The organism is Cupriavidus necator (assembly GCF_016127575.1).
Lineage (GTDB): Bacteria > Pseudomonadota > Gammaproteobacteria > Burkholderiales > Burkholderiaceae > Cupriavidus > Cupriavidus necator_D.
In genome coordinates this window covers 2250810-2363499 of record NZ_CP066018.1, presented here as the reverse complement: position 1 = coordinate 2363499, position 112690 = coordinate 2250810, and the positions used below count along the sequence as shown (strand labels likewise).

105 protein-coding genes, 1 tRNA gene and 1 other RNA gene (2 of these 107 only partly in view) are annotated in these 112690 nt (G+C 67.5%); 47 read left to right on the top strand and 60 right to left on the bottom strand.

Translation table 11 applies throughout. The features are described from left to right. Positions 1-514, bottom strand: the start of a protein-coding gene (locus I6H87_RS11065; RefSeq protein WP_010814903.1) for an autotransporter assembly complex protein TamA. 1289 nt of this gene lie to the left of the window's left edge; only the first 514 of its 1803 coding nucleotides appear in the window; the start codon lies at positions 512-514; the stop codon falls past the left edge of the window. A gap of 167 nt (positions 515-681) precedes the next feature. On the opposite strand from I6H87_RS11065, the gene I6H87_RS11060 reads away from it, so the two are divergent. The 3 genes from I6H87_RS11060 (at position 682) to panC (ending at position 2851) form a co-directional block, all read left to right on the top strand. Beyond that, complete coding sequence (locus I6H87_RS11060) at positions 682-873, top strand: DUF3460 family protein (protein WP_010814904.1); 192 nt, start codon at positions 682-684, stop codon at positions 871-873. Positions 874-904: 31 nt separating this feature from the next. After that, entirely contained in the window at positions 905-1798 is an 894-nt protein-coding gene (locus I6H87_RS11055) for a segregation and condensation protein A (RefSeq protein ID WP_010814905.1), read from the top strand. 204 nt (positions 1799-2002) lie between these two features. Beyond that, positions 2003-2851: a pantoate--beta-alanine ligase gene (gene panC, locus I6H87_RS11050; protein WP_010814906.1), complete on the top strand. Its 849-nt coding sequence runs from the start codon at positions 2003-2005 to the stop codon at positions 2849-2851. 49 nt (positions 2852-2900) lie between these two features. Here panC and I6H87_RS11045 read toward each other — a convergent pair whose 3' ends face one another. Together I6H87_RS11045 and I6H87_RS11040 are read right to left on the bottom strand one after the other, a co-directional pair. Then, positions 2901-4094, bottom strand: a complete 1194-nt coding sequence (locus tag I6H87_RS11045; protein WP_011615929.1) for a PepSY-associated TM helix domain-containing protein — start codon at positions 4092-4094, stop codon at positions 2901-2903. 133 nt (positions 4095-4227) lie between these two features. Further along, a complete protein-coding gene (locus I6H87_RS11040; protein ID WP_011615930.1) occupies positions 4228-5748 on the bottom strand; it encodes a cobyric acid synthase in 1521 nt (506 codons plus the stop codon). Between the two features lie 41 nt (positions 5749-5789). On the opposite strand from I6H87_RS11040, the gene cobU reads away from it, so the two are divergent. From cobU to I6H87_RS11020, 4 genes are read left to right on the top strand one after another with little or no spacing between them, the layout of a single operon-like run. Beyond that, the gene (cobU, locus tag I6H87_RS11035; protein ID WP_037023640.1) at positions 5790-6485 is read left to right on the top strand and encodes a bifunctional adenosylcobinamide kinase/adenosylcobinamide-phosphate guanylyltransferase; all 696 of its coding nucleotides are present in this window, start codon (positions 5790-5792) and stop codon (positions 6483-6485) included. After that, positions 6479-7453, top strand: a complete 975-nt coding sequence (locus I6H87_RS11030; RefSeq protein WP_010814910.1) for a CobD/CbiB family cobalamin biosynthesis protein — start codon at positions 6479-6481, stop codon at positions 7451-7453. The genes cobU and I6H87_RS11030 overlap by 7 nt, the downstream gene beginning before the upstream one ends. Continuing rightward, entirely contained in the window at positions 7450-8469 is a 1020-nt protein-coding gene (cobD, locus tag I6H87_RS11025; RefSeq protein ID WP_011615932.1) for a threonine-phosphate decarboxylase CobD, read from the top strand. Before I6H87_RS11030 ends, cobD begins: the two co-directional genes overlap by 4 nt. Before the next feature lie 18 nt (positions 8470-8487). Continuing rightward, complete coding sequence (locus I6H87_RS11020) at positions 8488-9393, top strand: cobalamin-binding protein (protein WP_011615933.1); 906 nt, start codon at positions 8488-8490, stop codon at positions 9391-9393. On the opposite strand, the gene I6H87_RS11015 is transcribed toward I6H87_RS11020, so the two are convergent. The 7 genes from I6H87_RS11015 to I6H87_RS10985 are packed head-to-tail and all read right to left on the bottom strand — an operon-like array spanning position 9394 to position 16247. Then, on the bottom strand, positions 9394-9975 hold the full coding sequence (locus tag I6H87_RS11015; protein ID WP_010814913.1) for a histidine phosphatase family protein: 582 nt from the start codon (positions 9973-9975) through the stop codon (positions 9394-9396). Further along, a complete protein-coding gene (locus I6H87_RS11010) occupies positions 9960-10784 on the bottom strand; it encodes an adenosylcobinamide-GDP ribazoletransferase (protein ID WP_051398493.1) in 825 nt (274 codons plus the stop codon). The genes I6H87_RS11015 and I6H87_RS11010 overlap by 16 nt, the downstream gene beginning before the upstream one ends. Further along, the gene (gene cobT, locus I6H87_RS11005; RefSeq protein WP_010814915.1) at positions 10781-11821 is read right to left on the bottom strand and encodes a nicotinate-nucleotide--dimethylbenzimidazole phosphoribosyltransferase; all 1041 of its coding nucleotides are present in this window, start codon (positions 11819-11821) and stop codon (positions 10781-10783) included. Before cobT ends, I6H87_RS11010 begins: the two co-directional genes overlap by 4 nt. Before the next feature lie 33 nt (positions 11822-11854). Further along, complete coding sequence (cobO, locus tag I6H87_RS11000) at positions 11855-12487, bottom strand: cob(I)yrinic acid a,c-diamide adenosyltransferase (protein ID WP_011615935.1); 633 nt, start codon at positions 12485-12487, stop codon at positions 11855-11857. Further along, positions 12484-13323, bottom strand: coding sequence for an ABC transporter ATP-binding protein (locus I6H87_RS10995; RefSeq protein WP_011615936.1), 840 nt, complete (start codon positions 13321-13323; stop codon positions 12484-12486). The genes cobO and I6H87_RS10995 overlap by 4 nt, the downstream gene beginning before the upstream one ends. Then, entirely contained in the window at positions 13320-14327 is a 1008-nt protein-coding gene (locus tag I6H87_RS10990) for a FecCD family ABC transporter permease (RefSeq protein ID WP_011615937.1), read from the bottom strand. The genes I6H87_RS10995 and I6H87_RS10990 overlap by 4 nt, the downstream gene beginning before the upstream one ends. 15 nt (positions 14328-14342) lie before the next feature. Further along, a complete protein-coding gene (locus tag I6H87_RS10985) occupies positions 14343-16247 on the bottom strand; it encodes a TonB-dependent receptor domain-containing protein (protein ID WP_041687494.1) in 1905 nt (634 codons plus the stop codon). 582 nt (positions 16248-16829) lie between these two features. Between I6H87_RS10985 and I6H87_RS10980 the strand changes: the two genes are divergently transcribed. The 6 genes from I6H87_RS10980 (at position 16830) to I6H87_RS10955 (ending at position 20246) form a co-directional block, all read left to right on the top strand. Further along, positions 16830-17150, top strand: coding sequence for a hypothetical protein (locus tag I6H87_RS10980; protein WP_010814920.1), 321 nt, complete (start codon positions 16830-16832; stop codon positions 17148-17150). Continuing rightward, positions 17147-17479 (top strand): cell division protein ZapA, encoded by a 333-nt coding sequence (locus I6H87_RS10975; protein ID WP_010814921.1) that lies wholly within the window; start codon positions 17147-17149, stop codon positions 17477-17479. The genes I6H87_RS10980 and I6H87_RS10975 overlap by 4 nt, the downstream gene beginning before the upstream one ends. Positions 17480-17745: 266 nt before the next feature. Next, positions 17746-17963, top strand: a non-coding RNA gene (gene ssrS, locus I6H87_RS10970) — 6S RNA. 109 nt (positions 17964-18072) lie between these two features. Beyond that, positions 18073-18555, top strand: a complete 483-nt coding sequence (locus I6H87_RS10965; protein ID WP_010814922.1) for an EVE domain-containing protein — start codon at positions 18073-18075, stop codon at positions 18553-18555. 53 nt (positions 18556-18608) lie between these two features. Beyond that, on the top strand, positions 18609-19433 hold the full coding sequence (locus I6H87_RS10960; protein WP_010814923.1) for a sulfite exporter TauE/SafE family protein: 825 nt from the start codon (positions 18609-18611) through the stop codon (positions 19431-19433). Positions 19434-19547: 114 nt separating this feature from the next. Continuing rightward, the gene (locus I6H87_RS10955; RefSeq protein ID WP_011615939.1) at positions 19548-20246 is read left to right on the top strand and encodes an SIMPL domain-containing protein; all 699 of its coding nucleotides are present in this window, start codon (positions 19548-19550) and stop codon (positions 20244-20246) included. Positions 20247-20294: 48 nt separating this feature from the next. Here the strand turns inward: I6H87_RS10955 and I6H87_RS10950 are convergent, their stop codons facing one another. The 5 genes from I6H87_RS10950 to I6H87_RS10930 form a co-directional block, all read right to left on the bottom strand. Continuing rightward, a complete protein-coding gene (locus I6H87_RS10950) occupies positions 20295-21848 on the bottom strand; it encodes a malonate--CoA ligase (RefSeq protein WP_010814925.1) in 1554 nt (517 codons plus the stop codon). 73 nt (positions 21849-21921) lie between these two features. Beyond that, a complete protein-coding gene (locus I6H87_RS10945; protein WP_010814926.1) occupies positions 21922-22704 on the bottom strand; it encodes an enoyl-CoA hydratase/isomerase family protein in 783 nt (260 codons plus the stop codon). A 44-nt stretch (positions 22705-22748) separates the two neighbouring features. Continuing rightward, positions 22749-23762 carry a Bug family tripartite tricarboxylate transporter substrate binding protein gene (locus tag I6H87_RS10940; RefSeq protein ID WP_010814927.1) on the bottom strand — a complete coding sequence of 338 codons (1014 nt, stop codon included), beginning with the start codon at positions 23760-23762 and terminating at the stop codon, positions 22749-22751. Positions 23763-23909: 147 nt separating this feature from the next. Then, on the bottom strand, positions 23910-25367 hold the full coding sequence (locus tag I6H87_RS10935; protein ID WP_011615941.1) for a malonyl-CoA decarboxylase domain-containing protein: 1458 nt from the start codon (positions 25365-25367) through the stop codon (positions 23910-23912). Between the two features lie 66 nt (positions 25368-25433). After that, positions 25434-26153, bottom strand: coding sequence for a GntR family transcriptional regulator (locus I6H87_RS10930; protein ID WP_011615942.1), 720 nt, complete (start codon positions 26151-26153; stop codon positions 25434-25436). An 816-nt stretch (positions 26154-26969) separates the two neighbouring features. Here I6H87_RS10930 and I6H87_RS10925 point away from each other — a divergent pair. Beyond that, positions 26970-28064, top strand: coding sequence for a YjgN family protein (locus I6H87_RS10925; RefSeq protein WP_011615943.1), 1095 nt, complete (start codon positions 26970-26972; stop codon positions 28062-28064). A gap of 29 nt (positions 28065-28093) precedes the next feature. Continuing rightward, positions 28094-29113, top strand: coding sequence for a M48 family metallopeptidase (locus I6H87_RS10920; RefSeq protein WP_011615944.1), 1020 nt, complete (start codon positions 28094-28096; stop codon positions 29111-29113). A gap of 15 nt (positions 29114-29128) precedes the next feature. Here the strand turns inward: I6H87_RS10920 and lgt are convergent, their stop codons facing one another. Both lgt and I6H87_RS10910 read right to left on the bottom strand, forming a co-directional pair. Continuing rightward, positions 29129-29947, bottom strand: a complete 819-nt coding sequence (gene lgt, locus I6H87_RS10915; RefSeq protein WP_010814932.1) for a prolipoprotein diacylglyceryl transferase — start codon at positions 29945-29947, stop codon at positions 29129-29131. 72 nt (positions 29948-30019) lie between these two features. Continuing rightward, on the bottom strand, positions 30020-30964 hold the full coding sequence (locus I6H87_RS10910) for a LysR family transcriptional regulator (RefSeq protein WP_041687497.1): 945 nt from the start codon (positions 30962-30964) through the stop codon (positions 30020-30022). A gap of 168 nt (positions 30965-31132) precedes the next feature. Here I6H87_RS10910 and ilvD point away from each other — a divergent pair, with 168 nt between their 5' ends. Then, complete coding sequence (ilvD, locus tag I6H87_RS10905; RefSeq protein WP_010814934.1) at positions 31133-32806, top strand: dihydroxy-acid dehydratase; 1674 nt, start codon at positions 31133-31135, stop codon at positions 32804-32806. 102 nt (positions 32807-32908) lie between these two features. Here ilvD and I6H87_RS10900 read toward each other — a convergent pair whose 3' ends face one another. The 3 genes from I6H87_RS10900 to I6H87_RS10890 are packed head-to-tail and all read right to left on the bottom strand — an operon-like array spanning position 32909 to position 35398. Continuing rightward, complete coding sequence (locus I6H87_RS10900) at positions 32909-33394, bottom strand: hypothetical protein (protein WP_010814935.1); 486 nt, start codon at positions 33392-33394, stop codon at positions 32909-32911. Further along, positions 33391-33825, bottom strand: coding sequence for a DNA polymerase III subunit chi (locus I6H87_RS10895; RefSeq protein ID WP_010814936.1), 435 nt, complete (start codon positions 33823-33825; stop codon positions 33391-33393). The genes I6H87_RS10900 and I6H87_RS10895 overlap by 4 nt, the downstream gene beginning before the upstream one ends. 34 nt (positions 33826-33859) lie before the next feature. Then, the gene (locus I6H87_RS10890; protein ID WP_011615946.1) at positions 33860-35398 is read right to left on the bottom strand and encodes a leucyl aminopeptidase; all 1539 of its coding nucleotides are present in this window, start codon (positions 35396-35398) and stop codon (positions 33860-33862) included. A gap of 187 nt (positions 35399-35585) precedes the next feature. Here I6H87_RS10890 and lptF point away from each other — a divergent pair, with 187 nt between their 5' ends. The 3 genes from lptF to I6H87_RS10875 are packed head-to-tail and all read left to right on the top strand — an operon-like array spanning position 35586 to position 38282. Further along, positions 35586-36713, top strand: a complete 1128-nt coding sequence (gene lptF / locus I6H87_RS10885) for an LPS export ABC transporter permease LptF (RefSeq protein ID WP_011615947.1) — start codon at positions 35586-35588, stop codon at positions 36711-36713. After that, positions 36710-37876, top strand: coding sequence for an LPS export ABC transporter permease LptG (gene lptG / locus I6H87_RS10880; RefSeq protein ID WP_011615948.1), 1167 nt, complete (start codon positions 36710-36712; stop codon positions 37874-37876). Before lptF ends, lptG begins: the two co-directional genes overlap by 4 nt. A gap of 13 nt (positions 37877-37889) precedes the next feature. Next, positions 37890-38282, top strand: coding sequence for a sirohydrochlorin chelatase (locus I6H87_RS10875; protein WP_011615949.1), 393 nt, complete (start codon positions 37890-37892; stop codon positions 38280-38282). Positions 38283-38362: 80 nt separating this feature from the next. On the opposite strand, the gene cobA is transcribed toward I6H87_RS10875, so the two are convergent. From cobA to I6H87_RS10840, 7 genes are read right to left on the bottom strand one after another with little or no spacing between them, the layout of a single operon-like run. Then, positions 38363-39163 (bottom strand): uroporphyrinogen-III C-methyltransferase, encoded by an 801-nt coding sequence (cobA, locus tag I6H87_RS10870; protein WP_010814941.1) that lies wholly within the window; start codon positions 39161-39163, stop codon positions 38363-38365. 27 nt (positions 39164-39190) lie between these two features. Next, a complete protein-coding gene (locus I6H87_RS10865) occupies positions 39191-40495 on the bottom strand; it encodes a sulfate adenylyltransferase subunit 1 (RefSeq protein WP_010814942.1) in 1305 nt (434 codons plus the stop codon). A 25-nt stretch (positions 40496-40520) separates the two neighbouring features. Beyond that, positions 40521-41486 (bottom strand): sulfate adenylyltransferase subunit CysD, encoded by a 966-nt coding sequence (gene cysD, locus I6H87_RS10860; protein ID WP_010814943.1) that lies wholly within the window; start codon positions 41484-41486, stop codon positions 40521-40523. Positions 41487-41497: 11 nt separating this feature from the next. Continuing rightward, a complete protein-coding gene (locus I6H87_RS10855) occupies positions 41498-42301 on the bottom strand; it encodes a phosphoadenylyl-sulfate reductase (RefSeq protein WP_011615950.1) in 804 nt (267 codons plus the stop codon). Beyond that, positions 42298-42879, bottom strand: a complete 582-nt coding sequence (locus I6H87_RS10850) for a DUF934 domain-containing protein (RefSeq protein WP_011615951.1) — start codon at positions 42877-42879, stop codon at positions 42298-42300. Before I6H87_RS10850 ends, I6H87_RS10855 begins: the two co-directional genes overlap by 4 nt. A 16-nt stretch (positions 42880-42895) precedes the next feature. Further along, a complete protein-coding gene (locus I6H87_RS10845) occupies positions 42896-44578 on the bottom strand; it encodes a nitrite/sulfite reductase (protein WP_010814946.1) in 1683 nt (560 codons plus the stop codon). 28 nt (positions 44579-44606) lie between these two features. Further along, a complete protein-coding gene (locus I6H87_RS10840; protein WP_010814947.1) occupies positions 44607-45380 on the bottom strand; it encodes a sulfite exporter TauE/SafE family protein in 774 nt (257 codons plus the stop codon). A 166-nt stretch (positions 45381-45546) separates the two neighbouring features. Here I6H87_RS10840 and I6H87_RS10835 point away from each other — a divergent pair, with 166 nt between their 5' ends. The 4 genes from I6H87_RS10835 to I6H87_RS10820 all read left to right on the top strand — a co-directional run bounded on the left by I6H87_RS10835 (position 45547) and on the right by I6H87_RS10820 (position 49898). Next, positions 45547-46488 (top strand): CysB family HTH-type transcriptional regulator, encoded by a 942-nt coding sequence (locus tag I6H87_RS10835; RefSeq protein WP_010814948.1) that lies wholly within the window; start codon positions 45547-45549, stop codon positions 46486-46488. Positions 46489-46572: 84 nt separating this feature from the next. Continuing rightward, positions 46573-47736 carry a methyltransferase gene (locus I6H87_RS10830; RefSeq protein WP_010814949.1) on the top strand — a complete coding sequence of 388 codons (1164 nt, stop codon included), beginning with the start codon at positions 46573-46575 and terminating at the stop codon, positions 47734-47736. A 94-nt stretch (positions 47737-47830) separates the two neighbouring features. Then, positions 47831-48988 (top strand): ABC transporter substrate-binding protein, encoded by a 1158-nt coding sequence (locus tag I6H87_RS10825; protein ID WP_037023635.1) that lies wholly within the window; start codon positions 47831-47833, stop codon positions 48986-48988. 28 nt (positions 48989-49016) lie between these two features. Beyond that, positions 49017-49898: an NAD(P)-dependent oxidoreductase gene (locus I6H87_RS10820; protein ID WP_010814951.1), complete on the top strand. Its 882-nt coding sequence runs from the start codon at positions 49017-49019 to the stop codon at positions 49896-49898. A gap of 22 nt (positions 49899-49920) precedes the next feature. Here the strand turns inward: I6H87_RS10820 and I6H87_RS10815 are convergent, their stop codons facing one another. Further along, complete coding sequence (locus tag I6H87_RS10815) at positions 49921-50841, bottom strand: alpha/beta hydrolase (protein WP_011615953.1); 921 nt, start codon at positions 50839-50841, stop codon at positions 49921-49923. Positions 50842-50990: 149 nt separating this feature from the next. Here I6H87_RS10815 and I6H87_RS10810 point away from each other — a divergent pair. The 7 genes from I6H87_RS10810 (at position 50991) to I6H87_RS10780 (ending at position 59661) form a co-directional block, all read left to right on the top strand. Beyond that, a tRNA-Leu gene (locus tag I6H87_RS10810) sits at positions 50991-51075 on the top strand. Positions 51076-51269: 194 nt separating this feature from the next. Beyond that, entirely contained in the window at positions 51270-52013 is a 744-nt protein-coding gene (gene loiP / locus I6H87_RS10805) for a metalloprotease LoiP (RefSeq protein WP_010814953.1), read from the top strand. Between the two features lie 488 nt (positions 52014-52501). After that, on the top strand, positions 52502-54187 hold the full coding sequence (gene aspT, locus I6H87_RS10800) for an aspartate-alanine antiporter (RefSeq protein WP_010814954.1): 1686 nt from the start codon (positions 52502-52504) through the stop codon (positions 54185-54187). Positions 54188-54281: 94 nt separating this feature from the next. Further along, positions 54282-55907: a bifunctional aspartate transaminase/aspartate 4-decarboxylase gene (locus I6H87_RS10795; protein WP_010814955.1), complete on the top strand. Its 1626-nt coding sequence runs from the start codon at positions 54282-54284 to the stop codon at positions 55905-55907. A 568-nt stretch (positions 55908-56475) separates the two neighbouring features. Continuing rightward, on the top strand, positions 56476-57336 hold the full coding sequence (locus I6H87_RS10790; protein ID WP_011615954.1) for a cytochrome b561 domain-containing protein: 861 nt from the start codon (positions 56476-56478) through the stop codon (positions 57334-57336). Positions 57337-57338: 2 nt separating this feature from the next. Beyond that, on the top strand, positions 57339-58712 hold the full coding sequence (locus tag I6H87_RS10785) for a GntP family transporter (RefSeq protein WP_011615955.1): 1374 nt from the start codon (positions 57339-57341) through the stop codon (positions 58710-58712). Between the two features lie 40 nt (positions 58713-58752). Beyond that, a complete protein-coding gene (locus I6H87_RS10780) occupies positions 58753-59661 on the top strand; it encodes an SMP-30/gluconolactonase/LRE family protein (protein WP_010814958.1) in 909 nt (302 codons plus the stop codon). A 42-nt stretch (positions 59662-59703) separates the two neighbouring features. On the opposite strand, the gene hutG is transcribed toward I6H87_RS10780, so the two are convergent. The 11 genes from hutG to I6H87_RS10725 form a co-directional block, all read right to left on the bottom strand. After that, positions 59704-60516: an N-formylglutamate deformylase gene (gene hutG, locus I6H87_RS10775; protein ID WP_010814959.1), complete on the bottom strand. Its 813-nt coding sequence runs from the start codon at positions 60514-60516 to the stop codon at positions 59704-59706. Between the two features lie 37 nt (positions 60517-60553). Further along, on the bottom strand, positions 60554-61960 hold the full coding sequence (locus tag I6H87_RS10770) for a formimidoylglutamate deiminase (protein ID WP_011615956.1): 1407 nt from the start codon (positions 61958-61960) through the stop codon (positions 60554-60556). After that, positions 61957-63210: an imidazolonepropionase gene (gene hutI, locus I6H87_RS10765; protein ID WP_011615957.1), complete on the bottom strand. Its 1254-nt coding sequence runs from the start codon at positions 63208-63210 to the stop codon at positions 61957-61959. Before hutI ends, I6H87_RS10770 begins: the two co-directional genes overlap by 4 nt. Next, positions 63207-63809, bottom strand: a complete 603-nt coding sequence (locus I6H87_RS10760) for a HutD/Ves family protein (RefSeq protein WP_010814962.1) — start codon at positions 63807-63809, stop codon at positions 63207-63209. Before I6H87_RS10760 ends, hutI begins: the two co-directional genes overlap by 4 nt. After that, the gene (gene hutU / locus I6H87_RS10755) at positions 63806-65506 is read right to left on the bottom strand and encodes a urocanate hydratase (RefSeq protein WP_010814963.1); all 1701 of its coding nucleotides are present in this window, start codon (positions 65504-65506) and stop codon (positions 63806-63808) included. The genes I6H87_RS10760 and hutU overlap by 4 nt, the downstream gene beginning before the upstream one ends. A 51-nt stretch (positions 65507-65557) precedes the next feature. Next, positions 65558-67135 (bottom strand): histidine ammonia-lyase, encoded by a 1578-nt coding sequence (gene hutH / locus I6H87_RS10750; protein WP_010814964.1) that lies wholly within the window; start codon positions 67133-67135, stop codon positions 65558-65560. A 64-nt stretch (positions 67136-67199) separates the two neighbouring features. After that, positions 67200-67961 carry a histidine utilization transcriptional repressor HutC gene (gene hutC, locus I6H87_RS10745; RefSeq protein WP_010814965.1) on the bottom strand — a complete coding sequence of 254 codons (762 nt, stop codon included), beginning with the start codon at positions 67959-67961 and terminating at the stop codon, positions 67200-67202. Positions 67962-67977: 16 nt separating this feature from the next. Next, positions 67978-68757 (bottom strand): ABC transporter ATP-binding protein, encoded by a 780-nt coding sequence (locus tag I6H87_RS10740; protein WP_010814966.1) that lies wholly within the window; start codon positions 68755-68757, stop codon positions 67978-67980. After that, positions 68754-69623, bottom strand: coding sequence for an ABC transporter permease (locus I6H87_RS10735; protein ID WP_010814967.1), 870 nt, complete (start codon positions 69621-69623; stop codon positions 68754-68756). The genes I6H87_RS10740 and I6H87_RS10735 overlap by 4 nt, the downstream gene beginning before the upstream one ends. Positions 69624-69650: 27 nt before the next feature. Beyond that, positions 69651-70619, bottom strand: coding sequence for an ABC transporter substrate-binding protein (locus I6H87_RS10730; RefSeq protein ID WP_011615958.1), 969 nt, complete (start codon positions 70617-70619; stop codon positions 69651-69653). A 311-nt stretch (positions 70620-70930) separates the two neighbouring features. Further along, complete coding sequence (locus I6H87_RS10725; RefSeq protein WP_011615959.1) at positions 70931-71938, bottom strand: NAD-dependent epimerase/dehydratase family protein; 1008 nt, start codon at positions 71936-71938, stop codon at positions 70931-70933. Between the two features lie 9 nt (positions 71939-71947). Here I6H87_RS10725 and I6H87_RS10720 point away from each other — a divergent pair, with 9 nt between their 5' ends. Beyond that, positions 71948-73006, top strand: a complete 1059-nt coding sequence (locus I6H87_RS10720) for a CDP-6-deoxy-delta-3,4-glucoseen reductase (protein ID WP_010814970.1) — start codon at positions 71948-71950, stop codon at positions 73004-73006. 279 nt (positions 73007-73285) lie between these two features. Continuing rightward, a complete protein-coding gene (locus I6H87_RS10715) occupies positions 73286-74473 on the top strand; it encodes an acetylornithine transaminase (RefSeq protein WP_010814971.1) in 1188 nt (395 codons plus the stop codon). A 227-nt stretch (positions 74474-74700) separates the two neighbouring features. On the opposite strand, the gene I6H87_RS10710 is transcribed toward I6H87_RS10715, so the two are convergent. The 7 genes from I6H87_RS10710 to I6H87_RS10680 all read right to left on the bottom strand — a co-directional run bounded on the left by I6H87_RS10710 (position 74701) and on the right by I6H87_RS10680 (position 81810). After that, complete coding sequence (locus tag I6H87_RS10710; protein ID WP_010814972.1) at positions 74701-75417, bottom strand: ABC transporter ATP-binding protein; 717 nt, start codon at positions 75415-75417, stop codon at positions 74701-74703. A gap of 17 nt (positions 75418-75434) precedes the next feature. Beyond that, positions 75435-76211 (bottom strand): ABC transporter ATP-binding protein, encoded by a 777-nt coding sequence (locus tag I6H87_RS10705; protein ID WP_010814973.1) that lies wholly within the window; start codon positions 76209-76211, stop codon positions 75435-75437. 13 nt (positions 76212-76224) lie between these two features. Continuing rightward, positions 76225-77382, bottom strand: a complete 1158-nt coding sequence (locus I6H87_RS10700; protein WP_010814974.1) for an ABC transporter permease subunit — start codon at positions 77380-77382, stop codon at positions 76225-76227. Positions 77383-77395: 13 nt separating this feature from the next. Further along, positions 77396-78331, bottom strand: coding sequence for a branched-chain amino acid ABC transporter permease (locus I6H87_RS10695; protein WP_010814975.1), 936 nt, complete (start codon positions 78329-78331; stop codon positions 77396-77398). Between the two features lie 215 nt (positions 78332-78546). Then, entirely contained in the window at positions 78547-79749 is a 1203-nt protein-coding gene (locus I6H87_RS10690) for a branched-chain amino acid ABC transporter substrate-binding protein (protein ID WP_010814976.1), read from the bottom strand. A 567-nt stretch (positions 79750-80316) separates the two neighbouring features. Continuing rightward, positions 80317-81282: a 4-hydroxy-3-methylbut-2-enyl diphosphate reductase gene (gene ispH, locus I6H87_RS10685; RefSeq protein ID WP_010814977.1), complete on the bottom strand. Its 966-nt coding sequence runs from the start codon at positions 81280-81282 to the stop codon at positions 80317-80319. 39 nt (positions 81283-81321) lie between these two features. Beyond that, entirely contained in the window at positions 81322-81810 is a 489-nt protein-coding gene (locus I6H87_RS10680; protein ID WP_010814978.1) for an FKBP-type peptidyl-prolyl cis-trans isomerase, read from the bottom strand. A 106-nt stretch (positions 81811-81916) separates the two neighbouring features. Between I6H87_RS10680 and radC the strand changes: the two genes are divergently transcribed. From radC to nadB, 4 genes are all read left to right on the top strand, one after another. Next, entirely contained in the window at positions 81917-82603 is a 687-nt protein-coding gene (gene radC, locus I6H87_RS10675) for a RadC family protein (RefSeq protein ID WP_010814979.1), read from the top strand. Positions 82604-82794: 191 nt separating this feature from the next. After that, positions 82795-83028 carry a 50S ribosomal protein L28 gene (gene rpmB / locus I6H87_RS10670; protein ID WP_006575661.1) on the top strand — a complete coding sequence of 78 codons (234 nt, stop codon included), beginning with the start codon at positions 82795-82797 and terminating at the stop codon, positions 83026-83028. A 13-nt stretch (positions 83029-83041) separates the two neighbouring features. Beyond that, positions 83042-83212: a 50S ribosomal protein L33 gene (rpmG, locus tag I6H87_RS10665; RefSeq protein ID WP_010814980.1), complete on the top strand. Its 171-nt coding sequence runs from the start codon at positions 83042-83044 to the stop codon at positions 83210-83212. A 188-nt stretch (positions 83213-83400) separates the two neighbouring features. After that, positions 83401-84993: an L-aspartate oxidase gene (gene nadB, locus I6H87_RS10660; RefSeq protein WP_010814981.1), complete on the top strand. Its 1593-nt coding sequence runs from the start codon at positions 83401-83403 to the stop codon at positions 84991-84993. A 73-nt stretch (positions 84994-85066) separates the two neighbouring features. Here the strand turns inward: nadB and nadC are convergent, their stop codons facing one another. The 6 genes from nadC to purN form a co-directional block, all read right to left on the bottom strand. After that, entirely contained in the window at positions 85067-85930 is an 864-nt protein-coding gene (nadC, locus tag I6H87_RS10655) for a carboxylating nicotinate-nucleotide diphosphorylase (protein ID WP_011615961.1), read from the bottom strand. After that, on the bottom strand, positions 85927-87081 hold the full coding sequence (gene nadA, locus I6H87_RS10650) for a quinolinate synthase NadA (RefSeq protein WP_010814983.1): 1155 nt from the start codon (positions 87079-87081) through the stop codon (positions 85927-85929). The genes nadC and nadA overlap by 4 nt, the downstream gene beginning before the upstream one ends. A 127-nt stretch (positions 87082-87208) precedes the next feature. Then, on the bottom strand, positions 87209-88399 hold the full coding sequence (locus I6H87_RS10645; RefSeq protein WP_010814984.1) for a DesA family fatty acid desaturase: 1191 nt from the start codon (positions 88397-88399) through the stop codon (positions 87209-87211). A gap of 385 nt (positions 88400-88784) precedes the next feature. Continuing rightward, positions 88785-90191: a mechanosensitive ion channel family protein gene (locus I6H87_RS10640; RefSeq protein WP_010814985.1), complete on the bottom strand. Its 1407-nt coding sequence runs from the start codon at positions 90189-90191 to the stop codon at positions 88785-88787. Positions 90192-90256: 65 nt separating this feature from the next. Next, positions 90257-91657 carry an RsmB/NOP family class I SAM-dependent RNA methyltransferase gene (locus tag I6H87_RS10635; RefSeq protein WP_010814986.1) on the bottom strand — a complete coding sequence of 467 codons (1401 nt, stop codon included), beginning with the start codon at positions 91655-91657 and terminating at the stop codon, positions 90257-90259. Next, on the bottom strand, positions 91654-92322 hold the full coding sequence (purN, locus tag I6H87_RS10630) for a phosphoribosylglycinamide formyltransferase (protein ID WP_037023529.1): 669 nt from the start codon (positions 92320-92322) through the stop codon (positions 91654-91656). Before purN ends, I6H87_RS10635 begins: the two co-directional genes overlap by 4 nt. Before the next feature lie 257 nt (positions 92323-92579). Here purN and I6H87_RS10625 point away from each other — a divergent pair, with 257 nt between their 5' ends. Next, entirely contained in the window at positions 92580-93239 is a 660-nt protein-coding gene (locus I6H87_RS10625) for a response regulator (RefSeq protein WP_011615962.1), read from the top strand. A 14-nt stretch (positions 93240-93253) separates the two neighbouring features. On the opposite strand, the gene I6H87_RS10620 is transcribed toward I6H87_RS10625, so the two are convergent. Further along, on the bottom strand, positions 93254-95068 hold the full coding sequence (locus I6H87_RS10620; RefSeq protein ID WP_010814989.1) for a hybrid sensor histidine kinase/response regulator: 1815 nt from the start codon (positions 95066-95068) through the stop codon (positions 93254-93256). Between the two features lie 227 nt (positions 95069-95295). Between I6H87_RS10620 and I6H87_RS10615 the strand changes: the two genes are divergently transcribed. The 5 genes from I6H87_RS10615 to dut all read left to right on the top strand — a co-directional run bounded on the left by I6H87_RS10615 (position 95296) and on the right by dut (position 101803). Then, complete coding sequence (locus I6H87_RS10615; protein ID WP_010814990.1) at positions 95296-96291, top strand: bifunctional riboflavin kinase/FAD synthetase; 996 nt, start codon at positions 95296-95298, stop codon at positions 96289-96291. A 124-nt stretch (positions 96292-96415) separates the two neighbouring features. Next, on the top strand, positions 96416-99310 hold the full coding sequence (gene ileS, locus I6H87_RS10610) for an isoleucine--tRNA ligase (RefSeq protein ID WP_011615965.1): 2895 nt from the start codon (positions 96416-96418) through the stop codon (positions 99308-99310). Then, a complete protein-coding gene (gene lspA, locus I6H87_RS10605; protein WP_010814992.1) occupies positions 99310-99837 on the top strand; it encodes a signal peptidase II in 528 nt (175 codons plus the stop codon). The genes ileS and lspA overlap by 1 nt, the downstream gene beginning before the upstream one ends. 191 nt (positions 99838-100028) lie before the next feature. Beyond that, positions 100029-101231: a bifunctional phosphopantothenoylcysteine decarboxylase/phosphopantothenate--cysteine ligase CoaBC gene (coaBC, locus tag I6H87_RS10600; RefSeq protein ID WP_010814993.1), complete on the top strand. Its 1203-nt coding sequence runs from the start codon at positions 100029-100031 to the stop codon at positions 101229-101231. 71 nt (positions 101232-101302) lie between these two features. Next, on the top strand, positions 101303-101803 hold the full coding sequence (dut, locus tag I6H87_RS10595) for a dUTP diphosphatase (protein ID WP_011615967.1): 501 nt from the start codon (positions 101303-101305) through the stop codon (positions 101801-101803). 54 nt (positions 101804-101857) lie between these two features. Here dut and I6H87_RS10590 read toward each other — a convergent pair whose 3' ends face one another. The 4 genes from I6H87_RS10590 to clpS all read right to left on the bottom strand — a co-directional run bounded on the left by I6H87_RS10590 (position 101858) and on the right by clpS (position 106550). After that, positions 101858-102706: a VOC family protein gene (locus tag I6H87_RS10590; RefSeq protein ID WP_011615968.1), complete on the bottom strand. Its 849-nt coding sequence runs from the start codon at positions 102704-102706 to the stop codon at positions 101858-101860. A gap of 42 nt (positions 102707-102748) precedes the next feature. Beyond that, complete coding sequence (locus I6H87_RS10585) at positions 102749-103756, bottom strand: tripartite tricarboxylate transporter substrate binding protein (RefSeq protein ID WP_010814996.1); 1008 nt, start codon at positions 103754-103756, stop codon at positions 102749-102751. A 176-nt stretch (positions 103757-103932) separates the two neighbouring features. Next, a complete protein-coding gene (gene clpA, locus I6H87_RS10580; protein ID WP_010814997.1) occupies positions 103933-106227 on the bottom strand; it encodes an ATP-dependent Clp protease ATP-binding subunit ClpA in 2295 nt (764 codons plus the stop codon). Then, positions 106224-106550 carry an ATP-dependent Clp protease adapter ClpS gene (clpS, locus tag I6H87_RS10575; protein ID WP_010814998.1) on the bottom strand — a complete coding sequence of 109 codons (327 nt, stop codon included), beginning with the start codon at positions 106548-106550 and terminating at the stop codon, positions 106224-106226. Before clpS ends, clpA begins: the two co-directional genes overlap by 4 nt. Positions 106551-107063: 513 nt before the next feature. Between clpS and I6H87_RS10570 the strand changes: the two genes are divergently transcribed. After that, on the top strand, positions 107064-107270 hold the full coding sequence (locus tag I6H87_RS10570; RefSeq protein ID WP_010814999.1) for a cold-shock protein: 207 nt from the start codon (positions 107064-107066) through the stop codon (positions 107268-107270). 210 nt (positions 107271-107480) lie between these two features. Here I6H87_RS10570 and I6H87_RS10565 read toward each other — a convergent pair whose 3' ends face one another. Continuing rightward, entirely contained in the window at positions 107481-107942 is a 462-nt protein-coding gene (locus tag I6H87_RS10565) for a VOC family protein (RefSeq protein WP_011615969.1), read from the bottom strand. A gap of 148 nt (positions 107943-108090) precedes the next feature. Next, positions 108091-109341, bottom strand: a complete 1251-nt coding sequence (gene icd, locus I6H87_RS10560) for an NADP-dependent isocitrate dehydrogenase (protein WP_010815001.1) — start codon at positions 109339-109341, stop codon at positions 108091-108093. Positions 109342-109614: 273 nt separating this feature from the next. On the opposite strand from icd, the gene I6H87_RS10555 reads away from it, so the two are divergent. The 3 genes from I6H87_RS10555 to I6H87_RS10545 all read left to right on the top strand — a co-directional run bounded on the left by I6H87_RS10555 (position 109615) and on the right by I6H87_RS10545 (position 111234). Continuing rightward, a complete protein-coding gene (locus I6H87_RS10555; RefSeq protein ID WP_010815002.1) occupies positions 109615-110277 on the top strand; it encodes a pseudouridine synthase in 663 nt (220 codons plus the stop codon). Positions 110278-110382: 105 nt separating this feature from the next. Next, a complete protein-coding gene (locus I6H87_RS10550) occupies positions 110383-110586 on the top strand; it encodes a hypothetical protein (protein WP_010815003.1) in 204 nt (67 codons plus the stop codon). Between the two features lie 189 nt (positions 110587-110775). After that, complete coding sequence (locus I6H87_RS10545; RefSeq protein WP_010815004.1) at positions 110776-111234, top strand: DUF192 domain-containing protein; 459 nt, start codon at positions 110776-110778, stop codon at positions 111232-111234. A gap of 52 nt (positions 111235-111286) precedes the next feature. Here I6H87_RS10545 and I6H87_RS10540 read toward each other — a convergent pair whose 3' ends face one another. Next, complete coding sequence (locus I6H87_RS10540) at positions 111287-111772, bottom strand: YajQ family cyclic di-GMP-binding protein (RefSeq protein ID WP_010815005.1); 486 nt, start codon at positions 111770-111772, stop codon at positions 111287-111289. Between the two features lie 125 nt (positions 111773-111897). On the opposite strand from I6H87_RS10540, the gene murB reads away from it, so the two are divergent. Next, a protein-coding gene (gene murB, locus I6H87_RS10535; RefSeq protein ID WP_011615971.1) for a UDP-N-acetylmuramate dehydrogenase crosses the window boundary here: on the top strand, positions 111898-112690 show its 5' portion. Its footprint extends 218 nt past the window's final position; only the first 793 of its 1011 coding nucleotides appear in the window; it begins with the start codon at positions 111898-111900; its stop codon lies beyond the right edge, outside the window.

Here is a 112690-nt window from a genome sequence, read left to right as displayed (position 1 = left end):
CCAGCGCGTCCTCCTTGGCCTTGTCCCAGTCGCCCTGCCGGAACGGCTCGCCCACCGGCAGTCCCCACTTGGCCTGCAGCTCGGCCACCTGTTCGGGCGAACGCGTGGCCGCCGGGCCCGTCACCTGGACGTCGACATTGCGGATCAGCGTGCGCGCGCCGGGGTCGACCATCACGTGGACCACGCGCTTGTCGCCCTCGCCTTCCACGCGGGTGGTGGTGGTCGGGTCGAAGTAGCCCTCGGTTGAGGTGAACGCCCGCACCTGCTCGCCGACGGTCTCGATCATATAGTCGAGCTGGTCCGGCGAAAGGTCGGCGCGGTCCTGGTAGCGTGCCAGGTCCAGATGCTCTTCCAGCATCTCGCGGATCGGCTTGGGCGCCTCGACTTCGACCTTGTAGGCGGCGCGCGCCGGGGCGGCCGCCAGCGCCAGCACCGCGCCCAGCGCGGCCAGTACGCGAACGGCCACGCGCGCGCGGCCAGCGGAGTCAGCGGTAATAGCGGTGTCTTGCGGCATCGCCGATTGTCCACACATACAAAGTCGGTATTTGACCACACCCGGCCTTATGCCCGGAACTTTCCGGCGCCTTGCACCCGGCCCGGATGCATTCCGGGGGGCCGATACTGTAAAATCGTGGCCCACTGTACCTATCTGGCGCCCGCGCGGGCGCATCACGGTTGAACATGGCCATCTACGAATCCGATATCACCCAGTTCCTGAAGCAGCTCAAGCAAGAGCGCCCGACGCTGGAGGCCGAACAGCGCGACGGCCGTGCCCTGCTGTGGGACAAGTCGCCGATCGACCTGGAAGAGCGCGCCCGCGCCGAAGCTTCGCGCGTGGCGCAGAAGCCATACGTCTACGCGCAGGACAACTGATTCCCGCCGCCCCCGCGAGCGCACGCCGCCCATGAGCGCAGGCGACCAGGACAAGCTGCCGCTGCCCGTCGAGCTGCCTGCCGTGGCCCCGGCCGTTGCAGCCGGCCCTGCCGGCCCCGCCGACATGGTCGACGGGATGGCCTTCGCGCGCCTGTACGGCGAGCCGCTGTTCAAGCTGCCGCAGGACCTGTACATCCCGCCGGACGCGCTCGAGATCTTCCTGGAAGCCTTCGAGGGCCCGCTGGACCTGCTGCTGTACCTGATCCGCAAGCAGAACTTCAATGTCCTCGACATCCCGATGTCGCAGGTCACGCGGCAGTATCTGTCCTACATCGAGCAGATCCGCAAGACCAACCTCGAGCTGGCCGCCGAATACCTGCTGATGGCGGCCATGCTGATCGAGATCAAGTCGCGCATGCTGCTGCCGGTCAAGAAGGCCGACAGCGACGATGAGGCCGAGGACCCGCGCGCCGAGCTGGTGCGCCGCCTGCTGGAGTACGAGCAGATGAAGCTGGCCGCGCAGCGCCTGGACACGGTGCCGCAGCTGGGCCGCGACTTCCTGCGCTCGCAGGTCTATATCGAGCAGAGCCTGGCGCCGCGCTTCCCGGAAGTGGAGACGATCGACCTGCAGGCCGCCTGGGCCGATGTGCTCAAGCGCGCCAAGCTCAACCAGCACCACAAGATCTCGCGCGAGGAACTGTCGGTGCGCGAGCACATGAGCCAGATCCTGCGCCGCTTGCAACACGCGCGCTTCATGGAATTCTCCGAGCTGTTCGAGGACGCGGTGCGCTCCGGCAAGGGCGTGCCGGTGGTGGTGGTGAACTTTATCGCCATGCTGGAGCTGTCGCGCGAAGCGCTGGTGGAGATCACCCAGGCCGAACCGTTCGCCCCAATTTATGTGCGATTGGCGTACAGCCCGACCTGACCCACCCGCGCTGCGGGGTCCGGCCCCGTCCCAACATGTTCTACAATCCGCCGACAGCCGGCCCAATGGCCCACGGTGCAGGCCCCGAAGGCAAGTGCCCGAAGGCCCCGCGCCCGACAGAAGGCCGAGACCGGTAGTCCATGTGCCGCCCCTCGACGGACCGGCGCCCGGGTCACACCTACCACGACCAGCACACCAAGGCAGATGAAAGTCATTTCCTCCATCCAAGAGCTGCGCGACCAACTGCGCGGCCAGAACCGCGCTGCCTTCGTGCCCACCATGGGCAACCTGCACGAAGGCCACCTGTCGCTGATGCGCCTGGCGCGCCAGCACGGCGACCCGGTGGTGGCATCGATCTTCGTGAACCGCCTGCAGTTCGGCCCGAACGAGGATTTCGACAAGTACCCGCGCACGCTGCAGGACGATATCGAGAAACTGCAGAAGGAAGGCGTCTACGTGCTGTTCGCGCCGTCCGAGCGCGATATGTACCCCGAACCGCAGGAATACCGCGTCGAGCCGCCGCATGACCTGGGCGACATCCTGGAAGGCGAGTTCCGCCCCGGCTTCTTCAAGGGCGTGTGCACGGTGGTGATGAAGCTGTTCTCGTGCGCGCAGCCGCGCGTGGCGGTGTTCGGCAAGAAGGACTACCAGCAGCTGATGATCGTGCGCCGCATGGTGCAGCAGTTTGCCCTGCCGATCGACATCATCCCCGCCGAGACCATCCGTGCCGAAGACGGCCTGGCGCTGTCGTCGCGCAACCGCTACCTGAGCCCCGACGAGCGCGCCGAGGCGCCGGTGCTGTACCGCACGCTGCATGACGTGCGCGACACCGTGCTGGGCAGCGACCGCGCTTCGGCCGACCTGCTTGCGGTCGAGGCGAATGCGAAGGAATCGCTGGCCAGGCGCGGCTGGAAGCCGGACTACGTGTCGATCCGCAAGCGCGTCGACCTGCAGGCGCCGACGCGCGAGGAATTCCTCGCCGGCGAGCCGCTGGTAATCCTGACTGCCGCCAAGCTGGGCGCGACCCGGCTGATCGATAACCTGGAAATCTGAGCGGCAGCGCCGCACCAGGCAAAAAAAGCAGGCCGGCGGCCTGCTTTTTTCATGCCCGGCGCATGCCGGATCGCTGTGCGGCCTTCACCACATGCCGCTGATGACCCCGCCGCCGCTTCCACCAGATCAGCACGCCGGTCACGGCAAACGCCAGCGGCGCCAGCCCGAACAGCGTGATAAACACCCGCCCCGGCAGCCCGAAGGCCTCGCCGGTATGGAGCGGAAACAGCCAGTTCAGCAGCGTGTCGCCCGCCGGCGCCTGCTGCGGATCACGCATGCCCAGCGGCTTGCCGCTCCAGGCATCGAGCCACAGCCGCGTGGCACCGGTATCCTTGCGCACCTCGCCGGGCTGGCGCAGCCGGATCTCGAACGCATCGCCCGGCTTGCGCGGGAAGCTGATGCGGGTCACCTGCGCTTGCGGGTACCGGGCCTGCGCCGCCGCCATGATCTCGCCCGCGCCCAGCGGCCGGGCCCCGGCCGGCGCCGGTGCCGAGACGTGCTTCACCGGCGGCGTCACGGTCATCACGCCCGCCACCATCGGTGTCACCCACTTCGGCAGGTTCAGGTACCAGCCCGAAAAGGCGATGATGGCCAGCACCGGCGCGGCCAGGATGCCGCCGGCGCGATGCAGCGAATAGTTGAAGCGCGACCATGAGCCGCCGTGCGTGATGCGGAACGCCTGCACCACCGAGCGCAGCTTCATCCTGGGCCACCACACCGCCACGCCCACCAGCGTGGTCAGCAACAGCAGCATGCCGGCCACGCCGGTGATGGTCTTGCCGGTGTCGCCTGACAGCAGGTAGCGATGCAGGTGAAACAGCGTGGGCAGCAACAGGCGGCGCGACAGGCCCGCCTCGCCCCAGACCCGCTCGCCCTTCACCGCAAGCGTGACCGGATCGACCATCACCTGGCGCGAGCGGCCCGGCACCACGCCGTCGGGCCCCTTGACCGGGTACCAGGCGATAAAGACGCCGTCGGCATGGACGGGCAGCATCAGCAGGTTGGGCTTGCCATAGGGGGGTGCAGCCAGCCGCTCGGTCACTGCCTGGACCGTGGCCGGCGACACCGGCTCCGTCATCGGCGCGGACGCCACCAGCAGGTCAGGGTTGAGCCAGGCATCCAGTTCCTCCCGCCAGGCAATGGTCATGCCGGTCAGCCCGAACAGGACGAACAGCAGGCCAAGGCTCAGGCCGATATACAGGTGCAGTTTGACGAGGGCGACGCGCAGGCGGCCGGTGACCATGTGGGGGCTGAAGTACGTTGAGCGGACGCTGCCATGCGTGGAATATGGCGCACAGGCCACCTCCACGCAGAATGCAAATGCGAAAGATTCGCGATTCTAGCAGGGGCCCCGCCAGGCGGCCGTGCCGCATGCGTCAGCGCCGCAGCGGCGCCAGCATCGCATCCAGGTCCAGGTGCGCGGTCATGGTGTCGGCAAGCCGCTCGATCGATGCTTCGCGCAATGCGTCGAGGTCCACCTCCTGGGCGCCGTCCAGCCCCGCCCAGCGCAGCAGCGCCTGGCAGCCGGCGGGCTCGTCGAACAGGCCGTGGACATAGGTGGCCAGCACCTGGCCGTCGGCCGAGCGCGCGCCGTCGGGCCGCACCGTGCCGTCGCCGCGCTCGAGCCACAGGGCCGGCTGCTCCAGCCCCGCGCCCGTGGTGACGCCAAGGTGGATCTCATAGCCGCGCACCGGCGCATCGGCCTGATCCAGCGCCAGCCGGCCGCCGACCTGGCGCAGCTGCTTCTCTGCCGCCAGCGTGGTCTCGAAATCCAGCCAGCCCAGCCCCGCGCTGCTGCCGGCCGGGCCTTCGCGGCCATCGGGATCGTGCACCTGCCGCCCCAGCATCTGCATGCCGCCGCAGATCCCGATCAGCTTGCCGCCGTAGCGCAGGTGCCGGGCCAGCGCCGCGTCCCAGCCATTGGCGCGGATGAAGTCCAGGTCGCCGCGCACGTTCTTGCTGCCGGGCAGCACCACCAGGTCCGCGGGCGGGATCGGCATGCCGGGCCCGACAAACTGCAGGTCCACCTGCGGGTGCGCGCGCAGCGCGTCGAAGTCGGTATGGTTGGCGATGCGCGGCAGCACCGGCACGATCACGCGCAGGCGCTGCGCCGGCGTGCCGGCCTTGTCCGCTTGCGCGCCGATGATGGCGTCCTCGGCATCGAGATGCAGGCCGTGCAGGAAGGGCAGCACGCCGAATACCGGTTTGCCGGTGCGCGCCACCAGCCAGTCCAGTCCCGGCTCCAGCAGGCCGACATCGCCGCGGAAGCGGTTGATGATGAAGCCGGTCACGCGCGCGCGTTCGCTCTCGGACAGGCAGTCGAGCGTGCCGACCAGGTGCGCAAACACGCCACCGCGGTCGATGTCCGCCACCAGCACCACCGGGCAGTCGACGCGCTCGGCAAAGCCCATGTTGGCGATGTCGCGCTCGCGCAGGTTGACCTCGGCCGGGCTGCCGGCGCCCTCCACCAGCACCACCTTATAGGCCTGCGCCAGGCGCGTGTGCGAAGCCAGCACGGCCTTCATCGCCTCGGGCTTGTAGGCATGGTAGGCGCGCGCATCCAGGTCCAGCCGTGCGCGGCCGTGGATGATCACCTGCGCGCCGGTGTCGCTGCTGGGCTTGAGCAGCACCGGGTTCATGTCGGTATGCGGTGCCAGCCGCGCGGCCTGTGCCTGCAGCGCCTGCGCGCGGCCGATCTCGCCGCCGTCGGCGGTGACCGCGCTGTTCAGCGCCATGTTTTGCGGCTTGAATGGCACCACGTGCGTGCCGGCACGCGCCAGCACCCGGCACAGGCCGGCCACGATGGTGCTCTTGCCGGCATCGGAAGTCGTGCCCTGGACCATCAGCGTGCCGCGCAGGGCACCCGGCGGCAGGGATTGCGAGGAGTCGGTCTGCATTGGCGGATTATCGCACCGGTGCCTGCAACACCCCCCGTGCGATGCCCGGATGCGGCGGCTACAATACGCGGATGGAAACCCCGGCCATCGCACCCGCCTCCGCCCCCGACACCGCCACCCAGCCGCGTGCCGCCGGCGGACACGGTAACCGCCAGCTCACCCTGGTGCTGGGCGGCGCGCGTTCCGGCAAGAGCCATTACGCCGAACAGCTCGCCACCGACCATGCCACCATCACCGGCGGCCCGGTCACCTACATCGCCACCGCGCACCAGGACCTGGCGCACGCCGACCAGGAGCTCGAGGTCCGCATCGCCCTGCACCGCGCCCGCCGCCCCGCCGACTGGCGCCTGGTGGAAGAGCCGGTGCACCTGGCCGATGCGCTCTACGCCAACGCGCGCCACGACGGCTGCATCCTGGTGGATTGCATGACGCTGTGGATGAACAACCTGATCTTCCCCGACGGCCGCGCGTATCCCGAACATGGCGTGATCACGCCGCCGGATGCCTTCACCGAGGAAATCGAAGCGCTGCTCACCGCGCTGCCGACGCTGCCGGGCCATGTGATCCTGGTCTCGAACGAGATCGGCTTCGGCGTGATCCCGATGGGCGCCATCACCCGCTTCTATGTCGATGAACTGGGCCGCCTGAACCAGAAGCTGGCCGCCGCCGCCGACTGCGTGCGGCTGATGGTGGCAGGCATTCCGGTTGCGGTGAAGGGCGCCGATCCCACATGCTGATGCTGGCCTGGCCGGCATGCGTGGCAGCGGCACTGACGGGCGTTCTGCTGGACCTCTGGCTGGGCGAGCCGCGCCGCTGGCATCCGCTGGTGGGCTTCGGCCGCATCGCTGCCGCGTTTGAGCGGCGGCTCAACCCTGCGCCGCACCGCGGTGCGCCCTGGCGCCAGCGCCTTGCCGGTCTCGCCGGCTGGTGTGTGCTGGTGCTGGTGCCGGCAACGCTCGCATGGTGGCTGGTCGACGCTGCGGCCGGCCTGCATCCTGTTGCCGCCCTGGCGCTGCATGCGGTGGCACTGTACGCCGCACTCGGCGCGCGCAGCCTGCACCAGCATATCGCCCCGATCGCCGCCGCCCTTGCCGCGGCGGACCTGCCCGCCGCGCGCACGCTGACCGCGCGCATCGTCTCGCGCGACACCACCGATGCCGATGCTGAAGCACTGGCCCGTGCCGCCTGCGAGTCGGCGCTGGAAAACGGCAACGACGCGGTCTTCGGCGCGCTGTTCTGGTTCCTGGTCGGCGGCGCGCCCGCCGTGATCGTGTTCCGGCTGGCCAATACGCTCGATGCGATGTGGGGCTACCGTACGCCGCGGCTGCTGTATTTCGGCTGGGCCGCGGCGCGCATCGACGACGGGCTCAACCTCGTGCCCGCGCGCCTGACCGCGCTGTCCTATGCGCTGCTCGGCGCCACCGCGCAGGCGTTGCATTGCTGGCGCACGCAGGCGCCGGCATGGTCAAGTCCCAATGCCGGCCCCGTGATGGCCGCGGGCGCCGGTGCGGTGGGCGTGCGACTCGGCGGCCCGGCGCGCTATCACGGCGAGATCGAGCAACGCCCGCCGCTGGGCGCCGGCCCCGCGCCGCAAGCCGCGCACGTGACGGCCTGCCTGCGGCTGGTCGAGCGCACCTTGTGGCTGTGGCTGGCGCTGGCAGGCGCCAGCGCGCTGGCCGTCCTTGCGCTTGCCACGCCGGCATGAGCAGCGCCCTGCCCCGGATCCGCCACGGCGGCGACCTGCTTGCCGCGGTGCGCCGCTACGGCCGCCCCGCCGGCGACTGGCTCGACCTGTCCACCGGCATCAATCCCGACGGCTATCCGGTGCCGGCGCTGCCTGCGCAAGCGTGGCAACGGCTGCCGCAGGATGACGACGGACTGGCCGAGCTGGCCGCGCAGGCCTGCGGCGCGCCGCGGGCCTTGCCCGTCGCCGGCTCGCAGGCCGCCATCCGCACGCTGCCGGGTCTGCTGCGCCCGGGCCGCGTGGGCATCGCCGCGCTCGGCTACAGCGAATACGCGCCGGCCTTCGCTGCCGCGGGCCATGCGGTGGCGCCGCTGGATGAAGCGGCTTTCGCGCAGGCGGCGCTGGCCGACGAGCTCGACCATCTCGTCGTCGTCAACCCGAACAACCCGACCGGCCGCATGCTGCCCGCCGCAACGCTGCTGCGCTGGCACGCGAAGCTGGCGGCGCGCGGCGGCACGCTGCTGGTCGATGAAGCCTTTATCGACTGCCTGCCCGATGGCTCGGTGGCCGCGCACAGCGGCAAGGCCGGCCTGGTGGTGCTGCGCTCGATCGGCAAGTTCTATGGCCTGGCCGGCATCCGCTGCGGCTTCGTGCTGGCGCAGCCGGTACTGCTGGACGCGCTGCGCGAGCGCCTGGGCCATTGGACCGTATCGGGCCCGGCACGCGAGGTCGCGCGGCATGCGCTGGCCGACCACGGCTGGCAGGATGCCACCCGCGCGCGGCTGCAAGCATGCGGGGCGAAGCTGGCCGCGCTGCTGGACCGCCATGGCCTGGCGCCGGTGATGCATCCGCTGTTCTGCTGGGTGCCGCATGGCGACGCCGCACGGCTGCAGCACGGGCTCGCGCAACATGGCGTCTGGACCCGCTGCTTCGACGCCGCCGGCGGCTGCCCGCCGAGCCTGCGCCTGGGCCTGCCGCCGGACCAGCCGCACGCCTGGCAGCGGCTGGACGCGGCACTGGCCGCGGTCACTGCCTGAACCACTTTCCCCGATTCCATGCTGAACCGCCTGACGCCCGTTATCGCTTCCACGCTGCTGCTGGCAGCCCTGCCTGCCGCCGCCACGGTGTCTGCCGTCGACGACGCTGGCCAGACGGTGACACTGCCGCAGCCCGCGCGCCGCGTGATCTCGCTGGCGCCGCACGTCACCGAGATGATCTTCGCGGCCGGCGGCGGCGACCGCATCGTCGGCACGGTCAGCTACAGCGACTACCCGCCGCAGGCGCGCGAGATCGCGCGCGTGGGCGACAACAAGGCGCTGGACCTGGAGCGCATCGCCGCGCTCAAGCCGGACCTGATCGTGGTCTGGCGCCACGGCAATGCGCAGAGGCAGACCGACCGTCTGCGCGCGCTCGGCATCCCGTTGTTCTACAGCGAGCCGCGCAGGCTGGCCGCGATCCCGGAGAACATGGAGAAGCTCGGCACGCTGCTGGGCACCGAAGCCACCGCGCGGCGCGCTGCCGACGGCTTCCGCCAGCAGGTGGAGACGCTACGCAAGACTTACGCGGCCCGCCCGCCGGTGACGGTGTTCTACCAGGTCTGGCAGCAGCCGCTGATGACGCTCAACGGCCAGCACCTGGTCAGCGACATGCTGGCGCTGTGCGGCGGGCGCAACCTGTTCGCGGCCGAGACGCCGCTGGTGCCGACGGTGTCGGTCGAAGCGGTGATCGCGGGCAACCCGGAGGCGATGCTGACGGCGGGCATGGGCGCCACGCGCTCGGATCAGCCGCTGCCGGATTTCGAGATGTGGCGGCGCTGGAAGCAGGTCACGGCGGTGGCGCGCAACAACCTGTTCGTGATCGACGGCGACCTGGTCAACCGCGCCGGTCCGCGCGTGGCGCAAGGCGCCGAGCTGATCTGCAAGGACCTCGAAACGGCGCGCAAGCGCCGGCCCGCACGCTGATCAGGCGGCGCGGTTCCACCAGCCGAGCCGGACCTCTCCCGGCCCCAGCGTGAAGCCACAACTGGCCCCGAAGCCCAACGCCCAGTTGACCGTCGTCGCCAGCGGCACGCCCAGCCAGTGCGCGGCCAGCATGCGCATCGGGCCGGCATGGCCGACCACCCAGAGACATTCAGCGCCATCCGTGGCAAGCGTTCCCGCCCAGCCGGCAACCCGCGCCATCGCCTGCGCCGGCGCTTCGCCGCCATGCGGGCGCGCGTGCAGCAGGTCGGCCGCCCACTGGTCGAGCGCGGCGCGGTCGATGGCATCCCAGGCCACGCCCTCCCAGCTGCCGAAATCGATCTCGCGCAGCCGGGGTTCGGTATCGATGGCCGGCGCGCCGCCCGGCAGCGCCTGCACCAGCGCCTGCGCGGTGCCAAGCGCGCGCGCCAGCGGGCTGGCGACAATGCGATCAGGCGTGGGCAGGCCCGCGGCGATCCGCGCCGCTGCGGGCGCCAGCGGCGCCACCAGCGGCAGGTCGAGGCAGCCATAGCAGGTGCCCGCCGGCACCTGCGGCTGCGCATGGCGGATCAGGACCACATCCATGCCGCGGCCACCAGGTAGAGCAGGATCTCGGCGCACTGCTGGGCCATGCCCAGGCAGTCGCCGGTATAGCCGCCGATGCGGCGCACGAAGTAGCGGCCGAGCAGCAGGCGCAGCCCCAGCAGCGCGACCACTGCCGCCGCGCAGAACCACGGCGACACCAGCCACAGCGGCACCAGCCCGCACAGCAGCGCGAACGCCAGCCCCGCGCCGGCCAGCTTCTGCGCCACCGGCTTGGCCTTGCCTTGCGCGCGCACGTAGGTCAGCGTGGCCAGATAGCTGACCGCCATCGCGCGGCTGGCGGCATGCGCGGCGACGATCACCGCCAGCAGCACCATCAACCCGCCGCGCCCGGCAATCGCCACCAGCAACTGCCACTTGAGCAGCAACGCCACCACCAGCGCGATCGCACCGAACGCGCCGATGCGCGAGTCATGCATGATGCGCAGCACGTCCTCGCGCTGCCACGCGCCGCCGAAGGCATCGACGCAATCGGCCAGGCCGTCTTCATGGAAGGCCCCGGTCAGCAGCAGCGTGGCGGCCATGCCCAGCAGCACGGCCACGCCGGACGGCCACCACAGCATCGCGCCCCAGGTGACCAGCGCGCCCACGCCGCCCACCAGCAGCCCGACCAGCGGGAAGTAGCGCGCGGCGGCGTGCAGGTAATGCGGTTCGAATCCGGCCCAGCGCGCCAGCCAGCCCGGCAGCGGCACGCGCGTGAAGTAGCCCAGCGCCGTCAGGAAATAGCGCAGCTCGCCGGCCACGCCGGCGGGGCCAGCTTGTGCAGGCACCGGGTCGGACGGCACGCTCATGGCGAGGCGGTGCTGACGCCGGCGCCGCTGAAGGTCGCCATTTCGTTCAGGAATGCCGCCGCCGAGGCCAGCAACGGCCACGCCAGCGCGGCGCCCGTGCCCTCGCCCAGGCGCAGGTCCAGCGCCAGCAGTGGCGCGGCGCCAAACTGGTCCAGCAGCGCACGGTGGCCGCGCTCATGCGAGCAGTGCGTGAACACGCAGTACTGCAGCACATTGGGGTCCAGGCGCTGCGCCACCAGCAGCGCAGCCGTGGCGATAAAGCCATCGACCAGGATCACCATGCGGCTCGCGGCGGCGGCCAGGAAGGCGCCTGCCATCATCGCGATCTCGAAGCCGCCGAAGGTGGCCAGCACGTCCAGCGGCGCCTGCGCATCGGCATGCAGCGCCAGCGCGCGCTCCAGCACCTCGCGCTTGCGCGCGAGGCCGGCATCGTCCAGCCCGGTGCCGCGCCCGATGCAGTCTGCCAGCGGCAGGCCGGTCAGCCGCTGCATCAGGCACGCGGCCGCTGAAGTGTTGGCAATGCCCATCTCGCCGAAGCCGATCACGTTGCAGCCCTGCTGCGCATGGCGCAGCACGCGCGCCATGCCCGCGGTCATCGCCGCGGCGGCCTGCTCCGGCGTCATCGCGGGTTCGACGGCGAAGTTGCGGGTGCCGTCGGCAATGCGGCAGTTGACCAGGCCCGGTGCCGCCGGCAGCGGCGCGCGCACGCCCGCGTCGACGATCTCCAGCGCAATGCCGTGCTGGCGCGAGAACACATTGATCGCCGCGCCGCCGGCCAGGAAGTTCTGCACCATCTGCGCGGTGACCTCGGCCGGATAGGCGCTGACACCGGCGTCGGCCACGCCGTGGTCGGCGGCAAACACGATCACCGTCGGGCGCTGCAACACCGGCCGCGCCGTGCCGAGGATCAGGCCCAGCTGCAAGGCCAGCGATTCCAGCCGGCCCAGTGCGCCGAGCGGCTTGGTCTTGTCGTCGATGGCGGCCTGCAGCTCGGGGCGCAGGGCATCGTCGAGGGGAGTGATTTCCGGAAACTGCATGATGCGTTGACCTTGTATTCAAAAACGATGCGGCTACATCTCGACGCCGCGCTGCGCCTTGATGCCCTGCTGGAAGGCATGCTTGACCGGCGTCATGTCGGTGACGGTGTCGGCCGTCTCCACCAGCGCCGGCGGCGCGCCACGGCCGGTGATGACCACGTGCTGCATCGGCGGGCGCGCGCGCAGGTCGGCAATGACCTGCTCCACATCAAGATAGTGCAGCTTGAGCGCGATGTTCAGCTCATCGAACAGCACCAGGCCGATGCCGGGGTCGCGCAGCATGCCGCGCGCCACTTCCCAGGCAGCCTCGGCCTTGGCCACGTCGCGGGCGCGGTCCTGCGTTTCCCAGGTATAGCCCTCGCCCATCACGTGGAAGGCGCACTCGTCCGGGAAGCGGCGCAGGAACATCTCTTCGCCGGTGGGCTGCGCGCCCTTGATGAACTGGACCACGCCGGTGCGCATGCCGTGGCCAAGCGCGCGCACCACCATGCCAAAGCCCGAGCTGGACTTGCCTTTGCCGTTGCCGGTGGTGATGACAATCACGCCGCGCTCATCCTGCGCGGCGGCAATCCTGGCGTCGACGATTTCTTTCTTGCGCTCCATGCGCGCCTTGTGGCGGGCATCGCGGTCCGGGTCTTCTGCAGGCGGGTTCTGGGTATCAGTCATGACGTGTGTGGGGTATGGGTGGGGCGGCGCCCGTCGGGAATCAGCGCAGTATGCGCGCCGTCGGTGACGCTGACGATGGCGGTGCGCAGCGCGCGCGAGCAGTGTTCAGGGGTCAGCACCCGGGCGGCAGTGCCATGCAGCGTAGTGCCGTCTTCGGCCATCAGCAGGGCGTGGGTGGCGTAGCGCAGCGCCAGCGTCAGGTCGTGCAGGATCACCACGATGGCATGGCGCCCGGCCCGGGCCAGCGCGGCCAGCTGTTCCAGCACCAGGATCTGGTGGCGCAGGTCCAGGTGCGAGACCGGTTCGTCCAGCAGCAGCAGCGGCGCCTGCTGTGCCAGCGCCGCGGCCAGCGAGGCGCGCTGGCGCTCGCCGCCGGACAGGGTCAGCACATCGCGCGCGGCCAGCGCTTCAATATCCATCGCTCGGATCACTTCCTGCACGATGCGGTCATCCTCGCGCCCGGTCCAGCCCCAGCCGGACAGGTGCGGATGCCGCCCCACGCGCACGGCATCCTGCACCGACATCGAGAAGGTGTCATGCACGGCCTGCGGCAGGTAGGCGCGCTGGCGCGCCAGCACCGCCGGCGCGATCTGCGCCGCCGCGGCGCCGTCGATCTCCGCGCTGCCGCCGTCGGCGTGGCGCAGCCCGGCCAGCACCGTCATCAGCGTGGACTTGCCAGCACCGTTGGGCCCGGCAATGCACCATAGCTGCCCCGCGCCGATGGTCATCGTCAGGCGCTCCACCAGCACGCGCTGGCCGGTGCGCAGCTTCACATCGCGCAGCACGATCTGCGGACAGGCAGTGAGCGGATGGGACCAGTGCGGGGCCAGGCTCATCGCGGCCTCCGCAGCAGCAGGTAGAGGAAGGTCGGCACGCCCAGCAGCCCGGTGATCACGCCCACCGGCAGCTGCGCGGGCGCGACCACGGTGCGTGCGATCAGGTCGGCGGCCATCAGCAGCGCGCCGCCCAGCAGTGTGGCGGCCGGCAGCAGCAGGCGCTGGTCGTTGCCCCAGGCGAGGCGCACCAGATGCGGCACCACCAGCCCGACAAAACCGATCGAGCCGGCCGTGGTAATGGCAGCGGCAATGCACAGCGACGCCAGCAGGAAGGTGGCCAGCCGCACGCGGCCCACGCGCACGCCCAGCGACTGCGCCACGGTCTCGCCCAGCAGCATCACGTTGAGCGCGCGCGCCATCGGCATGGCCAGCAGCAGCGCCACCACCAGCATGGCCAGCGCGCCGCCGTAGGCGGCGGTGCCGCCCAGGTCGCCGGTCAGCCAGAACAGCATGCCGCGCAGGCGCGACTCCGGCGCAATGGAGAGGATCAGGGTAATGACCGCGCCCCAGCCCGCGGCCAGGATCACGCCGGTCAGCAACAGCCGGGCGCCCGCCTCGCGGTGGCCGCCCTGCACCTGCGGATGCAGCAGGTCGCGCCGCGCCAGCGACGCCACCAGCACCATCGCCGCCAGTGCACCGGCGGCGGCGGCGGCCTGAACGCCCCACCACGGGGCCAGCAGCAGCATGGCCAGCAGCGCGGCAGTGGAGGCGCCGCCCGACACGCCCAGCACATAGGGCTCGGCCAGCGGGTTACGCAGCAGCACCTGCATCAGCGCGCCGGACAGGGCCAGCAGCCCGCCGCAGGCAAACGCCGCTGCCGCGCGCGGCAGCCGCAGTTCGCGCACGATCGCTGCGGGGGTGCCGGTGTCGGCACTGCTGAGCGCAAGCCAGAGCTCGCGCGCATCGAGCGGCACGCTGCCCAGCGCCAGCGACAACGCGAACGCCAGCAGCGCCGCGAGCGCCAGCACCAGCCAGATCGCCAGGGCGCGCCGGAACTCAGACATGGCGCGCCCGTGCGCTCATCGCTGGCGCCAGCCCAGCGTGATGAAGCCCGCGCGCCCCTGCGTGTTGTAGGGGTAGGCGAGCTGGTAATCCTTGTCGAACAGGTTTTCGACGCGGGCGGCGATGAACCATTGCTTGTCGATGTTGTAGCGGGCGTTCAGGTTGACGATACCGTATCCGCCCAGCCGGCGCGAGCCGGAATCCATGCGCGACGACGACACCAGCCATTCGCCGCCGAAGCGCCAGTTGCCGAAGTCGCGGCCCACGTCGAGCGCGGCATGGCGGCGCGCTCGGCGCAGCAGCTGGGTGTTGGTCTGCTCGTCGACCGGGTTCTGGAAGGTCACGCTGGCGCCGAAGTCGGTGCCATACACGGTGGCGCGCCACGAAGCCTCGATGCCCTGCACCTTGGCCTTGTTGACGTTCTGCGCCAGGAACATGCCGCTGGGCTGCTGCGCCGACACGATCAGGTCGTCGTAGCGCGTCTCGAAGGCGGTCACGCGCAGCAGGCCGGCGCTGGCGGTGGCGTACTGCACGCCGGCCTCGACCGACTTGGCACGTTCGGGCTGCAGGTTCGGCTGGCCGAAGTTGGGGAAGTACAGCTCGTTGAAGGTTGGCGCGCGGAAGGCATTGCTGACGCTGGCGATCAGCTTGAGCGCATCGGTCACGTAGTAGCCGTAGCCGGCGCGGAAGCTGCCCTGGTTGCCGAAGTCGGAATAATGGTCGTTGCGCGCGTTGAGCTGCAGCTGGTGCTTGCCGATGCGCCCGTCATAGCCGCCGAACACCGAGAACACATTGCGCGTGGGCGCGCCGTAGGCGCTGGAGTCGAGCTCCTGCTGCAGGTAGTCGGTGCCGAACAGCAGCGTGTGGTTGGCGGCCAGCGCATACTCGTTCTGCCAGTTGAACTGGCGGTTGCGGGTATTGAAAGTGCCGTTGGGCCTGCCATTGAGGAAGGTGTCGCTGCGGTCCTCGCTCTGTGACAGCTTGAAATGGGTGGACCAGTCCGCCCCCACCTTGCCGTTGACGAAGGCCGACAGCGTGTACAGCTCGCTGTTGGTGCGGTTGTCGTCGGTCGGGCGGCCGAAGGCACTGTCGAACGACAGCTTGCTCTTCGAGTAATAGCCGGTGAAGCCCGCGTCCCAGTTCGGCGCGAAGCGGTGCTTGACCTGGCCCGACACGCTCTGGTTCTCGTACGGGTTGTCGTTGGGATTGGCGCGCGGCGCCTGCTTCGTGTTGATCGACGAGAAGCCGTCGGTCTTGAACGCCGAGCCGGTCAGGTTGAACGAGGTATCGCCGATCTGGCCGCCATAGCCGACCGTGCCCTGGCGCGTGTTGTTGCTGCCGTATTCCACCTGCGCATTGGCCGCCGGCGCCTGGCCCGCGCCGCTCTTGGTGAATATCTGCACCACGCCGCCGATGGCGTCCGAGCCGTACAGCGCCGACACATTGCCGCGCACCACCTCGATGCGCTCGATCTGGTCGGGCAGGATATTGGCCAATTGCGCGGTGCCGCTGCTCGCGGACGATACCCGCACGCCGTCGATCAGGATCAGCGTCTGGTTGGAGTTGGCGCCGCGCATGAACAGCGTGGTGTTGGTGCCCATGCCGCCGTTGGCCGAGAACTCCACGCCGGCCTGGTTGCGCAGCAGCGTGCGCAGGTCGGGCGCCTGCGAATTGACGATGTCCTGCTGCGTCACCACCGTGGTGTGAGGCAGCGCCTCGGTAATGGCTTGCGCGGTACGGGTGGAGGTGACCACCACCGGCGCGAGCTGCGTGGTGCGGCTGTCGGTGCCGCTGTCGGCCGCCTGCGCGAACGAAGTGGCCGGAACCAGGGTGAACGAGGCAATGGCCGCCAGGATGGCGGGCACGGACGGACGCACCGCCGGGGTTGCCGGGCGGGTCGACCTATGGAGCGATGAACGCATGATGCAGGACTGGATAGGAACGGCCGGGCCCGTTCCCCCGCGGACCATATGGCGATGAGGCGTGCCGCGCACGGGCGGCAGCCCGCGTTCAGGCCGGTATCCGGGCTGGCGACACTGGGCCGGCGCCTTCCCGAACCTGCGGTTCAGTGGCGTGTGGCCGGTCCTGCGGTGCGTGTGGCCGGGAATGGGATCCGGCCTTGCCAGCGGCGTTGCCGGCAGGCTGGCTGTCGGCTATGTCGGAGTCTGGCAGATGCGCACCGCGGTCGCTTACCGTTGCGGGGGCAGCACAGGTTGGCCTGTCCGGCGCGCAGCCGGCCTGGCTCCCTGTTTCCCGTTGAACTGCCCTTTCGCCAGGGACGAAAAGGGCGAGCACCTGGAACGTGCGCGAGTCTAGGGCGTTTCGCCCCCCGCGTCAACGCGGCTGCCAGTAGTGTTTTGTCACAACTCTGGTGGCGTTTTAGGTGCAGAAGCCTGCAACTTCCACGCGGGTCGCCAGTCACAAACCCTTTCCTCCGCATTGTGCAAGCCGGCGCATCGGCTAGAATCGCGATACCTGACACTTCTCCCATCATGACAGGCCCTATGCTCACCGAACTCGAACAACTGGCCGCCAAGATCGGGCGCGTGCTGCACCATGCGGACACCCTGGCGGCGGAGAACCAGCGGCTGCGCGACGAGATCGCCCGGCTGGAGGGCGAAGCCGCGCAGTTGCGCGGCGAGCGCGAGGCCATGGCAGCCGACCGCGAACTGCTCAATATCAAGATCGAGGAAGCGCAGCTGCGCATCCAGTCCATCCTTGACAAGCTGCCGACTGCCAGCGACACGCGCCAGCTCGACCTGCTCGGCGAAGAGGCTGCGGCGCAGGACGCCGAGCCGCACAAGGCCCCCGGAGAACACGCATGAGCAACAAGCAAGTCGAAGTCAATATCGCCGGCCAGCCCTACCGCTTCGCCATCGCGCCCGAGAACGAGGCCGCGCTGCTCGAAGCCGTGGCCCTGGTCGACACGCAAATGAACAAGCTGCGCAACGGCATCGCGGCCAAGGGCGTGGAGCGCGTGGCGGTCATGGCCGCCATCAGCATCGCCTCGGACCTGCTGTCGATGCAGCGCAAGCAGCAGGCCGAGGGCGCGATCCCGGTCGATGCCATCCGCGCGCGCATCCGCGAACTCAACGACCGCGCCGACGAGGCCCTGCGCCAATACGCGCACGTGGGCACCGGTACGCGCGGCTGAGCAATGAAAGGGGGATGTGCTGCGGATGCCGCGCTGCCGCGCAAAATGTAACGATACGCGCGAGTGGACTTGGTATGCCCTGCAACGCGGTGTATAGTGTAGCCAGACTGCACGAGGCACCATAGATGTGCAGCTACAGGCTAGGTTATCGCGCCCGGCCGCCGTTCTCATCCCATCCTAGTCAGAAACGGCAAACGTCTGACATCCCGCACGCGGATCCGGTTTTCCGGGCACGATGATGCGCCTGGAAAGTCAGACGTTTGACAGTTTCCCTGCCTGGTTCGTGAGGGTCATAAACTCCTTGAACCGATATGCATTGCATGGTGCGGGATCATGTCGCGTGGGCGAGCGCGTCGTCGCATTCATAGTCTGGGCCTGGCCTGGACTCCCTGAGTGGATGATGTACCCGAAATGCGACTTCCGCAGCCACTCTGAACCTCACTTGGGTTCAGGATGCCGACCCAGCGGCCAAGGCGGGGACCCCTTAAAAAGGCGGTGGTTTTCTGAACCATCGCCTTTTTTCTTGCCTGCGCGTCCGCGTGCACACCCTGTGCACGCGGCGCCCTGATCTGCTTCGATTCCTGAGCTGCGCCGTGAGCCCGAACCAGAACCAACGCGCCCGCCAGTACTGGCTGATGAAATCAGAACCGGATGAAGCCAGCATCGACGACCTGGCCCGGGAAGGCACGCTGCCCTGGACCGGCGTGCGCAACTACCAGGCGCGCAACTTCATGCGCGACACCATGCGGATCGGCGACGGCGTGCTGTTCTACCACTCGTCGTGCCCGGAGCCCGGCATTGCCGGCCTGGCCGAGGTCTGCTCAGTACCCTACCCCGACCCCACCCAGTTCGACCGCAAGAGCCCGTACTATGACGCCGCCTCCAAGGCTGACGCGCCGCGCTGGCTGCTGGTCGACGTGCGCTTCGAGCGCAAGAGCGCGCTGATCCCGCTGGCCGCCTTGCGCGAGCATGAGGAACTGGCCGACATGGTGGTGCTACGTCGCGGCAACCGGCTGTCGATCACGCCGGTGACACCGGCCGAATGGCGCTTCATCACCGGCAAGCTGATGCGCTGAACCCTGCCCGGCCGGCCCCGGGCAAGGCTGATCACAACAACCCTGAAGATACGATGCAGTTCGACAACCTGCCGGTGCTGGTCCCTGCCCTGCTTGCCCTGGGCGCTTTCACCGGCTTCTGCGCCGGGCTGCTCGGCGTCGGCGGCGGCATGATGATGGTGCCCTTCCTGACGCTGCTGTTCACCAGCCTGGGCTTTGCCGACGAGGCCATCGTCCATATGGCGATCGCCACCTCGATGGGCACCATCCTGTTCACCTCGTTGTCGTCCGTGCGCGCGCACCACCAGCGCGGCGCGGTGCGCTGGCCGATCGTGCTGGCGCTGGCGCCGGGCATCGTGCTCGGCGGCATGATCGGCGGCGGCAAGGTGTTCGCGGCGCTCAAGACCAGCTGGCTGTCGCTGGCGTTTGCCGCCTTCGTCGGGTTTTCCGCGCTGCAGATGCTGCGCAACCGTCGTCCCAAGCCCGGCCGGCAGCTGCCCGGCTTTGCCGGCATGGCGGGCGCGGGCGGCGTGATCGGCTTCCTGTCCAGCCTGGTTGGCGCGGGCGGCGCCTTTGTCTCGGTGCCGTTCATGACGTGGTGCAACGTGCCGATCCACAACGCGGTGGCGACCTCGGCTGCGCTCGGCTTTCCGATTGCAGCGGCCAGCGTGGCCGGCTATGTCTGGAGCGGCTGGCAGACGCCGGGGCTGCCGGCGGGATCGCTCGGCTATCTCTACCTGCCGGCCCTGCTGGTGATCGCAGCGGCCAGCGTAATGACCGCGCCGCTGGGCGCGCGCACCGCGCACCGCATGGATGTGAGCCAGTTGCGCAAGGTCTTTGCCGCGTTGCTGCTGTGCCTGGCGAGCTATATGTTGTGGAAGGCCTGGCAGGCATTCTGACCCGGACGGGGGAGGCGCGCCCGCGCCGGCTTCGCAACAATCGTTTGCAATGTCGCGGAACGATCGGGCACCCGGTCACGTCTGATACCCATCACGTTTGAACGGGAGAACAACATGAAACAATGGCTAGCCGCCACCCTGCTGGGCACCACCGCCATCGTTGCCTCGGCGCACGGTGGCCCCACTGAAACGCCGTCGGGCGTGCTGTCGCTGAACGCGCAGGCCGTCACCGAAGTGCCGACCGATATCGTGCACCTGACGCTTGCCGCGGAGCAGGAAGGCGCTGAACCGGCCGCGATTTCCTCGGGCCTGTCTACCAGGACGCAGGCCGTCATCACGCAGGCGCGCCGCGTCCAGGGCGTGACCGCCGAGTCGGGCGGCTTCACCATCCACCCCAACACCGACCGCAACGGCCGCATCAGCACCTGGCGCGGGCGGTCCGAAGTCATCCTGAAGTCGCGCGATTTCTCGGCCGTGTCCAAGCTCGCTGGCGAGCTGGCCAGCCAGATGCAGGTGCAGAACATCGCCTTCTCGCTGTCGCGCGAAGCGCGCGAGGCGGCCGAAGCCAAGCTGGCCGAGCAGGCCATCGCCTCGTTCCGCAGCAAGGCGCAGTCGACCACCAAACTGTTCGGCTACAACAGCTACACCATCCGCGAAGTCAGCCTGAATGAAACCGGCGTGGTGCCGCCGATGCCGCGCATGTACGGCGCTGCCAAGGCCATGATGGCCGACGCTGCGGTACCGGTGCCGGTTGAGGGCGGCAAGACGCAGGTGACGGTGTCGGTCAACGGGTCGGTGCAGATGCTGAAGTAAGACAGCAGCGCCCTGCGCCATCGCGCAGGGCGCTGCCCATCACGGCGCTCAGAGCACCGCGAACTGCTCGCGCAGCACGTTCTTCTGCACCTTGCCCATGGTGTTGCGCGGCAGCTCGTCCACCACGTGCACACGCTTGGGCACCTTGAAGTTGGCGATGCGGCCCTTGAGCGTGCCGATCAGCGCCGCTTCATCGATATCCGCACCCGGCTTGCGCACCACCACCGCCACCACGGCCTCGCCGAAATCCGCGTGCGGCACGCCGATCACGGCGCTCTCGGCCACGCCCGGCATCTCGTCGATAAAGCTCTCGATTTCCTTCGGGTAGACGTTGTAGCCGCCCGAGATGATCAGGTCCTTGCTGCGCCCGACGATGGTCAGGTAGTTGTCCGGCACCGCGCGCTCGCCGGCCTGGCTGGCAATGGCGCCGCCGAAGCGGCCGACGTCGCCGGTCTTGAACCAGCCGTCCTCGGTGAACTCTTCCCTGGTCTTCTCCGGCATGCGCCAGTAGCCCTTGAATACGTTCGGACCCTTGACCTCGACATTGCCGATCTCGCCCGGCGTGCACGGCTGGCCCTCGCCATCGACCACGCGCACCGACACGCCCGGCAGCGGCATGCCGACGGTGCCGCCGATGCGCTCGCCCAGCGCGGCATCGTACGGGTTGGACACCAGCATCACGGTCTCGCTCATGCCGTAGCGTTCCAGGATGGTATGGCCGGTGCGCTCGCGGAAGGCATCGAAGGTCTCCAGCAGCAGCGGCGCCGAGCCCGACACGAACAGCCGCATGCGGCGGCAGGTGTCGTCGTCGAAGCGCGGCTCCTGCAGCATGCGCACGTAGTAGGTCGGCACGCCCATCATCACCGTGCAGCGCGGCAGGAATTTCAGCACCTGCGCCATGTCCAGCCTGGGCGCCCAGATCATCTTGGCACCGGCCAGCAGCGCGCCGTGCGAAGCCACGAACAGGCCGTGCACGTGGAAGATCGGCAGCATGTGCAGCAGCACGTCGTCGCTGCGCCAGCCCCAGAATTCATGCAGCGTCTGCGCATTGGAGGCCAGGTTGCGGTGCGTCAGCATCGCGCCCTTGCTGCGGCCGGTGGTGCCGGAGGTGTAGAGAATGGCGGCAAGGTCGTCATCCTGGCGCGCGACCGTCTCGAAGGCATCTGGCTTGCCCGCCGCGCGCGACAGCAGCGAGCCGCTGCGGTCGTCGTCCAGCGTAAAGACGTGGTTGACGCCGTGGCGGAACGCCACCTTGGACACCCAGCCGAAATTCTTGCTGCTGCACACCACCACCGACGGCTCGGCATTGCCGACGAAGTAGTCGATCTCTGCCTCCTGGTAGGCGGTGTTCAGCGGCAGGTAGACGTAGCCGGCGCGCAGCGTGGCCAGGTACAGGAACAGCGCTTCGGGGGACTTCTCCACCTGCACCGCCACGCGTGCGCCTTCGGGCAGGTGCAGCGAGGCCAGCAGGTTGGCCAGCTTGGCGGTGGCGCGGTCAAGGTCGTCCCAGCTGTAATACAGCCCGTCATGCGTCTCGATGCAGCAGGCGGTGCGGTCGGCGGGGAAGCGGGATTCGAACAGGGCGAACAGGTTGGCGTTCATGTCGGGGATCGAACGAAAGGCTAAGGAAAACGAAGAAAACAATGGCGTGTGGAAGCAGTGCTGGCAGCGTGCCCTACTCCCCACGGAACTGCGGTGGCCGGTGCGCGAGGAAGGCGGCCACCCCTTCCGCATGGTCCGCGCCTTCGGCGTAGGCAAAATGCGCGTCCAGCTCGGCGGGCGACAGCGGTGCCGGCAGCGGCGCCAGCCGGCGGATGGTGGCCTTGTTGATGCGGGCGGCCACGGGCGCGCCGGCGGCAATGCGGCGCGCCGTGGCCTCGACCTCCGCGGCCAGCGCGCCGGGCTCGACCACGCGCGTCAGCAGCCCTTTGTCGCGCGCCTCGGCGGCGTCGAAGACCCGGCCTTCCAGCAGGATCTCCAGCGCGGCGGCGCGGCCCGCCAGCGCCAGCAGGCCCTGCAGCTCGCCGGGCGCCATCGGGAAGCCCAGGCGGTTGATGGGCACGCCGAAGCGGCTGTCCGAGGCGGCGATGCGCAGGTCGCAGTGGCTGGCGATTTCCAGCCCGCCGCCCACGCATACGCCTTCAATCATCGCCACGGTGGGGTGTGTGCATTGCGCCACCGCCGCCAGTGCCGGCGCGATGGTGGCCATGTGGTAGTGGCGCACCGCGGCCTCGTCGGCGCGCTCTGCCGGGAACTCGGCGATGTCGGCGCCGGCGGCAAAGTTGCCGTCAGCCCCGCGCACCACCACGCAGCGCAGCGAGGTATCGGCGGACAGGCGTGCAAAGCCCGCGGCCAGCTCGCGCCACATCTGAGCGGAAATGGCGTTGAGCTTGCCCGCGTGCGACAGCGTCACGGTGGCGGTGGTGCCCTGCGTGGCAAACAATACGGTGCCGCTCATCGCCGCGCCCCCTTGCATCGGATCAGCGTTGACATGGCGCCCCGTCAGTCGATCTTGGCGCCGGACTGCTGCACCACCTGGGCCCAGCGGCGAATCTCGGCGTGCTGGAACTGCGCGAACTGTTCCTGCGTAAACGCCGGCGTCTCGGAACCGTTGTTAAGCCAGACCTGCTTGAGCTCCGACGTGTTCAGCGCCTTCTCGGTCTCTGCGTACAGGCGGTCGACGATCTCCTTGGGCGTACCCTTGGGCACCCACATCGCATACCAGGTCGACACGTCATAGTTGGGCACGCCCGCCTCGGCCGCGGTCGGCACGTTGGGGAACGCCGCCGAGCGTTTGCTCGAAGCCACCGCCAGCGCCTTGATGCGGCCCGCGCGGATATGCTGCGCCGACGAGCCCAGGCCGTCGAACATCAGGTCGACCTGGCCCGCGATCAGGTCGGACAGCGCCGGGCCCGCACCCTTGTAGGGGATGTGGGTGATGAAGGTCTTGGTCTGGAGCTTGAACAGCTCGCCCGCCAGGTGGTGCGACGAGCCGTTGCCGGCCGAACCGTAGTTCAGCTTGCCAGGATTGGCCTTGGCGTAGGCAATCAGCTCCTGCAGCGTGTTGGCCTTGACGCGGTTGGGATTGACCACCACCACTTGCGGCGGCTGCGCGATCACCGTGACCGGGATGAAGTCCTTCTCGATGTCGTAGTCCAGCTTCTTGTAGAACGACGGCGCAATCGCGTGGTGCGCGCCGCCGATGAACACCGTGTAGCCGTCCGGCGCGGCCTTGGCCGCAATGCTGGCGCCGACCGTGCCGCCGGCGCCGCCGCGGTTGTCGATCACGAACTGCTTGCCGAGCTGCTTGGACAACTGCGCGGTCAGCGGCCGCGCAAAGGCGTCGGTGCCGCCGCCGGCGGGAAACGGCACGATCACGGTGACGGGCTTGGACGGCCAGGTGTCGGCATGCGCGGCGGGTGCGGCGAGCATTGCGCCGGCGCCCAGGCCGGCCAGGCCCAGGGCCACGCCCGTTGCGCGCGCGCACGCGGCCAGGCTGAACTGACGACGATTCATTGGTTGTCTCCTCTCTCTTCTGCGGAAAGTCAATCTGATGGCCGCGCGACACTGCCGCGGCGCGAAGTTACTGCTCAGGTCCCGACAAGAAAACGCGGCGCGCCAGGCGCCGCGGGTGCGGGGGCGACCCGCGTGACCGGACCAGGGTCACAGCAGCTTCCCGACGCTACGGCTGATGCGCGGGTTGCCGGCGCCCAAGCGTGCCAGATTGTCATCCAGCGCCTCGGGCACGTAAAGATAATTGACCATCATCCCGCAGCTCTGGCTGCGGCCTTTGCGCGACAGGTCGGCGCCCCAGTTCAGCCGCTCCACGCATGCCCCGTTGCCCAGGTGGAAGCGCGCGACCGGGTCGGCGGGCATCGACTGGTTGCGCTCGCGCACCAGGAAATGCGCGGCCAGGGTCATCGCGGTATCGCGGATCACGGTATCGGCGGCGTCCGGCACCAGCGCCTCCAGCCACCCGGCGCCGTCCGCTGGCGCCTTGCCGTGGCGCTCGCTCCAGCGCGCCAGGCGCTTGTCGCCCAGCACGCGCGCAACGGCATCGCCGTCCTGCTTGCGCAGCCAGTCGGCAAATCCGGGGATTGGTGAGAGCGTGGCGAACTGATTCACTTTTGGGAATTCACGCTGGACCTCCTCGATCACGCGCTTGAGCAGAAAGTTGCCGAAGCTCACGCCGCGCAGGCCCGCCTGCGTATTGCTGATCGAATAGAAGATGGCCCACTTGACGCGGCGCAGGTCTTCCAGCGGCGCGGCTTCATCCAGCAATGTATGGACATTGGCCGCCATCTCCGGCGCGAATGCCACCTCGACAAAGATCAGCGGCTCGCGCGGGATGCGCGGGTGGAAGAACGCAAAGCAGCGGCGGTCGGAATCGAGGCGGTTGCGCAGGTCGGTCCATGAGGCGATTTCATGCACGGCCTCGTAGCGGATCAGCTTTTCCAGCAGCGATGCCGGCGAATCCCAGGTGATCGGCTGCAGCTCCAGCAGGCCCACGTCGAACCAGTTGGAGAACAGCGCCTCGAGATCGTCGTCAAGCGGGCGCAGCCCTGGCATGCGGCGCTGCCAGCGCAGCATGTCGGCGCGCAGCTGGATCAGGAAGTGCAGGCCGCAGGCGCTGTTGCCGCGCTGGCCGTGCAGCGCGGCCAGCCGCTTGAAGAAGCGGATGCGCGCATTGGACAGGGCCTGGGCCAGGCCCGAAGACGCGGCCTGCGCGCGGGCGGCGCGCGCGCCCTTGTCGCCGTCGGCCCCGGCCTCTTCGCTGCCCTTGCCGCCGCTGCTGGCGACTTCGGCCAGCACCGCCAGCATGCCGCGCCGGGTGGCCTCGCCAGCAGCCTCATACTCGGCCTGCCATGCCTGCGCGGCGGCATTGGCGGCGCCATCGGTCAGGCGCGCGTCGAAGCAAAGCCGCAGCTGCTCGCGCTGGCGGCGCACCGCGCGCGCCGCCAGCGGCGCCTCGCCATCGACCGGCGTTGCCGGGGCCTTGGTGTCGCCCTCGCCCTTGCGTCCCCACCAGCGGCCCAGCCGCGACAGGAACTTGGAACCTGCCGGCTCGCTTTCGCCCAGCGGCGCACTGATCTTCTGGTCACCCGTGTCGAAGGAATTCATGCGGTACCTGCCTTGATGCATCGATCTGAACGTGGGAAAAACGTCGGACTGGGGTTGCGGCGCCGGCTACTCTTCGGCGCCGGCTACGCGCAGCACCGGCGGCGCGCGCACGGCCTGGGCCTCGGCTGCGCCGGCGGTGGCGCCGGCATCCAGCGTCTTGAGCGCCGCGCGCTGGCGCAGCAGGTGGGTCTTCATCATCGCCTCGGCGCCTTCCGGGTCGCGGGCCTTGAGCGCGGCAAACACGGACAGGTGCTCGGCGCAGGATTCCTGGATCCGGCCCGGCAGCTTCAGGCTCTTGTGGCGCGACAGCCGCAGCACCTTGCGCAGGTCGCTGATCAGGCCCGACAGCCAGCGGTTGCCGGCCAGCCGCTGGATCGATTCGTGGATCTGGAAGTTGGTTTCGTAGTAGGCGTCGATGTCGCCCGCCTGCGCATAGCGCGCCAGGTCGGCATGCAGGCCGTCCAGTGCGTCCAGGTCGGCGCGCGTGGCGTTGCGCGCCGCCTCGTAGGCACAGCGCCCTTCCAGCAGTGCCATCAGCGGGAAGATCTCGTCCAGGTCCTGCTCGGACAGCTCATTGACGAAGCAGCCGCGCCGCGGCTCCAGCCGCACCAGGCCTTCGGCGGCCAGCACCTTGAGCGCTTCGCGCAGCGGCGTGCGCGAGATGCCAAGCGTTTCGGCCATCGCGCTCTCGTCGATCCATGCGCCGGGCACGAGCGTATGCGCGTCGATCATGGCGCGCAGCCGGTCTGCCACTTCCAGGTACAACGCCTGCTGGACGATGCGCATACTTCCCCCGGGTCGGATCGCGTGACCGATGCGTCCCGGTCACGATCTGGCGTCGGCCAGGGCAGATGCGCCCGGCCAGCCATAATTCATAATTATGGATTAGGGTGCGAACGATACAAGGAATTTCGATGCTGCTCTGCAACAAGCAGTAGCGATGGTGGCTGGTGGTCGACCGGCAGGTGCGGTCTGTGAGGATGCGGCGCGGGGTGCGGTATGAGGTGCGGCGGGCGTTTCCATGCCTCCCTGCAAGGAAACACCCGCGCCTGAAAATTACTGCAGTACTGCTTTTCATCGTCGGCGGATACTTGCAAAAATATCTGCCGCGTGGGTCCATGGATTGCCGGCGCTGGCCCTGCGCCCCCCTTTTTGAAACGCGCTTGTTGCGCGGATTTTCCCGTCGCCCTGGCTTTACGTGAAGTGCCGGCAAGTGCGGCCTGTCGGCCTTCACTCCCTCCCTGGCACTTCCGTTGGCGGCTGTGGCTTGCCGCTCATCTTTGTAACAATCAAGATAGCGATTTACGTGCCAGCGGGACTAACCCCATGATTTCATTGGCAACACGCATTCAGAAGTTGTTACAGAATACGTCTAGTGTAACAGGATGTTTCTAGATTGTTACGAGGGTTTTCCCACATTTTCTTATACGCCTGCCCGCCTGGCGGCAATGGCATATGCAGATTGTGCCGTGGTCGCTATTTATCAGTGCGAGAATGTGAGCGCATCGCCGCAAGTGCCCGAACTGAAGTGGTTGCATTCCTGAAACTGCGGTCGAGGCCGCAATCCTTACTGTCGCTTTCCACACACACTGGAGCTCCGCCATGCAAGCTGGCAGCGATTTCACCCTGGCCGGCACCCCGGCAGACGAGACACCGGCGCCTGCCGAGCCGCGCTACGCCGTGCCGCGGGCGCTGGGCCTGTCCTTTACCGGATCAGGTTCGGAATACTTCCGTATCTGGATCGTCAATGCACTGCTGACCATCGTCACCTTCGGCATCTATTCGGCCTGGGCCAAGGTGCGCACGTTGCAGTATTTCTATCGCAACACGCGGCTCGACGGTGCGAGTTTTGACTACCACGGCAAGCCGTCCGCGATCCTGAAGGGCCGCGCCATCGTGTTCGCGCTGGTGCTCGCCTTCCAGTTCGCCTCCACGGTCTCGCCCTTCCTTGCGCTGGCGATGCTGGTGGCGCTGCTGGCGGTGTTCCCCCTGCTGCTGGTGCGCTCGTTGCGTTTCCGCATGGCCAACTCCAGCTACCGCGGCCTGCGCTTCGCCTTTACCGGCGGCGATGCCGATGCCTACAAGGTGTTCGTGCTGTGGCCGCTGGCCGCAGTGGCCACGCTGGGCCTGCTGGGGCCGCTGGCGCACCAGCGCTTCAAGCGCTACCAGCACAACCACACCCGCTTCGGCACCGCGCCGTTTGCCTTCCATGCCGGCGCGGGCGATTTCTACGGCGTCTACCTGCGTGCCTTCGGCGTGATGGTCGCGCTGGTGGCGGCCGCGGCACTGGCCGGCTTCATGCTGGGCGCGACCGCGTCGGGCCAGGCGGGCATGATGTTGTCGTTCGGCATCGGCGTGACCGGTTTCTACCTGGCGCTGCTGGCCGTCAGCCCTTACGTGATGGCACGCTTGCAGAATGTCGTGTGGAGCCACACCACGCTGGCGCCGCATGCGTTCCGCAGCGAGGTGGGGGCCGGCCGCATGGTCTTTATCTTCGTCACCAACCTGATCGCGATCGCGCTGACGCTGGGCCTGTACCTGCCGTTCGCGCGGGTGCGTTCGGCGCGCTACCGGCTCGAATGCGTGACCATGCTGGCGGCGGGCCCGCTCGACACCTTCGTGGCCGGCGAGGCGCAGCAAGTGGGTGCGCTGGGCGATGCGGCGGTAGACTGGTACGACATCGACATCGCGCTCTGAACACGCCGTGCGCTGACCCGGCCCGCACCATGATCCCAGTCACCTTCTTCGATGGCCGCTCGTCGCGCGCGCATCCGGCCACGCTGGCCGTTGAGGCGCAGCAGGCCGTGCTGCGCGACGACTCCGGCGCCGAGCTGCGGCGCGCGCCGCTGTCGGACGTGCGCGTGTCCGAGCGCGTGCGCCGCGCGCCGCGGCTGGTCACCTTTGCCGACGGCGCCTTCTGCGAGATCACCGACCACGCCGCCTTCGACCACCTGCTGGCCGCCACCGGCCATCGCGACAGCCTGGTGGCGCGCGCGCAGAACAGCTGGCGCCTGGCCGGCCTGGCCGTGGCGGGGCTGGTGGCGGTGCTGGTGCTGGGCTATTACGTGCTGCTGCCATGGGGCGCCGGCATCATGGCGCGCACGGTGCCGCCCGAGGTGGAGGCCCATCTCGGCAAGCTGACGCTGGCGAGCCTGGACAACGGCATGGTCAAGCCGACGCAGCTGCCGCCCGCCGAGCAGCAACGCATCCGCTCGGCCTTCGCGGCGCTGAAGCGCCCGCGCGATGCCGGCCACGACTACCAGATCCTGTTCCGCCAGGGCGGCGAGATCGGCGCCAATGCGCTGGCGCTGCCGGGCGGCACCATCGTGGTCACCGACGAACTGGTGAGCCTGGCCGGCACCGGTGCCGGCATGATGGGCGTGCTGGCCCATGAAGCCGGCCATGTCGCCAACCGGCACGGCATGCAGCAGGTGATTCAGGGGTCGGCGCTGGCGGCGCTGTCGGCCTACCTGTTCGGGGATATCTCGACGGTGCTGGCCGGGGTGCCGGCCGCGATCCTGACGCTGCGCTATTCACGCGACCACGAGCGCGAGGCCGACGCCTTTGCGATCGAGGTCATGCAGCGCAACGGCCTGCCGCCCGCGGCGCTGGCCGAGGTGCTGGTCAGGCTGGACAATCGGCGCGGGGCGGCGTCGGACGCCGAGCCGGAACGCGGCCAGGACTTCATGTCGACCCACCCGCAAACGCAGGCGCGCATCGACGCCTTGCGCCGCGCCGGCAAATAGCGCGCCGACGGGTTCTCAGGCCACCGGCTGTGATGCGCCGGCGCCGGGCTGGCGCCGGTAGGCCCAGACCACCATGGCGATGCCGGCCAGGATCATCGGCAGGCTCAGCCACTGGCCCATCGACAGCTTTAGCGCCAGCAGGCCCAGGAAGTTGTCGGGCTCGCGCGCGAATTCCGCGGCAAAGCGGAAGGCGCCATAGCCGATCAGGAATACCCCCGACACCGCGCCCATCGGCCGCGGCTTGCGCGCGAACAGCCACAGGACGATGAACAGCGCCACGCCCTCGCCGGCAAACTGGTACAGCTGCGACGGATGGCGCGGGATGTTGTCGCCCGCCTGCGGGAAGATCATGCCCCACGGCAGGTCGGTGGCGCGGCCCCACAGCTCGCCGTTGATGAAGTTGCCGATGCGGCCGGCGGCCAGCCCGCAGGGGATCATCGGCGCGATGAAGTCGGTCACCTCCATCCAGTGGCGCCGGCGCAGTTTGCCGAACAGCCACATCGCCACGACCACGCCCAGGAAGCCGCCATGGAAGGCCATGCCGCCTTCCCACACCTTGAGGATCTCGAGCGGATGGGCCAGGTAGTACGACGGCTTGTAGAACAGCACATAGCCCAGCCGCCCTCCCAGGATCACGCCCAGCACGCCGAAGAACAGCATGTCGTCCAGGTCGCGCGTGGTCCAGCCCTTGGCCGCGATATGCGGCTGGCGGATGCGCAGGCGCCCGAAGCCCAGGAACATGATGAACCCGGCCAGGTACATCAGCCCGTACCAGCGGATGGCAAGCGGGCCCAGGTGGATGGCAACCGGGTCGAACTGGGGATGAATCAGCATGTTGGCGTGAATGGAGGTTGTAAAGGCCGCGGCCTGCGTATTGTCAGTGGCCTCGGTGACATTGGTGACGTGTCAGCGAGGGGCGGGCCCGGCTGCGCCTGCTTCTTGCGCGAGCGCGGTCGCAATATCGATGAACGAGCGCAGCACCGGCGCCACACCGGCGGACGCGCCGTCGCGCCAGACCAGCCCGGTCTCGATCTGCGGGCCGGCCTCGCGCAGCGCCAGGTAGGACACCCCGGTGCGGCGAAGGTTGCACAGCGAGGCCGGCACCAGCGCCACGCCCATGCCCGCCGATACCAGGCTGACGATGGTCTGCATCTGGATGGCTTCCTGCGCGATCACGGGCACCAGGCCCTCGCGCGCATAGTAGCCCGTAATGATGTCATAAAACGCCGGCGCGCTTCGGCGCGGGAAGATGATCAGCGGTTCATGGGCGGCCTCGCGCAGCGACACCGCGGCGTCGCCCGCCAGCACCGCGCCCGCCGGCCGCCAGCCGTCGGGCACGGCCAGCACCAGCGGCTCGCTCACCAGCGGCAGGTAGGCCAGCCCGTGCGGCATGGCCGGCAGCTGCGGCCGGATCACCAGGCCGGCGTCGATCGCCCCCTCCATCAACGCCTCGAGCTGCACGTCGCTGGTGGCCTCGCGCAGTTGCAGCTGCACCTCCGGGTGGCGCGCGCGGAAGCGCCGCAGCAGGTCGGGCAGGATGCCGTAGTCGGCGGTGCTGACAAAGGCCAGCGACAGCGACCCCACCTCGCCGCGCGCCAGCCGCTGCGCCAGCCCGGGCAGCGCCGCGGCATCGGCCAGCACGCGCCGCACCTCGGGCAGCCACTGCTGGCCGGCCGGCGTCAGCGCCACCGATCGCCGCGTGCGCACGAACAGCTGCACGCCGATTTCCTCTTCCAGCGCCTGGATCTGCTGCGACAAGGGCGGCTGCGTCATCGACAGGCGCCCTGCCGCGCGGCCGAAATGCAACTCTTCCGCCACAGTGACAAAGTAACGCAACTGCCGCAGGTCCAAACGCCCTCCTGATATGTTTTTCGACTCAATAAAGGTCAAATAATATATTTGACACTCCAAAACGCAAGGGTCATTCTTTGGCCCACAACATCGCCGCCGTGCGTTCGTGCCTCCAGGTCTTCGGGCGCAGCGCGGAGCGGCACTGAAGATCCCCGGAGATTCCCCACCATGGCATTCAACAAACGCTCGCAGAACATCACGCAAGGCGTGGCGCGTTCGCCCAACCGTTCGATGTACTACGCCCTCGGCTACAAGAAGGAAGACTTCGACAAGCCGATGGTGGGCATCGCCAACGGCCACTCGACCATCACCCCTTGCAACGCTGGCCTGCAGCGCCTGGCCGATGCGGCCATCGACGCGATCAAGGCCTCGGACGCCAACCCGCAGGTGTTCGGCACCCCGACCATCTCGGACGGCATGTCGATGGGCACCGAGGGCATGAAGTACTCGCTGATCTCGCGTGAAGTCATCGCCGACTGCATCGAGACTGCCGCGCAGGGCCAGTGGATGGACGGCGTGGTCGTGATCGGCGGCTGCGACAAGAACATGCCGGGCGGCATGATCGCGCTGGCGCGCACCAACGTGCCGGGCATCTACGTCTACGGCGGCACCATCAAGCCGGGCAACTGGAAGGGCAAGGACCTGACCATCGTGTCGTCGTTCGAGGCCGTGGGCGAATTCACCGCCGGGCGCATGAGCCAGGAAGACTTCGAGGGCGTGGAAAAGAACGCCTGCCCGTCGACCGGCTCGTGCGGCGGCATGTACACCGCCAACACCATGAGCTCGTCGTTCGAGGCGCTGGGCATGTCGCTGCTGTACTCGTCGACCATGGCCAACCCCGACCAGGAAAAGGTCGACAGCGCCGCCGAATCGGCGCGCGTGCTGGTCGAGGCGATCAAGCAGGACATCAAGCCGCGCGACATTATCACGCGCAAGTCGATCGAGAACGCCGTGGCGCTGATCATGGCCACGGGCGGCTCGACCAACGCCGTGCTGCACTACCTGGCCATCGCCCACGCCGCCGAGGTGGAATGGACCATCGACGACTTCGAGCGCATCCGCCGCAAGGTGCCGGTGATCTGCAACCTGAAGCCCTCGGGCCAGTACGTGGCGACCGACCTGCACAAGGCAGGCGGCATCCCGCAGGTCATGAAGATCCTGCTCAAGGCCGGCATGCTGCATGGCGACTGCCTGACCATCACCGGCCGCACGCTGGCTGAAGAGCTGGAAAACGTTCCCGACACCCCGCGTGCCGACCAGGACGTGATCCTGCCGATCGAAAAGGCGCTCTACGCCGAAGGCCATCTGGCCATCCTGAAGGGCAACCTGGCCGAAGAAGGCGCGGTCGCCAAGATCACCGGCCTGAAGAACCCGGTCATCACCGGCCCGGCGCGCGTGTTCGAGGACGAGCAGAGCGCGATGGAAGCCATCCTGGCCGACAAGATCAACGCCGGCGACATCCTGGTGCTGCGCTACCTCGGCCCCAAGGGCGGCCCCGGCATGCCGGAAATGCTGGCCCCGACCTCGGCCATCATCGGCAAGGGGCTGGGCGAATCGGTCGGCTTTATTACCGACGGCCGCTTCTCTGGTGGTACCTGGGGCATGGTGGTTGGCCACGTGGCGCCGGAAGCGTATGTGGGCGGCACGATCGCACTGGTGCAGGAAGGCGATTCGATCACCATCGATGCGCACAAGCTGTTGCTGCAGCTGAACGTGGCGGATGAAGAACTGGCCAGGCGCCGGGCCAACTGGAAGCAGCCGGCGCCGCGTTATACCCGTGGAGTGCTGGCGAAGTTCTCGAAGCTGGCGTCGACGGCGAGCAAGGGGGCAGTGACGGACTGATCTTCGTCCTGCTCAATAAAAAAGCCTGCGAGCGATCGCAGGCTTTTTTGTTTGCCGACGTCTGTCGAGACCCGCCGGTCCGCTCCAGCCCTTCAGCCGCCGTTAATCCTCCCCCGGCGTCTTCTCGATCTCCTCCAGCGTCGCATCCAGCCATTCCACCAGCCGCGCCTCCAGCGACTGGGTCAGCTCGCTGGCCAGTTGCGCCGTCAGCGGCGCCAGGCGCGACTGCAGCGTGGCTTCGGTATGGGCCGCCACGACCTGCGGCCATTCGGTGCGGAAGCGCATCATCACGCGCGTCAGCAACTCGGTGCGCACGGCGCGCAGGTCGTCCTCGCCCGGGGCGCCGCTATCTGCCGGCATCGCCGATGCCGGCGCGGCGCCTTCGTCCGCCACGGCGTCGCCGGTATCGCCGACATGCATGACCAGGCCCGAATCGGCCATGCCGAAGGTATCGATCACGCCCTCCTGCGCAGCGGCAGCCGGCGCTGCTGTCCCTGCGTCCGGCAGTTCGAACACCTCGGTCAGCAGCGGGATGCTGTCATTCGGATCGAGCCGCGGGATCACCCGCGAGGTGGTGCGTTCGCTCATGCGGCGTCTCCCTTGGGCTGGCCGATGTCGTGGTGCGTCAGCGGATAGCCGCGTTCGCGGTAGAAACGGTAGCGCTGGCGGCCGGCTTCGCGCGCGGCATCGCCCGCGCCCACTACCTCGATCAGCCGTTCGAAGCTGGCAAACTGCGCCGGGGCCTGGTCTGCCAGGTTGATCAGCAGCTGGTGGTGCGGCACGCCTTCGGTGGTGGCGGCCAGCAGGATCGGCGTGACCGCCGCATTGGGGCTTTCCAGCCCGCAATGGGGCAGGAAATCCAGCGCGGAGAAGGTCCACAGGCGCGCATCCAGGTCCGCCAGCTGCGCCGGCGCCCCGTGGATCACCACCTTCTGCCCGGCGCCGTAGGCCTTGCGGACCAGCCGGCAGACATAGCCGAGCACGTCCGGCACGTTGCTGTGGAAATCGATGCGCGTCATGGACCCTTGCTGCCTCTGTTGCCTGCCGCCGCCATCAGGCCGCGCGGTCCATCAGGAACTGCGCCAGCAGCGGCACCGGGCGGCCGGTGGCCCCCTTGGCCGCGCCGCTCTTCCAGGCGGTGCCGGCGATGTCCAGGTGGGCCCAGTCGTATTTCTCGGTAAAGCGCGAGAGGAAGCACGCCGCCGTCACGCTGCCGGCCGGGCGGCCGCCGATATTGCCCATGTCGGCAAAGTTGGACTTGAGCTGGTCCTGGTACTCGTCGTCCAGCGGCATGCGCCAGGCGGTGTCCATGGCGCGGCGGCCGGCCTGCAGCAGGGCATCGGCAAGCGCGTCGGAGCGCGCGTACAGGCCGCTGTTGATGTGGCCGAGCGCGATGATGCAGGCGCCCGTCAGCGTGGCCACGTCGATCACCGCGGCCGGCTTGAAGCGCTCCACATAGGTCAGCGCGTCGCACAGGATCAGGCGGCCTTCGGCGTCGGTGTTCAGGATCTCGATGGTCTGGCCGGACATGCTGGTGACCACGTCGCCCGGCTTGGTGGCGATGCCGCTGGGCATGTTCTCGCAGGTCGGCACCACGGCGATGACGTTGAGCTTCAGGCCCATCTCGGCCACGGCCTGGATCGTGCCCAGCACCGAGGCGGCGCCGCACATGTCGTACTTCATCTCGTCCATGCCCTCGCCCGGCTTGAGCGAGATGCCGCCGGTATCGAAGGTGATGCCCTTGCCCACCAGCACCACCGGGGCCTGCTTGGCGCCGGCGCCGTCGTAGCGCAGCACGATGAACTGCGGCGGCTCTTCGCTGCCCTTGGTCACGGCCAGGAAGGCCCCCATGTTCAGGGCCTCGATCTGCTTGCGGCCCAGCACCTCGGCCTTGAGCTTGTGGCGCTTGGCAATGCCGCGGGCGGTATTGGCCAGGTAGGTCGGCGTGCAGATATTGGACGGCAGGTTGCCCAGGTCGCGCGTCAGCTCCATGCCGTTGGCGATGGCGGTGCCGCGCACCACGGCCTGGGTGGCGGCGCGGGCATTGCCGGTGTCGACCGCGATCACGACCTTGCGCAGCGAGGACTTGTCGTTGCCGTTGGGCTTGCCGTTGGCATTGGCGCGCTTCAGGCCCGGATGGCGCTCCAGCAGCCGATAGCCGGCTTCGCGCACCAGCGTGATGGTGGTGATCACCGCCCAGGCGACATCGCGCTGCTGCGGCGCCTGTTGCGCCAGGCACCACAGGGCCGAGGCCGCACGCGTGGACGACAAGGCACGCACGGCGGTGCGGACCGCGTCGGCAAAGGCCTTGTCGCTGAAATCGGCTTCCTTGCCCAGGCCCACCAGCAGCACGCGCGCGGCGCCCACGCCGGCCACCTCATGCAGCATCAGCTGGGTGCCGCGCTTGCCTTCGAAGTCGCCCTGCTTGACCAGCCGCCCCACCAGGCCCTTGGTGGCCACGTCCAGTGCCTTGGCTACTCCGGCCAGGTTCTGGCCTTCGAACAGGCCGACCACCAGGCAGTCGGTCTTGGTCGCCAGGAAACCATTTTGGCCGGCTTTGCTCCAATCCAAGGCTTTTGTGCTAAATTCCATCGCGCTTCCTTCCAGGGGCTCGTTAGACACGAAAGCCTCCATTATCCGCGATTTTTATCCCGCGACCTGCCGCCGCTGATACGCCCCGGTCACGCTGACAGCATGCTGTGCTGCCAGCCAGCTGTTCTGCCAGGCACCTCGCACGGCACATCGCCCGCTCCGGCCGGCAGCCCGGAACCGAACCCGCATGATCCTTCAACAAGCCCTGCGACGCGAGCTTGCCTACACCGCCGGGGCGGTGTTCCTGGTGATGCTGACCTTCATGCTCACCTCGCTCGTGATCCGCATCCTGGGAATGGCTGCCAGCGGCAAGGCCAGTCCCAACGACGTGCTGATGCTGATCGGCCTGGCCACCATCGGCTACCTGTCGATCCTGCTGTCGGCCACGCTCTTCATCTCCACCCTGATCGTGCTGACGCGCTGGTACAAGGATTCGGAGATGGTGGTGTGGTTCTCGGCGGGCATCTCGCTGCGCGAACTGGTCAAGCCGGTGCTGCAGTTTGCGGCACCCTTCATCGTGCTGGCGCTGCTGCTGGGCATGTTCGCCTGGCCCTGGGCCAACCAGCAGAGCGCGCTGTTCCGCGACCGCTTCGAGCAGCGCGGCGTGATGTCGATGATCGCCGCCGGGCGCTTTATCGAGCCCGCCAAGGCCAACTATGTGCTGTTCATCGAGGGCATCGACGCCGACATGAAGCATGCGCGCAATGTCTTCGTCGCCAACTCCGAGGCCGACAAGATCGGCGTGGCGCTGGCGCACCAGGGCAAGTTCGAGACCATGCCCAACGGCGACCGCCTGGTGGTGATGGAAAACGGCCGCCGCTACTCGGGCATGCCCGGCCAGATCGACTACCGCATCGTCGAGTTCGAACGCTACGCGGTCAAGGTGGACAACAAGGCTCCCGAGTCCGAAGCCAAGCTGCCACCCAAGAGCCGCGACACCATCGAGCTGATCCGCAACCCCACGCGCGAAAACCTGGGCGAGCTGATCTGGCGCATCTCGCTGCCGATCCTGGCCTTCAACTTCGTCATGATCGCAATCCCGCTGGCCTACGTTAACCCGCGCCTGGGCCGCTACACGCCGCTGGTGTTCGCGGTGCTGATCTACCTGACCTACAGCAACCTGATCAACCTGACGCAGTCCTGGGTGCGCTCGGGCGCGATCCCGTTCTGGCTGGCGTGGTGGCCGATCCACCTGGCGGTGTTCCTGGGGGCGCTGCTGCTGTTCCGCTACCGCCAGAACCGCAGCCTGGGCGGGTGGCGCGCCGTGTTCGGCCTGCGCAGGCGTGATGCCGCGGCCACCGGAGGCCGGGCATGAAGATCCTGCGCGTCTATGAACGCTACTTCGGCCGGCTGGTCTATGGCGTGTTCGCCTTCATCCTGTTCGCGGTGCTGTCGCTGTTCGTGTTCTTTGACATGCTCAACGAGCTGGAGAATGTCAACAACCAGTACACCTCGCTGGTGGCGCTGTTCCACGTCCTGCTGCAGGCACCCACGCGGGTGTATGAGGTGCTGCCGATCGCGGTGCTGATCAGCGCGATCTATGTGTTCTCGCAGCTGGCCAGCCAGTCCGAGTACACCATCTTCCGCGTGGCCGGCCTGAACACGCGCCAGGCGCTGTTCTCGCTGTTCAAGCTGGCGGTGCCGCTGGCCATCGTGACCTTTATCTTCGGCGAGTTCATCGCCCCCCGCGCCGAGCAGTACGCGCAGAAGATCAAGCTCGAGGCGATCGGCGCAACCGTGTCGTCGGGCTTCCGTTCCGGCGTCTGGGTCAAGGACCGCGACAAGGATGCCGCCACCGGCGGCGGCGAGATCACCCGCTTCGTCAACGTGGCGGGGTTGCGGCCGGACCAGACCATCACCGGCATCACCATGTATGAGTTCGACCCGCAATACCGCCTGCGCATGATCCGCGTGGCGCAGGAGGGGCGCTACCAGGGTGGCCAGTTGTGGGAGCTGCAGGGCGTCAACGAGACCCGCTTCATCGAACTGGCGTCCCCGGCCCAGGGCGCGAAGCCGGCACGCGATTCGCTGGCCCCGGATTTCCGCGCCGAGCAAGTCAAGTTCCCGCGCGTGACCATGCATTCCGAGCTGACGCCGCAAATCCTGTCAGTGCTGCTGGTGACGCCTGAGCGGATGTCGACGCTGGACCTGTTCCGCTATATCCGCCACCTGCGCGACAACAAGCAGGACACGCAGCGCTATGAGATCGCCTTCTGGAAGAAGGTGATCTACCCGCTGACGCTGTTCGTGATGATGGCGCTGGCCCTGCCCTTCGCCTACCTGCACGCCCGTGCCGGCGCCGTCGGCGTGAAAGTGTTCGGGGGCATCATGCTGGGGTTGTCGTTCCACTTGTCGAACACGCTGTTCTCGCACGTCGGCCTGCTGCATACCTGGCCGCCGATCATCTCGGCACTGGTGCCAGGTACGCTCTACCTGATGGTGGCGCTGCTGGCGCTGCGCTGGGTGGACCGGCACTGAGGGGCGGGCTGCCATGACCGCACCCACCCGGGCCCTGGTCCTGTTTGCGCATGGCGCGCGCGACGCGCGCTGGCGCGAGCCGTTCGACCGCCTGCAGCAGAAGGTGGCCGCTGCCCTGCCCGGGTGCGAGGTGCAGCTGGCGTTCCTGGAGCTGATGACGCCCGCTCTGCCCGACGCGCTCGCCGACCTGGCAGCGCGCGGCGTGTCCGACGCCACCGTGGTGCCGGTGTTCCTGGGCCAGGGCGGCCACCTGCGGCGCGACCTGCCAGCCTTGCTCGACCAATGCCGGCAAGCGCATCCCGGGCTGCGCATCCATTGCGCGACGGCGGCAGGCGAGGCCGATGCGGTGCTGGATGCAATGGCCGCATACTGCGTTGCCTCAATGCCCGCAAGCGGCCAGCCCTGAGCAGAAATGTGGTCCCCGATGAAAAAAGCCCTGTGCCGGCATGCCGGTACAGGGCTTTTTTCTAGTGGCGCGCAGCGCGCTCAGGCAGCGCGCGGCGTCTGCACGACGGTTTCACCCACGCCTTCGCGCGGCGTTTCGGTAGCCCGCGCAGCCAGCGCCGCCCCGATCATCAGCAGGCTCGGCTGCACCGGATCGATCCAGGCAGCGGCCTCGCCTGCTGCCATTCGGCCCAGCGTGAATTCACGGCTACGCTGCCGCGGCGTGCTGGCGGCTTCCACCACCCACGCCGGCGTCGACGCCGGCTTGCCATGCGCGATCAGCTGCGCGGCAATCGACGCCGCCTGGTCGCGGCCCATGTAGTAGACCAGCGTATCGGCCTTGACCGCCGCTTCGATATCGGCCGAGCCCTCGCCATCCGCAGCCTTCGCCTGCGTGGCAAACGCCACGCTGCGCGACACACCGCGCTTGGTCAGCGGCTTGCCGATCGCCGAAGCAGCCGCCAGCGCCGCAGTGATGCCCGGCACCACTTCATACTCGATGCCAGCGGCTTCCAGCGCCTGCAGCTCCTCGTCGGCACGGCCGAACAGCATCGGGTCGCCGCCCTTCAGGCGCACCACGCGCTCGTACTTGCCGGCCAGGTCGACGATCTGGCGGTTGATGAACAGCTGCGCGGTGGAGCGCTGCCCGCAGCGCTTGCCCACCTCGACCAGCTCGGCCTGCGGACACCAGGCCAGCATCTCCGGCGCTACCAGTGCATCATGCAGCACCACCTGGGCTTCGCCCAAAAGCCGTGCACCGCGCACCGTAATGAGGTCTGCCGCACCGGGGCCTGCCCCGATGAGGAACACCTTGCCGTAAGTCTTCTGCGCCTGCTTGTCCATCTGCTGCCCCTTTCCTGCCGTTACCGATCAGGAGAACGCACGGATCATGCCTGCGGCCACCGTGTGGTTGGTCGCTTCGTCGATCAGCACGAAGGCGCCCGTTGCCGGGTTGTCGCCGTAGGCATCGCACACGATCGGCTTCTGCAGCGAGATCTGCACCGAACCGATGTCGTTCAGGCGGATATCGTGGCGACCGGTCTCGTGCGACAGCGTATGCACGTCCAGCACGCGGTCCACCGCCGACACGCGCGCGAACACGCTGGCCGTGGTGTGCTTGAGCACGTACTTGCGCGCCGGGTTCAGCGATTCGTCGTCGAACCAGCACAGGTCGGCCTGCAGCTTCTTTGCCGAAGCCGTGGTCGCATCGGCGGCAACGAACATATCACCGCGTGATACATCGACGTCCTCGGCCAGGCGCACCGTGACGGTATCGCCGACGTTGGCCGATTCAGCGGCACCATTGGGCGTCAGCACTTCAGCCACCACGGCTTCGCGGTTGGCCGGCAGCACGCGCAGCTTCTGGCCCACGCGCACGGTGCCGGCTTCGATGCGGCCGGCATAGCCGCGGAAGTCGTCCGACTGCGAACCGTCCTGGCGGATCACCAGCTGCACCGGGAAGCGCAGCGCGGCGTCATCCTCGGGTGCGGCCTCTTCCACCGGCAGTTCTTCCAGCAGCGGCAGCAGCGGCTCGCCCTGGTACCAGGCCATGGCATCGCTCTCATGCACGATGTTGTCGCCGCGCAGCGCCGACACCGGCACGTAGCGCACGTCCTTGAGGCCCAGCTGCTCGGCCAGTTCGGTGTAGGCGGTGCGGATCTCGTTGAAGCGCTGTTCGCTGTAGTCGACCAGGTCCATCTTGTTGACGGCAACGATCACGTGCCGGATCTCCAGCAGCTTCAGGATCGCCGAGTGGCGCTTGGTCTGCGCCAGCAGCTCGGCACGGCCGTCGGTGACGGTGACGCGGGTGGCATCGACCAGCACGATGGCCGCGTCCGCGGTCGAGGCGCCGGTGACCATGTTGCGGGTGTACTGCTCGTGGCCCGGGGTATCCGCGATGATGAACTTGCGGCGCGCGGTCGAGAAGTAGCGGTAGGCCACGTCGATGGTGATGCCCTGCTCGCGCTCGGCCTCGAGGCCGTCGGTCAGCAGCGAGAAGTCGATCTGCTCGCCGGCGGTGCGCTTGTTCTTGGCGTTGGCCAGCGCGGTCAGCTGGTCGGACAGCACGGCTTTGCTGTCGTACAGCAGGCGGCCGATCAGCGTGCTCTTGCCGTCGTCGACGGAGCCGGCGGTGATGAAGCGCAGCAGGCCTTGATGGGTTGCTTGGTGAGTCATGTCTGGATCCTTTGCTGCGTGCGGCTTAGAAGTAGCCTTCCTTCTTGCGGCGTTCCATCGAGGCTTCGCTCGTCTGGTCGTCCATGCGGGTAGCGCCGCGCTCGGTGATCTCGGTCACCGCGGTCTCGGCGATGATCGCTTCCGGCGAATCGGCAACGCTGGCCACCGGGCAGGTGCAGCTGATGTCGCCGACGGTACGGAAGCGCACCGACAACACTTCGCTGACGTCGCCGTCCTGCTTGGGCGTGATCGGCGTGACCGGCACCAGCAGGCCGTTCTTGCGCACCACTTCGCGCTGGTGCGAATAGTAGATCGGCGGCAGCGCCAGCTTCTCGCGGGCGATGTACTGCCACACGTCCAGCTCGGTCCAGTTCGAGATCGGGAACACGCGCATCTGCTCGCCCTGCGCCATGCGTGCGTTGTACAGGCTCCACAGCTCGGGGCGCTGGGCCTTGGGGTCCCACTGGCCGAACTCGTCGCGGAACGAGAAGATGCGCTCCTTGGCGCGGGCCTTCTCTTCGTCGCGGCGGGCGCCGCCCATCAGCGCGTCGAACTGATGCTCGCCGATGGTTTCCAGCAGCGTCACGGCCTGGGCCGCGTTGCGCGAATCGGTTTCCTTGCGCAGGCGCACGGTGCCGCGCTTGATCGAGTCCTCGACATGGCCCACCACCAGGCGCGCGCCCAGCTCAGCCACGCGCTGGTCGCGGAAGGCGATCACTTCCGGATAGTTGTGGCCGGTGTCGATATGCACCAGCGGGAACGGCAGCTCGATCTTGCGCTCGCCCAGGCGGAAGGCCTTCAGCGCCAGGTGCAGCATCACGATCGAGTCCTTGCCGCCCGAGAACAGCAGCGCCGGGTTGCGGCACTCGGCCACCACCTCGCGGATGATGTAGATCGACTCCGCTTCGAGGCGGTCGAGGTGATCGTTCTGTACTTGCAACAGGTGCGCCACGCTGCTGGTGGCTTCTGCGATGTCGTTCATGATGCCCATTTTGTCCGGCCTCAATGCTTGATGTTCTGTTCGTGGAGCCCGCACTCTTTCGAGTCCTTGCTCTCCCACCACCAACGTCCCGCGCGCACATCCTCGCCCGCGCGCACGGCACGCGTACACGGCTCGCAGCCGATGCTGGGGTAGCCCTTGGCATGCAGGTCGTTGACGGGCACGTTGTGGCGCTTCAGGTAGGCCCACACTTCGGGCTCGCTCCAGTCCGCCAGCGGATTGAACTTGGGGATGCCGCGGGCTTCGTCCTGTTCCTCGAACGGCAGCTCGGCGCGCGTGACCGCCTGCTCGCGGCGCTGGCCGGTCAGCCAGGCGTCGGCGTGCGAGAGCGCGCGGTTGAGCGGCTCGACCTTGCGGATGCCGCAGCATTCCTTGCGCAGCTCGACGCTGTCGTAGAAGGCGTTGAGCCCGTGCTTCTTCAGGTAGTTCTCGACGGCCTCGGCGTCCGGCGTGAACTGCTCGATGCTGTAGCCGTAGTGCGCCTGCACCTTGTCCAGCACCGCCAGCGTCTCGGCGTGCAGGCGCCCGGTCTGCAGCGTGAACACGCGGATGCCGGCGCGCACGGCTTCGGTGCCGCGCAGGATCGCGTCGGTCAGCACCATGTCCTCGGCCGCCAGGCTCGAGGCAAAGCGCGCGCGGAAGAAGCGGCCGGCGATGCCCGCCAGGCGCTCGCCCAGCTCGCGCTCCTTCTGCTCCAGCGCGGCAATGCTGCCGGTGTATTCCGGCGCAACCCACAGCGCAGGCGGACGCATCGCCGACGCCGCACCGGCGTCGACCACGGCGATTTCGCTCAGCACCGTGCTCATGCCGTTTCCTTCGGTTGCGCGCCAACCTCTGCCCGCGCGCGGCGGAACAGCGGCAGCGGCTCATCCACCGAAGCCTGGTAGGTCACGGTGAACTCGGTGAAGCCCTTGATGGCGTCCTCGATGTTCTTGTCGGCGCGCACCGCGAAGGCATCGAAGCCGCAGCGCTTCATGAAGTTGAGCTGGTCGCGCAGCACGTCGCCGATGGCGCGCAGCTGGCCCTTCCAGTGGTAGCGGGTGCGCAGCAGGTAGGCCGTGGAAAAGCCGCGGCCGTCGCGGAACACCGGGAAGTCCACCGCCACCAGCGCCACGCGCGCGAAATACGCCTCGGCATCGCCCGGCTCGTCTTCCGGGGCCAGCCACACGCCGGTGCGGGCCGCGTCGCGGCCGGCCAGCAGCGCTTCGTTGGCCTTGAACACCGACAGCGGGAACAGCACCGCGTCCTGGCTTTGCACGGCCGCTGCGATCTGCTCGTCGGTCAGCGGCTGCTCGGCGGTGCCGCGCAGCACGGTCCAGCCGTCATCGACGATGACGGGGGCGACGGTAGCGCCATCCTGTTGCAGTTGAATGATCTTTGCCATGTTCAGTCTCCGGTCCTCAGGCTTCAGCGCGCTCGCGCGGCTGCTTGTCGGCATAAACGCGCTCCTTGAACGGGGCGATGCCGATGCGGGACAGGGTTTCGATAAAGCGTTCGTCCTCGATGCGGTTGGCAACGAAGGTGTCGATGATGCGGGTCACCACCTCGGGCATTTCCTCGGCGCTGAACGACGGGCCGATCACCTTGCCCAGCGCGGTCTGGTTGCCCTGGGCGCCGCCCAGCGTGACCTGGTACCACTCCGAACCGTCCTTGTCGACGCCCAGCACGCCGATATTGCCGACGTGGTGGTGGCCGCAGGCGTTGATGCAGCCCGAGATGTTCAGCGAGATCTCGCCCAGGTCATAGACGTAGTCGAGGTCGTCGAAGCGGTCCTGGATCGCCTGCGCGATGGGGATCGACTTGGCGTTGGCCAGCGAGCAGAAATCGCCGCCCGGGCAGGCGATGATGTCGGTCAGCAGGCCGATGTTCGGGGTAGCCAGGCCGGCCTTCCTGGCCAGTTGCCAGAGCGCGTACAGGTCCTGCTTCTTCACGTCCGGCAGGATCAGGTTCTGCTCGTGCGCGACGCGCAGCTCGCCGAAGCCGAACTGGTCAGCCAGGTCGGCCACGGCTTCGATCTGCGCGTCGGTGGCGTCCCCCGGGGGCGAGGCCACGCCCGGCTTGGTCGACAGCGTCACCGCGGCGTAGCCCGGCACCTTGTGGCCGTGCACGTTGCGACTGACCCAGCGCGCAAAGGCCTTGTCTTCCAGCAGGTGGTTCTCGTACGAAGCATCGGTGTCGGCCAGCTTTTCATAGGCGGGCGGCGTGAAATACTGCGCCACGCGGTCGAACTCGGCCTGCGTCAGCGTGGCCGGGCCGTCCTTGCTGTGCTGCCACTCTTCCTCGACTTCCTGCGCGAACTTCTCTGCGCCGATGGCCTTCACCAGGATCTTGATGCGCGCCTTGTACTTGTTGTCGCGGCGGCCATAGCGGTTGTACACGCGGATGGCCGACTCGACGTAGGACAGCATGTGCTGCCACGGCAGGTCGTCCTTGATGATCGTGCCCAGGATCGGCGTGCGGCCCAGGCCGCCGCCGGCCAGGATGCGCAGGCGCGTTTCGCCTTCGGCGTTCTTGTAGGCGTAGATGCCGATATCGTGCATCTGCACCACGGCGCGGTCATTGGCCGAGGCCGAGATGGCGATCTTGAACTTGCGCGGCAGGAAGGCGAACTCCGGCTGGAAGGTGCTCCACTGGCGCAGCAGCTCGGCCAGCACGCGCGGGTCCACCGACTCGTCCGGCGCGACGCCGGCGAAGTGGTCGGTGGTGATGTTGCGCACGCAGTTGCCCGAGGTCTGGATGGCGTGCATCTCGACGCTGGCCAGCTCGGCCAGCACGTCGGGCACGCGCTCCAGCTCCATCCAGTTGTACTGGATGTTCTGGCGCGTGGAGAAGTGGCCATAGCCGCGGTCGTACTCGCGCGCGATATGGCCCAGCTTGCGCATCTGCTTCGACGACAGCAGGCCGTACGGAATCGCCACGCGCAGCATGTAGGCATGGCGCTGCATGTACAGGCCGTTCTGCAGGCGCAGCGGCAGGAATTCTTCCTCGGTCAGCTCGTCGGACAGGCGGCGGCGCACCTGGTCACGGAACTGGGCGACGCGCTCGGCGACGATGCGCTGGTCATATTGGTCGTACTGATACATGGCGGGGTCCGTTCAGTATTCGTTGAATTCAGGAAACGAGCTTGATGGCGACCAGCGTCAGCGTGGTCGCCAGTGCGGCACGCACCAGCCGTTCGGGCAGCGCCCGCGACAGTTGCGCGCCCAGCCAGATGCCGGGGATCGAACCCACCAGCAGCGCCAGCAGCAAATTCCAGTCGACCGTGCCGAGCCATACATGGCCCAGCCCGGCAAGCGCCGTCAGCGGGACGGCGTAGGCAATGTCGGTGCCGGCCACTTCAGCCGGCTTCATATGGGGATACAGCAGCAGGATCAGCGTGGCGCCAACCGCGCCGGCGCCGATCGACGACACCGTCACCAGCACGCCGATCACGGCGCCGACCACGATGGTGGCAATGACCTGGGCGCGGCCGTGCAGCTGGAAGCGCGGATTGCGTTCCAGCCAGGCCAGCATCTGCTTGCGGAACAGCAGCGACAATACGGTCAGCAGCACCGACACGCCGATGGTCAGGCGGATCGCGTGCAGCCACTGGGCGTTGAGCTCGCCGGCGCTCTTCAGCACCAGGATGGCGGCCACAGCCGCCGGCAGGCTGCCGATGCACAGGCGCCGCACCACCTGCCACTGCACATGGCCGTGGGCACGGTGCGCGATGGTGCCGAAGCCCTTGGTGATGGCGGCGAAGGCCAGGTCGGTGCCAACCGCGGTGGCCGGCGAAAAGCCGAACAGCAACGTCAGCAGCGGCGTCATCAACGAGCCCCCACCCACCCCGGTCAGACCGACGAGGACGCCTACAAACAGACCGGAAACCGTATAGGCAACAGACATGGGGGACTCGGTGGGAACCTGGCCCGTGGGTCTCGCATCACAAAGTGGCTGCTGCGAGAGGACGCACTGAGGGCTGGCCATTAATTAACAAAGTTCGAGAATCGTAATAAACTGGCCTCATACCTCAAACTAATAAGAAGTTGTTTGTTTATACGAACCCAGATATATGAACCTGCACCAGTTTCGCTTCGTGCGTGAGGCCGTCCGGCAGAACTACAACCTGACTGAGGCCGCCAAAGCGCTCTACACGTCACAACCCGGCGTGTCCAAGGCCATCATCGAGCTGGAAGAAGAGCTGGGCGTAGATATCTTTACCCGCCACGGCAAGCGCATCCGCAGCCTGACCGAGCCCGGCCGCCGCATCCTGAGCTCGGTCGAGAAGATCCTGCAGGAGGTGGAAAGCCTGAAGCGCGTCGGTATGGACTATGCGGCACAGGATCAGGGCAACTTCACCATCGCCACCACCCACACCCAGGCGCGCTACGCCCTGCCGCGGGTGATCAGCGAGTTCACCAAGCGCTACCCCAAGGTGCGGCTGTCGATCCAGCAGGGCAACCCGGCGCAGATCGCCGACATGCTGCTGCACGACCAGGCCGATATCGGCATCGCGACCGAAGGCATCTCCGCCGACAAGAACCTCGTGTCGCTGCCGGGCTACCAGTGGACCCATATGGTGATTACGCCACCCGAGCATCCGCTGCTGGACAAGAAGCACCTGGCGCTGGAAGACCTGATGGGCTACCCGCTGATCACCTACGATGCCAACTTTGCCGGCCGGACCAAGATCGACAAGGCCTTCGCGCTGCGCCACCTGGAGCCGGACATCGTGCTGGAGGCCATCGACGCGGACGTGATCAAGACGTACGTGGAGATCGGGCTGGGCGTGGGCATCGTCGCCGGCGTCGCCTATGATGCCGAGCGCGACCGCAACCTGCGCGGCATCTCGGCCGGCCACCTGTTTGGCAGCAACGTGACGCACCTGGCCGTCAAGCAGGGTGCCTACCTGCGCAGCTTTGTCTACACCTTCATCGAGCTGTTCTCGCCGACGCTCAACCGCAAGCTGGTTGAGCAGGCCATGTCCGGCGAACACGAAGCCTACGAACTCTGAGGACGGCCCGCCGCCTCTCCCTATATAAAAAGCAAACCCAACCATGCATCTGCTGCCCATCACGCCCTGCCGGCCGGAGGCCCTGTGAGCGACCTGCCCCGCATTCACTGGACCGAGGACGGCATCGAGCGCAGCGCCGCCTGGCGCTCTGAAGCCGGCCTGCCGCCGCCGCGCCGCGTGATCATCGCCGACGACACCACCAGCGCCGACACCGCCTACCGCCTGGCCTGCGAGGGCACCGCGCTGCTGTGGCGCGGCGACTTCCAGAACGCGCGCCAGCTGCTGCACGCGCTGGCCCGCCGCACCGAGCGCAAGCCCAAGAAGGCCAGCCGCCCCGGCCAGAAAGCCAGGGACAAGGCCAAGGGCGGGGCCGCTTCGCCAATCGAGGCCTTCAACCTGCACCGGCTGGCCCAGTCGCAGCGCGCCCGCACGCTGGGCATGCTGCTGCTGCCGTTCGAGGCCAGCCACGAGGTGCCGCTGCGCCGCGCGCCGGATGTGCGCGACGCCTGCGAACAGGTCTACGGCCCGGCCAGCGAGCCCTACGTGGCGTCGATGCGCGAGTTGCTGGGCATGATCGGCGCCTATGAATGGCGCAAGAAGGGCGTGGAGATCCCGGCGCTGGAAGACCGCATCCACCCCTGGTACGGCGTGTTCTCGCCGGTGCGCGGCGAGTATGTCGACCTGGTCGCGACCGAGCCGCTGCCGGCCAAGACCCTCGCCTTCGATATCGGCACCGGCACCGGCGTGCTGGCCGCGGTGCTGGCCCGCCGCGGCGTGCAGCGCGTGGTCGCCACTGACCAGGACCCGCGCGCGCTGGCCTGCGCGCGCGAGAACATCGCGCAGCTTGGCTACGCCGGGGAGGTCGAAATCGTGCAGGCCGACCTGTTCCCCGAAGGCCGGGCGCCGCTGGTGGTGTGCAACCCGCCCTGGGTGCCGGCCCGGCCCAGCTCGCCGGTCGAGCGCGCGGTCTACGACCCTGACAGCGCCATGCTGCGCGGCTTCCTGCAGGGGCTGGCCGAGCATCTGGCGCCGGGCGGCGAAGGCTGGCTGCTGCTGTCGGACCTGGCCGAGCATCTCGGCCTGCGCCCGCGCGAGGAACTGATGGGCTGGATCGACGCCGCCGGGCTGAAGGTGCTGGGCCGTTCCGATATCCGCCCGCGCCACCCGCGCGCGACGGATGCTGCCGACCCGCTGCACGCGGCGCGTTCCGCCGAGGTGACCACGCTCTGGCGCCTGGGCGTGCGCTGACCGGCACGGCCGCGGCGGGGCGCAGGCGTGCCCCGGCGGCCGAGTTCGGCTATCCTTCCCGTCACATATAAGAACGGAGGAGACCATGCTGACAATGCCCCTGCGCCCCCTGCTGCTGGCCGGCGCCCTGCTCTTCACCAGCGCCGCCGCGCATGCCGACATCCGTGTCGGCATCGATGTGTCCACCACCGGTCCGGCGGCCTCGATCGGCATCCCCTCCAAGAACACCGTGTTGATGTGGCCCCAGACCCTGGGCGGCCAGAAGGCGCACTACGTCATCCTTGACGACGGCACCGACCCGGCCGCGGCGGTGCGCAACGTGCGCAAGCTGATCTCCGAGGAAAAGGTCGACGTGATCGTCGGCCCCAACATCACCCCTACCGCCATCGCCGCGCTCGACGCCGTGGCCGAGGGCGAAACCCCGATGGTGGCACTGGCCGCCTCGGCCTCCATCGTCGAGCCGCAGACCGACGCCAAGCGCCGCTGGGCCTTCAAGATGCCGCAGAACGACTCGCACATGGCGACCGTGCTGACCGAGTACATGAGCAACCACGGCGTCAGGACCGTCGGCTTTATCGGCTTTGCCGACGCCTACGGCGAGAGCTGGTGGCGCGAGTTCTCGAAGCTGGCCGAGGTGCGCAAGATCAAGGTGGTCGCCAACGAGCGCTTCTCGCGCAACGACACCTCGGTGACCGGGCAGGTGCTCAAGCTGATGGCGGCAAACCCGGACGCGATCCTGATCGCCGGCGCCGGCACGCCGTCCGTACTGCCGCAGAAGACGCTGGGCGAGCGCGGCTACAAGGGCAAGGTCTACCAGACCCACGGCATCGCCACCTGGGACTTCCTGCGCATGGGCGGCAAGGATGTGGAAGGCACGCTGTTCCCGACCGGGCCGGTGGTGGTCGCGCGCCAGCTGCCCGAGAGCCACCCGGTGCGCAAGGTGGCGCTGGACTTCGTCAACCGCTACGAAAGCAAGTACGGCGCCGACAGCGTCACGCAGTTTGCCGGCGACGCCTGGGGCGCGTGGATGCTGCTGGACGACGCCGCCCGCCGCGCGCTGAAGACCGGCGCCCAGCCCGGCACGCGCGACTTCCGCGCCGCCATGCGCGACGCGCTGGAAGCCACCACCAACCTCACCATCCCCAACGGCGTGATGAACCTGAACCCGAAGGACCACCAGGGCTTCGACCAGCGTTCGCGCGTGATGGGGGTGATCCGCAACGGCAAGTTCGCCTATGCGGGCGATAAGTAGCCCGCCGCATCAAGAAAGGAAGCATGGCATGAGCACCACTCTCACCCCCACCACCGTCGCCTTCATCGGCCTGGGCGCCATGGGCTCGCACATGGTCCGCCACCTGCTGGCCGCCGGCCACACCGTGCGCGCCTTCGTGCGTCGCCCGGAAGCGGCCGAGGCCGCGCGCGCGCTGGGGGCGGAGCCCTTCTTCACTCCGGCTGAAGCGGCGCGCGGCGCCAGCGTCGTCTTCACCAACGTGACCTCGTCCGAAGACGTGCGCGAAGTGCTGCTGGGCGAGCAGGGCGTGATCCACGGCGCCGCGCCGGGCACCATCTGCGTGGACCACAGCACCATCTCGCCGATCGTCACGCGCGAGATCGCCGCGGCGCTGGCCGCGCGCGGCATCGAGGCGCTGGACTGCCCGGTCTCGGGCGGCACCATGGGCGCCGAGGCGGGCACGCTGACCATCATGGTCGGCGGCAAGCCCGAGATGCTCGAGCGCGTACGCCCGCTGCTGCAGCAGCTGGGCAAGACCATCACCCATATCGGCGACCACGGCGCGGGCCAGGTTGCCAAGCTGTGCAACCAGATCGCGCAGGTGGTCAATATCGAAGGCATTGCCGAGGCCATGCGTTTTGCCGCCGCGCAGAACGTCGACACCGGCCGCGTGTTCGAAGCCATGGCGACCGGCATGGCCGGCAGCCGCATGCTCGACCTGATGGGCCCCAAGATGGTGGCGCGCAACTTTGCCGCCGGCATCGAGGCGCGGCTGCACGACAAGGACTTCGGGCTGGCGCGCGATATCGCCGAAGAAATCGGCCTGGACCTGCCCGCGATGCAGGCCACCTCGGCGCAGCTGCGCACGCTGATGGCCAACGGCTGGGGCAAGGACGACACCTCGTCGCTGCTGCGCGTGCTGGAGGGCTGACGCCCTCGCGCCCGGTGCGCGCTCAGCGCTCCATCAGCCGCAGCACCGCGCGCGTCAGGGCACCGTCCGGGCTGGCAAAGCCGTCCAGCACGTTGAAGTGATGGCAGTCCGGCAGCACCAGGTCGCTTGCGGCCGGATGCGCCACCTTGGCCGGCCACGCCGCGCGGATCAGCGCGTGCTGGCGGTGGTATTCGGCGGCCTCGAGTTCCCCCACCGCGATCGCCAGCGGGGCACCGCTGGCCGGCGGCATGTACGCGGGCGACAGCCGCGCGACATCGTCTTCCGAGAACCGCAGGTCGCGCTGCAGGAAGGCAGCGCGCCGCAGCGGCTCCATGTCGTACAGCCCGCTGACCGAGAGCCCGCCCTTGACCAGGTCGGCCGGCAGCTCCGCGCCCAGCTGCGGCCAGCGCGCGGCCATCAGCATCGCCACCAGGTGGCCGCCGACGGAATGCCCGGCCAGGAAGAGCTTGTCCGGATCATGGCCCAGCCGGTCCGCCTGCCGGTACAGCCAGGCGACGCTGTGCAACACCTGCCGCACGATCTCCGGCACCGTCACCGCAGGCACCAGCGTGTAGTTCACCACCGCCACCGACACCCCCAGCGCCGGCAGCGCGCTGGCAACAAAGCTGTGGTCGTGCTTGTCCAGCGCCCGGTAGTAGCCGCCGTGCACGAAGACCAGCAGCGGCGGCAGCGCCCCGTTGGCCCGCTGCGCGGGGAAGTAGTCCAGCGTCTCGTCCTGCGCATGGCGCGAGTCCTCGCCGGCATAGCTCAGGTCCGCCAGATAAGCGCCGCGTGCGCGCACCCCGGCGGACCACTGCGCCCAGCGCGCCATATGCACGGCGTTGTCCGGCACATTGGCGCGGTTGTTGTATTCCCGGTCATAGAAGCCGGGGTCCTGCGAAGGCAGGCTGGCGAGGCGCGCCAGCGAAGCTTGGTCGGTCATGGCAGTCGGGGGTGGTCGGGACGATGGGCGAGTGAGAGGCTGGGCGCCATGCTACCGGATTTGCGCAGCCGCGCACTGGTTGTCCGACGACGGGATTTCCGGCATAATTCCCGGCTCAGCACGGTGCCGGTTCCGGCGCCATACACCCTGCCCGGGTGGTGAAACAGGTAGACGCAGGGGACTCAAAATCCCCCGCCGCAAGGCGTGTCGGTTCGAGTCCGACCCCGGGCACCATCGGCTTCTTCCCGACTAGTTCCCAGCATTGCCTCCGTGGTGCCATCTCGGCCGCGGGTCGGCGCACGCCTCCTGGCCTCGGACGTGCCCCGCCAGCCACTTTGCCTGAGCGCCTGTCGGACGGCGCCCACTGGCGCGCCCTCGCCCGGCTACCTATCCTATGGCATTGCCAACCCCCTTTCCCGGAGCGAACCATGAAGCGACTCGCCCTTTCCGCCCTCGCCTGTTCCGCGCTGCTGGCCGGCTGTGCCGGCGCCAATATGGAAAGCCTGACGCAGGCCGGCGGCAGCCTCTTTACCGCCGCGACGCTGTCGGACAGCAACGTCAAGATGCTGTCCGACCAGTCCTGCGCGGAAATGGACCAGAAGAACACCATCGCACCGGCGGACAGCACCTACGCCAAGCGCCTGGCCAATGTGATGAGCGGGCTGGGCAACACCGGGCTGCCACTCAATGCCAAGGTGTATGTGACCAAGGACGTCAATGCCTGGGCCATGGCCAACGGTTGCGTGCGGGTCTACAGCGGCCTGATGGACTTGCTCAGCGACGATGAAGTGCGTGGCGTGGTGGGCCATGAAATCGGCCATGTGTCGCTGGGCCATACCAAGGCCGCGATGCAGGTGGCCTACACCACGGCTGCGGCGCGCGGGCTGCTGGGGTCGACTGGCGTGGCTTCGCTGACGGCGCTATCGTCGTCGCAGATCGGCGCGCTCGCCGAGCAGTTCGTCAATGCGCAGTTCTCGCAGCGGCAGGAAACCGCGGCCGACGACTATTCGTTCGACCTGCTGACCAAAAACGGCGCCAACCGCCAGGCCCTGGCATCGGCGTTCCGCAAGATGTCGACCCTCGATGGCGGACAGTCGAGCATGCTCAGCTCGCACCCGGGATCGCTGGAGCGCGCCAAGCATATCGAAGCCCGCCTGGCCGGCGGGCGCTGACAGCGGCGCATTTGCCCTTGCCGCCGCACCCGTTCGGGTGAGGCGGCACCTCCCTCCCGACTGCCCCGCTTCACTTCCCTCGCGCACCGCTCCCGACATCGTTTCCACACTCGCGCGGCCATGCCCGCGGCGCGTTGACTGCGCTTAATTCGCCGACAAAAGCTTTCACTACGCTGGCCGGAAACCGGCGGAGATAATGCCTCACGCTGCATTAACGCGGTTGATGCGGTCGCGCCACTGCATGCGCGATCCGCGGCGCCAACGCTGCACCTGCCAGCTGCGGTGTGCGCGCCGCCACCGTGATTGCCGTGATCGCCATGATCACCTTCATGCCCGAAGGACACGCCCCCGCGCCATGGACATGCCCCGCCTCCGCTCGCCCCGCACCCGCAGTCCTGCGCTGCCCCGTCCTGCCCTGAATTTCCCGCACCCCCGCAATCCGATGCAACGACTCACCCAACCCGCATCACTCGCTTCAGGAGCCTTCGATGGAATGGTTGCATGAGATTTTCCAGAAGTCGCCCGAATCGGCGCTGTTCCTTGCGCTGTCGGTCGGCTACGCCATCGGCAAGATCACCTTCGGGCGCTTCCAGCTAGGCGGCGTGGCTGGCTCGCTGCTCGCCGCGGTGGTGATCAGCCAGGTCGGCGTCGAGATCGACAACGGCGTCAAGGCCGTGATGTTCGCGGTGTTCATCTACGCGGTGGGCTATGAAAGCGGTCCGCAGTTCTTCAACTCGCTGAACCGCAGCTCGCTGCGCGAGATCGCCATGGCGGTGTTCATGGCGGTGTGCGGCCTGGTCACGGTGGTGGTGCTGGCCAGGCTGTTCCACCTCGACAAGGGCCTGGCCGCTGGCCTGGCCGCCGGCGGCATGACCCAGTCGGCGATCATCGGCACTGCGGGTGATGCCATCACCAAGCTGGGCTTGCCGCCCGACCAGGTCAAGACGCTGCAGGCCAATGTGGCGATCGGCTATGCCGTGACCTATGTGTTCGGCTCGCTGGGCGCGATCATCGTGTGCGTGAATATCCTGCCGCGCTTCATGAAGTCGGACCTGAAGACCGACGCCAAGAAGATCGAAGCCCAGCTCAGCGGCGGCCTGCCGCAGTACGGGCCGGGCCAGCGCGGCGCCCTGCCGCGCCTGGTGGGCCGGATCTTCCGCGTGACGGGCGCGGCCGGCAAGACCGTGTCGCAGATCGAGATCGGCGGCGAGGACCTGGTCACCGTGGAAAAGGTGCAGCGTGGCGGCAAGCCGCTGGACGTCAAGCAGGACCTGGTGCTGCAGGCCGACGACCTGGTGCTGCTGGTGGGCCGGCGCGATGCCATGGTGCCGACTGCCGCGCAAATCGGCGAGGAAGTGGCCGATGCCGAGGGCATGGGCGTGGTGATGCAGTCGCGCAACCTGGTGTTCACGGCCAAGGGCATGAACAACATGACCGTGGCCGAGATCGTCGACACGGTCGGCCGCGACGTGCGCCACGGCGTGTACATCGAGCGTATCGAGCGCTTCGACCATCCGCTGCCGCTGCTGCCCGACCTCAAGCTGCAGCACGGCGACATCATCACGCTCTACGGCACCCCCGCCGACACCAAGCGTGCCGCCGAGATCGCCGGCTATGAGCTGGTGCCCAGCGAGAAGACGGACTTCGTCTACTTCGGCGCCGGCGTGCTGGTGGGCCTGCTGATCGGCCTGCTGGTGTGGCGCGTGGGTGCGATCCCGCTGACGCTCGGCGCCGGCGGCGGCGCGCTGCTGTCGGGCCTGGTGTTTGGCTGGGCGCGGTCCAAGCACAAGATGTACGGAGCGATGCCGACCGCGGCCTGCCAGCTGCTGAAGGACTTCGGCCTGGCCGCGTTCGTGGCCATCGTCGGCATCAACTCCGGCCTGCAGGCGGTGACCACGCTGCGCCAGAGCGGCCTGACCATCTTCCTGCTGGGCGCGGTGGTGACGCTGCTGCCGCTGTTCCTGACCATGCTGTTCGGCCGCTACGTGCTGAAGTACGACAACGCCGCCGTGCTGGCTGGCGCGCTGTCAGGCTCGCGCAGCGCCAACCCGGCCTTCGGCGGCATCCTGGACAAGGCCGAAAGCCCGGTGCCGACGGTGCCGTTCGCCATCACCTATGCCCTGGCCAACGTGCTGCTGACGCTGCTGGGACCACTGGTGGTCGGGCTCGTCTAGCGCGCGTTTCCTTCGATATCCCTCCTGCTGCGCGGGCATTCCCTCTCCACCGGCCCGCCAGCCCTACCGACAAGCGTCCACACAGGAGCAAGCCATGAGCAAGTTCGATATCTCCAAGCTGTCCAGCCTCTCCCCCTTCGAGCTGAAGGACGAGCTGATCAAGCTGGCCAGCAGCGACGCGGAACGCCTGATGCTGAACGCCGGCCGCGGCAATCCCAACTTCCTCGCCACCGTGCCGCGCCACGGCTTCTGGCAACTGGGCCTGTTTGCCATGCGCGAGTCCGAGCGCTCGTTCTCCTACATGCCCGAGGGCGTGGGCGGTTTCCCACGCCGCGAAGGCATCGAGGAACGCTTCAACCTGTTTGCGCGCGAGTTTGCCGACACCCCGGGGGTGAAGTTCCTCGCCGGAGCGGTGTCGTATGTGCGCGACCAGCTCGGCCTGAGCGCGGGTGATTTCCTCTATGAAATGTGCGAAGGCATCCTGGCCTGCAACTACCCGGTGCCGGACCGCATGCTGAAGCTGTCTGAGGTCGTGGTCGGCCAGTACATCCGCAAGGAAATGATCGGCGACCATCCGTTCATCGGCGATTTCGATCTGTTCGCGGTTGAAGGCGGCACCGCGGCGATGACCTACCTGTTCAACTCCATTCGCGAGAACCACCTGCTCACGGCCGGCGACACCATCGCGCTGGGCATGCCGATCTTCACGCCGTATATCGAGATCCCGGAACTGAACGACTACCAGCTGGTGGAAGTGTCGGTCAATGCCGATCCCGAGTCGCACTGGCAGTATTCGAAGAAGGAGCTCGACAAGCTGCGCGACCCCAAGGTCAAGGCCTTCTTCCTGGTCAACCCGAGCAACCCGCCCTCAGTGCGCATGAGCGACGAAAGCCTGGAGTACCTGGCCTCGATCGTCAAGGAGCGCCCGGACCTGATCATCCTGACCGACGACGTCTACGGCACCTTTGCCGACAACTTCGTCTCGCTGTTCGCGATGTGCCCGAAGAACACCATCCTGGTGTACTCGTTCTCCAAGTACTTCGGCGCGACCGGCTGGCGCCTGGGCGTGATCGCCACGCACCGCGACAATATCTTCGACCTGCAGATCGGCAAGCTGCCCGACGTGCAACGCCAGCAGCTGAACCAGCGCTACAGCTCGATCACCACCGAGCCGCAGAAGCTCAAGTTCATCGACCGCCTGGTGGCCGACAGCCGCACGGTGGCGCTGAACCACACGGCCGGCCTGTCGACCCCGCAGCAGGTGCAGATGGTGCTGTTCTCGCTGTTCTCGCTGATGGATACGCCGGACAACTACAAGAACGCGATGAAGCGGCTGATCCGCAGCCGCAAGGCCGCGCTGTACCGCGAGATCGGCATCGCGCCGGAAAGCGACGACCCGAATGCCGTGGACTACTACACGCTGCTCGATATCGAGCAGCTGGGCGGCAAGGCGATCGGTCCGGACTTCGTCAAATGGGTGATGAACTCGGTCGAGCCGAACGAATTGCTGTTCCAGCTGGCCGATGAGGCAGGCGTGGTGCTGCTGCCGGGCCGCGGCTTCGGCACGCGCCACCCGTCAGGGCGGGTGTCGCTGGCCAACCTGAATGAAGCTGACTATGCCAAGATCGGGCGCTCGATCCGCAAGTTGTTCGAAGCGTATGTGGAGAAGTACAACGCGGCGACGGGGAGCAAGGCCGACAAGAATGTCGTGAAGAAATAGGCCTTCGCTGGCGTGGCTCGCAGCCCGGCTTCAGGCCGGGCTTTTTTGTTCAGTGTTGCGTTATGCCGGGGCCGAGATGCGATCAAACCCTCAAGCGGATCCTGCGCCCGATGACACCGCAACGTTTTCCAGAATCCCCAAGCGATAACCTGAGGTAAATCGGAGATTCGATCATTTGATTAGAAGCATATTCCAGCCATTGCTATAGTTGTCTCCACTTTCCTGCGCGCAGGCCATTGGCTCTGCAGCAGGCTCAAGCCGCATTCTGGTTGCGCGGCGCCGCCAATTACCCATTCCAATAAGATCACCGCCCTTTGAAAGGGCGGATGGAGACATTCGGTCATGCAAGCTGCTGTCCCACTCAGTTCAGGCGTATCACACGCGGCGCCGTTGCTGGCCGCCGCAACCGCCATCTAGCTGCGCCCGTCCCGCCAGACAAGGGTGGCGGCACAACACCGGCCACAGCGTGTCGCCAGCACGCGGGCGATCCCGGTATAGCGAAACCTCGCCACCGCTATCCACCCTCTGTCCCATTCAAAGGAATTCTCCGCGCATCAGGAGATCGGAAATGCCACCTGCGCTTCCCGCGGCCGTGCGCTGGATATTGCCGCTCGGCCTCACGCTTTGCCTCTGCATTCTCGGCGCGCGGGCCGCGCCCGGCTGGCCCGCGCAATGGCTGAGCCGCCCGATTTCCGGTACCGCCGCCGCGCACCACGTCGTGCCCTGGGTAGCCTGGCATGGGCGCCTGATGGTGCTCAGCTGGGGACTGTTGCTGCCGCTCGGCATCCTGGTCGCCCGCTTCTTCAAGGTGACGCCGTCGCAAGCCTGGCCTGCCGTGCTCGATCGCAAGACCTGGTGGCGCGCCCACTTGTGGATGCAGGGCAGCGGCGTTGCGCTGATGTCGGTGGGCGTGCTGCTGGTCCTGGGCCACGGCGGCGGCATGCCCGATACGCTGGCGCGCTGGCACCACCTCGGCGGCTGGGCACTGGTGGCCTGCGCCGCGCTGCAGGTAGGCGGCGGGCTGTTGCGCGGCAGCAAGGGCGGGCCCACCAGCAACTGCCTGCGCGGCGACCACTACGACATGAGCGCGCGCCGGGTGGTGTTCGAGTGGCTGCACAAAGTCATTGGCTGGAGTTCGCTGCCGCTTGCCATCGCAACCATCGGCATCGGCCTCGCGCTGGCCGATGCGCCGCGCTGGATGCCGCTGCTGCTGGGCGCCTGGTGGCTGACGCTGGCGGCGCTCGCGCTGGCATTGCAGCGCGCGGGCTTCTGCATCGACACGTATCAGGCGATCTGGGGCCCCGATCCCAGGCACCCGGGCAATCGACGACGGCCCATCGGCTGGGGCATCACCAGCTTTCCCTCACAGCCGGCATCGTCGTCCGGCACGCACCGGCCGCAGGCGTGGCCGGCTGAACACAAGGATTAGACGTGGCAATACTGATATTCGGCGGTGCGGCAGCGATCCTGCTGTTGCTCGCCCTGATCCTGATCGCAAAGCTGCACCCCTTCCTGGCACTGATCCTGGTGGCCACGGGCGTCGCCGTCGTGGCCGGCGTACCGGTGAGCCAGATTGCCGATGCGGTGGAAGGCGGCCTGGGCAAGACCCTGGGCCATGTCGCCGTGATCATCGCCTTCGGCGCGATGATCGGACGCATGACTGAATTGTCGGGCGGCGCGCAGGTGCTGGCCAACCGGTTGATCGAGCGCTTCGGCGACAAACGCGTGCCGCTGGCCATGGCCTGTACCGCATTCGGCGTCGGCATTCCGGTGTTCTTTGAAGTCGGCGTCATGATGCTGATGCCGCTGGTCTACGGGCTCACGCGCACCCGCGGCATTCCGCTGGTGGTGATTGGCCTGCCGGTGTGCGCGGTGTTGCTGGTGGTGCATGCCCTGCTGCCGCCGCACCCGGGCATGGTGGCAGTGGCCGGGGAACTCGGCATCGAGATCGGCCGCCTGCTGCTGATCGGCCTGCCGATCGCGCTGGTCACTGGCCTGGTGACTTTCCTGGCATCGCGGCGACTGACCAGGCGGCCGTTCCATATGGCAGCCGATATCGCCGCCGAAGTGGGCCAGGCCACAGGCAGCGCCCCAAAGGTCCACGCGGCATCCGCCAGCCTGGGCAGCGGTGCGCCGCCGGGCGCCCGTCTCGTCGCCGGGCTGATCGCGCTGCCGATCGTGCTGATCCTGGCCGGGACGCTGGCCCAGGTGCTGTTGCCGCAAGGCTTCTTCGGGCGCTCGGCGCTGATGTTTCTCGGCATCCCATACGTCGCGCTGTTGCTGGGCCTGATGCTCTGTGCCTACCTGCTGGGCACCCGTCGCGGCGCGCCGCTGGCGACGGTGTCCGAGGTGGCCGGCGCCGCCATCCCGACCGTATCGGTGGTGATCCTGATCACCGGCGCCGGCGGCGCTTTCGCCAAGATCCTGGTGTCGACCGGAATCGGCCCCGCGCTGGCGACGTCGCTGCAGTCTTCGGGTCTGCCGCTGGCCGTCCTCGCGTTCCTGCTGGCGATGCTGTTGCGCGCGGCACAGGGGCCCACCACCGTGGCGCTGATGACCACGGCCGGCATCATCGCCCCGCTGGTCGCGCAGGCTTCGCCCGGTCCCAACCATCTGGCCCTGATCGGCCTGGCGATGGGCGCGGGCGGCATGGCGGTCTCCCACGTCAACGATGCGGGCTTCTGGATCGTGACCCGGATGCTGGGCCTGAGCGTCGGCGATGGACTAAGGAGCTGGACGGTGCTGACGACGCTTGCCGGTAGCGCAGCCCTTGGCCTGATCCTCTTGCTGTGGCAGTTCGTGTAAAGACTGCTTGGGTGTCTTTGCAACGGGATAAAGGAAGACCATGGATACAGTCCGGATATTCGATGAGCGCGCACGCGAGCTGCCGCTGGCGGGCGAACGGCTCGAGCAACTGGCATGCAGGGCAACCTGGAGCGAGGGGCCGGTGTGGTTGCCCGACGAGGATGCGGTGCTGTGGAGCGACATCCCCAACGACCGCATCCTGCGCTGGAGCGCCGCGGATGGCATGTCGGTCTGGCGTACGGGCGCCGGGTTCACCAACGGCCACGCACTGGAGGCGGACGGCTCGCTGCTGCATTGCTCGCACGGAAAGCGGGCCATCGTGCGGACGCATCGCAGCGGTGCCCGCCTTGGCGAGGACGAACTGGTCGTCAGCCACTATCAGGGGCGGCGCCTGAATTCGCCCAATGACATCGTGGTCAAGCGCGATGGCACCTTGTGGTTCACCGATCCGCCGTATGGGATCCTGTCGGACCGCGAAGGCCACCGGGCCGATCCCGAGCTGCGACACAACTATGTGTTTCGCTACGATCCCGCCGTCGGTGCGCTGGAAGTCGCCAGCGACTTGATCGAGGAGCCGAACGGGCTGGCATTCTCGCCCGATGAAGACGTGCTTTATGTCTCCGATACCTCGGCGGCATTGCGCGACGATGGTCATCACCATATCGTCGCCTTCGACGTCGTTGCGGGACGGGTGCTGGCCAACCCGCGGGTCTTCGCCGTCATCGCGCCCGGACTGCCGGACGGATTTCGCGTGGACCGGCGCGGATGGCTCTTTACCAGCAGCGCCAGCGGCGTGCAGGTTTTCCATCCGGACGGGACGCGGCTTGCGCATATTCCCGTGCCGGAGAAGGTCGGCAACCTCGTTTTCGGCGGCGCCGAGGGCGATGCCTTGTTCATCGCCGCCAGCACTTCGCTCTACCGCCTGCGGCTTGGTCAGCGCTTGACGTGAGCTGGCAGCGCTGCGCGGCAGCCATCGTGCCGCGCCAGCGCCTTAGCGCGTTTCGACGAACTCCAGCACCGTCGCCAGCATCCCTCGCAAAGCCGGCTGCAACGCCGCCGCACGCGCCTCGTCGTAGGCGAACGGATACGTCTCGCTCATGTAGGCGACCTGCGACAGCTCGAGCTGCACCGCATGCACGCCGTCCTGCGGCTTGCCGTATTGGCGCGTGATATAGCCGCCCTTGAAGCGCCCGTTGAGCACCGCGGTATGGCCGGCCACCGCGCCAGCCTGCTCAAGCAGCTGATGCGCAAGTGACGCGTCGCAGCTCTCGCCGTTGGCCGTGCCGAGGTTGAAGTCCGGCAGCCTGCCTTCGAAGAAGCGCGGCAGCACCGAGCGGATCGAATGCGCATCCCACAGCGCGATGGTGCCGTGCTCCGCCTTCAGGCGGGCCAGTTCCGCGGCCAGCGCCTGGTGGTACGGGCGCCAGATCGCATCGCGGCGCGCGGCGATTTCGGCATCGTCGGGGCCGTTGCCGTCGACGTACAGCGGCGTCTTGTCGAAGGTGTCGACCGGGCACAAGCCCGTGGTGTCCTGGCCGGGATACAGGTTGGCGTTATCGGGCGGTCGGTTCAGGTCGACCACGTAGCGCGAATGCGTGGCCACCAGCACCGACGCACCCAGCTCGCGGGCGAAGCTGTAGAGGCGTTCCAGGTGCCAGTCGGTGTCGGGCACGGTGCGCGCTTCGGCCGTCAGGCGCTGCGAGACCGAAGCCGGCAGGTGCGTGCCGACGTGCGGCATCGATACCAGCAACGGGCGCGTGCCGCGATGCAGGGTGAAGGCGGGGGTATCGGTGGAGAAGGACATTGTCTTTGCGATGCAGTGGGCGTGCGCCCGGTTTCAGTCAGTCGGCCAGCAGGCTGGCGCGCGCCGCGATGAACAGGCGCCCCGCATCCGCCTGCAGCGGATGCGCGCCATGCTGCACGCGGCTGCGCCCGGCGGTGCGGACATCCGCTAGTGTCTCATGACCATGACAGGCAAACACATGCGTGGCCAGCGCCTGCGGCCCGTCGAGGCCCGCCAGCGTCGGATGGGCGCCATCCAGCACCACGAAATCGGCCTGCTGGCCTGGCACAAGCCCCGCCACGGCGCGGCCGCTGGCACGCGTGCCGCCAGCCACGGCTTCGAGATACAGCCGGTCGGCCACCTGTGCATGCGTGTCGGAGGCCAGCACATTGCGCCGCTGCAGGCCGAGCCGCTGGCCGTATTCGAACAAGCGCAGCTCCTCGGCCACGCTGACGCTGGCATGGCTGTCGGAGCCGATGCCCCATGCGCCCTGCTGCGCCAGGTAGGGCGCGGCCTCGAACACGCCGTCGCCCAGGTTGGCCTCGGTGGTCGGGCAGATGCCGGCCACCGCGCCGCTGTGCGCCAGGCGCCGGCGCTCGTCCCAGTCCATATGGGTGGCGTGCACCAGGCACCAGCGCGCGTCGACCTCTACATGGTCGAACAGCCAGGTCACCGGGCGCGTGCCCGACCACGCGATGCAATCGTCGACCTCTTTCTGCTGCTCGGCGATATGGATATGGATGGGCGCCTGCGGGTCGATCGCCTGCAGTCCCGCCAGTGCGTGGGCGAGGCTTTCCTCCGGCACCGCGCGCAGCGAGTGCGGTGCCAGCCCCAGCCTCGCGCCGGACTGCGCGCACGCGGGGGCCAGCCGTTCCAGCAGCCGCAGCATCGCGTCGGTGTCGTGCAGGAAGCGGCGCTGCTCGGCCAGCGGCGGCTTGCCGCCAAAGCCGGCGGTCTGGTACAGCACCGGCAGCAGCGTCATGCCGATGCCAGTACGCCGGGCCGCGCGCAGCAGCCGCAGCGACATCTCGGCGGCATCGGCATAGGGCGTGCCGCCGGCATCGTGATGGACGTAGTGGAACTCGCACACGCTGGTGTAGCCCGCACGCAGCATCTCGATATAGAGCTGGGTGGCGATGGCCTCCAGCGTGTCGGGCGAGAGCCGCTGCGCGAAGCGGTACATCAGGGTGCGCCAGCTCCAGAATGAATCGGCACCCGCCGGATCGTCGCCCTGCGGGCGGCTGCGGAATTCCGTCAGGCCGGCAAAGCCGCGCTGGAACGCATGCGAGTGCAGGTTGGGCATGCCGGGCAGCACGGGACCGGCCGCATGCGGCACGCCTGCGGCTGGCTCCGTGCCGGGCTGCACGGTGGTGAAGCGGCCCTGCTCATCCCAGGCCAGCAGCACATCGCGCGCCCAGCCGGCCGGCAGCAGCGCAAACGGAGCGAAGAGTTGCGAGCCACTCATGCCGAGGCTCCTTCGTGCGCATGCACACGCCCTTGCCGCACCACCGTCGCGACCGGGTTGCGGCCGAACCAGTACGCCAGCTCGGCGGGCGAATCGATGCGCCACAGCGCGAAGTCGGCCACGCGCCCTGCTTCCAGCCGCCCGTGGCGATCCGATGCGCCCAGCGCACGCGCGGCGTGCACGGTCACGCCGGCAAGCGCTTCGGGCACGGTCAGGCGGAACAGGGTGCAGGCCATATTCATCATCAGCAGCAGCGAAGTGACCGGCGACGTACCCGGATTGTGATCGGTCGAGATTGCCATCGGCACGCCGTACTGGCGTAGCAGCGCGATCGGCGGCAGGTTGGTGTCGCGCAGGAAGTAGTAGGCGCCGGGCAGCAGCACCGCCACCGTGCCGGCCTCCGCCATCGCCGCGACGCCGGCCTCGTCGAGATGCTCGAGGTGATCGGCGGACAAGGCGCGGTGGCGAGCGGCGAGCGCGGCGCCGCCGAGGTTGCTCAGTTGCTCGGCATGCAGCTTGACGCGCACGCCATGGCGCGCCGCCGCCTCGAACACGCGCCCGGTCTGTGCAATCGAGAAACCGATCGATTCGCAGAAGGCATCGACGGCGTCGACCAGTCCTTCCCCGGCCAGTGCCGGCAGCATGGTGTTGCAGACCAGGTCGATATAGTCGTCGGCACGGCCCGCGTACTCCGGCGGCAATGCGTGCGCGCCCAGGAAGGTCGTGTAGACCGAAATCCCGAAGTGCTCGCCAAGCCGGCGCGCCACGCGCAGCTGCTTGCGCTCGGCTTCCAGGCTCAGCCCGTAGCCCGACTTGATCTCGATGGCGGTGACGCCCTCGGCCAGCAGCGGCTGCAGGCGCGCGGCGGCCTGGGCAAACAGCGTGTCTTCATCTGCGGCACGCGTGGCGCGCACGGTCGAGACGATGCCGCCGCCGGCGCGCGCAATCTCTTCGTAGCCGGCGCCGGCCAGCCGCATCGCGAACTCGTCGGCGCGCTGGCCGCCGTAGACCAGGTGCGTATGGCAGTCGACCAGCCCGGGCGTAATCCATGCCCCGTGTGCATCATGGCGCGCCGCGCCGCGATAGGCATCCGGCAGGTCCGCCGTGGCACCCAGCCAGGCGATGCGCCCATGCTCCACCACCAGCGCGGCATCGCGGATCGCGTGCGCCGGATCGGCATCGGGCAGCAGGTGGCAGTTGTGCCAGACGCCGTCCGCGCTGGGCGCGGACGATACAGAGGGCAGCGTCATTGACCGGGCTCCGTCTCAAGGGTGACGCACAGGCACAGGGCCGCGTCACCCACAGGTTCAAACGATGGCGTGGATGGGGGTTCCGCAGCGCCGCAGAGCGCTCCTTCGCCCGCTTGCAGCAGCAGGCCGGCATCCTGCGCCTGCCATGCGCCGCTGACGGCCAGCAGGCAGACGGCATGGCCGCCGGTGCCAGGCACGAACCCCTGCCGGAACACCTCGACGCGCGCGCGGCAGTGGCCGCGCCGCGTCATCACGTTGAAGTCGCGCGTGACGCCGTCGATCAGCGTCGCCTGCAGGCTGGTATCGCCGGAGAAGGCGAACGGCTCGCCGATATGGTCAAGGCGATGGCTGAAGCTGGCGTCGTCCGCACGCAGCGTCACGCCGGCGCCCTCCAGCAGCACGATCTGGCGATCGATGCCGGGAAACGCCGAGAACGGCCCGTCCTGCCCGATATCGGCCACGCTCAGGCGCCACATGAAGTCATCCATGCCGGCGCCCGGCGGCCACACCGCGATCTCGCGCGTGTTGCCGCCGCCGTTCTTCCAGCGCGTGGGCGCGATCTCGGCCAGCGCGAACCGTTGAAATAGCGTCAGGCTCATGCGCCCTTCACCATCGGCAGGTTCAGGCCCTTCTCGTGCGCGCATTCGATGGCGATGTCATAGCCCGCGTCCGCATGGCGCATCACGCCGGTGGCCGGGTCGTTCCACAGCACGCGCTCGATGCGCCTGGCCGCGGCATCGGTGCCGTCGCACACGATCACCACGCCCGAATGCTGCGAGAAGCCCATGCCGACGCCGCCGCCGTGGTGCAGGCTGACCCAGGTGGCGCCGCCCGCGGTGTTCAGCAGCGCGTTGAGCAGCGGCCAGTCCGACACCGCATCCGAGCCGTCGCGCATGGCCTCGGTCTCGCGGTTGGGCGAAGCCACCGAGCCGCAGTCCAGGTGATCGCGGCCGATCACCACCGGCGCCTTCAGCTCGCCCGACTTGACCATCTCGTTGAAGGCCAGGCCGGCGCGGTGGCGTTCATCCAGCCCCACCCAGCAGATGCGCGCGGGCAGGCCCTGGAAGGCGATGCGGTCGTGCGCCATGTCGAGCCAGCGGTGCAGGTGCTTGTCCTCGGGGAACAGCTCCTTCATCTTGGCATCGGTCTTGTAGATATCTTCCGGATCGCCCGACAGCGCGACCCAGCGGAACGGGCCCTTGCCGCGGCAGAACAGCGGACGGATATAGGCCGGCACGAAGCCCGGGAAATCAAAGGCGTTCTTCACGCCCTCGTCGAACGCGACCTGGCGGATATTGTTGCCATAGTCGACCGTCGGCACGCCCATCTTCTGGAAGTCGAGCATGGCCTGCACGTGCTTGACGATGGACGGGCGCGCGGCGGCTTCCACCGACTTGGGATCCTGCGTGCGCGCCGCTTCCCATTGAGCGACGGTCCAACCGGCCGGCAGGTAGCCGTTGACCAGGTCGTGCGCCGAGGTCTGGTCGGTGACGATGTCCGGGCGCATGCCGCCGGCCTGCGCGCGCTTGACCAGTTCCGGCAGGATCTCGGCGGCGTTGCCGAGCAGGCCGACCGAGATCGCTTCCTTCTTCTGCGTGGCCTCGGCGATCATCGCCAGCGCTTCATCCAGCGTGGTGGCCTTCTTGTCGACATAACGCGTGCGCAGGCGGAAATCGATGCGCGACTCCTGGCACTCGATCGCCAGCACGCAGGCGCCGGCGAGCACGCCCGCCAGCGGCTGCGCGCCGCCCATGCCGCCCAGGCCGGCGGTCAGGATCCACTTGCCCGACAGGTCGCCGTTGTAGTGCTGGCGGCCGGCCTCGACAAAGGTCTCGTAGGTGCCCTGCACGATGCCCTGCGTGCCGATGTAGATCCACGAGCCCGCCGTCATCTGGCCGTACATCATCAGGCCGGCGCGGTCCAGCTCGTTGAACTTGTCCCAGTTGGCCCAGTGCGGCACCAGGTTGGAGTTGGCGATCAGCACGCGCGGCGCATCGGCATGGGTGCGGAACACGCCCACCGGCTTGCCCGACTGCACCAGCAGCGACTCGTCCTCACCCAGGCGGCGCAGGCTGTCCAGGATGGCGTCGAAGCACTCCCAGTTGCGCGCCGCCTTGCCAATGCCGCCGTAGACCACCAGGTCCTGCGGACGCTCGGCCACGTCCGGGTCGAGGTTGTTCTGGATCATGCGGTAGGCGGCTTCGATCAGCCAGTTCTTGCAGTGCAGCTGGCTGCCGCGCGGGGCGCGGATTTCGCGCTGGCCGCGCTGGATGAATTGGTTTTCGTTGGCGTTCATGTCTTGTTCTCCTGCTGCGGGTCTGGTCTGGCAGTGTCGGCGCGGGGCGCGTTACGACAGGTTGGTCGGCAGGATCGCGCGCACGGCATCGGGCCAGCCGGCGCCGGCATCGCCCTGCACCACCCATTGCTTCATCGCTTCGATATCCGGTGCCAGGTAGCGGTCCTCTTCGACAAAGGCCACGCGCGCACGGATGCGGGCCAGTTCCTGCTCCACCAGCGGCGACGACTTCAGCGGGCGGTGGAACTCGATGCCCTGCGCCGCGGCCATGGCCTCGATGCCGACCACGACTGCGGTGTTGGCGGCCATCTCGCCCAGGCGGCGCGCACCGTAGGTGGCCATCGACACATGGTCTTCCTGGTTGGCCGAGGTCGGCAGGCTGTCGACGCTGGACGGATGCGCCAGCGCCTTGTTCTCGGAGGCCAGCGCGGCCGCGGTTACCTGCGCAATCATGAAGCCCGAGTTCAGGCCGCCGTCGCGCACCAGGAACGGCGGCAGGCCCGACAGCCCGGTATCGAGCAGCAGCGCCAGGCGGCGTTCGGAAATCGCGCCGATCTCGGCAATCGCCAGCGCGATGATGTCGGCGGCAAATGCCACCGGCTCGGCGTGGAAGTTGCCGCCCGAGACCACGTCGCCCTGCGCGGAGAACACCAGCGGGTTGTCCGAGGCGGCGTTGGACTCGATCTGCAGGATGCGCGCGGCGTGCTGCAGGTTGTCCAGGCACGCGCCCATCACCTGCGGCTGGCAGCGGATCGAGTACGGGTCCTGCACGCGGCCGCAGGTCTTGTGCGAGTCGACGATCTCGCTGCCGTCCAGCATCGCGCGCACGGCGCCGGCCACGGCGATCTGGCCGGCCTGGCCGCGCGCCTCATGGATGCGGGCGTCGAACGGCTTGACCGAGCCCTTGATCGCTTCCAGCGACAGCGCGCCCGCCACCAGTCCGGCGGCAAAGGCGTCTTCGGCGGCGAACAGGCCGGCCAGCGCCAGCGCGGTCGACACCTGGGTGCCGTTGAGCAGCGCCAGGCCTTCCTTGGGGCCCAGCTCGAAGGCCTGCAGGCCGGCGTGCGCCAGGCCCTCGGCGGCGGGCACGCGCTTGCCGTCGACCAGCACGTCGCCCACGCCGATCAGCGTGCACGACATATGCGCCAGCGGCGCCAGGTCGCCCGAGGCGCCGACCGACCCCTTGGCCGGGATGCACGGCGTCACGCCGTGGTTGGCCAGCGCCAGCAGCGCCTCGATCAGTTCCGGGCGCACACCCGAATGGCCGCGCGCCAGACTCACGGCCTTGATCGCCAGGATCAGGCGCACCGTGTCTTCGGCCAGGTCCGGGCCGGTGCCGACGCTGTGCGACAGCACTAGGTTGCGCTGCAGCTGCGCCAGCTTGTCATTGGGGATGCGGGTCTGCGCCAGCTTGCCGAAGCCGGTATTGATGCCGTAGACCACGGCATCGGCGTCGATGATGTCCTGCACCGTGGCCTGCGCGGCACGCACGCCGGCCCAGGCCGATTCGGCCATGGCCAGGCGCACTTCGCCGCGGTAGATGCGGCGCAGGTCGGCCAGGGTGACTTGGCCCGGCTGCAGGGTCAGCAGCGGGCGGGAAGCTTGGTCGTCGTGTTGGCTGGCGCTCATTTGTATGTTCCTGTCTATACAGCTTAGAGTAAAAAGTTGAACCATGCGGCCGGATCCTGTGGATTCAGCCGAAAGCAGGGTTGCCGTCGGCGCGGAAGCGGCTGCCGAGGCGGTAGCGGTTGCCCGGATGCAGGCAGCGCACAAAGGTCACCGGCACGCCGTTGGTCCAGGTGCGGCGCGTCAGCATCAGGCAAGGTTGCGTGGGCGGCATTTCCAGTTGCGCGGCCTGCTCCGGCGTCGCGGCAATGGCATCGACCACGTGCTCTACCTGATCGTAGGGCACATGGCGCAGCAGGTATTCGCCGGGCTGGGTCTCGCTGAAGTCCTGGCTGATGAAGTCCGGGGCCACGCGCGCATTGACGTAGCGGTCCTCCAGCTGCACCGGCACGCCGTCCTCGCGATGCACGCAGACCGAGTGGTACACCGACTCGCCGGTGCGCAGCTCCAGCGCGGCGGCCACCTCGATCGATGCCGACACACGCTCCACCAGGATCACGTCGCAGGCATAGTCATGGCCGCGCATGCGGATCTCGTCCTGCAGGTTGACCACGGACAGCAGCGTCGACTGCGGCTTGTGCTCCGCCACGAAGGTGCCCACGCCGGCCACCCGCACCACCCGGCCCTGCTCCTGCAGCTCGCGCAGCGCCCGGTTGACGGTCATGCGCGAGACGCCGAAGCGGTTCACCAGCTCCTGCTCCGACGGCACCCGGTCGCCCGGCTGCCACGCGCCGCTCTGGATCTGGCGGGCAATGTACTCCTTCACCTGCTGGTAGAGCGCGGTGGGAGAGGCAGAAGCGGAAGAGGCGGTGCCGGCGGCGTGGTTCATGGCGTTGGTTGGATGCCTAGTGCTCGGCCGAGGCCATGGCCTCGGCGCGGATCTCCTCGGTCAGCCGCGCCTTGAGCGCGGAGAACTCCGGAGTGGTCTTGACGGTGTAATGGCGCGGATGCGGGAAATCCACCGCGATCTCGCTCTTGATCCGACCCGGCCTGGCAGAAAACACCGCCACCCGGTTGGCCATGAAAATGGCCTCGTCGATATCATGGGTCACGAATAATACCGTCTTGCGCGACGCCTCCCATATTCCCAGCAGCAACTCCTGCATCAGCACGCGGGTCTGGTTGTCGAGCGCGCCGAAGGGTTCGTCGAGCAGCAGGATCTTGGGATCGTTGGCCAGCGCGCGCGCAATCGCGGTGCGCTGCTGCATGCCGCCCGACAGCTGCTTGGGGAAATGGTGCTCGAAGCCGCGCAGTCCCACACGCTGGATAAAGAAGTCGCTGCGCTCCTTCTGCTCGGCGGCGCTCATGCCGCGCTCGCGCAAGCCGAAGCGCACGTTCTGCTCGATCGTCAGCCACGGGAACAGCGTGTACGACTGGAACACCATGCCGCGGTCCGCGCCGGGGGCGGACACCGGCTGGCCGTCCAGCAGCACGCGGCCGCTGGAGGGCGTATCCAGCCCCGCGACGATGCGCAGCAGCGTGGACTTGCCGCAGCCCGAAGGCCCGAGGATGGTGACGAAGTCATTGTCGCGGACCTCGAAGTCGACCGGCTGCAGCGCCAGGGTCTGGCCGCCGCGCGGGTTGGAGAAGGTGCGCGAGACCTGCTGGATGGACAGTGCGCTCATTGGATCGAACTCCACGGGAACAGGCGCTGGTTGGCGCGCTTGAAGACAAGGTCCGAGACCAGGCCGATGCAGCCGATCACGATGATGCCGAAGATGATCTGCCCGGTATTGAGCAGCGCCTGGCTGTCGGTGATCATGTGCCCGATGCCCGACGACGAGCCGATCAGCTCGGCCACGATCACGTAGGTCCAGGCCCAGCCCAGCACCAGCCGCAGGATCTCGGCAATCTCGGGCGCGGCGCCGGGGATCAGCACGCGCCGCACGATGCCGGCGCTGTTGGCGCCCAGCGTGTAGGCCGCCTCCACCAGGTCCTTGCGCGCGCCGCCGACGGCCACCGCCACCATCAGCACGATCTGAAAGAACGAGCCGATGAAGATCACCAGCAGCTTCTGGGTCTCGCCGATGCCGGCCCACAGGATCAGCAGCGGGATAAAGGCCGACGCGGGCAGGTAGCGGCAGAACGACACGAAGGGCTCGAAGAACGCCTCGGCCGCCTTGTACGCGCCCATGAAGATGCCCAGCGGCACCGCCAGCACCGCCGCCAGCACGAAGCCGCCGACCACGCGCCACACGGTCATGCCGATGTCGCCGATGAAGTTGTGCTCGGTGAACAGGATGAAGCCCTCTTTGGCCATCGTCATCGGATCGGCCAGGAACGTGCGCGGCACGAAGCCGCCCAGCGTTACCACGGCCCAGATGCCGAAGAACAGCACGAAGAAGGACAGGCCCAGCATCCAGCGCGTGTTGGGCGCCACCGGCACCAGCGGGGCCAGCCACGGGTGGCGCCGGCGCACCGGCGCCGCCGCTGCGGCAGGGACCGCCGCGGCAGCGGCCGGGGCGGGTGTTCCAAGTCTGGCTTGCGTCATGACGTCACGCCTCCTGAAGACTGTCGGTTACTTGAGGAAACGCGCGTCATACAGCGCCGTCACGTCCGGCACCTGGCGGATCACGCCGATTTCCAGCAGCACCGCCGCAGCTTCCTTGCTGAAGCTGGCAAGCTCGCCGGCAAAGAACTTGCGGTTGGCCTCGCGGTCCTGCCAGCGCAGGTAGGCGGAGGACTTGGCGAACTGCTCGCCGGTCTGCTTGACCGCAGCGCCCATGATGTCGTTGGCCTTGGCCGGCTCCTTCCGGATCATCTCCAGGGCCTCGAAGTAGCTGTCGACCAGCGCCTGCGCGGCCTTGGGATTCTCTTTAAGCCACTTCGGCGCGCAGCCCAGCGTATCGGTCACCATCGGGTAGTCGAGCGTGGTCGCCAGGATCTTGCCCTTGTCCGGGTTCTGGCGCACCGTCGACAGATACGGCTCATAGGTCATGGCGCCGTCGTTCTGGCCGGCCACGAAGGCCTGCGCGGCCGCCTGCGGCGACAGCGTGGTGGTCTTGATGTCCTTGAGCGTCATGCCGTTCTTCTTCAGCATCCAGGCCAGGCCGAAATACGGCGCGGTGCCCGGCGCATCGACGCCGATGGTCTTGCCCTTCAGGTCGGCAAAGCTCTTGACGTCGCTGCGCACGGCCAGGCCGTCGGCGCCGTAGGACTTGTCGAGCTGCACGATCTGGGTGATGGGCACGCCGTTGGCGTTCCAGGCCACATGCGTTTCCACCGTGGTGGCCGCGCACTGGATCGCGCCCGAGGCCAGCGCCAGGTGGCGGTCCTTCTGCGGGATCATCTTGATGTCGACGTCCACGCCATGCTTCTTGAAGATGCCGGCCTTGTCGGCCAGCGTCAGCGGCGCGAAACCGGTCCAGCCGCTCATGCCCAGCGTGACCTGGGTATTCTGCGCCTGGGCCGCACCGGCCCCCAATGCCGCAACCAGCACCGCGGCCTGCACTGCCATCCGACCGCGAATCCTGCTGTGATTCCTCATCTGTACGCTCCTTTGGTGTGTCCGTCGACGGCAGGCCATGCGTGTGGCCGCGCTCGTTTTCGGACATTAAACAGTACCTGTATATACAAGTCAACGTAGGGCTTCCACCAAGCATCCAGGCGGATAAACACCTTGAAAGGCGCTTTCCAGAGCGGGGAGTCCTCAACAGGCCTCGCACCACCCCGGTTCACGGATTGCAGTGTCGGCACCAGGCCGGGGCGATGGAAGTGCTGCTGTATAGACAGGACAAAAACGACGCAAAGGCACAGCAAACCCCGTGCCAGCCGCACTGGGACGCGCCGGCAAGGCGGTCAGGTGTCGAAGAAGGAGGTGACAGTCGGGTAACGCAGGCGCAGGCGCAGCTCGCGTTTCAAGCGGCGGTTGTCGAGGCGGCGCGATTCGCTCATGAAACTCAGCAGCGTCTTGTCGATCACTTCATGCGCCTGCCCGCGCGTGATGCGCGGCGGGCGCGGCAGGCCGCGGCGGTCCGCGACCAGGTCGAAGTAATCGGCCATGCGCAGCTCGGTGTCGTCGCTGGCATGGACCACGCGCTGCGCGCGGCCGCGGAACAGCGCCGCGACCATAGTGCGCGCCAGGTCGTCGGCATGGATATGGCTGGTGTAGACATCGTCCTGCGGCACCAGCGCGGGCGTGCCGCGGTGCAGGCGCGCCAGCGGCAGGCGGTCTTCGGCATAAATGCCGGGGATGCGCACGATGCTGGCACGCCAGCCGGCATCGCGGCCGAAGCCGCGCACTGCCTGCTCGGCGGCCACGCGGCGGCGCGCGCGGGCGGTCTGGGGCCGCACGGCGTGGAATTCCGAGACCCGGGCGCCCTGCCGGTCGCCGTACACGCCCGACGTGCTGGCGTAGACAAACGCAGCGCGGGGCCTGCCCCGGTCGGGTAGAATGGCGGGCTCGCCGGGAAGCATGCCGGCCGACGTCCTGGCCTTGCGCCAGGCCGCCCGGCGCAAGGCGGCGAGCAAGGCACGCGTGCGCGGATCGCCTTCGCCCTGCCCGGGCGGCGGCGCCAGGTCCAGCACCTGCGTGGCCAGCCCATGCAGCCGTGCCAGCGTGGCCGGCCGGTCCAGGTCCGCCACCAGCGGCACCGCGCCGGCGGCGCGCAGTTCAGCCCGGCGCGCCGGCTGTGAGGTCACGGCAAAGACACGCATGCGCGACGACAGGATTCGCAGGCAGCGCGTCCCCACATCCCCGCAGCCGACGATCAACAGGCGCGGGCGGCCCAGCCGGCGCGAAGGCGCCGGCAGCCGCGGGACTTGTGGGAGGCGCGAGGGCTGCAGCTTCGACAGAATTTGGCTCATAGACCGATTATGGCTTATCAAGTAACCGTCATGCCCAGCGGCCACAAGTTTGAAGTGGCAGCGGACGAAACCATCCTCGGCGCGGCCCTGCGCCACAGCATCGGGCTGCCCTACGGCTGCAAGAACGGCGCCTGCGGCTCGTGCAAGGGCCGCGTGCTCGAAGGCACCATCGTGCAGGGCGACCACGCCCCGGCGGCACTGACCGCGCAGGAGAAAACCGAGGGCCGCGCCCTGTTCTGCTGCGCCAACGCCGCCTCGGACGTCACCATCGAGTGCCGCGAGGTCCACGGCGCGGGCGACATCCCGATCAAGAAGGTGCCGTGCCGCGTGACCGCGATCGAGCGCCTGGCCGACGACGTGATCGCCATCAAGCTGCAGCTGCCGGCGACCGAGCGCATGCAGTACCTGGCCGGCCAGTACGTGGAATTCCTGCTGCGCGACGGCAAGCGCCGCAGCTATTCGATCGCCACGCCGCCGCATGAAGACGGCCCGATCGAACTGCATATCCGCCATATGCCCGGCGGCGCCTTCACCGACTATGTTTTCGGCGCCAGGGAAGGCCAGCCGGCCATGAAGGAGCGCGACATCCTGCGCTTCGAGGGCCCGCTGGGCAGCTTCTTCCTGCGCGAGGAGTCCGAGGCCCCGATTATCCTGCTGGCTTCCGGCACCGGCTTTGCGCCGATCAAGGCCATCGTCGAGCACGCCGCCTACACCGGCATCCAGCGCCCGATGACCCTGTACTGGGGCGGCCGCCGGCCCAAGGACCTGTACATGCACGCGCTGTGCGAGCAGTGGGCGCGCGAGCTGCCCAACTTCCGCTACGTGCCGGTGATCTCCGACGCGCTGCCTGAAGACAACTGGCAGGGCCGCACCGGCTTTGTCCACCAGGCCGTGATCGCCGACCATCCCGACCTGTCCGGCCACGAGGTCTATGCCTGCGGCGCCCCGGTGATGATCAATGCCGCGCGCGGCGACTTCACCCGCCAGTGCAAGCTGCACGAGGACGCGTTCTTCGCCGACTCGTTCACCTCCGAGGCCGACATGCACCCGGCCACTCCCGCGGCCTGAGGCCGCCCGAGAGCCGTTCCCTCAGCGCAACAATGCCCGGGCCAGCCAAAATTCGTTTTGACACCCGGGCGCATGCGCCTTATATTTGCCCGCATGCACATGACCTTCAACCGACGCCGCAGCTTCCGTACGTCGCTCCCCGCTGGGGTGCCGCGCGGCTGACCGTCGACTGCGTCTGTTCATGTCAACGAGCCACGGGCAACCCCCGTGGCTTTTTGTTTTTGTCCCGGTTGTTACGCCCGTCCGTCCATCGTTTAAAGCCGACCCCTGGAGTCCGCCATGGCATTTGCTGAGTATCCCGTCCAATCCCTGATGTACATCACCAACCGGCCCGAGCTCGTGTTCACCGAGGGCAAGGGCTCCTGGCTGACGGATCACAACGGCAAGCGATACCTGGACTTCGTGCAGGGCTGGGCAGTGAACTGTCTGGGCCATTCCAACCAGGGCATGATCGACGCGCTGGTGGCCCAGTCGCACCGGCTGATCAACCCGAGCCCGGCCTTCTACAACGAGCCGATGCTCAAGCTGGCCCGGCAGCTGACCGACCACAGCTGCTTCGACAAGGTCTTCTTCGCCAACAGCGGCGCCGAGGCCAACGAAGGCGCGATCAAGCTGGCGCGCAAATGGGGCCGCAAGCACAAGGACGGCGCCTTCGAGATCATCACCATGGACCACAGCTTCCATGGCCGCACGCTCGCCACCATGAGCGCGTCGGGCAAGGCCGGCTGGGACACCATCTTTGCGCCGCAGGTGCCGGGCTTCCCGCGCGCCGATCTCAACGACCTGGCCTCGGTGGAGAAGCTGATTACCGACAAGACCGTCGGCATCATGCTGGAACCGGTGCAGGGCGAAGGCGGCGTGATCCCCGCCACGCGCGAGTTCATGCAGGGCCTGCGCGCGCTGGCCGACAAGCACAGGCTGCTGCTGATCGTCGATGAAGTGCAAACCGGCTGCGGCCGCTGCGGCACCCTGTTCGCCTACGAGCTGGCAGGCGTGGAGCCGGACATCATGACGCTGGGCAAGGGCATCGGCGGCGGCGTGCCGCTGTCGGCGCTGCTGTGCAAGGCCGAGGTCGCCAGCTTCGAGGCCGGCGACCAGGGCGGCACCTACAACGGCAACCCGCTGATGACCGCGGTGGGCAGCGCCGTGATCGAGCAGCTGACCGCGCCGGGGTTCCTCGACGACGTCAAGGCCAAGGGCGAATACCTGCGGGAACAGCTGCTGGCGCTGTCCGCCGAGTTCGGCCTGGCCGGCGAACGCGGCGACGGCCTGCTGCGCGCGCTGATGCTGGGCAAGGACATCGGCCCGCAACTGGTGGAAGAAGCCCGCGACATGGTGCCGCAAGGCCTGCTGCTGAACGCACCGCGCGCCAACCTGCTGCGCTTCATGCCCGCGCTGAACGTGACGCGTGAAGAGATCGACCAGATGATCGGCATGCTGCGCACGCTGCTGAAGAAGCTGGCCTGAGTCCTGGTCATTCGCCAGACGGAAAAAAAGCCTCGCGCGCGCGAGGCTTTTTTCTTTGTGGTGCCGCAGAGGAGTGAGGGAGAGAGCCAGCGCCGCAGAACCCGCGCACACCAGCCTGAGCAGGCGTTGCGCGGGGCCCCGCGGCAAGGGGAAAGGCCTTGCGCCTGCGTGCGCCTGCCCTCTCCCTCACCCCTCTTGCGGCGGGGTGGGAGGCGGCAGCGCGCGCCTTACTCGCCCAGGTAGGCGGCCCGCACCTTGGGATCGTCGAGCATCTGCTTGGCGTCCCCGCTCATGGTGATCAGGCCCGACTCCATCACGTAGCCGCGGTGGGCAGCCTGCAGCGCCAGGCGCGCGTTCTGCTCCACCAGCAGCACGGTCACGCCCTGTGCCGAGATGTCGCGCACGACCTCGAAGATCTTCTCGACCATGATCGGCGACAGGCCCATCGACGGCTCGTCCAGCAGCAGCACCTTGGGCTGGCTCATCAGCGCGCGCGCCATTGCCAGCATCTGCTGCTCGCCGCCGGACATGGTGCCCGCCAGCTGGTTGGCGCGCTCCTTCAGGCGCGGGAAGATGCCGAACATGCGCTCGACGTCGGCCTTGATGCCGGCGTCGTCGTTGCGCGTGTAGGCGCCCATCTGCAGGTTCTCGGTGATGGTCATGCGCGCGAACACGCCGCGGCCTTCCGGCACCATCGCCAGGCCCTGCTTGAGCAGCGCGTAGCTGGGCACGCCCTTGATCGACTTGCCCATGTATTCCACGTCGCCGCTGGCCCAGCCCTGCAGGCCGGTGATGGCCTTCATGGTGGTGGTCTTGCCGGCGCCGTTGGCGCCGATCAGTGTCACCAGCTCGCCGTCCCGGATTTCCAGGTCAATGCCCTTGACGGCCTGGATGCCGCCGTACGCGACCTTGAGGCCGGAGATCTTCAGTACTGTCTGTGTCATTGCTTGTCCTCCGGCCATCAGTGTGCCGATGCGCCGAGGTAGGCCTCGATCACCGCGGGGTTGTTCTGCACTTCGTGCGGCAGGCCCTGGGCAATCACCTTGCCGTAGTCCAGCACCGTCATGCGGTTGCACAGGCCCATCACCAGCTTCACGTCGTGCTCGATCAGCAGGATGGTCTTGCCATCGTTGCGGATCTTGTCGAGCAGTCCGCGCAGCTCCACCTTCTCGGTCGCGTTCATGCCCGCGGCCGGTTCGTCCAGTGCCAGCAGCTTGGGCTCGGTCGCCAGCGCCCGCGCGATCTCGAGCCGGCGCTGGTGGCCGTAGGAGAGGTTGCGCGCGGTGAAGTTGGCGTACTTGCCGATGCCGACATAGTCGAGCAGGTCGTGCGCCATGTCCTCGATGCCCTCTTCCTCGCGGCGCACCGCGGGCGGGCGGAAGATCGCGCCGAACACGCCGGCCTTGGAGCGCACGTGGCGCCCCACCATCACGTTCTCGAGCGCAGTCATCTCGCCGAACAGGCGGATGTTCTGGAACGTGCGCGCGATGCCGGCCCTGGCGACCTCATGCACGGCGGTCGGCTGGTAGGGCTTGCCGCCCAGCACGAACTCGCCTGAATCCGGCGTGTACAGGCCGGTGATCACGTTGAAGAAGGTGGTCTTGCCGGCGCCGTTGGGGCCGATCAGCCCGTAGATCTCGCCCGGCTTGATCTGCAGGCCCACCTCGGACAGTGCCTGCAGGCCGCCGAAACGCTTGTTGACCCCCTGTACCGACAGGAGGAAATCGTTGTTGCTCATGTTGTCCTCCTGGTCAGAAACGGCCCACGCTGCCCGCACGGCGCACCACCGGGCGGTCTTCCTTGCGCGGCGACGGCCAGATGCCCGCCGGGCGATACAGCATGACGCCGACCAGGGCCAGGCCGAACAGCAGCTGGCGCAGCACTTCGGCATCGACGATGACATGGCCGAACAAACCGGTCTGCATCGGCTCCGCCACCACGCGCAGCAACTCCTGGAAGCCCACCAGCAGGACGCCGCCCAGGATCACGCCCGGGATATGGCCCATGCCGCCAAGCACCACGATGGCCAGCACGTAGATCGATTCCCACAGCGTGAACGATTCCGGCGACACGAAGCCCTGGAACGCGCCGAACACCGCGCCCGAGGCGCCGCCGAACGAAGCGCCCATGGCAAAGGCCAGCAGCTTGATGTTGCGGGTGTTGATGCCCATCGCCTTGGCGGCGATCTCGTCTTCGCGGATGGCCACGAAAGCGCGGCCGATACGCGAGGTCTGCAGCCGCAGGCTCACGAACACGATCACGATGACCAGGAACACCAGCAGGTAGTAGTACATGAACACCGGCGTGAACTTGAGTCCGAAGATCTCGTGCGACTTCGAGAAGTCGAAGCCGAAGATATGGACCGGGTCCACCGCGGTGATGCCCTTGGGCCCGTTGGTGATGTTGACCGGGCGGTCAAGGTTGTTCATGAAGATGCGGACGATCTCGCCGAAGCCCAGCGTCACGATGGCGAGGTAGTCGCCGCGCAGCTTCAGCGTTGGCGCCCCGAGCAGCACGCCGAAGGTGGCGGCTACCAGGATCGCGATCGGCAACACGAACCACATCGACAGGTGGATGCCGGTGGGGAACAGTTGCTGGATCCACTCGAACTGGTTCGCCAGGTGGGGCGAGCCCAGCAGCGCCATCAGGTAGGCGCCGACCGCGTAGAACGCGATATAGCCCAGGTCAAGCAGGCCGGCAAAGCCCACCACGATGTTCAGGCCCAGCGCCAGCATGATGTACAGCAGCGCGAAGTCCAGCACGCGGACCCAGTAGTTGCCGCCCAGGGTCTGGACGAAGAACGGTGCGCACAGGGCGATCACCAGGAAGCCAATCAGTGCGGCCAGGGTCTTGGCCGGCACCTTGGTGGGCGCCGCGACGGCTGCCGTGGATGGAATCGGAGTATTCATGGATTCGCTCTCCTCAGGCGCGATCCGCCACGCGTTCGCCCATGATGCCGGACGGACGGAAGACGAGCACGGTGATCAGCACGATAAAGGCAAAGACGTCCTGGTAGTTCGAACCGAAGACGCCGTTGGTCAGGTCGCCGATATAGCCGGCGCCGAGCGCTTCGATCAGGCCCAGCAGCATGCCGCCGACCATGGCGCCAGCCAGGTTGCCGATGCCGCCCAGCACCGCGGCGGTAAACGCCTTCAGGCCGGGGATGAAGCCCATGTAGAAGTGGGCATTGCCGTAGTTGGTGGCCATCATCACGCCGGCCAGCGCGGCCAGCGTGGCGCCGATCATGAAGGTGGCGGAAATGACGAAATTGGGGTTCACGCCCATCAGGCCGGCCACCTTCTGGTTCTCGGCGGTGGCGCGCATGGCGCGGCCGAGCTTGGTGCGGTTGACCAGGGCCAGCAGGCCGGACATCACCATCACGGCCATGCCGATGATGACCATTTCCTTGCCGGTGATGGTGGCGCCGGTCGTGCCGATGTCGATCGGCTCGGACGGCAGCAGCTGCGGGAAGGTCAGCGGGTTGCGCGACCAGATCAGCATGCCCATCGTCTGCAGGATGATGGAGACGCCGATGGCGGTGATCAGCGGGGCCAGCCGTGGCGCATTGCGCAAGGGCCGGTAGGCGATCCGCTCGATCGAATAGGACAGGATCGCGCAGACTGGCATCGCGACCAGCGTGGCGATCACCAGCGTCAGCCATTCAGGCAGGCCGGGGGCGAACTTCTGCAATCCGAGGATGGCTGACAGGGCGGTCAGCGCGCCGATCATCAGCACATCGCCGTGGGCGAAGTTGATGATGCCGAGAATACCGTAGACCATGGTGTAGCCCAGTGCGATCAGCGCATAGATGCTGCCGAGCACCAGACCGTTCACGATCTGCTGGATAAGGATATCCATGAAAACTCCTGCTTCAGTCCCGGACCTTGCGGCATGGTGTGGATGCCGGGGGCGGGACCATGGTGTGTAATGGGTAACGTTGCGGTGGTTGGTTTGCTGGTAAGCGACCTGCCCTGCTCCATCCATGGTAAGGATGCTTCTACATTAGGCGAGGCTAAAAAGAACGGCACCGCAAAATACTCACGGTGCCGTTCGGATGGGCCGGTAAGCCCAGATTACATCTTCACGACGTCGAGGACGGACTTCTTCTTGTCCTTGTACTCGTACAGCGTGATGGTGCCTTCCTTCATGTCGCCCTTCTCGTCGAAGGCGATATTGCCGATCACGCCCTTGTAGTTGGTCTTGGGCATTTCGGCCAGGATGGCAGCCGGTTCGGTCGAGTTGGCGCGCTTCATGGCGTCGACGACGACCATCACGGCGTCATACGTGAACGGTGCATAGATCTGCACCGGGGCGTTGAAGCGAGCCTGGTAGCGCTTGGAGAAGTCCGCGCCCTGCTCCATCTTCGACAGGGCCAGGCCGGCCTCGGAGCAGATGATGTTGGTCACGGCGTCGCCCGCCAGTTCGGCCACCTTGTCGGTACAGACGCCGTCGCCGCCGACGATCTTGGCACCGATGCCCAGTTCCTTGGCCTGCTTGGCGAACGGGCCGCCGGTGGCGTCCATGCCGCCGTACATGATCACGTCAGGCTTCTTGCCCTTGATCTTGGTGAGAATGGCCTTGAAGTCGGTGGCCTTGTCGTTGGTGGCCTCGCGCGCCACCACGTTCACGCCGGCCGCCTTGGCGGTCTTCTCGAACTCGTCGGCCAGGCCCTTGCCGTAGGCGGTGGCGTCGTCGACGATCGCCACGCTCTTGGCATGGAGCGTCTTGCTGGCATAGTTGGCCAGTGCCGGGCCCTGCTGGGCATCGGTGGCCACCACGCGGTAGGTGGTCTTGAAGCCCTGCTTGGTGTAGTCCGGGTTGGTGGACGAGGGCGAGATCTGCACGATGCCGGCATCGCTATAGATCTTGGAGGCCGGGATCGACGTACCCGAGTTCAGGTGGCCGACCACGGCCACCACCTTGGCGTCGACCAGCTTCTGCGCCACGGAGGTGCCCGTCTTGGGGTCGGCGGCATCGTCTTCGCCAACCAGTTCCAGCTTGATCTTCTTGCCACCGATCTCCAGGCCGGTCTTGTTGACTTCTTCCACGGCCAGGCGGGCGCCGTTTTCGTTGTCCTTGCCAAGGTGCGCGATGCCGCCGGTCAGCGGGGCCGCGTGGCCGATCTTGACGACGACTTCACCGCCGCCCGCTGCAGGAGCGGCTGCCGCCGGCGCCGAAGGCGCCGCATCAGCCGGCTTCTCTTCCTTCTTGCCGCAAGCGGCTACCAGCGCCACTGCGGCCGCAATCGGCAGAATCTTGGCAAACGTGATTTGCATGAGTGATCTCCTAGGATTCACGAAGACAGGGATTTTCAACGCCTCCCGGACGTTTCCCTGGACCGCCTTTGTTTAGTTTCAATTTGAAACGCGCGCATTGTATCCCCTTTCTTAGTCGATGCAATACGCGACGCAACATCCTTAACCATTTACCGGTCAAATGAGCTAGGGAATTTCCCCAATGCACAGATTGCGGCAATTCCCACTCACATGACGCGGCCGCCTCACCTACTTACAAGAATCGTGCCTGCGCCGCCCGGTGGCGCGGATAAGCATCGCCGGCACCACCTATAATGCGCCTTTATTAATTAGGTGTTTCATTTAAATTCAGCTGCACCGTTCTCTAATGTGCAGAATGTAGCGCCGCACCATAATAGGGAAAACCCCAAACCGGGGGATTACCCTGATTTGTCTGATCAGCAGGACAGCCATGTATTACCTGCACCATCGCCGTGCATTATTCGCGCCGGCCGGCTGCAAATCGGGCGTACCAAAGACAAAGGGCGCCGCATCAAGCGGCGCCCTTGTAAAAGGCGGGGCTGGCAGGCGGGCACGGCCCGCACCGGGTCACGCGGCGGCGCTGGCCGGCAGCAGCCCACGCGGCAGCGGGAAGGCCATGTTCTCTTCGATGCCGTCAAGCGGGCGCACCTGGCTCGCGCCAAGCTCACGCAGGCGCTCGACGATGGACTGGGCTAGCGCCTCGGGCGCCGAAGCGCCGGCGGTCAGGCCGATGCGGCGCTTGCCGGCGATCCATTCGGGGCGCACCTGCTCGGGGGCGTCCACCATATAGGCCGGCACGCCCAGGCGCTCGGCCAGCTCGCGCAGGCGGTTGGAGTTGGAGCTGTTGGGGCTGCCCACCACGATCACCACCTCCACCTGCGGCGCCATGAACTTCACCGCGTCCTGGCGGTTCTGCGTGGCATAGCAGATGTCCTGCTTCTTGGGCTCGCGGATTTGCGGAAAGCGCGCCTTGAGCGCGGCCACGATCTCGCGGGTCTCATCCACCGACAGCGTGGTCTGGGTCACGTAGGCAAGCCGCGACGGGTCGGTAACCTGCAGCGTGGCGACGTCGGCCACCGACTCCACCAGCAGCATGCCGCTGCTGGCCTGGCCCATGGTGCCCTCCACTTCCGGATGGCCGCGATGCCCGATCATCACGATCTCGCAGCCCTCGGCGCGCATCTTGCTCACCTCGACATGCACCTTGGTCACCAGCGGGCAGGTGGCATCGAACACGTGCAGCCCGCGCGCGGCGGCGTCGGCACGCACTTCGCGCGACACGCCATGGGCGCTGAAGATGACGGTGGCGCCCGCGGGCACCTCGTCGAGCTCGCGCACGAACACCGCGCCCTTGCGGCGCAGGCCGGCCACCACATAGGCGTTGTGGACGATCTCGTGGCGCACGTAGATGGGCGCGCCGAAGCGCTCGAGCGCACGCTCGACGATCTCGATGGCACGGTCCACGCCGGCGCAGAAGCCGCGCGGCTGCGCCATCAGGATTTCTGCGTCGGGTGCGGGAGTCAGGTCAGGCATGCTGCGGTATCAGGATGGTTCGGCACACGTGCGGCGCGCTCAGAGAATGCCGATCAGCTGCACGTCGAACAGGATGGTCTGCCCGGCCAGCGGATGGTTGAAGTCAAAGAGCGCGGCGGTCTCGCCGAACTCCTTGAGCACACCGGCGTACTTGCCGCCGCCGGGCGCGTTGAACTCCACCAGGTCGCCAGGGCTGTAGTCCTCTTCGAAGGAACTGTTCTCGCGCAGCGTGGCCAGCGACACCCACTGCAGCAGCTCGGGGTTGCGCGGGCCAAAGGCCTGCTCCGGCGCCAGCCGGTAGGTCATGCGCTCGCCTTCGGGCATGCCGAGCAGCGCCTGCTCCAGCGTCGGCGCGAACTGGCCCTGGCCGAGCAGCAGCGTGGCGGGCTTCTCCTCGAACGTGCTGACGACCTCGGTGCCGTTCTCGAGCGCGATGCTGTAGTGCAGGGTCAGGAAAGAGTCGGCCTGGACAGTCTTGCGGCCAGCCGTGCCGCCGTCGGTTTCCGACGCGAAAGTTTGCAAATTCATGGGTGATCAACCGGTCAACAACCCGTATTGTATTCGACTGGCCCATTGCCCGCCGCCCCCGGACCCGGCCTCACCCTCATCACGGCGTGACTACCCTGGAGTGCTCATGACCATTGCCAACTGGCCCGCCTGCGAGCGGCCCCGCGAGAAACTGATGGAAAGCGGCGCCGCCGCCCTGTCAGACGCCGAGCTGCTGGCCATCCTGCTGCGCGTGGGCGCTGCCGGCAAAAGCGCCGTGGACCTCGCACGCGAGCTGTTGCACCGCTTCGGCTCGCTGACAGCCCTGTTCGCGGCCGAGGGGCGCGCACTGACAAGCGTCCGGGGCATGGGCGAAACCAAGTATGCCCAACTGCAGGCCATTCCGGAGCTGGCACGGCGTGCGCTGGCCGAATCGCTGCGCCTGCCCACCGGCTTCGACGGCCCGGCGGCGGTGCGCAACTACCTGCGCCTGACGCTGGCGCCGCTGCCGCACGAGGTCTTCCTGTGCCTGTTCCTGGATCCGCGCAACCGCATGGTGGCCAGTGAAGAAATGTTCCGCGGCACGCTGACGCGCACCGCCGTCTACCCGCGCGAGGTGGCGCGCCAGGCGCTCGTGCATAATGCGGCCGGCATCATCGTGGCGCACAACCACCCGCGCGGCACCACCGCGCCGAGCCAGAGCGACATCCGCCTGACCCACGAACTGGCGCGCACCCTCGATCTGATCGACGTGCGGCTGCTCGACCATTTCATCGTGGCCGGCCAGGAAATCCGCTCGCTGGCCGACTGCTGCGACCGCCTGCCCGGGCTGTGACGCCAACGCCACGGCACATACAGCGCAGCAACACCGGATAACGCCAAAGCACAGAAGGCATTGATTCGGCGAGGGAATCCGGTCTATAATGCCCGTTTTGCTGAAGTCTCAACCGCTGCAGTCCGGGCCCGCGCGCCTTTTGTTGATCTGTTGCGAACATTGTCCACGAATAGAAGATTTAGGAGTGCTTCATGGCACGCGTCTGTCAAGTGACCGGGAAAGCGCCGATGGTCGGCAACAACGTTTCCCACGCAAACAACAAGACCAAGCGCCGTTTTCTGCCCAACCTGCAGAATCGTCGTTTCTTCGTTGAATCCGAAAACCGCTGGGTGAGCCTGCGCGTCTCGAACGCCGGCCTGCGCCTGATCGACAAGAAAGGCATCGACTCCGTGCTCGCCGACCTGCGCGCACGCGGCGAAGTCTAATTAGGAGCACATCATGGCAAGCAAAGGCGGCCGCGACAAGATCAAGCTGGAATCGACCGCAGGTACGGGTCATTTCTACACGACCACCAAGAACAAGCGCACCATGCCGGAAAAGATGGAGATCATGAAGTTCGATCCCGTCGCCCGCAAGCACGTCGCTTACAAGGAAACCAAGATCAAGTAATTGATCCCGGTTCCCGCCAGAAAGCCCCGCCATGCCGCGGGGCTTTTTGTTGCCTGCGCGCCGCGCAGGCCTGCGGGGCGATAAGCGCCCACCCCCACGCGACGCGCTGATGCGCGGGATGGCGCTTCAGGTGTAGACTTTCCCGTTTCCTCCTTTTTGCCTGGCGCCCCCCCAGCGCACTCCGCACCATGAATTTCGACGTCGCCATCGTCGGCAGCGGCCTGGCCGGCCTTACGGTCGCGCTGCAACTGGCCGACACCCACCGGGTGGCCATCCTCAGCAAGCGCGCCATGACCCAGGGCGCCAGCGACTGGGCGCAGGGCGGTATTGCCGCCGTGCTGGATTCCGGCGACAGCCATGACGAGCATACGCAGGACACGCTCGTCGCCGGTGCGGGGTTGTGCGACGAAGAGGCCACGCGCTTCATCGTGGAGCATGGGCGCGAGGCCATCCAGTGGCTGATCGACCGCGGCGTGCCATTCACGCGCGACGAACAGGCCGAACTGGGCTTCCACCTGACGCGCGAAGGCGGCCACAGCCGCCGGCGCATCATCCACGCCGCCGACGCCACCGGCCATGCCGTGGTCAGCACGCTGCTGCAGCAGGCCATGCAGCACCCGAACATCACCATCCTGGAAGACCACTTCGCAATCGACCTGATCACCTCGCGCAAGCTGGGGCTGCCGGGCAACCGCTGCTACGGCCTGTACGTACTGGACGACAGCACCGGCGCGGTGCGCACCCTCACCGCCACGCACACCGTGCTGGCCGCGGGCGGTGCCGGCAAGGTCTACCTGTACACCACCAACCCGGATACGGCCACCGGCGACGGCATCGCCATGGCCTGGCGCGCGGGCTGCCGGGTTTCGAACATGGAGTTCATCCAGTTCCACCCGACCTGCCTGTACCACCCCTACGCCAAGTCCTTCCTGATCTCCGAAGCGGTGCGCGGCGAAGGCGGCCTGCTCAAGCTGCCCGATGGCACCCGCTTCATGCCCGAACACGATGCGCGCGCCGAACTGGCGCCGCGCGACGTGGTGGCGCGCGCGATCGACTTCGAGATGAAGAAGCGCGGCCTGGACTGCGTCTACCTGGATATCAGCCACCAGCCCGAATCCTTCCTGAAAGAACACTTCCCGACCATCCACGCGCGCTGCCTGGAGCTCGGCATCGACATCACGCGCGAGCCGATTCCCGTGGTGCCGGCCGCCCACTACACCTGCGGCGGCGTGGTCACCGACACCTCCGGACGCACCGATATCGGCAATCTGTACGCCGTGGGCGAAACCGCCTGCACCGGCCTGCATGGTGCCAACCGGCTGGCCTCCAACTCGCTGCTCGAATGCATGGTGATCGGCCGCGCCGCGGCCGAGGACATCGCTTCCAAGGACAAGGCCGGGCTGCCTGACATCACGCTGCCGGCCTGGGATGAAAGCCGCGTCTCCGATGCCGACGAGGAAGTGGTGGTGTCGCACAACTGGGACGAGCTGCGCCGCATGATGTGGAACTACGTCGGCATCGTGCGCACCAGCAAGCGGCTGGAGCGCGCCCAGCACCGCATCGGCCTGCTGCGCGAGGAAATCGCTGAGTACTACGCCAACTTCCGCGTCACCAGCGACCTGCTGGAGCTGCGCAACCTGGTCGAAGTGGCCTCGCTGATCGTGGACAGCGCCTATTCGCGCCACGAAAGCCGGGGCCTGCACTTCAGCCGGGACTATCCGGATACCCTGCCCAAGGCGCTGCCGACGGTGATTCAGCCGCCAGCCACAAGGAAGCGCTGACGGCTGGCCAGGCAAAGCAAAACGGGGTGGCGCCGCAAGGCCCCACCCCGTTTTTCTGGTATCGCGCGAAGCGTCAGCCGATGATCCGCAGCGAATAGTCCGTCGCCCGCACGTCCTTGGTCAGCGCACCAACCGAGATCCGGTCCACGCCGGTTTCGGCAAAGGTGCGGATAGTATCGGCATTGACGCCGCCCGACACCTCCAGCAGCGCCCTGCCCCGATTGATCCTGACCGCATCCTGCATCATCGGCACGGTGAAGTTATCGATCAGCACCGACTTCGCACCGGCCGCAAGCGCTTCTTCCAGTTCGGCCAGCGTTTCCACCTCGATCTGCACCGACGCCCTGGTATCGAGCGCCAGCGCCGCCTGCATGGCCGCGCTGATGCTGCCAGCCGCGGCGATATGGTTTTCCTTGATCAGGATGCCGTCGTACAGCGCCAGCCGCTGGTTCTCGCCGCCGCCGATGCGGACCGCGTACTTCTGCGCCAGGCGCAGGCCCGGCAGCGTCTTGCGCGTATCCAGCACGCGCGCGCGGGTGCCGGCGATCAGGTCGGCATAGCGGCGCGTGGCGGTGGCCACGCCCGACAGCAGCTGCAGGAAATTCAGCGACGGGCGCTCCGCCGTCAGCAGCGAGCGCGCCGGGCCGGTGATCTCGCAGACCACCGAATCGTGCGCCATGCGGGCACCTTCCTGCTGCAGCCAGTGCACCTCGAGCGCCGGGTCGAGCGCGCGCATGCAGGCATCGAACCACGGCTGGCCGCACAGCACTGCGGACTCGCGCACGATCACGCGCGCGCGTGCCGCCTTGGCCGCAGGCACCAGCAGGCCGGTCAGGTCGCCGCTGCCGACATCCTCGTCAATGGCGGCCTGCACATTGGCTTGCAGCGCTGCCTGCAGCGCCGGACCGTAGCTGTCGAAAATCGAATTCACGCTCATGCCGGGCCAATCCCCTTGAACAGCGCCTGTTCCTTGGCCAGGTCTGCCGACGGACGCACATTGCGCTTCTGCGCGGCGGCGAAGTCCAGCATGCGGTTGATGCAGGTCACCGCCTGGCGCCCGATCACCGGGTCGACATGGATCTCGTTGCGGCCGGTTTCCAGCACCTCGGCCAGGTTGGTGAGCGCGTTCATGGCCATCCACGGGCAGTGCGCGCAGCTCTTGCAGGTCGCGCTGTTGCCGGCCGTGGGCGCTTCAATGAAGTGCTTGCCGGGCGCCGCCATGCGCATCTTGTGCAGGATGCCGTTGTCGGTGGCGACGATGAACTCGGTCGCGTCCAGCTTCTGTGCGGCCTCGATCAGCTGCGAGGTCGAGCCGACCACATCGGCCTGCGCCACCACGTTTTCCGGCGACTCAGGGTGCACCAGGATCTTGGCGTTGGGGAATTCGCGGCGCAGCAGGTCCAGCTCGATGCCCTTGAACTCGTCGTGCACCAGGCACGAGCCCTGCCACAGCAGCATGTCGGCACCGGTCTGCTTCTGGATATAGCTGCCCAGGTGCTTGTCCGGCGCCCACAGGATCTTCTTGCCCTGCGCATGCAGGTGCTCGACGATCTTCAGGCCGATGCTGGAGGTCACCATCCAGTCCGCGCGCGCCTTCACGGCGGCGCTGGTGTTGGCGTAGACCACCACGGTGCGGTCCGGGTGCGCATCGCAGAAGGCGGCGAACTCATCGGCCGGGCAACCCAGGTCGAGCGAGCAGGTCGCGTCCAGGTCCGGCATCAGCACGGTCTTCTCGGGGCTCAGGATCTTGGCGGTCTCGCCCATGAAGCGCACGCCCGCCACCACCAGGGTCCGGGCCTCGTGGTCGCGGCCGAAGCGGGCCATTTCCAGGGAGTCGGAGACACAGCCGCCGGTTTCCTCGGCCAGGTCCTGCAGGTCGGCGTCGACGTAATAGTGCGCCACCAGCACCGCATTGCGTTCCTTGAGCAGGCGGCGAATACGCGTCTTCAGGGACTGGCGCTCGTCGGGTGTCAGCACCGGCGGCACCTTGGCCCAGGCATGGGCCACGCAGCTGCTGCCAGTGGCGTTTTCGGCATCCGCCAGGTTCGGCTTTTCGAACTCGACGGTCTTGATCGATTGTGGGGTCATCTCCGGTACTCCTCTAGACCTTCGCCAGCAAGGATGCGGCCCGGCCAGAATATTGGGGAGTTTATCTAAAACAAAAGCCCCGCCATGGGCGGGGCTTTGTCAAACCATACGGCGCGGCCGGATTGTATCAGGCGTAGCGGCGCAGGCGCAGCGAGAAATCTTGCAGCGCCTGGATGCCGCTGGCCTCGGCACGATGGCACCAGGCCTGCAGCTGCTGCAGCAGCTGCTCGCGCGTCAGGTTGGAACGGCCCCAGATGGCGGCCAGTTCACGGCGCATTTCGACGAAGGTCTGCAGCGCCTTGTTCTGTTCAACGATACTTGCCAGCTGTTCGCGCTGCGGCGCGGCCAGCTTGGTTTCCTCGCGGTGGAACCACTTGCTGGCGGGCTTGAAGCTGCGGTACTCGGCCACGCGGCCTTCCTTGAGCTTTTCCAGTTCCTGGCGGAACGCGCCCTTGACGGCCTTGGCGTAGCGCGCCATCACGTCATAGCGGTTGGCGATGATCGCTTCCAGCGTGTTGTGGTCAACCGGGCGGGCTTCCACCAGGCGTGCCTTGGGCGGGGTCTTCTTGACCTTGGCCAGGCCGACTGCCTGCATCGCGCGGATATAGCCCCAGCCCACATCGAACTCATACCACTTGATCGAGAACTTGGCCGAGGTCGGGTACGTGTGGTGGTTGTTGTGCAGCTCTTCGCCACCAATGATCAGGCCCCACGGCGACACGTTGGTCGAGGCGTCCTCGCAATCGTAGTTGCGATAGCCCCACCAGTGGCCCAGGCCATTGATGATGCCGGCGGCATGGATCGGGATCCACAGCATCTGCACGGCCCAAACGGTCATGCCGATCACGCCGAACAGCGCGAGGTCGATGATCAGCATCAGGCCGACACCCTGCCAGCCGAAGCGCGAGTACACGTTGCGCTCGATCCAGTCATTGGGGCAGCCATGGCCAAACTTGGCGATGGTTTCCTTGTTCTTGGATTCGGCACGATACAGCTCCGCTCCCTCCAGCAGCACCTTGCGGATGCCGCGGGTCTGCGGGCTGTGCGGATCTTCTTCGGTTTCGCACTTGGCGTGGTGCTTGCGGTGGATGGCGGTCCACTCGCGCGTGACCATGCCCGTGGTCAGCCAGAGCCAGAAGCGGAAGAAATGCTGGGCGATCGGGTGCAGATCCAGCGACCGGTGCGCCATGCAGCGGTGCAGGAAAATGGTGACACTGGCGATCGTGATATGCGTCATCACGAGCGTGTAGATGACGATCTCCCACCAGGTCCAGTTGGCAAGGCCGTTGGCGGCCCAGTCAAGAATAGTGTCGAACAAACTGTTCTCCGTCGGTTAAACAGGGACTTTCCCGTGCAGCCCGGCGGGGCCGGTGCACGCAACGCGCAGAAAAAAGGCTGCGAATCCAAGTGATTGCGATAGCTTTCTGGCGCCTGCCACGGGACCCGAAGTCATACCGGGCTCCCAGGCACACGAGTCTCGCGCCGGCGCCGGGATGGCCTGCGCTGGCGGGACAAGGTACGAGCCGCTGCAATCTGGCGGCTGTCTGATGTGGGAGCGTGCGCTGCAACTTGAAGCTGCAACCCGCGACAACCCGGCATTCTACCGGATCGCGCGACGCGCAAGCATACGCTATTTCCCGGATTTGGACGGAGCGCCACAGTTTTCGTTCCGTGGGTGGCGCATGCTGCGCCCATCTTGCGGTCTATGCGGCACTCGCCGCATTCGCTGCATCCGCTACCGTCTTAGATGGGGGCAGATCGTTGCCGGGCAAGGGTGCCTCGCCCAGCACGCGGAGTTCACGCTGCGGATAGGGGATGGAAATCCCATGCTCGCGCAGCGTGCGCCAGATCGCGCGGTTCATCGCCGACTGCACCCCCAGCTTGCCGTTCTGCGGATCGGCCACGAAGACCGCAACCTCGTACTCGATGCCGCTATCGGCAAACAGCACCAGGAAAGCGGCGGGCTCCGGGTCGGGCAGCACGCGCGGCAGGTCGCGCACGCATGCGGTCAGCAGCGCGATCACCGTTTCCGGATCGGCGTTGTAGTCTGCCTGCACCCGGGTGGCCACGCGCACATTGGTGTTGGAGAACGAATGGTTCTGCACCGGCTGCGCCACCAGCTGCTCGTTCGGCACCAGGGTTTCGCCATCGCCGTTGCGCACCACCGTATAGCGGGTGCGGATCTGCGACACGATGCCGGTGTACTTGTCCACCGTGATCTGGTCGCCCAGCTTGACCGAGCGGTCCAGCAGGATGATGAAGCCGGAGATGTAGTTGCTGGCGATCTTCTGCAAACCCAGCCCCAGGCCCACGCCCAGCGCGCCGCCGAACACCGACAGCACGGTCAGGTCGATCCCCACCAGCGACAGGCTCAGCAGCAGCGACACCAGCAGTAGCAAGGCCTTGGAGATGCGCGTCAGCACCACCTTCAGGTTGCCGTCGAGGTTGGCCGAGCGCATCAGCCGCTCTTCCAGCCAGGAACCGAACCACAGCGCCACCAGCACCGTCAGCAGGATCCAGACCACCGCCATCAGGGTCTCGGCCAGGCTGATCTTCTGCTTGCCGCCGATCGCAAAGCGCACGCCCTGCATCCACGCCACCACGTCCGCCAGCACGCCCAGCACGTACAGCGCCATGCCGGCCCACACCAGCGTGGTCAGCACCTTCTCCACCAGCAGCAGCATGCCATGCAGCTGGCCACTGCCCGACATCACCCGGCGCAGCACATAGAAGGTGGAATTCAGGAAGGTGATGCCGAACAGCGGCACCAGCGCCAGGCGCAGCACGCTGATCGGGATCAGCGGCTCCAGCGCAAAGCGGGCGATCAGCACCAGCACCCATCCGGCCAGGGGGAACATGGCGCGCTCGAGGCTGGCGGCGGCAAAGCGCACGGAGAAGCTTGAGCCTTGGTAGCGCGCTTCAAGGCGCCGCACCACGAAGCGCGCCAGCGGCCAGGCCACCAGCAGGCAGCCGGCCAGCACCAGCAGCTGCCAGAAGAAGCCCGGCCCGCCTGCGTCGCGGATCAGGTCGTCCAGCATCTTGCCGAACATGGAGTGGGAGGCCTTCAGGTCTTTCAGGCCACCCAGGTCGGACAGGGTCTCACCGTTCATCGAGGAAACTCAGGGTTGGCGCGGCCGCCCGCGCGATCGGCAGGCGGCCCGGCAGGCACCGGCGCTCAGCTGGTGCGTTCCAGCACCGCGGCAAAGAAGCCGTCGGTCTGGTGCAGGTGCGGATACAGGGCAAACATGCCGTTGTCCGGCAGCCCGGTCACTTCGATCTTCTGCTCGGCCAGCACTTCGGCGGCCGGCACCAGGCGGAAGTTGGGGTGCGCAGCCAGGAAGTCGCGCACGATCTGCTCGTTTTCGGCTTCCAGCACGCTGCAGGTCGCGTAGACCACGCGGCCGCCGCCCTTCACCAGCCGCGCGGCCGAATCCAGAATCGCGCTCTGCTTGGCAGTCAGTTCCAGCACCGACTCCGGCGATTGCCGCCATTTCAGGTCGGGGTTGCGGCGCAGCGTGCCCAGGCCGCTGCAGGGCGCGTCGACCAGCACGCGGTCGGCCTTGCCGGCCAGGCGCTTGATCTTGGCGTCGCGCTCGGAGTCGATCAGCACCGGATGGACGTTGGACAGCCCGCTGCGCGCCAGCCGCGGCTTCAGGTTGGCCAGGCGCTTTTCCGATACGTCGAAGGCATAGAGCCGGCCGGTCGAGCGCATCGCCGCGCCCAGCGCCAGGGTCTTGCCGCCCGCGCCGGCACAGAAGTCGACCACCATCTCGCCGCGCCTGGGTGCGACCAGGTTGCACAGCAGCTGGCTGCCCTCGTCCTGCACCTCGACCAGGCCGTTGACGAAGATCGGCAACTGGTTCAGTGCCGGCTTGCCGGCCATGCGGATGCCGGCCGGCGCCATCGGCGTCGGCTCGGCGCCCAGGCCGGCGGCGTGCAGCTCGGCCAGCGCGGCCTCGCGGCTGGTCTTGGCCAGGTTGACGCGCAGGTCCAGCGGCGCCGGGCGCAGCAGCGCGTCGCCCAGGGCTGCGGCGAAGGCCTCGCCGTGGCCGCGCACCAGTTCGTCGTACAGCCACTCGGGCAGGTTGGCGCGCACGCGCGGCGCCAGGCTGGAGCGCTCGATCGTGGTCAGACGGTCCAGCCACTCGGCTTCTTCGGGATGCAGGAACGGCGTCAGCGTGTCGCGGCCCAGGGTCGCGGCCAGGCCCAGCAGCGCCAGCCGGCGCGAGGTCGCGCCCGTGCCGCTTTCGGCAAACTGGGCAAATTCGACGCGCCGGCGCAGCACCGCGTAGATGGCCTCGGCGATGATGCCGCGCTCGCGGTGGCCAAGCTTGCTGTTCTCGCGGAAGTAATAGCTCACCACGGCATCGGCCGGGCGCGCAAACAGCATGACCTTGCCCAGCAGGCGGTCGATATGCTGGATATGGGTGGCATGGAGGCCGCCATGCGAGCGGACCGGGGCACCGTTGGCATTGGGCGACTTGCGGATGGGGCTGCCCTTGCCCTTGCCCTTGCTGCGCGCGGGGGCATGTCCTTCGCTGCGCGGGGATCGGGTTCCTGCCTGGGTGCGACTCATGCCTTGACTCCTCCCGCCGGGGTATCGGCGGAGATGGCCATCAGCAATTGCGATTCGGCCGGGTTGATAACGTTGACTACGCCGTCCTGAAGTTGCAGGCGGTCCTCTACGAACCATTGCACGGCGCGGGGATAGATCACGTGCTCGCATTCGAGCAGGCGCGCGGCCAGGCTCTCGGGCGTGTCCGCCGGCCGCACATCAAGTGCAGCCTGAATCACGATCGGGCCATGGTCGAGTTCTGGGGTGACAAAGTGCACGGTGGCGCCATGCAGCTTGACGCCGGCGTCGAGCGCCTGCTTGTGGGTGTTCAGGCCCGGGAAGCATGGCAGCAGCGACGGATGGATATTCAGCAGCCGGCCCGCATAGCGGTCGACGAAGCCGGGCGTGAGTATACGCATGAAACCGGCCAATACCACCAGGTCGGGCGCGTGGGCGTCGATGGCCTCGGCCAAAGCCGCATCAAAAGCGGCACGGTCAGGGTGCTGGCGATGGTCGACCACGCCGGTTTCGATGCCATGCTGCTGCGCGAATTGCAGCCCGGCGGCGTCCGGCCGGTTCGACAGTACTGCCGCCACCCGGGCGGGCCAGCCGCCACCCGCGCAGGCACGGACGATGGCTTCCATATTGGAGCCTCGTCCGGAAATCAAGATGACAATTTTTTTCATCGCGCAATTCTACCAAGGCAAGGCGCTAAACTCTGGTAAAGCCAACGCATTACGTGCTTAATTCACGAGAATCGGACAGGGCGCGATGTCTCTAACATGTGACGGCATGCCCGTATACCCCCGATTGATGGATTGTGACGCTTCGCCCCCTCTGCTAGAGTGGGCGCTACGTCCACGCGCCAACCCTGTGCATGACACAGTGCTCGCCAAGAGCTGGTGACAACAAGGACGAAACGGGAATTTGAACGGGAATTCGCATGTCGAACGCTGCACCGACGTTGTTGGTGGTCGATGATCATCCTATGGCTTTGTCAGGCACTACGGCTTTCCTCGCCGAAGTCATGCCGGATGTGGCAGTCCATGCCGCCGGCAGTGCCCGCGAAGCCCTGACAAGCCTGCAGCAGGGTCTGCGCCCCGATATCGTGCTGCTCGATATCTGGCTGAACGATGGCACCGGCTTCGATGCCATGCAGTCGTTCAAGACCGTCATCCCCGGCGCACGCTTCATCTTCATGTCCGCCGAGGCCACCCCCGAGATCGTCGGCCGCGCCCGCGCGCTGTCGGCCTGCGGCTTCGTCGGCAAGCACCTTGATGCCAATGCCTTCACCGCCGCGGTGCGCAAGGTGCTGGCAGGCGACACCTCCTTCCCCACCGATGAGGCCCTGAACGGCCGCGCGCAGTCGTTCGGGCCCGCCCACGGCATTCCGGTCACGCCGGCCGAGCTCGGCCTGACGCCGCGCCAGGGCTCGGTGCTGGCGCTGGTGCTGGAAGGCCTGCCGAACAAGGTGATCGCGCGCCGCCTGGGGCTGACCGAGAACACCGTCAAGGAGCACGTGTCAGCCATCCTGCAGCGCCTGGGCGTGCGCACGCGCATGCAGGTGATGTCGCGCATGGAGCGGTTCCGCCTGCGCCAGTAACGCAGGCCGGTACCCTACGCCGGCCGCAGCCAGCGGCGCAGCAGCAGCCGCAGCGAAGCCGGGTCCACCGGCTTGGGCAGCACGAAATATCCCGCCTCTTCCGCCGCCGCCAGCGCGGCGGATTTCAGGTCGCCGGTCAGCAGCGCGCTGCGCGCCTGCGGCTGCGTGTTCTGCCAGCGCTCGAGCAAATCCAGTCCGTTCTCGCTGCCGGGCAGGCGCAGGTCGCAGAAGATGATGTCCGGGCGCAGGCCCTTGGCAAACAGCTTGTCGGCCTCGGCGCCGTGCGCGGCGCAGGCCACGCGGATGCCCCAGGCCTCCATCAGCGCGATCCAGGCCTTGCGGATCTGGCTGTCGTCGTCGACCACCAGCACCGTGCCCTGCAGGCGGTCGGGCTTGGCCTCTTCCGCCTGCGCCATCGCGCGCATCTCGCGCACGCTGGCCACGGTCTCGGCCGGCACCGTCGCCAGCGCGAACCAGAACACCGAACCCTTGCCCGGCACCGAGCGCACGCCATAGGTGCCGCGCATCAGGCGCACGCATTCCTTGAAGATGGCCAGCCCCAGGCCCAGGCCCTGCGACGGGTCGCGCTGCGGGTTATGGACCTGGTAATACGGCGAAAAGATGTCGGGCAGGTGCTCGGGTGTCACGCCGGCGCCGGTATCCCAGACTTCCAGCCGCACATGCTTGCGGCGCTGGCGCGCGGTCACCAGCACACCGCCGCGCTGGGTGTAGCGCAGCGCGTTCTGCACCAGGTTGAACAGGGCCCGGCGCAACAGCACCGGCTCGGCCATGGCGTAGAGCTCGTCGGGCACGCGCGGGGTCAGGGTCAGGCCGCTTTCGCGCGCATCGGCGGCAAACTGGCTCATCACGTCGCGAATCAGCGCGCCCAGCTCGCATGGCTCCAGCGTCGGCAACACCTTGCGCCCTTCCAGCTTGGACAGGTCCAGCAGCGAACGGAACAGGAGGTCGATGGTCTGGGTGCCCGCCGCCACCTGCTCCACCAGCGGATGCAGCGCCGACGACTGGTTGCGCGCGCGCAGCGCCTCCACCAGCATCACCAGCGCATGCACCGGCTGGCGCAGGTCGTGGCTGGCGGCAGCCAGGAAGCGCGACTTCTCCTCGCTGGCATGCAGCGCGCGCTCCTTTTCCTCCTGGAACTGCTTGGCCAGGCGGCGGCTGTCGCCCTCGAGCTGGATGGCGCGCACCAGCGTGACCTGCAGGTGCAAGGCATGGCGCGACAGCATCAGACCATAGATCACCAGCAGCACCTGCACATAGACGCCATGGCCGGGGAAGGCGAATTCCGCCATCAGGATATTGGGCACCAGGATCGGCACGCCGGCATAGACCAGGTTCGACGGCACCGGCGCCTGCGACACCGCGCCGCCTGCCAGCACCCCAAGGGTCAGCAGGTACAGCACGCTGGAGAACACGGCCGAGCCCGTATACAAATGCAGCAGCGCCGAACTGCCCCAGGTCACGCCGGTCAGGAAGGCAACCGCGCGCATATTGTTCCACCACTTGCGCGTGTGCGCGGAGCGGCTCATCGAGGCATGGTCGCGCTGGTAGCCGACATAGAACCACAGGCCGCCGACCGTCAGCAGCAGCATCACCGCGCACCAGCCGAGCAAGGCCGCGCGGCTCACGTCGTTCCAGAATCCCAGCGTGGTCAGCGCGGGCAGCAGCACCGAGGCCACGATCGCCGTGGGCGAGTTCTTGTGCACGATGGCCATCAGCTTGGCGCGCGTCTCGACGTCGAGCTGGGCGGTCGCCTGAGGCAGGACTCGGGGCAGGAGCCGGGAAAAGAACCGGTTGGGCAGCGCTTTCAAGTGTGGCTGGCTTGGAATGGGCGGATGTCGGGGGCAGCAGGTGCCAGCGCCGAAGTGAAGCCGAAGTGGGCCATATCATGCCGCCTTTTGCGGCATTGCGCCATGCCGCGAGGGCCGGTTGCGGCACAAAAACAGCAGCGCGGCACCGGCCGCGGGCGGCGGGAGCGGCAAGCGGACCCATTCGCCTTATAATGCTCGCTTTACCTGAAACGTTTCCCGCCGTCCCCGTGAAAGTCTTCCGCGGCCTGCCCAACGCCGAAAGCCGGGCGCCCTGCGCGCTCACCATCGGCAATTTCGACGGTGTGCATCGCGGCCACCAGTCGCTGCTCGCGCGTGCGCGTGCAGCCGCCGACGCACGCGGCCTGCCGCTGTGCGTGATGACCTTCGAGCCGCATCCGCGCGAGTTCTTCACCCCGGACAAGGCCCCCACCCGCATCGCGCTGCTGCGCGACAAGCTGGAAAGCCTGCGCCGCAACGGCGTGGACCGGGTGGTGGTGGAACACTTCAACGCCCACTTTGCCGCCCAGTCGCCGCAGGCGTTCGTTGAGAACGTGCTGTGGCACGGCCTGCACGCGCGTTGGGTGCTGGTCGGCGACGACTTCCGCTTCGGCGCCAGGCGCGCCGGCGACTTTACCTACCTGCAGGAAGCCGGGCGCCGCTACGGCTTCGATGTCGAGCAGATGGGATCGGTGTCCGAAGGCGGCATCCGCATCTCCAGCTCTGCCGTGCGCCAGGCGCTGGCCGACGGCGATCTGGAGCATGCCCGGCGCCTGCTCGGCCACGGCTATGCCATCAGTGGCCACGTGATCCACGGCCGCAAGCTGGGCCGCGACCTGGGCTTCCCGACGCTGAACCTGCGCATCTCGCACAAGCGGCCGGCAGTCAGCGGCATCTTCGTGGTGCAGGTGCACGGCATCGCCGACCAGCCCCTGCCGGGCGTGGCCAGCATCGGCGTGCGCCCCACCATCGAGGACGCCGGCCGGGTGCTGCTGGAAGTCCACCTGTTCGATTTCAAAGAGAACCTGTACGGCAAGCTGGTGCGGGTTGAATTCATGAAGAAGCTGCGCGACGAAGCGCGCTTCGACAACCTGGACGAGCTCACCGCCGCCATCGCCAAGGACAGCGCCGATGCGCGCGCCTTCTTCGGCCTGACCGCCCCGGGCGCGGCCGAAGGCAGCGGCGGGCGCGACTTCGCCACCTCCGCCACCGACCGAATTAGGTAGCGGCCGGCGCCCGCCCGCACGCCAGTGGCGCGGGCCCGGCACGCACGCCGCCGCCCCAGTCTTTCCGCGCGCCCGCCGGCCTGCCGCCGCCCGCGCGCCAACCCGAATTGCCCTGAGAATCGAAATGCCTGACGACAAACGCGCCAAGCCCGAGAAAAGCAAATATCCGGTCAACCTGCTCGACACGCCCTTCCCGATGCGTGGCGACCTGCCCAAGCGCGAGCCGCAGTGGGTCAAGCAGTGGCAGGACAAGCAGCTCTACAAGAAGATCCGCGCGGCCCGCAAGGGCGCGAAGAAGTTCGTGCTGCACGACGGCCCGCCGTATGCCAACGGCGACATCCATATCGGCCACGCCGTCAACAAGGTGCTCAAGGACATGATCATCAAGGCGCGCGGCCTGACCGGGCTGGACGCCGTCTACGTGCCGGGCTGGGACTGCCACGGCATGCCGATCGAGATCCAGATCGAGAAGAAATTCGGCAAGGGCCTGCCGGTGCAGGAGGTCCAGGCCAAGGCGCGCGCCTACGCCACCGAGCAGATCAAGCGCCAGATGATGGATTTCGAACGCCTGGGCGTGCTGGGCGACTGGGACCACCCCTACCTGACCATGAACTACAGCAACGAGGCGGATGAACTGCGCGCACTCGGCAAGATCATGGAGAAGGGCTATGTGTTCCGCGGCCTGAAGCCGGTGAACTGGTGTTTCGACTGCGGCTCGGCGCTGGCCGAGGCCGAGGTCGAATACAAGGACAAGGTCGACCTGTCGATCGACGTGGGCTTCCCGTTCGCGCAAGCCGACAAGCTGGCACACGCCTTCAAGGTGCCCTTCGAGCAGCTCGACGGCAAGCCCGGCTGGATCGTGATCTGGACCACCACGCCATGGACCATCCCGAGCAACCAGGCGCTGAACGTGCACCCGGAAGTGGAATACGCGCTGGTCGAGACCCCGCGCGGCTACCTGATCCTGGCCACCGAGCGCGTCGAGGAGCAGCTCAAGGTCTACGGCCTGGAAGGCAAGGTCGTGGCCACCACCACCGGCGCGGCATTGTCGGAAATCCGCTTCCACCACCCGCTGGCCAAGATGGACGCGGGCTATGACCGCCTGTCGCCGGTCTACCTGGGCGACTATGTCACCACCGACACCGGTTCGGGCATCGTGCACTCGGCGCCGGCCTACGGCGTGGAAGACTTCCAGTCGTGCAAGGCGCACGGCATGGCCGATTCCGACATCATCAGCCCGGTGATGGGCAACGGCGTCTATGCCGGCACGCTGCCGCTCTTTGGCGGGCTGTCGATCTGGGACGCCAACCCGAAGATCGTCGAGGTGCTGCAGGCCTCGGGCAACCTGTTCAACTCGCACAAGTACACCCACAGCTACATGCACTGCTGGCGCCACAAGACGCCGATCATCTACCGTGCCACCTCGCAGTGGTTCGCGGGCATGGACGTGGACCCGGCCGACGAGAACGGCAAGACCGGCCCCACCCTGCGCGAGACCGCGCTGGCCGGCATCGACGCCACCGAGTTCTTCCCGGCCTGGGGCAAGCAGCGCCTGCACAACATGATCGCCAACCGGCCGGACTGGACGCTGTCGCGCCAGCGCCAGTGGGGCGTGCCGATGGCCTTCTTCCTGCACAAGGAAACCGGAGCGCTGCACCCGCGCACGCCGCAGTTGCTGGAAGAAGTGGCCAGGCGCGTCGAGCAGCATGGCATCGAGGCCTGGCAGACGCTGGACCCGGCCGAGCTGCTGGGCGACGAGGCCAGCCAGTACGAGAAGAACCGCGACACGCTGGACGTGTGGTTCGACTCCGGCACCACGCACTGGTCCGTGATCCGCGGCTCGCACCGCGACGACCTGTACGATCCGTCCGCCGATGAAGCCGATGGCCGCCTCGCCGACCTGTACCTGGAAGGCTCGGACCAGCACCGCGGCTGGTTCCACTCGTCGCTGCTGACCGCGTCGATGCTGTACGGCAAGCCGCCCTACAAGGCGCTGCTGACGCACGGCTTCACCGTCGACGGCGAAGGCCGCAAGATGTCCAAGTCGATCGGCAACACCGTGTCGCCGCAGGACATCTCGAACAAGATGGGCGCCGAGATCATCCGCCTGTGGGTAGCCTCGACCGACTACTCCGGCGAGCTGTCGATCTCGGACGAGATCCTCAAGCGCGTGGTGGAAGGCTACCGCCGCATCCGCAACACGCTGCGCTTCCTGCTGTCCAACCTGTCCGACTACGACCACGCCAGGCACGCGCTGCCGGCGTCGGAATGGCTGGAGATCGACCGCTACGCCGTGGCACTGACCGCGCAGCTGCAAAAGGAAGTGCTGTCGCACTATGAGGCGTATGAATTCCACCCGGTGGTGTCCAAGCTGCAGACCTTCTGCTCCGAGGACCTGGGCGGGTTCTACCTCGATGTGCTGAAGGACCGCCTGTACACCACCGCGCCGGACTCCAAGGCCCGCCGCGCGGCGCAGAACGCGCTGTACCACATCACCCAGGCGATGCTGCACTGGATGGCGCCGTTCCTGTCGTTCACCGCCGAGGAAGCGTGGCAGATCTTCGCCCACGGCACCGAGCACACCGACACCATCTTCACCAGCACCTACTACGCGATACCGGAAGTCGACGATGGCGCCGACGATCTGCTGCAGAAGTGGCACACGCTGCGCGAAGTGCGCGCCGAGGTCACCAAGCAGCTGGAAGCGGTGCGCGTGGAAGGCGAGATCGGCTCGTCGCTGCAGGCCGAGCTGACCATCCAGGCCGGCGGCCCGGTGCTGGACGCGCTGCAGAGCCTGGGCGACGACCTGCGCTTCGTGCTGCTGACCTCATCGGCCAAGGTAACGCACGCGCCCGAGGCCGGCGACCTGCTGGTCACGGTGACCCCGTCGACCCATGCCAAGTGCGAGCGCTGCTGGCACTACCGCGCCGATGTCGGCCACAACCCGGACCATCCGACCCTCTGCGGGCGCTGCGACAGCAACCTGTTCGGCGCCGGTGAACACAGGAGCCATGCCTGATGGCATCGACCACGTCCCGTTCCGCGCGCCCGGCACGCCGCAACAACAAGGCCGCCAGCACCACCCCGCTGCTGTGGATGGCCTTCGCGCTGCTGGTGGTGGTGCTCGACCAGTTCTTCAAGATCGTCATCGTGCGCACCTTCACCTATGGTGAATCGCGCCCGGTGACCGGCTTCTTCAACCTGGTGCTGGTCTACAACAAGGGCGCGGCGTTCAGCTTCCTGGCCGATGCCGGCGGCTGGCAGCGCTGGTTCTTCACCGGGCTGGGCATCGTGGTGGGCGCGTTCATCGTGTGGCTGCTGTATCGCCACACCGGACAGCGGCTGTTCTGCTTCGCAGTGTCGCTGATCCTGGGCGGCGCGGTCGGCAACGTGATCGACCGCGTGGTCTACGGGCACGTGGTCGATTTCCTGGATTTCTATGTGCGCAACTACCACTGGCCGGCCTTCAACGTGGCCGACTGCGCGATCACGGTCGGCGCGGTGCTGCTGATCGTGGACGAGCTGCGCAGGGTGCGGCGCCACTGAGCGCCCTGATTGTGTTCCGCTCTCCCCTCACGGGGAGAGGCCAGGGTGAGGGGCGGTTCAGCAAGGCACCACGCCACCAGAACCGCCCGCCCTCACCCCCGGCCCCACTCCCGCCGTGCGGGAGTGGGGAGCCAACCCTCAGCCGGCTTCCCCGGTATCATTTCCCTTTCTCCCCAGCCAGGTTCCCCACCATGGATTTGCGCGGCAAGCACATCGTTCTCGGCCTGACCGGCGGCATCGCCTGCTACAAGTCGGCCGAACTGGTCCGCCTGCTGACCAAGGCCGGCGCCACCGTGCAGGTGGCCATGACCGAGGCGGCGACGCACTTCATCACGCCGGTGACGATGCAGGCGCTGTCCGGCCGTCCGGTCTTCCTGTCGCAGTGGGATGCCCGCATCGACAACAACATGGCGCACATCGACCTGTCGCGCGAGGCCGATGCCATCGTCATCGCTCCGGCCTCGACCGATTTCATGGCGCGCCTGGCCAACGGGCTGTGCGACGACCTGCTCAGCACCCTGTGCATCGCGCGCGACTGCCCGCTGCTGGTGGCACCGGCGATGAACCGCCAGATGTGGGCCGCCCCCGCCACCCAGCGCAACGCCGCGCAACTGCGCGCCGACGGCGTGATGATCCTGGGCCCCGGCAGCGGCGACCAGGCCTGCGGCGAGGTCGGCGACGGCCGCATGCTGGAGCCCGAAGAACTGCTCGACGACATCATCGCCTTCTTCCAGCCCAAGCCGCTGCAAGGCAAGCGCGTGCTGATCACCGCCGGCCCGACCTTCGAGGCGATCGACCCGGTGCGCGGCATCACCAACCTGTCGTCCGGCAAGATGGGCTTCTCGATCGCGCGCGCGGCGCGCGAGGCCGGCGCCGAGGTGCTGCTGGTGGCCGGCCCCACCGGCCTGCCCACCCCGCGCGGCGTGCTCCGCACCGACGTGCGCAGCGCGCAGCAGATGCATGACGCGGTGATCGCGCAGCTGCACGGCGTGGATGTCTTTGTCGCCGTGGCCGCGGTGGCAGACTGGCGCCCGGCTGAAGTCGCGCAGCAGAAGCTGAAGAAGGCCAACGATACCGACACCCCCACGCTGCAGTTCGTGCAGAACCCCGACATCCTGGCCACGGTCGCGGCGCGGGCCGACGCACCCTACTGCGTCGGCTTTGCCGCCGAGAGCGAGAACCTGGAGCGGTACGGCGAGCAGAAGCGCCAGCGCAAGGGCGTACCGCTGCTGGTCGGCAATATCGGCCACCATACCTTCGGCCTGGACGACAACGAAATCGTGCTGTTCGACGCCGCCGGCATGACGCGGCTGCCGCGCGCCGACAAGCTGTCACTGGCGCGCCAGCTGGTGGCGGCGATCGGCCAGCGCCTGCCCGGGCGCACACGGCCCTGATGGCGGGCGCGCGTCCGGTATCATGCGCGGCTGCCACCTATTCCGTTGAACCGATTTCCCCCAGGATTCCCATGACCCAGCCACTGAACCCAACCGTCGAAATCAAGGTGCTCGATGCGCGCCTGAATGAATGGGGCCTGCCCGCCTACCAGAGCGAAATGGCCGCCGCCATCGACCTCCATGCCTGCGTCGACGCCCCGGTATCGATCGCGCCGGGCACGCCCGCGCAACTGGTGCCGGCCGGCATCGCCGTGCACATGGGCAACCCGTACATGGCCGCGACCATCGTGCCGCGCTCGGGCCTGGGCCACAAGAAGGGCCTGGTGCTGGGCAATTCGATCGGCGTGATCGATGCCGACTACCAGGGCCAGATCATGGTCAGCGTGTGGAACCGCAACGCGCCCGGCACCGAGCCGATCGTGATCCAGCCGGGCGAGCGCATCGCGCAGATGATGTTCGTGCCGGTGCTGCGGCCGGTGTTTTCGACGGTGGCAGAATTCAGCGAAGACAGCGAACGCGGCGCGGGCGGCTTTGGCTCGACCGGCGTGCACCACGCCAAGGCCAGCGCCTGACGCAGCCTCTGGCCGCACAAGACACTGGCGCCCCGCGGGGCGCCAGTTTGCTTTTCAGCCCTGCTGCTCGAACAGCAGCGCCACGCCGCTGGCGGCATCCGCCAGCACCAGGGTCTCGCGCGGGCCCAGGTCGTGGGTCGGCACACCCTGTTCGCGCCAGCCGGCACGTGCCGCCGCCAGGTCATCGGTGCGCAGGCGGATTGCAGCGTAGCCCGGCCCCTCGCGCCGGATATGCGCGGTGCCGGTGGCCGAAGCCAGCGCCTGCGGCGTGCTGACCACCAGCGTGGCATCGTCCAGCGCCAGGCTGCAGACATGTTCGCTCAGCTGCGTCAGCTCGCCGCCGGTCAGCTCCGCGTAGGCGTGCGCGGCGGCGTCCACCAGCGCGGGCGCCACCACCAGGAACATGGTGGCGATGCTGTGCGCGCCGTTGGCATGGCGGGTCCATTCGGGCCGCCACAGCAGTTCGGGCGTACGGTGCTCGCAGACGAAGTAGCGCGCGCCCGGCGCATCGTCAAGCGCGGTCACGCGGAAGGTGGCCGGGTGCTCGCTGCCGTCATCCAGCCGCACCGGACGCGAGAACTCGATCGGGTCCGAGGTGTGCCAGCCCGCCGCACGCAGCCGTGCCGCGGTGGCAAAGGCATCGGCGCTCTTGCACGACATCGCCGCGCAGCCGCCGCCGTGCGCCTGCGCATCCCAGTAGTACTGGCGGCTTGGGCTGGGCGCGGTCACGTGCAGCAACTCAAGGTAGTCCCGCCGCAGCATGATGCAGTGGTTCTGCGAGCCGAGCGTGTGGTAGCCGCGCGGCGTCAGCGTAAAGCCGAGCCGGCGCCATGCCCGGGCCCCGGCATCGAGGTCTGGGCACACCACCACCGCGTGGTCGAACATTTCCGCTTGCGTTGCCATCGGCATCCTCTCGGTTTCACGGCGCACCCGCGCCGGACATCGTCATTCGAACTGGATATTGGCCTTGCGCGCCACGGCCTGCCATTTGTCATGCTCGCGGCGCACCAGGTTGCCGAGGTCGGCCGGGCTGCCGCCCACGATCTCGAAGCCCTGCGCGGCCAGCGCATCGAGCACGCGCGGCTGGCGCAGCGATTCGACCAGCGCGTCGTGGATGCGCGTGACCGTGGATGCCGGCAGGCCGGCCGGGCCGAACACGCCGATCCAGGAGTAGGCCTCGAAGCCCTTGAGCCCCTGCTCTGCCACCGTCGGCACCTGCGGCAGCTGGCGCAGCCGGCTGGTGCCGGTCACGCCCAGCACCTTGATGGTGCGTGCGGCCACGTGCGCCTGCACGGCGGCGTAGCTGCTGAAGAAAATATCGACCTCGTTGGACAGCACCGCCTGCACGGCCGGGCCGCCGCCCTTGTAGGGCACATGCAGCATGCGTACGCCGGCTTCGGTCGCCAGCGCCTCTGCCGCCAGCTGGTTCAGGCTGCCGATGCCGGACGAGGCATAGCGCACGCCGTCGGGCCTGGCCTTGGCCAGCTCCACCAGCTCGCGCACATTGGCCACGGGCAGCGCGGGATTGGCGGCAATCACCAGCGGAAAGCGCACCAGCTGCGAGATTGGCGAGAAATCGCGGAAGGTGTCGTAGGGCAGCTGCTTGTAGGCGAAAGGGTTGATGGCGTGGGTGTCGAAGGCCATCAACAGGGTGGTGCCGTCCGGCTTCGCGCGCGCCACGGTGCTCGATGCGATCAGGCCGCCGGCACCCGGCTTGTTGTCGACCACCGCGGCCTGCCCCAGCGTCGCCTTCAGCCCAGGCTGCAGCTGCCGGGCCACGATGTCGACGCTCCCGCCAGGCGGGAACGGCAGCACCAGCGCGATCGGGCGGTTGCCCGCCAGCGGTTCGGCGCCGGCGGCTGCAGCGACGTGGAGCATCGGGACGGGCATGGCACCCAGCGGCAGGATCTTGAGCAGCAGGCGGCGGCGCCGCGTGCGTTCGGCAGAGGACATCAGGGTTTTCAGGCTGGATTCCTGGCCGGTTGCGCGGCCAGCTGCGGCCGCAAACCCGTGCCCCGACGGGCATGGCCGGCGGCCGCCGGGACAAAAAGAAAAGGGGCGGCATGACTGCCGCCCCCGTATTTTGCCCGATGACCGGCCACGTTGCTGGCAACGCGGCCGATAACCGCTCAGGCTTCTGCGCGCTGTTCCTCGGGCGCCTCGGGCGGTTCCGGCTCGATCTCGGAGAAATCGAGCTTGATCTGGTCCTGCTCGTCCAGGTCCACCACCACCTTGCCGCCCGAAACCAGCCTGCCGAACAGCAGTTCGTCGGCCAGGGCCTTGCGGATCATGTCCTGGATCAGGCGCTGCATCGGGCGCGCGCCCATCAGCGGATCGAACCCCTTGTGCGCCAGGAACTTGCGCAGCTTCTCGGTAAAGCTGGCTTCCACCTTCTTCTCGTGCAGCTGCTCTTCCAGCTGCATCAGGAACTTGTCGACCACGCGCAGGATGATTTCCTCGTCCAGCGAGCGGAAGCTGATCATGGCATCCAGCCGGTTGCGGAACTCCGGCGTGAACATGCGCTTGATGTCAGCCATCTCGTCGCCCTGCTCGCGCGAGCTGGTGAAGCCGATGGTGGCGCGGTTCATGGTCTCCGCTCCCGCGTTGGTGGTCATGATGATGATCACGTTGCGGAAGTCGGCGCGCCGGCCGTTGTTGTCGGTCAGCGAACCATGGTCCATCACCTGCAGCAGGATATTGAAGATATCCGGATGCGCCTTCTCGATTTCGTCCAGCAGCAGCACGCAGTGCGGCTTCTTGGTGACGGCCTCGGTCAGCAGGCCACCCTGGTCGAAGCCGACGTATCCCGGCGGCGCGCCGATCAGGCGGCTCACCGCGTGGCGTTCCATGTACTCGGACATGTCGAAGCGCAGCAGCTCGATGCCCATGATGAAGGCGAGCTGCTTGGCGACTTCGGTCTTGCCCACGCCGGTGGGGCCGGAGAACAGGAACGAGCCGATCGGCTTGTCGGTCTTGCCCAGGCCGGCGCGCGACATCTTGATCGCCGAGGCCAGTGCCTCGATCGCCGGGTCCTGGCCGAACACCACCGACTTCAGGTCGCGGTCCAGCGTCTGCAGCTTGCTGCGGTCGTCCTGGTTCACGCTCTGCGGCGGGATGCGTGCGATGCGCGAGACGATGTCCTCGATCTCGCCCTTGCCGATGGTCTTCTTCTGCTTGGACTTCGGCAGGATGCGCTGCGCCGCGCCGGCTTCGTCGATCACGTCGATCGCCTTGTCGGGCAGGTGGCGGTCGGTGATGAAGCGGGCCGACAGCTCCGCTGCCGCGGTCAGCGCCGAGGCCGCGTACTTGACGCCGTGGTGCTCCTCGAAGCGCGACTTCAGGCCGCGCAGGATCTGCACGGTCTGGTCGACCGAAGGCTCGACCACGTCGATCTTCTGGAAGCGCCGCGACAGCGCCGCGTCCTTCTCGAAGATGCCGCGATATTCCGTGAACGTGGTCGCGCCGATGCACTTGAGCTGGCCCGACGACAGCGCCGGCTTGAGCAGGTTGCTGGCGTCCAGCGTCCCGCCCGAGGCAGCGCCCGCGCCGATCAGCGTGTGGATCTCATCGATGAACAGGATCGCGTTCGGATTGTCCTTGAGCGACTTGAGCACGCCCTTCAGGCGCTGCTCGAAGTCGCCGCGGTACTTGGTGCCGGCCAGCAGCGCGCCCATGTCGAGCGAGTAGACGGTCGCCTTTTCCAGGATGTCCGGCACCTCGTTCTTGGTGATGCGCCACGCCAGGCCCTCGGCGATCGCGGTCTTGCCGACGCCGGCCTCGCCCACCAGCAGCGGGTTGTTCTTGCGCCGGCGGCACAGCACCTGGACCACGCGCTCGACTTCGCTCTCGCGGCCGATCAGCGGGTCGATCTTGCCGGCCTTGGCCAGCGTGTTCAGGTTCTGGGTGTATTGCTCGAGCGGGCTTTCCTTGCCGTCGCCGCCCTCGCCTTCGCCGGCGGCATCGCCATGCTTGGCGGGCTCGGACTGGTCCTTGCGGATGCCGTGGCTGATGAAATTGACCACGTCCAGCCGCGTCACGCCCTGCTGCTGCAGGTAATAGACCGCGTGCGAATCCTTCTCGCCGAAAATCGCGACCAGCACGTTGGCACCCGTCACTTCCTTCTTGCCGTTGGAAGTGGACTGGACGTGCATGATCGCGCGCTGGATCACGCGCTGGAAACCGAGCGTGGGCTGGGTATCGACCTCGTCGGTACCCGGCACTACCGGCGTGTTATCCGCGATGAAGTTCTTAAGGCTGGTGCGCAGGTCTTCTATATTGGCCGCGCAGGCGCGCAAGACTTCCGCTGCCGTGGGATTGTCGAGCAATGCCAGCAGCAGGTGCTCCACGGTAATGAACTCGTGGCGTGCCTGCCTGGCTTCGACAAACGCCATATGCAGGCTCACTTCCAATTCTTGCGCAATCATGCTTCCTCCATCACGCACTGCAGGGGATGCCCCGCCTGCCGCGCGTGCGTTGACACCAGCTCGACCTTGGTCGCTGCAATATCCCTGGTGTAGATACCGCAGACGCCCTTTCCTTCCCGGTGCACGGTGAGCATGATCTGCGTCGCCGTTTCCCGGTCCCTGCTGAAATACTGCTGCAGGATCATCACTACAAACTCCATCGGAGTGTAGTCGTCATTAAGCAGCACCACCTTGAACATGGCGGGCGGTTTAAGCGCCTGCTCTTTCCGCTCCAGGATGGTGCCCGCTTCGCGTTGTGGGACATTCGCAAGCCGTGTAGCCATGGCTTTATTCTAACCCTTACTCGCAACTCTGCAATTTGGGGAAAAGGCGCCGGATTCAAGAGCCGGGCCACCTGTTTCCGGTGGTGGAAGGACGCGGGATTTCACGCGGGAGGCATTGCAAGGCACGTGGCCGGCGCGGGCGGGACAGCAAGCACGGCAGCCCTGGCGCATGCCGCCAAGGTACCACCAGGTGCCGTCCCATTCCCGCCACACCCTGCTGGCAGTGGGGAATCCGCCAACTTGACAGTATCCTGCTTTGCCAGAAGAATCGTTCGCACACCTGCCGACGGCCAACGAGCCAAAGCAACAGCCGAGACAGGTGATCCGTGAGCAGGGAGGCCACGGCCGCCGCGGCGGCGAGTCAGCATCGAGACTGTCCGCCACGCGATTGCACCTCGCCGCGCGTCATCGCCGGCCGCGCCTCAGGACGCGGCAGGTCATGGCGCCGCAGTCCGTGCCGTCTGGCCGGCAAGGCTTCCCCGCTTTGAAATCTGCTATTTCGTGGGGGAGTATATGGCAAGCGGTATCGTCAAATGGTTCAATGACGCCAAGGGCTTCGGGTTCATCAAGCCGGACGAGGGCGAAGAAGAACTGTTTGCGCACTTTTCGGCTATCCAGATGTCCGGCTTCAAGACGCTGAAGGAAGGTCAACGCGTCTCGTTCGAGGTGGTCCAGGGCCCCAAGGGCAAGCAAGCCACCAATATCCAGGACGCCAGCTAAAGCGCGCCGCGACCGCATCCCGGCCGCAGAGCCGCGGAGCGGTCAACCAGGGTGTGGGGGGAGCTCCCCCGGGACGGGATCGATGCCAGCGCCCCGCGTTGCCGCCACGGCGGTGCGGCGGGTGCCGGCGCGGATCAGCTGCACGCACCACATCCGACCGAAAGCCCGGCCTCGCGCCGGGCTTTCTGCTTGTGCCCCGGGGTCGGGCCATCAGGCCCAGCCGTCGATCTTGAGCCCGCTGGCCTGCTCGGCTTCTTCCCTGGTGACCTTGCGCACAGTCTGGCCGAAGGTCCAGACATGGCCCTCCGCGTCCCGGGCCGTGTAGGTCCGGTCGCCGTAGAACTCGTCCTGCGGCTCGCGCAGGATCACGGCGCCGGCGGCGCGGGCGCGCTCGCAATGCTGGTCCAGCCCTTCCCGCAGGTGCACGTGCAGGGTCTGGGTATTCTTGCCCCCGATCGAGGCCGGGCTGGCGGTAAAGTCCGCCCACTCGCTGCCCACCATCAGGTAGCTGTCGCCGAAACGCATTTCAGAATGCACCAGCTGGTCCTGCTGGTCGCGGATCACCATGACCCGCTCAAAGCCGAAGGCGCGCTCCAGCCAGTCCAGGGCCGCCAGCGGGTCCTTGTAGAAGAGGGCCGCACCGAACGCGGTGCGGCGGAAGGGATCGTCCATGCCTGTCTCCTCGGGCCGCCAGGCCCGTCAGTCCAACCCCTGACGTTCTAGGCAACAGTGGCGCCCGGGGCAAGAAAAAACCCCGGCGCCGACCAGACGGCACCGGGGTTTTCCTTGGCAGGTCGCCCGCCGCAGCGGGAGTCCGTGCTTACATATTGTCGATCATCACCTGGCCAAAGCCCGAGCACGACACCTGCGTCGCGCCTTCCAGCAGGCGGGCGAAGTCATACGTCACCTTCTTGGACAGGATCGACTGCTCCATCGACGAGATGATCAGGTCCGCGGCTTCGGTCCAGCCCATGTGACGCAGCATCATTTCGGCCGACAGGATTTCCGAGCCCGGGTTGACGTAGTCCTTGCCGGCGTACTTCGGCGCGGTGCCGTGGGTGGCCTCGAACATGGCAACCGAGTCAGACATATTGGCGCCCGGGGCGATGCCGATGCCGCCGACCTGTGCGGCCAGCGCGTCGGAGACATAGTCGCCGTTCAGGTTCAGCGTGGCGATCACCGAGTATTCGGCCGGACGCAGCAGGATCTGCTGCAGGAAGGCGTCGGCAATGGCGTCCTTGATCACGATGTCCTTGCCGGTCTTCGGGTTCTTGAACTTGCACCACGGGCCGCCGTCGACCAGCTCGGCGCCGAATTCCTTTTGCGCCAGCTCGTAGCCCCAGTCACGGAAGCCACCTTCGGTGAACTTCATGATGTTGCCCTTGTGCACCAGCGTCACCGACGGCTTGTCGTTGTCGATGGCGTACTGGATCGCCTTGCGCACCAGACGCTCGGTGCCCTCGCGCGAGACCGGTTTGATGCCGATGCCCGAGGTCGCCGGGAAGCGGATCTTCTTCACGCCCATCTCGTCCTGCAGGAACTTGATGAGCTTCTTCGCCTGCTCGCTTTCCGCCGCCCATTCGATGCCGGCGTAGATGTCTTCCGAGTTCTCGCGGAAGATCACCATGTCGGTCTTTTCCGGCTCACGCACCGGCGAGGGCACGCCCTTGAAGTAGCGCACCGGGCGCAGGCAGACGTACAGGTCCAGCTGCTGGCGCAGTGCCACGTTCAGCGAGCGGATGCCGCCGCCCACCGGCGTGGTCAGCGGACCCTTGATCGAGACCACGTAATCCTTGAGCACCTCCAGGGTTTCGTCCGGCAGCCACACGTCCGGGCCGTAGACCTTGGTGGACTTCTCGCCGGCGTAGATCTCCATCCAGGCGATCTTGCGCTTGCCGCCATAGGCCTTGGCCACAGCCGCGTCGACCACCTTGATCATCACCGGGGTGATATCGAGGCCCGTACCGTCGCCTTCGATGTAAGGAATGATCGGATTGTCCGGGACATTCAGCGAAAAGTCCTGGTTGACCGTGATCTTTTCGCCGGCCGGAACCTTGATATGTTGGTACATGACGTCTCCAGTACGGAACGGTTGTGACTGCCGCCGGTTCATGGCCGGTCGGCGAGATTCGGGGAGATGGCGCTGTGGCATTGTAGCGGGCCTTGCTGCGCGCCCGTGCTGCATTGCATCACCCTGGCGCCATCCTGGGCTGCCTTCAGTCTTATATAAGACACAAGACTAATTTCGTATTATGCAGCAATTTTTCATCATCCGCCAATCGGGCCGGACCCCAGATCCGCCGATTTCCCGGCCCGGCGCGCCGCTGCGGCATACTTGCGCCCCATGACCCTGATTGCCCTGAACAAGCCGTTTGGCACCATGAGCCAGTTCTCGGAACACCCGACGCGCCCGACGCTGGCCGCGTGCGTGAGCGTGCCCGGCGTCTACCCGGCCGGGCGGCTCGATGCCGACAGCGAGGGCCTGCTGCTGCTGACCGACGACGGCGCGCTGCAGGCGCGCATCGCCGACCCGCGCCACAAGCTGGAGAAGACTTACCTGGCCCAGGTCGAAGGCATTCCCGATGCCGCCGCGCTGGCCCGGCTGCGCGCCGGGGTAGACCTCGGCGACTTCGTGACCCAGCCCGCCAGGGTACGCGCCATCGACGCGCCCGACTGGCTGTGGCCGCGCCAGCCGCCGGTGCGCTTTCGCGCGGCGATCCCGACCGCGTGGCTGGAGCTGAAGATCCGCGAGGGCAAGAACCGGCAGGTGCGCCGCATGACCGCCGCGGTCGGCTTTCCCACATTGCGGCTGGTGCGCGTCGGGATCGGCCCGCTCGACCTGCGCGCGCTCGGCCTCGCGCCCGGGGCCTGCTGCGAGGTGTTGCCGGCGCAACTGGGACTGGCACCGGCAGCACCGCGCATGCGCCAGGAGCCGGCACCTCGATCCCATGTCTCGAAGACCAGACAGGCGAACGACACCAAGCGGCGTTCTCGTTACAAAAACTAACAAGTCGCGGGTCAACGCTGGCGGCAGCGGCCTCGTTCTTGTCGGGGACACGTCCTATCACGCGTCAAACTTTCCGACTGTTCTCATCCTTCGAGGTAATACGTCATGAAAAAACTGATCGCTGCTCTGGTTGTTGGCCTGTTCGCCACCGGCGCCTTCGCCCAGGCTTCGGCACCTGCTGCCGCCGACGCTGCAGCGCCCGCGGCCACCAAGGAAGCCCCGAAGACCACGACCAAGAAGAAGACCACCAGCAAGAAGCACAGCAAGAAGAAGGCTGCCCCCGCCGCTTCGGCCCCGGCTGCCCAGTAATCGCTGGCGCCCTTCCTGCCCCGTGCGCTCGCGAGGCAGGAAAGAGAAGGCAGGCTGCCGCCAGGCGCCTGCCTTTTTTGTTGCCGCGACAGCTCGTGATGCGCGACGTACGGCCCGCCGCACATCGGTACACTGCGCGTGCGCTATGCTTGCGGCTGCCGCTGCCCGCGCCATTTCAGACTGAACACCATGTCCTTCCTGTCCAACACGCTGTTGTCACGATGCTCCTCGATTGCCGGCCTGCTCGCGCTGAGCGCCGGGATCGCGCACGCGCAGGCCGCGCTGCCGGTGGTGCCGCTCACCGCAGGCATGTTTGCAATCCAGGCCGAGGTTGCCGCCACGCCGGCGGCACGCGAGCAGGGGCTGATGTACCGCACGACCATGGCCCCCAACGCCGGCATGCTGTTCGTGTTCGAGCAGAAGGCGGGCCACTGCTTCTGGATGCGCAACACCGAGCTGCCGCTGTCGATCGCCTTCCTGGCCGATGACGGCACCATCGTCAATATCGAGGACATGGCGCCGCGCACGGAGAGCAATCATTGCCCGAAGGCGGCGATCCGCTATGCGCTGGAAATGAACAGGGGATGGTTCGCGCAGAAAGGCATCAAGGCCGGCGCGAAAATCGGCGGACTGCCGCAGCCTCGCTGAGTGCGGCAGCGCCAGGCGGCGCCGGCAGGAGCACCGGCGCGGGAGGCAGGAATCAGTCGCGGAAGTTGTTGAAGTCCAGCGGCGCCTCGGACACGTCCTTGCGCAGCATCGCCATCACGCTTTGCAGGTCGTCGCGCTTGGCGCCCGACACGCGCACCGCATCGCCCTGGATGCTGGCCTGCACCTTGATCTTGCTGTCCTTGATGATGCGCACGATCTTCTTGGACAGGTCGCCGGTCACGCCCTTCTTGATCGAGATCACCTGCTTGACCTTGTCACCGCTGATCTTGTCGATCTTGCCGTAGTCCAGGAAGCGCACGTCAACGTTGCGCTTGGCCATCTTGTTGATCAGCACATCCTTGACCTGGCTCAGCTTGAAATCATCGTCGGCAAAGGCAGTCAGTTCATTTTCCTTGTGCTCGACCCGGGCGTCCGAGCCCTTGAAATCGAAGCGCGTCGAGATTTCCTTGTTGGCCTGCTCGACGGCGTTCTTCACCTCAACCATGTTCGCTTCGCACACTACATCAAACGACGGCATTGCATTCTCCTTGTGATCCGTATGCCCGGAAGCCGGCCGCGCACGGCGCCTTCCGTATAATCCAGCCTACCTCGCAGTTCCGGGTCGCTTGCCCTCCAGCGGCGGCCGCGTCACCTTTCCCTTGCATGGCAGATTTCCACGAATTCTATCCCCTGCGTCGCCACAATACATTCGGATTCGACGCGCGCGCGCGCTTTGCGGTGCATGTGCGCAGCGAAGCCGACCTGACCGCGGCCCTGGCCGACCCGCGTGCCGACGGCCTGCCCCTGCTGGTCCTGGGCGGCGGCAGCAATGTGGTACTGACCGGCGACCTGGACGCGCTGGTGCTGCTGATGGAAATCCCCGGCTACCAGCCGGAGGAGACTGGCGATGCCTGGCTGGTCACCGCCGGCGCCGGCGAGAACTGGAACGCGCTGGTCAACCGCACCATCGCCGACGGCATGCCCGGCCTGGAAAACCTGGCGCTGATCCCCGGCACCGCGGGCGCGGCGCCGATCCAGAATATCGGCGCCTACGGGGTGGAGCTGCGCGAGCGCTTCGAAGGCGTGCGCGCCTATGACCGCCACACCGGCGCATTCGTGTGGCTGGACCTGCGGGCCTGCGGCTTCGGCTACCGCGACAGCCTGTTCAAGCACGCCGGCGCCGGCCGCTACATCATCACGGCGGTGACGCTGAGCCTGCCCAAGGCGTGGCAACCGGTGCTGTCGTACGGAGAGCTGGCGCGCGAACTCGATGGCCGGGCTGCGCCCGATGCGGCCACGATTCGCGACGCCGTGGTCGCGATCCGTTCGCGCAAGCTGCCCGACCCGGCACAGCTGGGCAATGCGGGCAGCTTCTTCAAGAATCCGCTGGTCAGCGCGGCGCAGCGCGACGCGCTGCTGCAGGCCAACCCGGACCTGGTCAGTTATGCGCAGCCGG

Coding starts and splice junctions, on each gene's coding strand:
- I6H87_RS11060 (WP_010814904.1), top strand. CDS start 682: ATGGCCATCTACGAATCCGATATCACCCAGTTCCTGAAGCAGCTCAAG.
- I6H87_RS11055 (WP_010814905.1), top strand. CDS start 905: ATGAGCGCAGGCGACCAGGACAAGCTGCCGCTGCCCGTCGAGCTGCCT.
- panC (WP_010814906.1), top strand. CDS start 2,003: ATGAAAGTCATTTCCTCCATCCAAGAGCTGCGCGACCAACTGCGCGGC.
- I6H87_RS11045 (WP_011615929.1), bottom strand. CDS start 4,094: ATGGTCACCGGCCGCCTGCGCGTCGCCCTCGTCAAACTGCACCTGTAT.
- I6H87_RS11040 (WP_011615930.1), bottom strand. CDS start 5,748: ATGCAGACCGACTCCTCGCAATCCCTGCCGCCGGGTGCCCTGCGCGGC.
- cobU (WP_037023640.1), top strand. CDS start 5,790: ATGCCCGGATGCGGCGGCTACAATACGCGGATGGAAACCCCGGCCATC.
- I6H87_RS11030 (WP_010814910.1), top strand. CDS start 6,479: ATGCTGATGCTGGCCTGGCCGGCATGCGTGGCAGCGGCACTGACGGGC.
- cobD (WP_011615932.1), top strand. CDS start 7,450: ATGAGCAGCGCCCTGCCCCGGATCCGCCACGGCGGCGACCTGCTTGCC.
- I6H87_RS11020 (WP_011615933.1), top strand. CDS start 8,488: ATGCTGAACCGCCTGACGCCCGTTATCGCTTCCACGCTGCTGCTGGCA.
- I6H87_RS11015 (WP_010814913.1), bottom strand. CDS start 9,975: ATGGATGTGGTCCTGATCCGCCATGCGCAGCCGCAGGTGCCGGCGGGC.
- I6H87_RS11010 (WP_051398493.1), bottom strand. CDS start 10,784: ATGAGCGTGCCGTCCGACCCGGTGCCTGCACAAGCTGGCCCCGCCGGC.
- cobT (WP_010814915.1), bottom strand. CDS start 11,821: ATGCAGTTTCCGGAAATCACTCCCCTCGACGATGCCCTGCGCCCCGAG.
- cobO (WP_011615935.1), bottom strand. CDS start 12,487: ATGACTGATACCCAGAACCCGCCTGCAGAAGACCCGGACCGCGATGCC.
- I6H87_RS10995 (WP_011615936.1), bottom strand. CDS start 13,323: ATGAGCCTGGCCCCGCACTGGTCCCATCCGCTCACTGCCTGTCCGCAG.
- I6H87_RS10990 (WP_011615937.1), bottom strand. CDS start 14,327: ATGTCTGAGTTCCGGCGCGCCCTGGCGATCTGGCTGGTGCTGGCGCTC.
- I6H87_RS10985 (WP_041687494.1), bottom strand. CDS start 16,247: ATGCGTTCATCGCTCCATAGGTCGACCCGCCCGGCAACCCCGGCGGTG.
- I6H87_RS10980 (WP_010814920.1), top strand. CDS start 16,830: ATGCTCACCGAACTCGAACAACTGGCCGCCAAGATCGGGCGCGTGCTG.
- I6H87_RS10975 (WP_010814921.1), top strand. CDS start 17,147: ATGAGCAACAAGCAAGTCGAAGTCAATATCGCCGGCCAGCCCTACCGC.
- I6H87_RS10960 (WP_010814923.1), top strand. CDS start 18,609: ATGCAGTTCGACAACCTGCCGGTGCTGGTCCCTGCCCTGCTTGCCCTG.
- I6H87_RS10955 (WP_011615939.1), top strand. CDS start 19,548: ATGAAACAATGGCTAGCCGCCACCCTGCTGGGCACCACCGCCATCGTT.
- I6H87_RS10950 (WP_010814925.1), bottom strand. CDS start 21,848: ATGAACGCCAACCTGTTCGCCCTGTTCGAATCCCGCTTCCCCGCCGAC.
- I6H87_RS10945 (WP_010814926.1), bottom strand. CDS start 22,704: ATGAGCGGCACCGTATTGTTTGCCACGCAGGGCACCACCGCCACCGTG.
- I6H87_RS10940 (WP_010814927.1), bottom strand. CDS start 23,762: ATGAATCGTCGTCAGTTCAGCCTGGCCGCGTGCGCGCGCGCAACGGGC.
- I6H87_RS10935 (WP_011615941.1), bottom strand. CDS start 25,367: ATGAATTCCTTCGACACGGGTGACCAGAAGATCAGTGCGCCGCTGGGC.
- I6H87_RS10930 (WP_011615942.1), bottom strand. CDS start 26,153: ATGCGCATCGTCCAGCAGGCGTTGTACCTGGAAGTGGCAGACCGGCTG.
- I6H87_RS10925 (WP_011615943.1), top strand. CDS start 26,970: ATGCAAGCTGGCAGCGATTTCACCCTGGCCGGCACCCCGGCAGACGAG.
- I6H87_RS10920 (WP_011615944.1), top strand. CDS start 28,094: ATGATCCCAGTCACCTTCTTCGATGGCCGCTCGTCGCGCGCGCATCCG.
- lgt (WP_010814932.1), bottom strand. CDS start 29,947: ATGCTGATTCATCCCCAGTTCGACCCGGTTGCCATCCACCTGGGCCCG.
- ilvD (WP_010814934.1), top strand. CDS start 31,133: ATGGCATTCAACAAACGCTCGCAGAACATCACGCAAGGCGTGGCGCGT.
- I6H87_RS10900 (WP_010814935.1), bottom strand. CDS start 33,394: ATGAGCGAACGCACCACCTCGCGGGTGATCCCGCGGCTCGATCCGAAT.
- I6H87_RS10895 (WP_010814936.1), bottom strand. CDS start 33,825: ATGACGCGCATCGATTTCCACAGCAACGTGCCGGACGTGCTCGGCTAT.
- I6H87_RS10890 (WP_011615946.1), bottom strand. CDS start 35,398: ATGGAATTTAGCACAAAAGCCTTGGATTGGAGCAAAGCCGGCCAAAAT.
- lptF (WP_011615947.1), top strand. CDS start 35,586: ATGATCCTTCAACAAGCCCTGCGACGCGAGCTTGCCTACACCGCCGGG.
- lptG (WP_011615948.1), top strand. CDS start 36,710: ATGAAGATCCTGCGCGTCTATGAACGCTACTTCGGCCGGCTGGTCTAT.
- I6H87_RS10875 (WP_011615949.1), top strand. CDS start 37,890: ATGACCGCACCCACCCGGGCCCTGGTCCTGTTTGCGCATGGCGCGCGC.
- cobA (WP_010814941.1), bottom strand. CDS start 39,163: ATGGACAAGCAGGCGCAGAAGACTTACGGCAAGGTGTTCCTCATCGGG.
- I6H87_RS10865 (WP_010814942.1), bottom strand. CDS start 40,495: ATGACTCACCAAGCAACCCATCAAGGCCTGCTGCGCTTCATCACCGCC.
- cysD (WP_010814943.1), bottom strand. CDS start 41,486: ATGGGCATCATGAACGACATCGCAGAAGCCACCAGCAGCGTGGCGCAC.
- I6H87_RS10855 (WP_011615950.1), bottom strand. CDS start 42,301: ATGAGCACGGTGCTGAGCGAAATCGCCGTGGTCGACGCCGGTGCGGCG.
- I6H87_RS10850 (WP_011615951.1), bottom strand. CDS start 42,879: ATGGCAAAGATCATTCAACTGCAACAGGATGGCGCTACCGTCGCCCCC.
- I6H87_RS10845 (WP_010814946.1), bottom strand. CDS start 44,578: ATGTATCAGTACGACCAATATGACCAGCGCATCGTCGCCGAGCGCGTC.
- I6H87_RS10840 (WP_010814947.1), bottom strand. CDS start 45,380: ATGTCTGTTGCCTATACGGTTTCCGGTCTGTTTGTAGGCGTCCTCGTC.
- I6H87_RS10835 (WP_010814948.1), top strand. CDS start 45,547: ATGAACCTGCACCAGTTTCGCTTCGTGCGTGAGGCCGTCCGGCAGAAC.
- I6H87_RS10825 (WP_037023635.1), top strand. CDS start 47,831: ATGCCCCTGCGCCCCCTGCTGCTGGCCGGCGCCCTGCTCTTCACCAGC.
- I6H87_RS10820 (WP_010814951.1), top strand. CDS start 49,017: ATGAGCACCACTCTCACCCCCACCACCGTCGCCTTCATCGGCCTGGGC.
- I6H87_RS10815 (WP_011615953.1), bottom strand. CDS start 50,841: ATGACCGACCAAGCTTCGCTGGCGCGCCTCGCCAGCCTGCCTTCGCAG.
- loiP (WP_010814953.1), top strand. CDS start 51,270: ATGAAGCGACTCGCCCTTTCCGCCCTCGCCTGTTCCGCGCTGCTGGCC.
- aspT (WP_010814954.1), top strand. CDS start 52,502: ATGGAATGGTTGCATGAGATTTTCCAGAAGTCGCCCGAATCGGCGCTG.
- I6H87_RS10795 (WP_010814955.1), top strand. CDS start 54,282: ATGAGCAAGTTCGATATCTCCAAGCTGTCCAGCCTCTCCCCCTTCGAG.
- I6H87_RS10790 (WP_011615954.1), top strand. CDS start 56,476: ATGCCACCTGCGCTTCCCGCGGCCGTGCGCTGGATATTGCCGCTCGGC.
- I6H87_RS10780 (WP_010814958.1), top strand. CDS start 58,753: ATGGATACAGTCCGGATATTCGATGAGCGCGCACGCGAGCTGCCGCTG.
- hutG (WP_010814959.1), bottom strand. CDS start 60,516: ATGTCCTTCTCCACCGATACCCCCGCCTTCACCCTGCATCGCGGCACG.
- I6H87_RS10770 (WP_011615956.1), bottom strand. CDS start 61,960: ATGAGTGGCTCGCAACTCTTCGCTCCGTTTGCGCTGCTGCCGGCCGGC.
- hutI (WP_011615957.1), bottom strand. CDS start 63,210: ATGACGCTGCCCTCTGTATCGTCCGCGCCCAGCGCGGACGGCGTCTGG.
- I6H87_RS10760 (WP_010814962.1), bottom strand. CDS start 63,809: ATGAGCCTGACGCTATTTCAACGGTTCGCGCTGGCCGAGATCGCGCCC.
- hutU (WP_010814963.1), bottom strand. CDS start 65,506: ATGAACGCCAACGAAAACCAATTCATCCAGCGCGGCCAGCGCGAAATC.
- hutH (WP_010814964.1), bottom strand. CDS start 67,135: ATGAGCGCCAGCCAACACGACGACCAAGCTTCCCGCCCGCTGCTGACC.
- hutC (WP_010814965.1), bottom strand. CDS start 67,961: ATGAACCACGCCGCCGGCACCGCCTCTTCCGCTTCTGCCTCTCCCACC.
- I6H87_RS10740 (WP_010814966.1), bottom strand. CDS start 68,757: ATGAGCGCACTGTCCATCCAGCAGGTCTCGCGCACCTTCTCCAACCCG.
- I6H87_RS10735 (WP_010814967.1), bottom strand. CDS start 69,623: ATGACGCAAGCCAGACTTGGAACACCCGCCCCGGCCGCTGCCGCGGCG.
- I6H87_RS10730 (WP_011615958.1), bottom strand. CDS start 70,619: ATGAGGAATCACAGCAGGATTCGCGGTCGGATGGCAGTGCAGGCCGCG.
- I6H87_RS10725 (WP_011615959.1), bottom strand. CDS start 71,938: ATGAGCCAAATTCTGTCGAAGCTGCAGCCCTCGCGCCTCCCACAAGTC.
- I6H87_RS10720 (WP_010814970.1), top strand. CDS start 71,948: ATGGCTTATCAAGTAACCGTCATGCCCAGCGGCCACAAGTTTGAAGTG.
- I6H87_RS10715 (WP_010814971.1), top strand. CDS start 73,286: ATGGCATTTGCTGAGTATCCCGTCCAATCCCTGATGTACATCACCAAC.
- I6H87_RS10710 (WP_010814972.1), bottom strand. CDS start 75,417: ATGACACAGACAGTACTGAAGATCTCCGGCCTCAAGGTCGCGTACGGC.
- I6H87_RS10705 (WP_010814973.1), bottom strand. CDS start 76,211: ATGAGCAACAACGATTTCCTCCTGTCGGTACAGGGGGTCAACAAGCGT.
- I6H87_RS10700 (WP_010814974.1), bottom strand. CDS start 77,382: ATGAATACTCCGATTCCATCCACGGCAGCCGTCGCGGCGCCCACCAAG.
- I6H87_RS10695 (WP_010814975.1), bottom strand. CDS start 78,331: ATGGATATCCTTATCCAGCAGATCGTGAACGGTCTGGTGCTCGGCAGC.
- I6H87_RS10690 (WP_010814976.1), bottom strand. CDS start 79,749: ATGCAAATCACGTTTGCCAAGATTCTGCCGATTGCGGCCGCAGTGGCG.
- ispH (WP_010814977.1), bottom strand. CDS start 81,282: ATGCCTGACCTGACTCCCGCACCCGACGCAGAAATCCTGATGGCGCAG.
- I6H87_RS10680 (WP_010814978.1), bottom strand. CDS start 81,810: ATGAATTTGCAAACTTTCGCGTCGGAAACCGACGGCGGCACGGCTGGC.
- radC (WP_010814979.1), top strand. CDS start 81,917: ATGACCATTGCCAACTGGCCCGCCTGCGAGCGGCCCCGCGAGAAACTG.
- rpmB (WP_006575661.1), top strand. CDS start 82,795: ATGGCACGCGTCTGTCAAGTGACCGGGAAAGCGCCGATGGTCGGCAAC.
- rpmG (WP_010814980.1), top strand. CDS start 83,042: ATGGCAAGCAAAGGCGGCCGCGACAAGATCAAGCTGGAATCGACCGCA.
- nadB (WP_010814981.1), top strand. CDS start 83,401: ATGAATTTCGACGTCGCCATCGTCGGCAGCGGCCTGGCCGGCCTTACG.
- nadC (WP_011615961.1), bottom strand. CDS start 85,930: ATGAGCGTGAATTCGATTTTCGACAGCTACGGTCCGGCGCTGCAGGCA.
- nadA (WP_010814983.1), bottom strand. CDS start 87,081: ATGACCCCACAATCGATCAAGACCGTCGAGTTCGAAAAGCCGAACCTG.
- I6H87_RS10640 (WP_010814985.1), bottom strand. CDS start 90,191: ATGAACGGTGAGACCCTGTCCGACCTGGGTGGCCTGAAAGACCTGAAG.
- I6H87_RS10635 (WP_010814986.1), bottom strand. CDS start 91,657: ATGAGTCGCACCCAGGCAGGAACCCGATCCCCGCGCAGCGAAGGACAT.
- purN (WP_037023529.1), bottom strand. CDS start 92,322: ATGAAAAAAATTGTCATCTTGATTTCCGGACGAGGCTCCAATATGGAA.
- I6H87_RS10625 (WP_011615962.1), top strand. CDS start 92,580: ATGTCGAACGCTGCACCGACGTTGTTGGTGGTCGATGATCATCCTATG.
- ileS (WP_011615965.1), top strand. CDS start 96,416: ATGCCTGACGACAAACGCGCCAAGCCCGAGAAAAGCAAATATCCGGTC.
- lspA (WP_010814992.1), top strand. CDS start 99,310: ATGGCATCGACCACGTCCCGTTCCGCGCGCCCGGCACGCCGCAACAAC.
- coaBC (WP_010814993.1), top strand. CDS start 100,029: ATGGATTTGCGCGGCAAGCACATCGTTCTCGGCCTGACCGGCGGCATC.
- dut (WP_011615967.1), top strand. CDS start 101,303: ATGACCCAGCCACTGAACCCAACCGTCGAAATCAAGGTGCTCGATGCG.
- I6H87_RS10590 (WP_011615968.1), bottom strand. CDS start 102,706: ATGGCAACGCAAGCGGAAATGTTCGACCACGCGGTGGTGGTGTGCCCA.
- I6H87_RS10585 (WP_010814996.1), bottom strand. CDS start 103,756: ATGTCCTCTGCCGAACGCACGCGGCGCCGCCGCCTGCTGCTCAAGATC.
- clpA (WP_010814997.1), bottom strand. CDS start 106,227: ATGATTGCGCAAGAATTGGAAGTGAGCCTGCATATGGCGTTTGTCGAA.
- clpS (WP_010814998.1), bottom strand. CDS start 106,550: ATGGCTACACGGCTTGCGAATGTCCCACAACGCGAAGCGGGCACCATC.
- I6H87_RS10570 (WP_010814999.1), top strand. CDS start 107,064: ATGGCAAGCGGTATCGTCAAATGGTTCAATGACGCCAAGGGCTTCGGG.
- I6H87_RS10565 (WP_011615969.1), bottom strand. CDS start 107,942: ATGGACGATCCCTTCCGCCGCACCGCGTTCGGTGCGGCCCTCTTCTAC.
- icd (WP_010815001.1), bottom strand. CDS start 109,341: ATGTACCAACATATCAAGGTTCCGGCCGGCGAAAAGATCACGGTCAAC.
- I6H87_RS10555 (WP_010815002.1), top strand. CDS start 109,615: ATGACCCTGATTGCCCTGAACAAGCCGTTTGGCACCATGAGCCAGTTC.
- I6H87_RS10550 (WP_010815003.1), top strand. CDS start 110,383: ATGAAAAAACTGATCGCTGCTCTGGTTGTTGGCCTGTTCGCCACCGGC.
- I6H87_RS10545 (WP_010815004.1), top strand. CDS start 110,776: ATGTCCTTCCTGTCCAACACGCTGTTGTCACGATGCTCCTCGATTGCC.
- I6H87_RS10540 (WP_010815005.1), bottom strand. CDS start 111,772: ATGCCGTCGTTTGATGTAGTGTGCGAAGCGAACATGGTTGAGGTGAAG.